Below are 112,513 nucleotides of genomic sequence, written 5' to 3' on the forward strand. Positions count from 1 at the left end.
ACCCGTTGTAGTGTAAGTGATACGGTCCATCGTAGCCGATTTGTTTGTTTCGCTTACTGGTTGGCTAGGATCAACGCCGATATTTACGTCGTCGTTTAAGGATTTCGTACCACGGTCGATTGTAATCGTCGCATTGCTGCCATTCTTACCATCTAAACCGATTTTGCCGTATTCCTTATCCGTACCAGAACCATCTGTACCTTTGTCAATGGTTACAAATTCTTTTGCCTCATCGCCGGTTTTACCATTATTAACCACTACTTTACCATCAGTCGTTACACCCTTACCAGATACGATGGTTTTCGTACCATCCGTTTCATCAGCAGTAGTTACCGATGTAAGGTCTTGTAATTCCTTAGCCAATTTAATGGTTAATGTATCAGAACCATTAGATACAACGCCAATGTTGTTATCCGTTAAATTATCTGGTGTAGTTACTCCACCAACAATTTTCGCTTCTTCGCTCAATTTGCGGCCGAATGTATTCTTCACATTACCGTTTTTGCCATCCGCAGCATCGCCACTAAAGAACAATGGCGTTTCGGCTAAGTTTTTCAAATCGCCTGCATTGACAACGGTAGTCTTATCAATAGCACCCTTACCGGTACCGCCTACTTTATCAAGGTTCTTGATAAAAGTATTGTCACCTTGCGTGCCATCAACGGTTGTACCATCTTTAATGCCGTTACCTGCATCGCCACCGATGCCGGATTTAACATTATCTAATGTCATGGACGTATCCGTGCCAGCCCCTACGCCTGTATTAGGGTTCACCAAGCTAGTTTTTACATTGCTTTGGTCTACTGGATTAGGTGTTACCGCTTGTGCATCTTTATTTGGTTTACCGTCCGTAAGGTCACTGTTACTATACCATTTATTTTCGCTAGGTATGTATGTTTTATCCTTAATCGCTTCATTGGTATAGTACTTGCCATCACCACCGCGAACGAGTTCATTCCCGTCCGCATCCTTATGGGCTAGGATTTTGTCCACATGTACATTGTAAATAGTATGACCATCTTCTTCGGTGTCCGTAACGAATGCTTCGCCTGTGCCAGTTACTTCCGTTTTTGCCGCAGCCGCCACCTGTTTAAGATCCCCTACATTCACTGCATTTTTCAATACAGGGTTGTTAGCATCCGTCATGTTAAGCAATTCGTTAGGCTTAATCGTCTTACCATTATTATCCACTAAACCAGAACCAACGTTCTTGATTTGTGGAGCTACACCAGTATGACTGCCAGTATTATCCAACATAGATACATTGCTAGTTACCTTGTCAGCAGGTACTTCAACAGTCCCTGCTGGAGGCACGCCATTTACCAAGTCAGATGTTTTGTAGAATTTATCACCAATCTTAGTTAATGGGTTACCATCACTATCTACATAGGACATAGGCAAGCCATTTACATCGATGTGGAATGTATGCGTACCAGTTGTGCTGTCATCGATAGCAGATACTTTCGTATTCGCCCCATCAATGATGTTAATGGTATCACCAATCTTAACGGTGGTCGCACCAGATTTAGTTGGTTGCCCAGATGTGTTGAGTTTAAACCCTGTATCAATGATATTTTTCAAATCACCTACGTTAACGGCATTGTTCCAAACATTGCTGTCTTTCAATGCGTCACTAGGATTCTTAATATCATCAATGGTCACAGAAGTTGTACCATTTTTGAAACCAGAACCAACATTGGTAATTTGTTTATTACCACCAGTGATGCCATCTGTAGTGAGGCTAGGTGCATCGGTTTTCACCGCATTGTTATCCCCTACGAAACGAACGCCATTGCCATCTACTTTCATAGTGGACGTTGCATCGCCATCGTCAGTGGCTGTGGTATCGCTGGTGTAAGTAGTGGAATCCAAATCTTTCAGATTCTTCGCCAATTTAACGGTTAACGTATCAGTACCGTCGGAAATAACGCCGATGTTGCCGTCCGTCAATTTGTCCGCAATGGCTTTCTTACGCTGATCTGCCGTTGCACTATCCTGCAAGCCAAGGTCTACGCCGCCAAGGATTTTCATCTGCTGGCTTAACTTGCGGCCAAAGGCATTTTTATCGGCTGTCGTGCCCTTTTCGTTCACACCGTCTGCACTGTCACCGGCAAAGAAGAGTGATGTATCTGCGAGGTTTTTAAGGTCACCAGTAGTCACTACAGCGTTCTTGCTAATAGCATCATTCCCTGTGCCGCCCACTTTATTGAGGTTATCAATAAAGCTGTTGTTCCCCGGTTTGCCGTTGATAGTGCTGCCTGTCGGTGCGCCATTGTTCACTTCGCCGCCGATGGAGGAGCCTACATTGTTCACCGTCGGCGGTGCGGATCCGTCCGTTTTGCTGATTGAGCCGTCCGGATTAACGATACTGATATTCTTCGCATCGCTCGATGTTGCATTCGGTTTTAATGTACCATTATCAAACTGATCATCTTTGTAGAACTTGTCTCCTACCTTAGTCAGCTTATTGCCGTCTTTATCGGTATATACTACGGGCAATCCGTTTACATCAATATGGAATTCATGTACACCAGTGGTTGGATGGGTAATAGCAGAAACGGTTGTATTCTTGCCATCAACCACTTGGATAGTGTCATTCAACTTCACGCCAGCCGGGGCATTTTTATCTGTCACATCCTTAGAGGTAGTTAAGAAGAATCCATCGTCCAAGGTAGCCACTTCATGATTAATGGTAGAATCATTTGGACCCTTCGTGGTGTACGTAATGCGATCCATACCAGCCACGGGGTTATCGGCACCAATTTTCTTTTCACGATCATTGCCTACATTAGCCGTATCCGTAAGAGACTTCGTGCCGCGGTCGATAGTAATGGTCCCATCGGCCCCTTGTTTACCATCTACATGAATGGTACCAAAGTCTTGATCCGTCTCACCAGGTGTAGCACTCCCCTTGCCAAGGCTTACTAAATCCTTGCCACCGTCTTCTCCATTGGTAACTTTAACAGTGCCATCCGTTGTTACACCTTCATTGTTCACTGTTGTCGATACCTTTTTAGTGGTTGTAGGGCCCGCATCACCTGGTGTTACCGTTTCCGTATATACCTGCATGCCACTACTATCCATCATCGTAACAGGCGTTTCTTGACTACCATTAACTTCCTTCGTTTCGCCACGCAATTCTACGGACTTAAAGCTTGGCGTATCAATGGTGCTAATGCTAAACTCACCTGGTTTTTGTACTAATCCGATGTTCTTGCCCGCTTTAAAGGTCATTACCTTGGATGCATCTACAATATAGCCATCCTTTTTCAACTTAGCTATCCTAGCTTGGTAAGCCTCTTCTGTTTCATCCGTTTTTTTATCAGCGTCATACGCCACCGTACCATTAGAGCCGCCTACCGTACCGGCCTTAGCAATCCACCCCAATGTGTCAATATCACCAGCTACAGTAATTTGTCCATCTTCGCTAACCGTAACACTATCACCTAAGGTTTTCTTCAAACTGCCTACCAAATTGCCTAACATTTGGTTCGTCGCAAACAGCTGTGACCCATTGATGGCATCGGTAGAGTTGAGCCCAATTAAACCTGGTGCTACATTTTGAATACGCCGCGTTTCAAATACGGTATATGTTGAATTGGAAGAAGATATACTCTTTTGAATGGTATCCCACACCTTTGCCTTATCTTCCTCTGACAATGTATTATCTGCATAAATAGTGTCACGCGTTGAATCGGCTGCAAAATAACGTGTTTGTTGTTGCTCACCTAATGGAACACCATTTTTCGTAACTTGCACGGTAACATCTACCGGCACCGTAATAAGAGAGCCCACCTTGCTATGATAGTCCTTAATATCTTTAAGGCTATTAAACTGTTGTTCATAAGTAGAGCCTACACTCACTACACCAACGGTGGAATCACCACCAGCGAAATCGCTACGAACCGCTATGGGTGCACCAATTTGGGTGCCATCGTCTTGCCGTTCCAGCATGTAAATGTAGATAAAATCCTTAGTATAATCCCGCAATGCCCCCTTCGTACTGCTAAGGGATTCAGTTAATTCCATTTTTCCCGCACTGCCTACTACATCTACTTGTCCTAGGGATGTAGGACGGATTTTGCGGACATTCAAAATAAAAAAGAATGTGGAGGTAACAGACAATGGCAAAATCATTATTTGAGGAACTGGGCGGCAAATACGAAAGGCAAGGGGATTATTTGATACCGTGCTTAACTGTACCCGCCGAAGAAGAACAGGCAATAGGCATCTGGGGGCAACGGCATTTAGATTATCTAAAACAGTACCGTAAAGTTACATACACCAATCTTCTTACAAGCGGCAGGCTAAACGCCTACCTTGCCGACATCAACAGACAGGCACAGGAACGCTTTGAAAGGCTCATAGAGGGTATGAAACAGGCACAGGGCATAACGGAACAGCTAAAGGCAGAAAACGCCTTAGAATGGACAGGATGCCTCAATAACATAAGGGCTTGTGCGAGGGAGATTGTGGAAAAGGAAATTATTTTTGCATAAACAGATGATTAGTGGCAGGGGGAAATCCTGCCGCTTTTTCTGCTTTAGTTTGTCAGCTTGACAAATAAAGGGTTAAGGAATATAATTAGATTCAGTATTATACAAGGAGTTAATAAATATGCGGCAAGGTATTCTTAAATAAACTGTCAATTTGATAGTGGGAACAAAAAGTAGCAGTCCCGTTTCACTTTTAATATGGGGCTTAGTTTTTTGTACCCAGTTTAAGAATACTTTTATCATGTAATTTTATATGCCCGAAAACATATAAGTGTTTTGGGGCTATTGGAGTTATTTACCCAGTGATAGGAGTATTTATCACTGGGTATTTTTATGCCCTTTTTTGGGTGTTGATAGGAGGAAAATCACATGAAAATAATTAACTTAGGCATTCTGGCTCACGTTGACGCAGGAAAGACAACATTAACGGAAAGTTTATTGTATACCAGTGGTGCAATTGCAGAACCAGGGAGCGTAGATGAAGGCACAACAAGGACAGATACAATGAATTTGGAGCGTCAAAGGGGAATCACTATCCAGACAGCAGTGACATCTTTTCAGTGGGAGGATGTAAAAGTCAACATTATAGATACGCCAGGCCATATGGATTTTTTGGCGGAAGTATACCGTTCTTTATCCGTATTAGACGGAGCAGTATTATTAGTTTCTGCAAAGGATGGCATACAGGCACAGACCCGTATACTGTTTCATGCACTACAGATAATGAAGATTCCGACAATTTTTTTCATCAATAAAATTGACCAAGAGGGGATTGATTTGCCAATGGTATATCGGGAAATGAAAGCAAAGCTTTCTTCGGAAATTATAGTGAAGCAAAAGGTTGGGCAGCATCCCCATATAAATGTAACGGACAATGACGATATGGAACAGTGGGATGCGGTAATTATGGGAAACGATGAACTATTAGAGAAATATATGTCAGGGAAACCGTTTAAAATGTCAGAACTGGAACAGGAAGAAAACAGGAGATTCCAAAACGGAACGTTATTTCCCGTTTATCACGGAAGCGCTAAAAACAATCTGGGGATTCGGCAGCTTATAGAAGTAATTGCCAGTAAATTTTATTCATCAACGCCTGAAGGTCAATCTGAACTATGCGGGCAGGTTTTTAAGATTGAATATTCAGAGAAAAGGCGGCGTTTTGTTTATGTGCGTATATATAGCGGAACATTGCATTTGAGGGATGTTATTAGAATATCTGAAAAAGAGAAAATAAAAATCACAGAGATGTGTGTTCCGACAAACGGTGAATTATATTCATCCGATACAGCCTGCTCTGGTGATATTGTAATTTTACCAAATGATGTTTTGCAGCTAAACAGTATTTTGGGGAACGAAATACTGTTGCCGCAGAGAAAATTTATTGAAAATCCTCTCCCTATGCTCCAAACAACGATTGCAGTAAAGAAATCTGAACAGCGGGAAATATTGCTTGGGGCACTTACAGAAATTTCAGATTGCGACCCTCTTTTAAAATATTATGTGGATACTACAACGCATGAGATTATACTTTCTTTTTTGGGGAATGTGCAGATGGAAGTCATTTGTGCCATCCTTGAGGAAAAATATCATGTGGAGGCAGAAATAAAAGAGCCTACTGTTATATATATGGAAAGACCGCTTAGAAAAGCAGAATATACCATCCACATAGAAGTCCCGCCAAATCCTTTCTGGGCTTCTGTCGGGTTGTCCATAGAGCCGCTCCCTATTGGAAGCGGAGTGCAGTATGAAAGCAGAGTTTCACTTGGATATTTAAATCAATCGTTCCAAAATGCGGTTATGGAGGGGGTTCTTTATGGCTGCGAGCAGGGGCTGTATGGATGGAAAGTGACAGACTGTAAAATCTGTTTTGAATATGGATTGTATTATAGTCCTGTAAGTACCCCCGCAGACTTTCGGCTGCTTTCCCCTATCGTATTGGAGCAGGCTTTAAAAAAAGCAGGGACAGAACTATTAGAGCCATATCTCCACTTTGAAATTTATGCACCGCAGGAATATCTCTCACGGGCGTATCATGATGCTCCAAGGTATTGTGCAGATATTGTAAGTACTCAGATAAAGAATGACGAGGTCATTCTGAAAGGAGAAATCCCTGCTAGATGTATTCAAGAATACAGGAACGATTTAACTTATTTCACAAATGGGCAGGGAGTCTGCTTGACAGAGTTAAAAGGATACCAGCCAGCTATTGGTAAATTTATTTGCCAACCCCGCCGCCCGAATAGCCGTATAGATAAGGTTCGGCATATGTTCCACAAGTTAGCTTAACAGCTTGCAAAAGTCATATAAAATGAGATTTGAAAGGATTAGAGACTAATTATGATGAAATGCGAATGGATATTGTGTCCTGTTTGTGGGAGCAAAACCCGTAATAAAATTAGGAAGGACACTGTTTTGGAGAATTATCCCCTTTATTGTCCAAAATGCAGACAAGAAAGATTGATTAAAGTTGACAACTTGAAGATAACTGTCATCAAAGAGCCAGACGCTTAAGACGCAGAGCCGATGAAATTGTGGAACAATTCACGAATCATCGGCTCTTTTTGTTTCGTATTTGAAAGAACAAACTCACCAAATAAAAAAAACGATATTCGGGTGGGTTATTTTGTTATACCCTAAATTACCCTCTGAATTTGTTTTTAAATTTGGAGGGATTTTTTTATGTCCTTTTTTCGGGCAGTTATCTATCTGCTCATACGAAGCAAAATTTATCAATACATAGCATATCAGAGAACGGCAGGAAACCAGTTAAAAAAATTTCTGCCAGTGCAACGGTACTTCTCACCTTGAAAGTAGAAGTACAATCTCCATACAATAGAATTACTATTTCCTATAACCGTAAAGGTCACAGAGCCTTTGCGGTTTTTCTTTTGTCGATTTTTGTTGGAAAGTGCCGTAGGGCTGTTTCTGATATGCGGTGTCGTTCTCCGCCTCTCCATCTGGATTTTTTACATTTCAAAAATTCAGATGGGAGGTATTTATGGTGAAATATGCACCAAGAAAGGTATATATCAGAGAAAGTGGCGGCTATGTGGAATTATCCTACACGGAGTTCTGCCGTTGCAGGGAATCCGACCAGACCTATATGGACAAGCTGTTTATCCCCATTCAAGGCTGTCTGCTTGAAGTCGTGAGGGAGCAATACACAGACTTCTACCGTGACAAGGAACGGTGGCGTTATAGATATGGAACGCTCTAAAAACAATTACCATCTCATAGCACCACCAAAGTACACCTACAAGAAAGAGATTAACCGCATGGTAGCCGAAGCGGGGTGCAGGACAAGGAAAGACAGCGTGATGATGGTGGAAACGCTCATCACAGCTTCACCAGAATTTATGAACCAGTTACCGCCCGAAGAACAAAAAGCGTATTTCCAGACGGCTCTTGACTTCATTTCGGAGCGTGTTGGAAAGCAGAATATCCTCTCCGCTGTCGTCCATATGGACGAGAGAACGCCCCATATGCACCTCTGCTTTGTGCCGATTACGCCAGACAATAAGCTGTCAGCGAAAGCTATCTTAGGCAACCAGAAATCATTATCCGAGTGGCAGACCGCCTACCATGAGCGGATGTCCTCACGGTGGAATCAGCTTGAACGGGGGCAGTCCTCAATGGAAACCAAGCGGAAACACGTCCCCACATGGCTCTATAAATTAGGCGGCAGGCTTGATAAACAGTATGAAGAAATCGTGTCTGCCCTATCCGACATCAACGCCTTTAACGCAGGGAAGAAAAGGGATAAAGCGTTAGATTTACTCTCTGCATGGCTGCCAGACGTGGAGAAATTCTCTAAGGAAATCGGGAAACAGCAGGCGTATATCGACAGTTTGAAAGAGAGAATTGGGCAGGAATCAGACTATGCGGGGCGTATGCGTGATGAAAAGTACGAGCAGGAACTAAAGGTGCAGAAAGCGAATCAGAAGATATTTGAATTGCAGAGAACCAACGAGCAGATGGGGCGGCTGCTGTCAAAAATACCGCCCGAAGTGTTGGAAGAATTGCAGAAAAATCATAGAAGCAGAGCGAAAGAAAGGTAGATATGAGAATGAAGAAACAGGATTTTAAGGTGTTAAAGACCAAAGACTTGTACCCGTTCCCCGACAATCCGTTTCATGTGGCAGAAGATGAAACACTGTCAGAGTTAGCGGAAAGCATCAAGGAATTTGGCATTGTCACGCCGATAATCACACGCCCGAAAGAGGACGGGGACGGTTATGAAGTGATTGCAGGACAGCGGCGTGTCCGTGCTTCTGAACTTGCAGGGATAAATACCGTGCCTGCGTTTGTCCTGCCCTTAGACCGTGACCGAGCCATCATCACCCTTGTAGACAGCAATTTGCAGCGTGAGAATATCCTGCCATCGGAGCGGGCGTTTGCTTACAAGATGAAATCCGAAGCCATGAAGCGGCAGGGTTTCCGCACAGACTTAACCTCGTCACAAGTTGTGACGAAGTTGCGGACGGACGACAAGGTGGCACAGGGCTTCGGCGTGGGCAGGATGACCGTGCAGCGTTTTATCCGCCTGACGGAACTGATACCGCCGATTTTGCAGATGGTGGACGAGGGGAAAATCGCCCTCACGCCTGCGGTGGAACTGTCCTTCTTGAAGAAAGACGAGCAGGAAAACCTCTTTGCCACGATGGAGAGCGAAGAAGCAACGCCCTCACTCTCACAGGCACAGCGGATGAAACAGTTAAGCCAGAGCGGGCGGCTTGACATGGATACGATATTTGCGATTATGACGGAGGAAAAGGGCAACCAGAAAGAAACCTTGAAAATCAACACAAGCAAGCTGAAAAAATACTTTCCGAAGAACACAACGCCGAAGCAGATGGAGGAAACCATCATCAAACTTTTGGAGCGTGAGTTGCAGAGGAAACGCAACCGTGACAGCCGCTAATCTTCTTTTTTCGGGAAGTAAATACAGAGAGTTGAGGTATGGAGAATGAGAGAAATCCAGTATGAAATCGTAAAGGAAATCGCAGTATTGTCTACGGGCGACAGTGGCTACACAAAGGAAATCAATCTCATTTCATGGAATGGGAAAGAGCCGAAGTATGACATCCGCAGCTTTTCCCCGAACCGTGAAAAGTGCGGCAAGGGAATCACGCTGAACGCTGATGAAGCGGCGGCACTCCTTAAAGCATTACAGAAAGAATTAAACAGCGAGGATTAATGGTATCTGATTGGCAGGGCGGGGACATTTCCAAACTCTTCCCTGCCCTGTCTGGAAAGGAAGATTTAAGTATGGGCGAGGATAAGAAAGCAGATAAAAAGAGAAAGCGTATCGTGCCAAAAGCACCAGTGCAGATGATAATCAGCCGTGAATATGTCGGCACACAGACCGTTACAGAAGCGTTTGTCCCGATTATCTCCGAGGATATTCGGAAGAAGATTGCCGAGGGCGACACCTTCGACAATGAGGGGCTGTCCGCTTAGAATGTACGCAATGGGACATGAAAACAGATAGGACAGATACGGAGGTTTTACAGTATGGCAGGAATCAAAGAAGAAAAGAAAATCTATTTAGTCGGCATTTATTGCCGCTTATCTAAAGACGATGGTACGGATAACGAGAGTGCGAGCATTGCGACACAGAAATCCATCCTCACGGATTATGTGAAAAAGCAGGGATGGCACATAGCAAAAACGTATGTGGACGATGGTTATTCTGGTACAAATTTCCAAAGACCAAGTTTCCAGAATATGATAAAAGACATTGAAAGCGGTCTGATAAACTGCGTGATTACGAAAGATTTATCCCGTCTGGGGAGAAACTATCTTGATTGTGGGTTATATCTGGAAGTTTTCTTCCCAGAGCATAACGTGAGGTATATAGCGGTCAATGACGGCGTAGATACCTTGAATAAATCTGCTATGGACATCACGCCTTTCCGCAACATTTTAAACGAAATGTATGCCGCTGACATATCTGTTAAGATAAAATCGGCATATCGGGCGAGGTTTCAACAGGGGAAATTCATGGGAACTACCGCCCCTTATGGCTATATCAAAGACCCTGCCGACCACAACCATCTGCTGATAGATGATAAAGTGGCACATGTTGTAAAAGAGATATTCGACCTTGCATTAAAAGGGAATGGAGTTGCCAAAATTTGCAGACATCTTAATAAACAGCATATCCTACGCCCTGCCGCTTATGCGGCGGAGCGTGGCGAAATAGGCTTTGAACGTCATTTTGAGGGGAACGAGGACAAACGCTATATTTGGAGTGGGAACAGCGTGAGGAGCATTTTAAGAAGCCCGATATATGCGGGAAATCTTGTAGGCTACAAACGGATTGCCGCCAATATGAAAAGCAAGAAACGCCCCTCTAAGCTGCCCGAAGAATGGGAAGTGATACCCAATACCCATGAGGGAATAGTCACGCAGGAGGAATTTGATATTGTCCAACAGCTTATTACAAGTCGTAGGCTTCCACAGAACAAGGGAGGATTTGTAAATATTTTTGCAGGCGTTATCAAGTGTGTGGACTGCGGATGTGCTCTGCGGGCAATGAACGTACACAGGAGGAAACGCCCAGAGATTATCGACTGTGTACAGTATTCATGTAATAATTATGCAAGAAACGGAAGAAGCGAGTGTAGTGCCCACAATATAGAAGCAAGGGATTTATTCAATGCCGTTCTTGCCGACATCAACTGTTTTGCGGATATGGCAGTGAATGATGAAAAGGCGGTCAGGGCCATAGAAAAGCGGCTCACGGAAACAGACCAGAGCAGGGCGAAAGCATTAGAGAAAGAACGTAAGAAGCTGAACAAACGCCTTGCGGAACTGGACAGGCTGTTTTCCTCTCTCTACGAGGATAAGGTCATGGAGCGTATTACCGAGCGGAATTTTGAGATGATGTCGGGGAAATACCAGAAAGAGCAGCTTGAAATTGAAGCAAGGCTGAAAGAGGTGACGGAAACTCTTAATGAAAGCTACGAGAAATCACGGGGAATCCGTGACTTCCTCGCCCTTATCCGAAATTATCAAGGCTTAAAAGAACTGGATGCAACAGTTATAAACGCACTCATAGACAAGATACTTGTTTCGGAGCGTGAGAAGATGGCAGACGGAACAGTGAAGCAGGAAATCAAGATTTACTATAAATTCATCGGCTTTGTCGATGAATTACATATCATACCTACAAAACGGTGGGCAGCAATGCCCGCTAAAAATTGTACGGTGTGCGGCGTTGAATATGTCCCGGGCTCTGGTGCATCAAGGTATTGTCCTGCTTGTGCCAAGAAGATACGGAGGGAGAAATCAAACGAGAGCAAACGCAGGAGCAGAGAACAGAAAAGGATAGCATGTATGAACTGTCCGCAAAAAATGACCGACTGAGCGAGAGCGTTTGGAATCCTTTACATAGCCCGCATGATCACCTAAGAATACGGATCCTGCCGTATTATTCTCTTGGTCATTTTGGTCTGCCGCTTTAATATTAATATTATTACCGAGGCCTACGACGCGGTCATTAGCAATGCTACCGCTACTACCGATCAGGATCGAGTTATTGCCTGCGATATTGCCATAACTACCAATGAGGGTGGAATCGTGACCACTAACTGAATTATAAGTAATACTATTGGAATCTGTACTGCTTTGTGTTCCAAAACCCAAAGCTAAGGAATTAGTGCCAGTTACTTGGCTAAACGCCCCTAAGGCTACGGCATTGCCCGCTTGTACATTGGTATGCGAGCCGATTGCCATACTATTATCAAAGGATGTGTCTATTGTCCCTACGTGGGCCTTACCACCCATAGCCATCGAATTGGTACCATTTGCCAAAGTTTGACCGCCATAGGCGATGGCATCACTGGAAATCGCCTTCGCATAGTCACCTACTGCCATAGAGCGATCCCCTTGTGCCAAGATTTGACGCCCTACACCTAGGGCACCATTACCATCGACGAAGGAATACTTTGTCAAGTACGTCTTACGAAAGTCCTTTTTGGCAGTCGCTAATCTTTCTTCGGCAGCTTTCACGGCACTTTCCAATGTTGCCGTATCGCCGTTATTGGCCCCCGCCTGTAACGCTTCCTTAGCATCGTACAAGGTTTCTTCCATGTCCATGATTTTTCTCATGTCTCTAGCGTATTGGGACTTATCCTTTTCGGAAAGATCTGCCGTCATTTCCCCGGTTGCCAAACCAATGGCACTGTTCCCACGCACCTGGGTATAGGTACCAATGCCTAAGGCATTCTTACCTTCTACGATAAATCCCCCTGGATCACTGCTACCAGCACCATAGTTATTGTACTTAGGTAAAGATCCACCTTTTTCATATTTATAGTTACCTTTTCGCCCACTACTAGTTTTCGTATATGGTTTATCGCCATTAATATCATTACTAAGCACCTGTTTCAATACTTTATATTCTGGTGGCAACTCCCAATCACGACCATAATAGTCATCTCTTACATCTTCACCATTTTTAAAGCGAGAGCCATCTTCAAATTCATAGCCACTGCCTTAAGCGATAGCAATACTGCCATCGCTTAAGGACTGTACGCCACTACCAATGGCTACGCTATTACTGCCCATGGCACGGGAATAGGTACCAATAATACTCGAACGATTACCATAGGCCACATTATAGGCACCTACAATAACACTATTCCCCCCTGGGTCCTCTTCGCTATACTTAGTTTTAGATTTTGTCGTTAAGACTCCACCCTTCACCAAGTCAGGATCTGGCACCCCAACGATATTGCGACGCCCAATGGACACGCCAGAGTAACCAAATACACTCGTAGAGGTACCAATACCAATGGAGTCATTCCCTTGCGCTATATTATAAGAACCTTTATTCGTGGTTGACTGATTCCCTAATGCAATACTTCTATTGCCACTAGCCACGGTTTTAGTACCAATAGCAATGTATCCATTGCTATTATCCACCGGATAATTCGTACCCTTCTTCGGCGTTAGGTCACCTGCATGAGCATCTGCACCAATGGCAATGCTATTACTTTGTACGGCTTTACTCTGGTCACCCATCGCTATGATTCCCGTTGGGTTCTTATCACCCATAGAAGTAATTGGACTTATGTTCCCACCTACTGCATAAGTTGCTACTATCGTTTCATCCTTTGTATCCGGATCCGTTTTAACAAGTTTAATGGTACCCGTTGTTTTATCATATTTAACAGATACCAGCTCATCCGTTGAAGCCCCTTCTGCCCAGCTACTAGGGACGGCCGCGGCAGACCATACGGAAATACACATCAATGCCACCATAGCTGCACGAGATATAGACATAGTCACAGGATTGCCATCTTCATCGCTCTTATTAACACCACCCCTGACGCGCATCCACAGGCGGCGCAACCAGTTAGTATCACCAGCGGTAGTCACGGTAGTCTTGCACTTGCCACCGTGACTTTTTGCTAATTCCGACACTACTTCATATCTATGTTTATTCTTATTGTATATGACTTTATATATCTTGTTCATCCTATTACCCCCTCCCCATTAATTATATGCATTAATCAAGGATATCTCATTGCAATTACTAATACTAGTATAACTCGCTTCACTCATAACTCTTGTATCATCAGCAAGGCGGCAACGCACACCGTCCACATCAGACACTTGCGCGCCGCGTCGTACCTTCATAGTGTGTATTAACTCCATTTCACTGTCACCTATATTCTTCCTTACTAAACTACTTAATTTATATCTATACACTATAGCGTTACTTAACGCCTTATAACCATAAGATAATTCGGTATGAGCCATCGACAAACTATCACCTTGCCGATGCGGACAAACAACATCTAGCAATGCTGTCTCAAGTCAGGTGTTTCATGTGTTATAACTCCAAACGTTTTCTCTCTTTATTGTACCTATAGATACACCTCTTTGTATATGTTTCTTTGGTTTGCACCAATCAAATTTCAATCTTAGTATATCCCTCAACCCCTTTAATCATGCGAACTATACCCTACCATTTCAACATACTATTTTATTATATATTAATCCCCTATGCAATATCAATAACGATTATTAAGATTGAAATTTATATTCTATAGGTTAACTTTTTCAAGTCTCTTAACAAGACAGACTTACTGCTGTTTTTCTCGCTAACGATACACCCTGTTACGAAATGTACATAACAACAAAACAGCCCACGTATATCGGGAAACGCCATTCACTAGACCCGGCTTCAAAGCACTATCATAGATATCTTTTTCCTAAAGAATGAGAAAAGCCCCGTACACAGGTTAAACAATGTCATTTCATAGATCTGACTTGTCATACCTATATACGGAGCTTTTATTTATTGCCGAAGGTGTTGGCCAAGGAGCCCCCTCCGGGGCCCCACACCACTAGGCTCAATACATATATCGCTACCGATTAGTTAGCACCGAGGATAGCTTTCATATCAGCTTCCGGTGTAGTAATCGGGTGCAACTGGAATTTTTCAACAAGGATGTTGAGAACGTTGGAGGAGAAGAACTTCGGCAAGGTTGGTCCGATGTAAATGTTGCGGATACCCAATGCCAACAAGGTGAGGAGTACGCAAACAGCTTTCTGTTCGTACCAGGAAAGTACGAGGGTAAGCGGCAAGTCGTTAACATCGCAATCAAATGCTTTTGCCAAAGCTACGGCTACCTGGATAGCGGAGTAGGAGTCGTTACACTGACCCATGTCGAGCATACGCGGAATGCCGCCGATTTCGCCGAGGTCAAGGTCGTTGAAACGATATTTACCGCAAGCCAAGGTGAGGACTACCGTATCCTTCGGAGTCTGTTTTACGAATTCGGTGTAGTAGTTACGGCCTACCTTAGCACCGTCGCAACCGCCAACGAGGAAGAAGTGTTTAATAGCGCCGGCTTTAACAGCGTCGATAACTTTGTCGGCAATGCCAAGAACCGTACCATGACCGAAACCGGTCGTTACTTCGTGACCACCGTTGATACCGGTGAAGTGCTGTGCTTCTTTGTAGCCGCCGAGTTCGATAGCTTTTTCGATAACAGCGCTGAAATCTTTCGTGCCGTCTTCGTTAGCCGTTACGTGAGCTACATCCGGGAAGCCTACCATATCCGTAGTGAATACGTTGCTCTTGTAGGAAGCTCTTGGCGGCATCAAGCAGTTCGTCGTGAAGAGGAATGCGCCCGGTACGTTATCGAATTCGTTCTGCTGGTTCTGCCATGCAGTACCGAAGTTGCCTTTTAAGTGGGAGTATTTTTTAAGTTCCGGATATGCGTGGCACGGTAACATTTCACCGTGAGTATAGATGTCTACGCCTTTGCCTTCGGACTGTTCGAGTAACATTTTAAGGTCGTGCAAGTCGTGACCGGTTACTACGATGAACGGGCCGGGCTGTACGGTGAGAGATACCTTAGTCGGTTCCGGCGTACCATAGCTTTCCGTATTGGCTTTGTCAAGAAGAGCCATGCATTTGAGGTTGACTTCGCCGAATTCCATGAGAAGACCAAGCCATTCTTCAGCGCTGTGATCCTTAGCGAATTCAACGAGACCTTTTACGAACCAAGCGTCAACGTCCGGATCGTTGTAGGAAAGAACCGCTGCATGCCATGCATAAGCGGCCATACCGCGCATGCCGAGAAGCAAGGTGGAGCGCAAGGAAATGATATCTTCGTCGCCAACCCAAAGTGCTTCCCAATCGAAATCAGCAGCACTCGGATCGATAGCATTGCGAGCAGCTTCTACGCGATTGATGAATTCCTGTACGCGTTCTTCGTCAAAGTTAACGTTCGTTACGCACATGAACAGGCCTTGTTTTAATAATGCATATTCGGCTGCCGTTGCACCTTTCGCATCGCAAGCGCGTGCCAAACCGATCAAAGCCGCTGTCAATTCATCCTGCTTGTTAGCTACCGGTGCCGTTTTACCGCATACACCCTGAACCTTACAACCGCCCGGATTTGCCGACTGTTCACACTGGAAACAGAACATACTCATGAGAAACCTCCTTCTTCGGGACTCTCCCGAAACACTGTATATGAATTACAATTTACATAACTGCCACATCTTGGGTTTTCGTTACTTCGTCGTTTGTGACTATGCTTAAAGTATATTATAATGGTGGTATAAAATCTGTATCCGGGGCAACACTTTTACAGCCAACATAGAGTTTTTTTGATATACTTATACATATAATCATCCGTTGTTACTTAATAGGAGGTATGCGCATGACCACAGCTGTCACTGAACTACTCATTCAAAAATATATGCCTATCCTGCGCGAATCACCGTTGTTTCGCCAGCTTAGCGACGAAGAGCTGCATTTATTTCTGAACAACACCTCCTTATATATAGAGTCATATAAAAAGCAAAGCTTCATCGCCCTTACCGGCGAACCCATGGAGGGCATCGGCATCTTGCTCAGCGGCCACGCTCACTTGACGCGGGAAAACGTCATGGGGCAACGCACGATTATGACCGAATTGCACCCGTCGGATATGTTCGGCGAAGCCTTGCTCTTTACGGACAAACCTAACTGGCCGGCCACCATTCAAACCACCAAGGCCAGCGAAGTATTGTTCCTTCCCCTCAAAGCTTTCACCGGATCCTTTAAGGGTTGTGAAAGCTGTCAGCTGCAAATCGTCACTAACTTATTACATGACATGTCAGAGAAAGCATTGCAACTGACACGGAAGGTACATTATCTCAGTCTTAAAGGGATGCGCGAAAAAATCTTCGCCTACTTTATGGATATTTACAACAAGCAACACAGCACCACCTTGCAATTACCTCACAATCGTCAAGAAATGGCAGATGTCCTCAATGTATCGCGCACTGCACTGAGTCGCGAGTTAGGGCGATTGCAGGATGAAGGCATCATTCGCCTGGACGGCAAAACGGTGTCGCTGCTCAATCTGGATGATATTGCAGAGTTTGGTTTTTAATTTCTAATAGGCCCGTTGTTACGGGCTTTTCTTTTTTTCTCTAATTTGTAATTCAAATTTGAATTTGATATAATGAACGTACAAAGTATGCGGCGAGTCTGTTCTCGCCCTGTTCCGCAATAAGGAGGTCATATCCGTGATTACCTATGTACGCACTCACAAAGTGCCAACGCTTATCGGCGTCGTTATTCTCGCCATTATAGTGGGCATTCTCTACTATGTGTGGCGCCCGACCACAGGCCCGCTCACCTTGTACGGCAATGTGGATCAACGACAAGTATCGCTAAGCTTTAATGCCAGCGAACGTATTGCTTCCATGAATGTAGAGGAAGGTGCCCGCGTCAAGAAGGGCGATGTCTTGGCACAACTCGCCACCGAACCGTTGCAATTATCCATTGCTCAAACCAAGGCACAAATTGCTCAGCAGGAAGCTATCGTAACAAAGCTGCACAATGGCTCTCGTCCGGAAGAAATTAACGAAGCCGCTGCTACGGTATCCAATGCTACCGCCACCGCAGAAAATGCCCGCGTCACTTACGAACGGTTGCGTCAACTTCGCGAAAGCGGTGCCATCAGTCAACAGGAACTGGATAATGCCGAAGCGCGTTACAATGAAGCGGTCGCTAATGTAAACCGCACCGAAGCGTCGCACCAGTTAGCCGTAGCCGGACCACGCAGCGAAGATATTGCTGCGGCAGAAGCACAGCTTGCGGCACTGAAGGAACAATTAAAGATAGCGGAATACAAACTTAGCCAAGCTACCTTGATTGCTCCGGAAAACGGCACCATCCGCAATCGTCTCATGCAACCCGGCGACATGGCCGCACCGAACAAACCCGTATACTTGCTCAGCTTGGATACGACTAAATGGGTACGCGCGTACGTAAACGAAAAGGATTTGGGTCGCATTTACGAAGGCATGCCGGCCACCGTCACCATCGACAGCTTGCCCGGTCAAACCTTATCCGGCACGGTTGGATTTATTTCCGGCACCGCCGAGTTTACGCCAAAGCAGGTGCAAACCACAGAGCTTCGCACGGATTTGGTGTACGAAGTACGCATCAATGTAGAGGATCCCAACAATGTGCTGCGCCTAGGCATGCCGGCTACCGTTACTTTCGATAACAAATAACAGACTTCATATGCACAGCACCACTTCGTTCCCATTACAGGTCACTGCTCTTCTATTGAAATATTTCTGGTAAGGAGGCCCTTATGTCAGTCAGTGAAATGCCGCTCGTCACGGTACAAGAACTTCATAAATGCTTTCCCCATCCGGTAACGGGCGACACCGTTGTAGCCTTAGAAGCGCTAAACATTACTGTCGCGCCCGGCGAATTGGTGGCCCTCATCGGGCCGGACGGAGCCGGTAAGACAACGTGTATGCGCATTCTCTGCGGTCTCCTTCGTGCCGACGGCGGCCATGCCGTTATCGATGGCATCGACGTGTCCGCCGATCCGCAAGCCGTACAAAATCGCGTCGGCTACATGCCGCAGAAATTCGGTTTATACGAAGATTTATCCGTACAAGAAAATCTAAATTTATACGCGGACCTGCACGCATTGCCTGACGATGTGCGCGAGCAGCGCTTTCAACGGCTTCTCGCCATGACCGGCTTGGATCCCTTCACGGATCGACCGGCAGGCAAATTATCCGGCGGGATGAAGCAAAAGTTAGGCTTGGCCTGCACATTATTAAGTGCGCCAAAGCTGATTATTCTCGATGAACCGACGGTCGGCGTAGATCCGTTATCGCGCCGTGAGCTGTGGGATATTCTGCAACAGCTGGCACACGACGATAACCTTTCCATTCTTGTCAGCACCGCCTATATGGATGAAGCCTCGCTTTGTCATAAGGTATATATTCTTCACGAAGGAAAGCTCCTCGCCCAAGGATCACCGGAGGCGATTACAAAAAAAGCCGACGGCGCTTGTTATCTCGTAACACCACCGCCTCATGTGCCGGCCCGCTTATTGCAGGCGGCCCTCATTGACGATGCGCCGCACGTTATTGACGCAGTTCCTCAAGGTGGGGCCGTGCGTTTTATCAGCCGCACCTCCGATGTAAGCCAGCTGGCAGTGTATGCCCATTTCCCCGATTTGGTGCCGCAAGCCACACCGCCTACACTGGAGGATGCATTCATGATGATACTGAAAGAGCACAGTCAGCCGCAAGCAGAAGCATCCCATTTTGTCATTGATTATACTTCGACAGCGTCCTCCGAGGATGCTCCGGTCGATGTAGAAGTAAAGGATGTGATGCGTAAATTCGGTGACTTCATCGCTGTCAATCACGTATCCTTTTCCGTTCATCGCGGTGAAATTTTCGGACTGCTGGGGCCAAACGGAGCCGGTAAGTCTACCACCTTTCGCATGTTGTGCGGTCTCCTGCCGGCCAGCTCCGGAGCACTGTCCGTTCTCGGCTACGATTTGCGGCGTGCCCGTGCCAAGGCTCGTGCCGGACTCGGTTATGTGGCGCAAAAGTTTTCTTTGTACGGTACCTTGACGGTAGAAGAAAATTTGGAATTCTTTGCCGGGGCCTATGGTTTATCGCCTCATGCGGCTAAGGAACGCATTGAAGAAATTCTTCATCAGTTTGATCTTGATACCCATCGCTATGAACCGGCCGGTGAACTACCCGGCGGTTATAAGCAGCGTCTCTCCATGGCCGCCGCTTTACTACATAAACCGGGACTGCTCTTTCTCGATGAACCGACCAGTGGTATCGATCCCTTGGCACGCCGCATCTTTTGGCGTCAAATTACGGCGCTGGCCGCAGCCGGTACTACGGTTATCATTACCACCCACTTTATGGAAGAAGCGGAGTATTGCGACCGCATCCTCATCCAGGACCGCGGCTGCATGGTAGCCTTAGGTACACCGGCAGAGATTCGCCGACGCGCCGGCAATCCACCGTCCATGAACGAAGCGTTCATCAACATTGTCGAACAGAAACGAAACAATCCGGTAACGACTGCTGCCAACAATAGGGCAACACCACCGAAAGGAGGTTCTTCTTCATGAGCTTTCGTCGCCTACGGGCCTTAATCTATAAAGAATGCTTACAGCTTACCCGCGACCCCAGCAGCTTTTTCATCGGTCTCGTCATTCCGGCGCTGTTGATTTTCCTCATCGGCTTCGGTATGTCTATGGATGTGACGCACATTCCTACCGCTGTAGTGCTGGAGGACAGTTCGCCTACGGCGCGCTCGGTTGTCAGCTTCATGAATGAATCTCCGTATTTTTCACCGCGCTATGTTACCTCCATGCAGGAAGCTAAAGAGCTAATGGATGAACGACGGGCCGAAGCCATCCTTCGCATTCCCGGCGATTTCTCCGCTCGGCTCAGCGAGGGACGCGGCAAAGTGCAGCTCATTACCTACGGTGTGGATACTACGATTGCCAACGCCACCACTACGTATGTGCAAAACGGTATCGCCCGCTGGCAGCAATCGTATCTGTCGGGCACTGCCATTAACGGAGCACCGGCCATAGCCGGCGCATCTTCGTCAGCAACGCTCTCCGCAACGCCGCCCATCGTACCTGGCTCTGTTACCGTCGATTCTCGTCAATGGTTTAACGATGCCAACACCAGTACGTGGATGTTTATTCCCGGTTTGATCGTCATCGTTATGACCTTGGTCGGCGTATTCCTAACAGCCCTTGTCATGGCCCGCGAATGGGAACGAGGCACATTGGAATCACTTTTCGTAACGCCCATGCATGCATCGGAGATTGTCTTTGCCAAAATTATTCCTTACTTCGGCGTAGCCATGATCGGCTTTTTCATTTGCCTGTTATCGGCGCGTTACGTATACGAAGTTCCCATCGAAGGATCTATCTTCCTTATCCTTTTCGCTTCCGTAGAGTACGTGCTCGTTGCCATCGGCATGGGGCTGACTATTTCTTCGGTGCTGAAGAATCAATTTCTTTCCTGTCAGTTGGCTCTATTGGTCAGTCTATTGCCTACCATTATGCTTAGCGGCTTCATCTTTGACTTGCGCAGCGTGCCCACGGCGGTAAATGTCATCAGCCATCTCATGCCGGCTACGTACTATATGGATTTACTGAAATCCCTGTTCCTCGCCGGTAACAATCCGGTCATCATTTACAAAAACTGTGCTATCCTTGCCGGCTATGCATCCCTCTTTATCGGCTTATCATTACTGGTAACGCGCAAGCGGCTGGATTAATTTCTATCCGCAAGCACGGCTTTACATACTCGTATCTCTTACCATATTTTTAATGTAATCATATCTTATTCTACGAAAGAGGCCACACTTATGACGTCATTATCGACTACGTTTTACAAATTATTGTGCGTCATTCGCAAGGAACTCTTGGTGACGCTGAAGGATCCTAAAATCCGTTTCATTCTTCTCCTGCCCGTTATCGTACAGGGCATGCTGTTCGGCTACACGGCCAGTTTTAACCTAGACCGAGTTCCTTACGCACTGTTAGACCAAAGCCACAGCAGCTATTCAGCAGATTTTATCGCTCGTCTGGAAGGATCCGGCATTTTTCAGCGCGTCTTCACCTTGAGCTCTACTGCGCAAATCGCCCCGGCCATCGACTCCGGTGACGTCATTGCCGTCGTAACGGTAAACCAAGACTTTGCCAATCAGATTACCGCCGGTACGGCCGCACCGGTACAGGTCATCACCGACGGGCGCAACCCAACCACCTCGGGCATTGCCGCCGGATATATTTCATCTATAGCCTCTGCGTATTCCACAGAGCTTCGCGGTACTCCGCCGGCGATAGAAGTAGTCAATCGCACGTGGTACAATCCCAATCTGATTACCCGTTGGATGTTCCTTCCGTCCTTGATTCCCATGCTGGCTCTGACGCAGGTTATGATGCTGGCCGGTTTGTCGGTAGCCCGCGAACGCGAGCAAGGTACCTTCGATCAGTTGTTGGTTACGCCGCTGCAACCCTATGAAATTCTTATTGCCAAAGCGATTCCGCCGATGATCATCGGCACCATCCAAGCTACCTTGGTATTGCTGCTGACAATTTTCTGGTTCGGCATTACGCCGGTAGGCTCTATCGGCACACTGTATTTAACTATTTTTATCTTCTTGCTCAGCTCTGTCGGTGTCGGTCTGTCCGTATCGGCCATCTCCGATTCTATGCAGCAGGTCATGGTGTATTGCTTTGTTATCCTGCTCCCCATGCTACTATTATCCGGTTTGTCCACGCCGATTCAAAACATGCCGGAAGTATTGCAGTACGCCACCTATATCAATCCTATGCGCTTTGCCGTCGAGTCGGTGCGCCGCATTTATCTGGAAGGGGCCGGCCTTAATTTAATTGCCATCAACTATATTCCTATGTTGATCGTCGCCTCCATTACCCTGCCCTTGGCAGCTACGCTGTTCCGTAAAAAATTATCGTAAAACTGTATCGAGGTGTCCATGAATATAAACGAAACACAATTACAAACAAGTATCCCTCCGGAAGCCGCCAATGCATCGGTACAAAAAAAGCGCGCCTCCGCCGGACAAACACGAATACCAAAGACGCCAGCGGCCAACGGTCGCGAAGACGGACAAGCTACCAAAGCCCGCATCATCGATCACGCCGGTCGTCTCTTTGCCATCCAAGGCTATGATAAAACGACCAGCAAAGAAATCTGCACGGCTGCCCAGGTTAACAGCGCTGCCGTTAATTACCATTTCGGCAGTCGCGAAGCATTATACGAAGCCGTACTCGGCGAGGTACAGCATTATTTGATGGATTTGGCTATCCTTCGAGATATTGCGGATAGCGATGCTCCACCGGATAAACGTCTGTTATCCATTGTAGATTTTTTTCTCGCGCAAACGCTCAGCGACAGCGACTGGCACATCAAACTTTGGATTCGCGAAGTCTTATCCCCGTCACCGATGATGCATCGCGTCATCACTTCGTCGGCACTGCCAAAGTTTTCTCTCATCGGCAGCTTACTCAGCGATTACCTTGGCTATGATATGGCGGATCCGCGATTGTACGGCTGTTACATCAGCTTGCTGTCGCCGTTTGCGCTGACTGCCATCATGCAACATTCGCCGCTATTGGCCCATGCTCCCATCTCTATGAGCCGCGATACATATACAACCATGCTGCGCAATAATTTCATTTGCCAGCTTAACGCGTTTAAACATCGAGCCGACGAGGAGCAATCATAAAGTAAATCCCTATACCACGCCGGACTATGCAACATAAGATAAAACATAAAAACTCCCTCAAAATAAGACATAAAAAAACTCCCTCCAGTTACGAAGAAGCGCAAACTGATGTAAGCGTTCATCGTAAACCGGAGGGAGTATTTTATTATTACAGCCGCAGCATGTATTACCACCACAGCATCTATCACAATCACAGCATGATTACAACCACGGCGACAAATCGAATTCTTCGCCGATAGTGACTTTCACATGAGCCCGTCCCAAATACAAGCCCAAGAGGGTCAATGTCATTTTGGAAATCGGCGTGGTATCGTATACTTCGGCAAGGTTTACCAATACCGGCGAAATGCGTTCCATAATTTCCAAACTTTCCCGTCCCGTAAAAGCTGTCGGCTTGCTCTTGGCCAATGCCAATAGGCGCTGCTGAATGTCACCGTCACTGATATGTGCTAAGCGGAAGAAGCGCTGTGCCAAACCTTCATCTACTAAGGTGAGCTTGTACATAGAAGAATTAATGCTGCGCGCAATAAAGCGTTCGTCCAAGCGTTCACCGTCCAATGCCATGCTCAGCTCATCCCGAGTAAAGCCGCGGTATTTAAAAATCAGCGGATAGGAATTACTGAAGATAGCTGCGAGGCTAACCCGATCGGCAGCCTGTGCGCTACAGTGCAAGTATTCCAGTTGACGATGCATGGATTCGTCCCGCGGTACATCCGACACAAAGGGTTCGATATATTTTTCCACATAGTGGCGCAGGTTATCCATGCTATAGTTATTGGAGTTACGCGAGTACTGCAATAAAAGTGCCAAGGCCATAACCTGGAAATGACCTAAGTGAAGATGCGGTAAAATGCGAAGCGCATCAAAGGCCAACAAGTAAAGCGTGCTTGATTTCGGTTGCTGCACTACATCGCCGAAGGCTTCGATGGCTGTTTCGTACATCCACGGTGTAGGCGTTGCCACATAGGCTTTTTGCATACACATCAACGCTTCCTGTACGACAATATTTTCCAGAAGAGCCTTTACTTCTGCTTCACCGGTAATTCCCAATCGCTGCAGGGCATCGGCGGTAATGGCACGAACGCCTTCTTTAGCAGAGTCACCAAGCATCCCGAAGGATTGCATAAAGTGATGCACCGCCCAGTCTACCGCATCACCGGCAGCCGGTACATCACTGTGGGAGGCCGTCCGTTTTGCCGCCGGAGTCGTTTCTGCCGTAACTACCGGCAAGATACGCGTCGCATCGTCAGCCACTTCCGAAGCTTCCATGGTCCGCACATTAATCGGCGCAATAGGTCGCGTCATATCCGTATCGACCGGAGCCGTCGGCGTTTGTGTATGTGTCGCACCGTCTGTGTCTGCCAGGTGACGGGTCAATTCTTCCCGCGAACCGATAACTACAGTAGCATCCGTATTTACGGAGGAATTCGGCACTGTCTGTTCTGCGGCCCTATGACCCTTCACCGTATGACGGCGAGCCTGTGCGTCTGCTTCGTCATTCTTTACCTTGCTATGCTTACGCTGCTCCGCTTGCTTGCGACGCCATTCCCGTTCTTCTACCTTGGCAGCTGCCTGTTCACTGTGATGACGTGCATGCGTATCTCGGTGCGATGCCGGCATAATCTGCGTGGCTTCCATAGCTTCCTGCGTCGGTGCCTCGGCGTTGGTTTTCGCTGCTTCGCCGTTACGACGAGTCGCCGTATCCTCTGCGGTTACATTGCGCGTACGATATTGCGTACCGCCGTGCTCCGCTCGTTTTCGTTCGTAATAATCCGCATTCGCCACCGTCTCGCGAGCAGCAGGCCGTTTTACTGTCGGCTCATCCTTATCGCGGAATACTAAGTAACATACAAAGAAAAAAACAATCACTACAGCCAATACTACTAAATATGGTATATAGGCAGTCATGAAGTAACCCTCCTACCTGATTCTCAATCTATGATGAAAGCGTTATATTCTACCTGCTATGTTAGCACATATACCCCATATCGCCAATGGGGAGTTAGCGTATTCAACAAAAATCTCACAGAATACATCTGTCATAGTATACTCTCCTATCAATCTAAGCATGACTCGTCGTAGGGCTACCCAACGGTTACCTATCCATGCATGCGATGTTTCTGTGAGAAGGTATAAAAAAAGCGAGCCATCTTCCGAAGAAAATGGCTCGCTTGGTTTGGTGGACGATGACAGGATCGAACTGCCGACATCCTGCTTGTAAGGCAGGCGCTCTCCCAGCTGAGCTAATCGTCCATGCTGGTGACCCGTGGGGGAATCGAACCCCCGATACCGCCGTGAAAGGGCGGTGTCTTAACCGCTTGACCAACGGGCCACAATGGCTCCCCGAGTAGGACTCGAACCTACGACCGATCGGTTAACAGCCGATTGCTCTACCGACTGAGCTATCGAGGAATGGTACGTCAATTATTATATGATACTGCGCTGATAAATGCAAGCCCTTTTTTATAAATTACTTTATATTTTTTTACTTCTTCTAACAAAATGCTTCTCGGCCCGCTTTTAGCGGCGCATACGACGCTCGGTTTAATTGTTCCGGACTTACGGTCGTATGCGCGGTATCCTTATTGAGCACCTATATGTATCCTATATCAATGGCAAGCTTACCGACTGGCATACCGATTCTTACCGGAATTTTTAGCATGTGACGCATGATACCTACCGCTCGACGCAATGCTTCGTCACCGGCTTGATGACCGAAGATATCGTTAACCTGTTTAAAAGTATCCAGATCCAAAAAGAGTAACGCTCCGCAATCATTATTGTGTTCCAATTCTTGAGAAATGCGTTCCCAACAAAGGCACCAACAAGCCCATATAAAAAGATGCCGCCATAAACGGTTCTTTGCGCCACATAAAGGCGCTCACAATCATAGACTCTCTCAGCCACGATCGCTTCCACCGCATTTACTGTTTTAAATCATCTATCAATGGTAATTCTTCTGTATATCATTAGTATCCATATCAAAAATAAAGGAGCCACATTCTATCGTCGTTGTTACGCAATCTATACGCTCCTGTCGACGACACCTGTCGCTCCTTCATCAGACTATAGTAGCACACACAGCCCTACCTAGCCCGTTATCGCTATATGCTATCCTACTCTGCTATGGTGCAGTGCTAACTACATATATAAATCAAATTATGTATGCACCGTTTACGCATGTATCAACAATCAGCCGTTAAAGCCACGTAACTTACTAGCCGCTACCAAACGTTTTAGCGCTACCATATATGCAGCTAAGCGCGGATATACCTTGTATTCCTGTTGCATAGCCCATACTTCTTCAAAGCTGCGCTTCATATTTTTTTCCAAACGATCGTTAACTTCTTCTTCCGTCCAGTACAAACCTTCTTTGTTTTGTACCCATTCGTAATAAGAAGTAACAACGCCACCGCCATTAGTCAATACATCCGGCAAGATATCTACGCCTTTATCATAGAAATACAAGTCTGCTTCATTTGTCGTCGGCCCGTTAGCCCCTTCCAAAAGAAGCTTAGCCTTAACATCTTTCATATTATCGCCATTAATCTGGTTTTCCAAGGCAGCTAAGTATAATACATCAACATCCAATAAAAGCAGTTCTTTATTGTCGATAACTGTCATGCCCGGTTCTTCATAGCCTTCCAAGGATCGACCGTGCGTATTAGCATATTCATACGCTTTTTCTACATCGATGCCGTTTTCATTGTAGATGGATCCGTGAACATCACCGATAGCTACAATCTTACAGCCTTCACGATGCATGAGAAGTGCCCCTACACTGCCTACGTTACCAAAGCCCTGAACAGCAATCGTCACATCAGACATCTTTTTGCCCTTCTTTTCCAAATAGCTTTTCAATGTAAACATGCAACCACGACCGGTAGCTTCGTTACGTCCCAATGAGCCGCCTACTTCCAGTGGTTTACCGGTTACAACTCCGGGTGACCAAACACCTTTTAAAGTACTGAATTCATCTACAATCCATGCCATAATTTGAGGATTGGTATTTACATCCGGTGCCGGTACATCCGTATCTACTCCGATAATCGGGGCAATCTTGCGTACAAAACCGCGCGTCAGACGTTCCAGTTCGCGTTTACTTAATTTTTTCGGATCTACTTTGATACCGCCTTTACCACCGCCGTACGGTAAGTGAGCGATGGAATTCTTTATTGTCATCCAAGCAGCCAATGCACGCACTTCGTTTTCATCTGCATCGGGATGGAAACGAATGCCCCCTTTAGCTGCCCCCATAATTGTACTGTGTTGTGTACGATAGCCATTGAATACTTCAATGTGGCCGTCATCCATTTGTACCGGAATCGATACGCTCAGTTCACGTTCCGGATGGCGAATCACTTCATAATCATTACGCGTTAAGCCCAATTTCTGAGCTGCTTCGTCAAGTGTATTCAACATATTTTCATAAGGATTGTACTTTGCCATAGTCGTATCACCTCATATAGAATAACAGGTTTGCAAAACCAACCGTCTTGCTCATCTTCACTATACCACAGGGATAATTAAAAATATATCTCAAATTTCTATTTACGCATAATACGATGATTAAAAGTTATATCTAAACAATTAGATAATAACTAAAACGACCGGGTCTGTCATAGACCCGGTCGTTAGATTTCAAACTATACCATGAGAAATCAATATAGGCAAATCATTCAGTTTTATGTACTTCTATAGACTATATATCAATTAATCATCTATTGGGACTCCTTATGCCCCATAAAAATAAACTATTTTTAATCAATGGCAATATCGAGCTCTACCGGGCAATGATCGCTACCAAAAATTTGCGGATGAATCTTTGCTTCTGTAATACTATTATCCAAACGTTTGGAAGTAATAAAGTAATCAATTCTCCACCCTACATTTCTATCGCGCGCTTTTCCCATATAGGACCACCAACTATACGCATCGGTTACATCCGGATATAAATGACGGAAGGTATCCGTAAAACCTGCTGCCAATAGTTCTGTCATTTTAGATCGCTCTTCATCGGTAAAGCCTGCATTTTTGTGATTGGTCTTCGGATTTTTCAAATCGATTTCTTCATGTGCTACATTGAGGTCACCGCAAAGAATCACCGGCTTTTTCGCATCCAGCTCCAGCAAATAATTACGGAATGCATCTTCCCATGTCATTCGATACGCAAGTCGTGCCAATCCTCGCTGACTGTTCGGCGTGTAGCAGGTCACCACATAGCAATGCTCATACTCCGCCGTAATAACGCGTCCTTCCTGGTCGTGTTCTTCAATGCCGATACCATAGGTAACACTGATTGGCTCCGTTTTAGTAAAAAGTGCCGTACCGCTGTACCCCTTCTTCACCGCACTGTTCCAATACTGGTGATAACCGGGCAATTCCAATTCAATCTGGTGGGGCTGTAGTTTGGTTTCCTGCAAACAAAATACATCCGCATCAAGTTCGTTAAAGCTATCCATGAAGCCTTTCGTCACTGCTGCCCGCAGGCCGTTTACATTCCAAGAAATAAGTTTCATACATTCCTCCTCACACAATACGTACCATCATTTTGTATCACGCCGTTTCCGTGCCTCTTCGGCCCGGCGCCTACGGCGGTGCGCGTCAAGATATAAACTGGCCGCCAAAAGAATCAATGCCGCCACATTCACCACCGTAAAACCAAAGCTATACATATGATACAGAATATACGCAAACACAATAACATACAATAATTTATATAAGGTTTGCAAACGAAACCCTCCTATACATTAGTTTTAATCATCCATCGTTTCCGTGCCCGTAGCAATCACCGCATTCTCATAGCTAATCCAGTCACTAAAACTGCCAAGGTACAATGCTACGGGAATATTTAATTCATCCACGGCTAGCATTTCGATGGGTGCCGTAATACCGGAGCCACAATACAACACGGTTTTCTTGGTTGAGTTAAGAAGCGGCTTGAATATTTCCCTCAACTCCGCCTCCGGCTTTAAGCCATCCGCTGTATAAGGTAATTCATAATAAATATTAATCGCTGTCGGTATATGGCCGGCTACAGGATCTAGCGGTTCCACTTCACCGCGATAGCGTTCGGGTGCACGCACATCTACAAGAATCTTCTCCTGCGATGCGGTAAGAGCCACCACTTCCTCATGACTAACAAGCCAATTCTCACGCCACTGCGGCACAAAAGACGACGGAGCCGGATTAGGTGTCTCTGCCTGTGTCAACGGATACCCTTCCCGTTGCCAACGGCCAATGCCACCGGCCAGTACTTTTACATTTTCAATCCCGGCATAGCGTAACATCCACCACAGTCGGCCCACACCGGTCATCCAATCATCATAAATAACTACTGTAGATGTAATCGTAAGTCCCAATCGCCGCAGCGTTTCTGCAAAATTATCCTTCGTCGGTAACGGATGACGGCCACCGTGCGCTTCCACAGGTTTTGTCAAATCCCGTTCTACGTCGAGAGCTAAGGCTCCTTCGATGTGACCCGCCTCGTAAGGCCCCTTACCGCGTACATCAATAATCACAAGGTTCCCCTGCGCTTGTAATGTATGTAACTCCTTTGGTGTAATAAAATTTTTCATACATCTCAACTCCTTCTTCACAACATAATTGAATCCGCACGTCATCAAATTACATCAATGCTTCATCATACACAGCCCTCGGTCCACCGATATATTTAGGGCGCACCCGAGCCGCCGTCAAATGAGCTTCACCGATTGCCTTCACGGCTAACCGCACCGGCACGGCTACATGTTTTAAATGCATACCGATAAACGTGTCACCAATATCAAGACCTGCATCGGCCTTGATATATTCCACAACCACCGGATCCGTCATTCGACCGAAAGCCGTCGTTGCCATAGCACCGCCTGCATGTAACTGCGGTACAGCATTACAAATATACAAATCATTGCGCTCCGCCACAGAACGCTCTGTTACAATGGCTCTGTTTAAATGTTCGCAGCACTGAAAAGCCAAGGCAAAACCTTTTTCTTTAGCCACCGCAGCCAATGCTTCGTAAATAGCCACGCCAATATCCGGTCCCGATGCAGTACCAATTTTCTTACCCTGCACTTCGCTGGTAGAACAGCCAATAACCATAATTTGACCTTCCTTCAGTTTGGCTTTATCCGCTAACTCCATTGCTGCTTGCGTTATTTCTGCTTTAATTCGTGCCAACCCTTCCATGAATAGTCCCTCTTTTCTTTGCTATGTATTGCCATATCTATTGCATCGTTGCTTAAACCATGTGTAAGCTCTTTATTCAAACTAACTATTAAGTGTTTTAACAAATAATTCACCGGTTTCTCCGAACCGTCTTTCAAATTACTCGTCATCATCGGCTTCATCCAATAAATAATCCTTTGCCATCCAACGCTTAGTAGCCGTAAAGGTAATCGTTACCCATTTTTCTTCGGCTCGCCCACCGATAGCTTCATCAATTTCATTGCGAATCGCATCCAACTCCACTATGCGTTGATGCTCATAATTTTTGGGGATTAAAATATCGATTTCAATGATCTTTGTCTTCCCATAAGCCTGCACGCTGCTTACATAATCCTTAAAATGATAGCGCTCCATGAATTCATCCATAATTCGCTGAATACGATTATGCAACTCCATCGGTGCCACTCCCATAATTTGTTTCATAGAAGGCACCAAAATTTTTATAGCACTGGGAAGCATTTGTATGGACAAAGCGATAAGTACCACCGGATCCACATATCGCGCATAGATGGCCCATTCCGTTTGTTCCAATCCCCATGCAAACAGAAAGCTGATAAGAATGCCTGCCGAAAGCACCGCATCAATGGACCAACTAATGTTATCGAACTTAACCAAATTGGATTTTAACCGTTTATTCACGGCATGCACATAAAAATAATAGGCTGCGTCAGCTATGGTGAATACCAATGCGTAAATTACGATGGGCCCTGCCTTTACAATCGTCCCCGGACCCAATAAACTCATAATCCCCGTCATCAATGCATAGATAACGAAAAGCAATGTAAAGCCGCCTTCCACAATTAACACCAGTGGCTCAAATTGCCAATAGCCGAACTGAAAGCGTTTGCTTGTTTCACGGGATATGAGCTTAGATGTCATAATCATCATAATTTTTATGATAACTGCCATGAACGATACGATACCATCAAGAAGTACCGCAGCCGATCCGGTGAATACCCCCATCAACGTACCACTGATAGCCACCATGAACATGAGCAAAGCCGACTGCCACAGCAGTCGTTGTTCAATCACTTGCTTATCTATCATAGTATCACTCACCTCCCATATGCTCTATTGTACCACGTCAATGCAGCCAAGTAAAAATCGCTCTCAATCTTCGTTACGGCTATCCCCAAAATTCATAATACCCCTTACCCATTTCTCTTTTATTAAAATTATTCATAGCTTAACGTTTTATACTACTATTTATTTTCTAAACGGGCTATTATAAGAAGAGATGCCTCTTGCATTCATTCAGAACTCGGATTTCTCTACTCACTGACTACGATACCAATAAGGAGGTTCTTATGAATTTTATCATTCAAAACGGTACGATTTGTACATCCGACCGTCATTTTATCGGTGATATTGTCGTTACCGGCGATACTATAACGGCTATTACAGCACCGCAGACAGCTCAGCTCTCACATCCGGCGCATCAGATTATCGATGCTACGGGACGCTACATCGTGCCCGGCGGCATTGATCCTCACACACATTTTGACCTACAGCAATCGCCGCAGTATCGTGCTTGCGATGATTTTTATGACGGCGGAGTAGCTGCGGCTTGCGGCGGCACCACTACTATCATTGACCATATGGCCTTCGGCCCTGGCGGCTGCGATTTACATCATCAATTCAATGTATATCGACAACTGGCCGAACGTTGTCCCATTGATTACAGCTTCCACGGCGTCTTCCAACATATGTCCGAGGACATTCTTCGCGAACTGCCGTCCCTAGTGACCGAAGAAGGATTCCCTTCCTTTAAGGCTTACACGACTTACGGTTCCCCTATGTTCGACCGCGATCTTTTCCGCATACTGAAAGCAATGAAGCCCATCAACGGCTTACTCACCGTCCACGCCGAAAATGATGCCATCACCAACGAACTTCGCGACATGTTAGCACCGGATGAAATTCTACCGGCCGCTCAAGCTACCACCCGTCCCAATGAAGCCGAGTCCATTACTATCAGTACCCTACTGGGTCTTGCCAAAGCTGCCGATAATGCGCCCGTATATATTGTTCATTTATCGGCCCATGAAAGTTTGGAAGAAGTGCGCTTAGCTCGTCGTGAAGGACAACCGCATATTTACGTGGAAACGTGTCCACAATATTTACTTTTAACGGATGATAAATTCTCGGACGGCGGTCCAATGGAAGGTATCAAATACATGCTGGCTCCACCATTACGCAAAAAGCATGATAATGATGCTCTTTGGAACGGACTGGCCAACGGTGATATCCAGGTAGTGGCTACCGATCATTGTCCGTTTACCATCGAAGAAAAGCAAGCCAACGTAGCTGACTTCCGACGTTGCCCGGGCGGTGTATCCGGGGTAGAAGAACGCATGCCGCTCCTCTTCAGCGAAGGTGTACTCAAGGGACGATTAACACCGGAACGATTCGTTCAAGTCACGGCTACTAACGCTGCTCGCATCTTCGGTATTTCTCACAAAGGTGATATTAAAGAAGGCTATGATGCCGATCTTGTCATCATCAATCCTACCGACACGCACGAGTTCAATGCGCACACGTTACATACTACCTGCCACTACTCACCGTACGAAGGTATTACGGCCCATTGCTCCATTGAACGCGTATTCCTTCGCGGTACACTCATCGCCGAGCACAATGAATTCCGCGGCCAACGAGGCGGCGGTACGCTCCTTCATCGACGTCGCACCGAAGTGTAATTAATACGTGCAGTCTCTGTAAAAAATACGACAAGAGGGTTACTCATATTACAATCAGGTCATTTTTAAGACCCTAGCGATACGACATGAGTAGCCCTCTTTGTTATTTATTCCTTCAACATGTAGCCGAAAGCCTTCTTCGTTCCATCTAGCTGTTCGGTAATATACACACCTTGAATCTCCGGAGCAAATCCCGGTAACCGATTAATCCCTTCTTCCAAAGCCAGAAAATATTGTTGTGCTGTTTCCGACCACCGCTCTCCCGGCTGCACGCAAATAACACCCGGCGGATACGGCAATGCCCCTTCTAAGGCGATGCGTCCCAGCGCCTCGCTAAGCGGTACCAATTCACCCAGCCCGCGTACAAAATCTATATTCGCTTCTTGCGGGGACTTCACATACTCCGGTAAATAGTCTGCCAAGAACAATCGTTTTTGTAATTCGCTCACATTGCGGCTGCAATAAAAATCATGCATTTCTTGACACAATCGACGAATGGTATAGCCTTGATATGTATCAATATGACGGTAATACACGGACGGCAATACCTCTTGCATCGGTGCATCCGCATCAATCAGCTTCTCAAAACGAACCAACGCCGCTACCAGATTATCCATTTTCGTACGATTTTCTGCCGGTGTCAGTAGGAAAAGAATCGTATTAAGATCACACTTTTCCGGGATAATCCCGTTCTCGCGCAGATAATGAGCTAAAATCGTAGCCGGTATACCGAACTCTTCATACTCACCGGTTTCTACATGAATGCCCGGCGTAATAAGCTGAAATTTACAAGGATCTATAAAATACTGTCCTGCACCATATCCTTCGAAAGAATGCCAACGCCCATTAGGGGTAAATGCAAAATACGCTTTGTCCTCAGCCATTGCTGCTGTATTGCCATCCTGCCATGGTGCATCATGTACAACAGGAGGTATTAATGGACGCACATAACGACAATTTCGTAAAACCGATTTGCGCGCTTCGATTCCCAACTCAACACAGCGTCTCCATAACCAACGGCCTGCCTCTCCTTCATGCATTTTGGCATTTACATCGAGAGCCGCGAACAGCGGATAAAACGGTGAAGTAGATGCATGCATCATAAAGGCATTATTGACCCGTTTGTGATCCACATAACGGGCTTGCCCTTTGATATGACTGTCCTTCTTGTGAATTTGCGAGGTCTGTGAAAAACCGGCTTGCTGCTTATGTACCGATTGCGTAACAAAAATGCCCGGATCATCCGGTCCTAAGGTAAGCAGTAAAGGACTGCAATCTTTCATCATCGGAATAAACTGCTCATAACCAACCCAAGCGGAATCAAAAAGAATATAGTCACAAAGATGCCCGATTTTATCAACTACCTGACGCGCATTATAAACAACACCATCATACGTTCCCAATTGAATAACAGCTAAACGAACGGGGCGCTTGGCCTTGGCTTTTTCCGGATCCCGTTTAGCGATGAGTTCACGAATATACGCTTCCTCAAAACAACGTTCCGTAATACCGCCGATAGATCCGAAGGGATTACGTGCCGTTTCCAAATATACCGGCATCGCCCCGGCCTGCACCAAAGCTCCGTGTGAAACAGATTTATGATTATTTCTGTCATAAAGCACGATATCACCCGGCGCCAACAACGCATTAAGCACAACCTTGTTAGCCGCTGATGTACCGTTTAATACAAAATATGTTTTATCCGCATTGAAAACCTCTGCCGCATGACGCTGTGCATCATATGCCGGTCCTTCGTGAATAAGAAGATCTCCTAAAGCTACGTCCGCATTACACAAGTCACTGCGAAATACAGTTTCTCCGTAAAAATCATACAGCGCACGCCCTGCCGGGTGCTGTCTAAAAAAAGCGCCTCCTTGGTGTCCCGGACAATCAAACTGAGAATGCCCCGCCTTCACATATTGCGCTAAGGCTCTGAAAAACGGCGGCAACATCGTCGCTTCATACCGTGCAGCAGCTGCTTCTATACGATGGGCAAACAGAATTTGGTCACCGCTGTTTCCATCAATGACATGCCTAACTTTTTTAAGTAGCCTATCATCTATCGGCTCTTTTCCGGTAGCCAAACAAATAACGGGAATTCCATAAGCACGTACCATATCATCATCTGCCAACGCCTCTTCTTTATCGATAATCACCAATGCTGCTACAGCACTGTAATCTGCATTGATTGCATCAACGATACTACGCCGGCCCACCGTAGGTACGTAGGTGCGTGCCGCCTCCGTCATAGCAATAACTAATTGATTCACTGTAACCTCCTCATCGTCTCTCTTTTCCTATAGAACTCTATACACTATGTATCTTGCGATACCAACTTTCACTAAGTAGTATTTATTATAAACTACGGACTCCTTTTTCAACAATAACGAATACCTGCCATAACTTCCAATTGTCTAAATCACAGTTTTATGGTAGTCTAATAGCAACTGTTAATGACTATCACTCAAACGGGGATGTGACTAGCCTAACAACAGCTTGCGTATAGTTGAGAATCAAGAGAAAAAAGGAGAGATGATACGTATGAAATTAAAACGTTTATTGGCCCCTCTATTAATCGGTGTGTTAGCCCTAGGCATCGCCGGTTGCGGGCAAAGCAGTAACAATGACAAGGAAATTCGCATCGGTGCCACTGCCGGTCCGCACGCCGAAGTTGTGGAAGCCGTTGCCAAGGAAGCTGCCAAAGAGGGTATTAAAATTAAAGTCGTAGAATTTTCCGACTATATTACACCCAATAAAGCATTAGCCTCCGGCGATTTAGAATTAGACAGCTATCAACACGTGCCTTTCCTGGAAAACTTTAATAAACAAAACGGTACGGATTTAGTGCCAATCGGCAAGACTATTCTTATGCGCATGGGACTGTACAGTAATAAAATTCACAATCCCGCCGATATTCCGGATGGCGCTATCGTAGCTGTACCTAACGATCCTACCAACGGTGGTCGCGGCCTGGCACTGCTCGCCAAGGCCGGGCTGATTACATTGAAAGATGGCGTAGGCTTCAAGGCCACACCTGCCGATATTACATCCAATCCTAAACATTTAGTCATCAAAGAATTGGAAGCGGCACAATTACCGCGTAGTCTTGACGATGTAACCGTTGCCGCTATTCCGATGAACTATGTAATGAGCGCCGGCATCGATGTAGCTAAGCAGGGTATCTTCTTGGAACCGAAGGATGAACCGTTAGCCGTTATGGTACTGGCTGTACGCGCTAAAGATAAGGACAATGAAACCTACAAAAAAATTGCCGCTATTTACCATTCCGATGCAGTAAAAAAATTCATTGCCGATAAGTTCCACGGCACCATCGAACCGGCAGAATAGAGACAGGTCAAAGCGCTAAATAACAAGCCTCCTTCTTTATGTTTCGGCTAACGCTGCCATCAATACCGGAATATGACTGTGCACCACATCCTTGGCTGCCGTCAGCAATGTCACCGGTCCCGACTGTAATCGTTCAGCCACAGCATGCACAAATGCGGGCCATGCTTTGTTTTGTTCTATTTCCATACGATAAGCGGCTGCAAATTGTTCATAGCTGATATCTTTATGATGATACGCCTTTCGCAATTCTGCGGAAGGCGTTATTTCTTTGCGCCAAGCGGTGAGCTTAGCTTCTTCTTTTTTTATACCTCGCGGCCACAGGCGATCCACCAAAATACGGGCTCCATCCTCAGGTGTGGCTTTATCATAAATTCGTTTATAACTAAGTTGTCCTTTCATGAGATGACTCCTTTCGCAACGCAATGCAAGATGAAATATAAAGCAGGCCCTGCCACCAATTCATTTCGGTAGCATAAAGCCTGCGTTTTCTTTAACAGCGATATCTGTATTGTATCACCGTGCTGCTTTTTATTTTGTTGTCGTTGCACCCTCTACCGATTCATGTGCTGCCCGCACTTCTTCATCATCGGTAAACTCTTCATGTACGATAGGGCGTTTGTTCATCCCTTTGCCATAATACGCCAGAGTTAAGATGGCGATAAACAGCCAACCAATAATCAGTGACGCCCGCGTGTCTTCATTAATCCACATGCCCACCGTTACCAACGCTAAAAAGCCTAAACAAAAATAATTGGCGTATGGATATAACGGAGATTTAAAAGGATGTTTAGCCATTGCTTCCTTGCCCCAACGTTTGCGGAAATTCTTTTGCGCACCGGCGAGTACAAACCAGGATACCATAGCGGGAAATACACTGGCGCTGTATACATAAAGAAACAGCTTTGAGTCGGGAATTAAATAATTAAGTACTACGCCTAAACAGAGTACTGCCATAGTAAAATATATTCCGTTCCGCGGTACCCCCGATTGTGATAATTTGCCGAACGCCTTCGGTGCCTGTCCGTTACACGCCAAGGTGTAGAGCATGCGGCCACAGCTATAGACGCCGCTGTTACAACCGGACAGTGCTGCCGTCAACACTACGAAGTTAATAATCCCCGCCGCACTGGCAATGCCTACCCGCGTAAATGTCTGCACGAAGGGACTCCCCATCATGCCCAATTCGTTCCAAGGATAAATGCAAAGAATAATAAAAATAGCGCCTACGTAAAAAATAAGAATACGCCATACAATGTTCTTAACCGCTTTCATCAATGTTTTACGCGGCTCTTGCGCTTCACCGGCTGTAATGCCTACCAATTCCACACCTTGGAAGGCAGCCGCCACTACGCACATAGCCGCTACCATTCCATCCAAGCCGTGCGGAAAAAATCCGCCATGCTCCCACAAATTGCTTAAACCGATAGGCACGCCGTCATTACCAAAACCAAACGCAATCATCATAACGCCTACTACCAGCATGAATACGATAGTAGCTACCTTAACAAAAGCAAACCAAAACTCAAACTCTCCGTAATACTTAACGGACGCAATGTTAGCCGTCACAATAATGGCCATGGCAACCAACGCGGAAATCCAATGCGGTATATCCGGAAACCAATAACTCATATAGATTCCCACCGCGGTCAGCTCCGCCAGTCCTACGGTGGCCCACATAAACCAATAACACCACGCCGTAATAAATCCGATGTACGGTGAAATATACCGATATCCATAGGATGCAAATGATCCCGGTACCGGTTCCAAATAAAGCATTTCCCCCATAATGCGCATAATCAAAAACATTACTACACCGGCTATAGCGTAGCAAATCAGCACTGATGGGCCCGCCGTCTGAATCGTACTGGCCGATCCCATAAACAAGCCGACGCCGATTGTTCCGCCTAGTGCAATCATTTCCACGTGACGCGGCTTTAATTTTCGCTCCAACTTTTTCTCTTCCATCATCAATTCTCCTTATCGCTTGCACATTGCCCGCTCACAGACAATGTATCCCCAATTATCTGAGCACTGCCGGGAATCCGTTGGCACGCAACGTTTTTAATAATCCCTGCACATGTTCTTCATTCATTGTCTCCAGTTCCAGCGCCACATGAACATAGCCCACTTCAATATCGCGCTGGCTGCGATCATGGAAAATACTCAGGATATTAGCATTACTGTCGGACACCAATTTCGTCAACGATGCCAACACATACGGACGGTCTTCCACAACGACATCAAAATATGCCCGGCGCCATGACTGTACCAATCCATTATTAATAATGCGATCAATAATATTTACATCAATGTTACCACCACTTACCAAGGCAACTACATTTTTGCCTTCGATACCGGTAATCTTATGATTCATCAAGGCTGCTACCGGACATGCCCCGGCTCCTTCTGCAGCCGTCTTTACGCGTTCTAATAAGAAGAGGATAGCACCGGCAATCTCGCTTTCATCGACTGTCACGATATCATCTACATATTTTTTTACCAGCTCAAAGGTAACATCGCCCGGTGTGCCCACAGTAATTCCATCAGCTAAGCTTTTATGTGAAGGCACCGTTGTTAGTTTGTCATCTTCCACGGACACCTTCATAGATGGCATGCCTGCCGTCTGCACACCGACGATACGGATAGACGGTTTAATGGCCTTCGCCGCTACGGCGATACCGGAAATTAAACCGCCTCCACCGATAGGCACGACAATAACATCGGTTTCCGGTACATCTTCCAGAATTTCCAAGGCAATGGTTCCCTGCCCGGCGATAACCAGCGGATCATTAAAAGGATGACAGAAGGTCAGTCCTTTTTCTTTTTCCAATTCACAGGCTTTATCATACGCATCGCTGTAAAAATCTCCGGCTAAAACGACATCCGCTCCATAACTACGAGTAGCGTCAATTTTAGACAACGGCGCATTCGATGGCATGCAAATAGTGGCCTTTACGCCGTACTCGCTGGCTGCCAATGCCACGCCCTGCGCATGATTACCGGCGGATGAGGCCACGATGCCTCGTGCTTTTTCTGCTTCACTGAGAGAAGCTACCTTATTATATGCACCGCGTAGTTTGAAAGATCCTGTACGCTGTAAATTTTCCATCTTTAAAAATACATTGCAATGACTGCAAGTACTAACAGCGGTAGACTGCATAATTGCCGTGTGCTGCGCCACACCATTCAACCGTTCTTTGGCAGCTCTCACCATATCCAATGTTACTGTATCCATAGATACCTCCTTTGGCCGGTCGGCCTTTTACCTAACGGGAATATCCCTCTTTCTTCCGCCCTCATAACACATCTTCATCAAAGGACACATCCAACGGGCGACGTTCCACAAGATTACGATATTTATATTTAGGGTAGCCCACCATGATGGCACCTGCCACTTTTTGTCCATCCGGAATATCTAACAAATCCAGTAGCTCATCCCAGCCGTACTGAGCACAGTATTCTACAAACCCTGACCAGCAACTGCCTAAGCCAAGCGTCGGAGCAAACAGCTCTGCATAAGATAAGCAGAAATGTCCGCTGTCACGACCGCGATCAAACATTTTTTCCGACGTCACTGCCAATATCAATGTAGGAGCATCATGCAAAATAAAATCCTGCCCCCGTTTTACGCACATATCTGCACCGCGTGCATATAAACGCATACGTGCATTTTTCTTCCCCATCATGTGCATCCAATTCAATACGGCTACGCTGATTTTTTTCAGTGTCTCTTTATTCTGTATTACTCGAAACGAAATGCCCTGGCTATTGGTAGCCGTCGGTGCCATTCGTGCTACATTAAGCAAACGCACTAAATCTTCACGAGGTACCGGCAGATCCTTATACACGCGGATAGATCGGCGACGCCGTAAAAACAATTCCGCTTCATCCGGCGACAAAGTTGTCTGATTTGGCAGAACCGGCTGCTCAGCACGCGGCGTCATATCATAATCCAAAGCCATAGTCGGACATACGGCCACGCAATGACCACATTTAAGGCATCCCCCTCTGTCCGGTTGCGGTCCATTTTCCGTCATCACCAATAATCCCGTCGGGCACTCCGCCACACATATACCGCATCGAGTACAGACTTCTGTATTCACTGTAAAATTCATACGTTACGACCTCCGTCATGGCGACTCTACTTTGATTATACACTATTCGCAAACAATTCATGTCTTTTCTACATGAATATATTCTATAGTTCGCAAAATTCAAGCTATGCAGTAAGAATCACCGTTTCACATAAAAAGCACACCACCATAATTCCTTGTGATGCGCTTTTCTGTCTATTATAAACAAACATTCTTCCTATACTAATCTATCGTACCATATATTTTACGGATAGCCAATACATGTACGTTAATAAAGGTATATCATTTCCTTAAATCATGTATGCATATCTGTCGTATCACTTAACTTTCTTCTATTCTACATATATAGCACTTTGTATATATTCCAAGAGTATCCTATTTTCTCTATCCCATTATAAACTCCTATAAATTCGCATGGACAAAACCCTTTTTAGGTTATACTATAAGAATAGTTGGTTACTATGTACCGAGAGTGCATCGTGACAACTATTTGTGAGTTTTATCTATGTGTTACTCATATGTAAGGAGAAATAAAATTATTATGGAACTATTACGAACTGAGCAACTTTCCTTCACAGCCGGGAATACCCACATCCGTTATCCCGACCTTGTGGTGGAAGCGAATAAAATGACATTTCTTTCCGGCCCCAGCGGGTGCGGCAAAAGTACGCTATTTCGCTTATTAAACGGTACGCTGACCCAAACAGCCGGTCGTATTTTTTATCGCGGCACCGACACCCTCACCATGGATACCTTGGAGCTGCGTCGTCAAATTCTCTTAGTTAATCAACAAGCCTATCTTTTTGATGGCACCGTAGAAGATAATTTCCGTATTTACAATCAATACCGACATCAGCCGGTACCGGCCAAGTCAGCCATAAAGGAATACCTTTACATCGCCTCGGCTCATTTTGATCCTACTCACGAAACCGCGCGCCTATCCGGCGGTGAACGCCAACGCGTATTCAATGCAGTAATGCTATCCTTGGGTGCTGACGTCTACTTGTGGGATGAACCAAGCTCGGCTCTCGATACGATTACAGCTAATGCTTTTTTCTATCGCTTGCGTGCCTTCAATGCCGATCGCGGTATTACCTCACTGGTCATCACACATGATGATTCGCTGATTCCTACTTTTAGCGATGCCTTAATTACCTTAGATGCTCCGCGTCTTAGTAGTATATCATCGGCTACGGCTGCATCATCGACAAATCAACATGACTAATTGAGAAAGGAGTTACTTATCATGACAGAATCGCTAAGTATGCAGCTATCCGGATTTGCTTCCATCTATTTATTGCTGCTTATCGTCGGTGCTATTTTTAAAAAGTGCCACATTCAACAAACAAAATTCTTACTTCTTGCCAGCTTACAAATGACTGTACAGCTCATTATTGCCGGCTACGTATTATTATATATTTTTAAATATCCGTCACCGATTTTTACCTGTACCTACCTGGCCTTGATGATTGGCTTCGCCATTCATCGTGCCTTAAATAAAAATAAATGGCTCAACAATAAATTTAAATGGATTACCATTCTTTCCATTGTATTAAGCGGTGCTTTTATCGTTGGATTTATGATGATTGCCGTTATTCAAAAAGATATTTTCACACCACAATATATCATCCCAATCAGCGGTATGCTGGTCAGCGCTATCATGAACGGTAGCACGTTAGCCCTGAAAGCCTTTCGTGAATCCATGGACGGACAACGCAATCGTATCGAAGTACTGATGAACATCGGTACTCCGCCGCAAGAAATTGTTCATCCCTTTGTTAACCAAGCTATGGAAACTGCTTTATTACCTACCTTGAACAACATGGTAGGCATGGGTATTGTTTCTTTGCCGGGCATGATGACCGGTCAGATTCTTGCCGGTGCGTTGCCGAATGAAGCTGTACTTTATCAAATTACTATTATGATTGCAAACTCTACCGCCGTTAGCCTCGTATCCTTTGCTACGCTTTACTTTGGCTGTCGCACATTGTGGAACGATCGCTATCAAATTACTATTCCTTCAGCTAAATAAAGAAAAGACCCTTTCTCCACTAAAAAGGAAACACTATACCTCGGCAGAAATTCTTTTATACATACACTAAAAATGTATGTACAAAACCCCGTCATATATCCATAGAAGCTATCGCAACACATAGCTTTTTAGGACAATATAACGGGGTTTTATTATTACGCTTTTACAGGATCATGCTTCTACAGTTTCCTTCTTATCATTGTTAATTAACGCAGCGTCATTATAGGCATCCTTATCAAATGTACCCATGAGCTTATCCACGACAATAGCATTTGTCATGGAACCACTAACATTTAACATGGTACGGCCCATATCGACAATTGGGTCAACAGCCAACACCGGAGAAATCATCCCGAAGTACGCGCCGAGTCCCGTACCGGATAAAGATACAGAAGCAGCCATCGTCGCCGTTCCCGGAATACCGGCAATACCCAAAGAGCCGAGAGCAATAACGATAACACTCATTACATACATGGTCATATCCAACGGCACACCGGCTACATTAGAAATGTACACAATGCAAAGTGCCGGGAATACGCCGGCGCACCCCTGCATGCCGGCCGTGGTACCAAAGCTGGCTACCGTATTTGCTGTCGCCGGATTTACACCAAGCTTACCGGTCAACGCACTTACCGTAGCCGGCAAAACCCCCATACTGGAGCGAGATGTAAAGGCTAACAGCAATACAGCTTTTGCTTTACGGAAATACATAATCGGGCTCACACCAAACATCATTAGCAGTAGGGACTGAACTACGAGCATAATAGCTACCCCCACATAAATTAAGATGATGAACAGCCCCATATCAGCAATGGCCTGGAATCCTTTTTGTGCCAATGTAGATGCTAACAAAGCCAATACACCGTATGGCATAAGGCCAATAACAAAATCAGCTACCCATGAAATAACGAGATGCAATTCATTGAAAAGCTTGGTTACCATAGCAAGGCTGTCTGTACCGGTTTGTTTAATCAATCGTGCCACGCCACCGACAATAACACCGAAAACAACAACAGCGATAACATTTGTCGTAGCCATAGCATTCACCGGATTATTTGGAATTAATGCACGCAACGTATCTACAACCGGTTTAACTTCACGCATTTTAGAAGCACCGGCTTCTGCATTCATCCCGGCTCCAAGATGTGTAACAGATCCCAATACAAGACCGACAATCGCAGCGATAGCAACCATAATCAAGGCGACTGCCGCCGTAGAAGATACCAACTTTTTAAGATTAGCGCCTTGGCTCATGTTCAAAATAACATGCACGATAGAAATAAATACCAAAGGAATAACCAACATGCGAATCAAATCAATAAATCCGCCACCGATGAGTGAAAACCACTTTGTGCTTTCCTTAATGTATACAACTTTCATCGGATCATTCGGGAATCCAGCGATAATCTGTACGGCAAATCCTAACACTGCCCCTAAAATCGTACCGGTAATAACCAGTGTTCCAAAAGATGTCTTTTGCCGCTGCAAATAAAATACAAATCCCAGCAAAATTAGAAACAGAATCAAAATACCAATAGTCATCGGACTACTAATCATCAGAAACTGTTGAAAAAATGGTATATCCATACCTTTCACCTCGTATCAATAAATTCTGAATGTGACTGCCACATTATAGCACAGTTAAATTCCTATCACAACTATATAATTTTAAAGTTATTCTAGTAAACTAATGCAGATACACCGATGCTTTGCAGTCGTTTTGTTTCCACAACTTGTAGTATGCCTTATATATTCCAGTACACAAAGATACATTATAAAAAAACTCCGACAGCCTTCCCGCACCGGCAGTGTGCAGGAAAACATATCGGAGTTCTTTACCTATATTACTTTAGTATGTCCCACAATCATTATACAGGGCACACTGCATACCGATTAACGGCTATATTCTTATTCTACCAAAATGAAAGTTACATTGATAGGACCGTGAACACCAACAACACGAACCAATTCAATATCCGCTGTATTGGACGGACCGGAAATATGCACCACATTAGACGGGAAATCCGCCGGGTTTTCACGATATGCATCCGCTAAAAGTGCCATAGACTGCGTCATACGCGGTACAATGGAATCCGTACGAAGTACAGCAATATGTGTCAACGGCAAGAGGCCGATAGAACGACCGCTTTCCTGCATACTCGGCTGAATAACCGTAGCTGTTTCTGCAATCCCCAAAATCGGGAAGGTGATCCCAATTTCAGCAACCTTTGCTTCATCGATATTAGCCTGACGACCTTTTGCCGGATCCCACTGTACAAAGTGTGCAACATCTTCGCCTACAGTAGCAAAGGCATCCTTTAAGCCGTACTGTTCAACTTCTTCGGTACACGGGTAGATAACTTTCCCGCCACCTCGTTCCTGAATTTCATTCAAAATAGTGCCGGCTAAGCTGGCTTCATCAGTTACGATATATTTGGTGCCTACTTTTTCACATTCTACCTTGAACATATCAATAATCTGTTCTTGCGTCATGTCCGCATACATCTTGCCCTGTGGGCCTTTCTGATAGGCGTAGGGAGCTACATAGTTAGGGATTTCGCTGCGGCCTAACACATGAGAAATGCGGTGAAAAAATGCTTTGCGTTTTGCTTCATCCATTGTTATGTCTCCTTACTTTCTCTTCTTCGCTTCGTATTCAGCGTATACATCACGGAATTTCTTGAGTTTCAACGTGCCCATATCTTTGGCCTTCGTCCAACCACCTACTACCGGTAAGAGTTTAGTCCAGTCAGCCATAACACCGTTCTTACTCATCAGCTTCATACCGATGGCACCGAGCTTAGTACCATAGTCGAAGAGGAAGGAATTACCGAATACAGTAGCCACTGTCTTGAAGATAGCTTCTTCTGCAGCCGGGCGCAAGTGTGCCTTATCCGCAATATTAACACGATGTTTCAAAAGTAATTCGTGGAGTGGAATCTTAACCGGGCAATGTTCCCAACATTCGCCGCACAACGTAGAAGCATACGGAAGATCTCCGGCTTTTTCATAGCCTACAAGAAGCGGTGTCAATACGGCACCCATCGGCCCCGGATAAATAGAACCATATGCATGACCCGTAATATGACGATATACCGGGCAAATATTCATACAAGCACCGCAACGAATGCAGCGAAGCATAGATTCAAATTCACCGCCCAAAATATTACTGCGGCCGTTATCTACGATAATAATGTGAAGTTCTTCCGGACCATCACATTCACCCGGTTTTGCCGGGCCGGTAATCATAGAGTAGTAGTTGGAAATTTTCGCGCCAACGGAGGAGCGAACAAGCATTTCCATCATTACGTCCAAAGCGGCAAAGTCCGGTACCAATCGTTCCATACCCATAAGACAAATCATCGTCTTCGGCATAGAACTACTCATACGACCGTTACCTTCGTTACTTACAATAGTAATCGTACCGGTTTCGGCTACGGCAAAGTTACAACCGGTAAAACCGATGTCGGCACGCAAGAAACGATCACGAATACGTTTACGTACAAAACGCGTCATTTCTTCCGGATCTTCCGTACCATTGTAACCCAATTTATCATGGAATACCTGACGAATACGATTGCGTTCGAAGTGGAGAGCCGGAACTACGATGTGAGACGGCGGATTCCAGTCGGCCGTTTGAAGAATGAATTCAGCTAAGTCTGTTTCATTAACTTCTACGCCATTATTCATTAATGCTTCGTTCAAACTAATTTCTTCGGATACCATCGTCTTGCCTTTTACTACCATCTTGGCATTCTTGGCACGTACGACTTCCATTACATATTCGTTGGCTTCCTTCGCATCCGTTGCAAAATGTACATGTGCACCGGCTTTTTCAGCGTTTTCTGCAAACTGATTTAAATAGTAATCAAGATTTTTAAGCACATGGTCACGGATTTCGGCCGCTTCTTCACGGAACTCTTCCCATTCCGGAACCTGATCCACCAAGGCTTTACGTTTAGCATAGAATACGTCCTGCGCGGTCTGGATAGCTTTTACCTTAAAATCGTCGGCAAGACTTTCCTTTACGCGAGTCTTAAAGGGGCGCTGATCATATAAAATAGCCATCTTCCGTTCCTCCTAGCGACAATTTAATAGCTCTGCGATATGCATTACTTTGATGCGACGGTCAATTTCGCCGTCTTTGTACATACGATCCAACATACCTTCGATATTCATAAGGCATGCCTGGTCGCTACCGGCCACTACGTTTGCGCCGGATTCATAAATTGTCATCGCCTTTTCGCGCGTCATAACCGCAGAAATTTCAGGCTGTTTTACCGTAAAGGTACCGCCAAAACCGCAGCAACGTTCTGCACGATGCATCGGCAAATATTCGAGACCGCGAATATTTTCGAGAAGTTTCATCGGCTGTTCTTTAATCCCCATAAGACGAGTTACGTGGCAGGACTTGTGGTACGTTACTTTATCTCTGAAAGTAGCGCCTACATCGGTCACGCCCAATACATCTACGATAAACTGCGTAAATTCATAGATGTGATCGCTCAATCGAGCGGCACGAGCGAGCCATTCCGGTTCATCTTTTAAAATTTCGCGATATTCATCGCGAATGGCAAAAGCACAGGATCCGGACATGCTTACTACATAATCGGCATTTTCAAAGGTTTCAATCGTATTCTTGATTGCTGCCTTGGCTGCCTGATTGTAGCCCGAGTTGGTAAACATCTGACCACAGCATACCTGTTTCTTTGGTACCGTGATATCACAGCCTAACCGTTCCAGCACCTGTACGCCGGCCATCCCAACGTGGGGATAAAACATGTCAATCAAACATTGTGAAAATAAATGAATTTTCATTTCCTCACATCCTCAACTTTCCTACGTACTTACACTTTAATTTGATTACCCACACTTGCGTATAACATGTCTCGCAACGCTGCCAGGCAGAGAGGCTTATGTATTCGCACGGAAATCATCAATCATCACCATCATTATATAGAATATTTTTATCAAAGTCCAAAGGTTTGCAATATTGGCAAATGTCCCTCTCCATATAACAAAAACGCATACACATTTTTATATAAAGTAAATACCATTATCCTACTATCCCAGTCAACATAAGGTTTATCATTATATTCTCATTTCAATTCACTTGTTTTAAGTTATTGAAAACCAATGACATCGGCAACATATCATCAATTATTTTTATATGCCTTGATTTGTTATTACAACCTTATATTTTCACTATTCAAGCATCATCTTATCACTTAACAGATCTCTTTCCAAACACGGATAATTACCTTTTCACATGCTGTTTCCCTATCTTGTATGCATTTCGCTCACACCGTCCTTCCTTGCTGCTAATTAAGTTTTGTTGACGAATCACTCACGTCTAATTCATCCCTGCTCTTTATACTATAAATTGGTAAGATAACTGCAGCTAGAGTGTTACTGTGGTTCGTGATATAATCAGACCTGTATTATTGTTGGTTACATAATGTTGAAAGACAAACTATACACATGAGAAGGGAGTCATATCCTATGAAAAAATCAATTGTATTGCGTTATGCCGTACTGGCCTCATTAGTTCTTGGCGTAGGCCCCACTGCATCGGCCGCCTACACACCCTCATTGGCTGCTGCCGTTGCCTCTTCCGGTACCGTAAAAGCCACAGCTACTCAAAGCACGCCAAAGACTGATACGACAACTACCGCAAAAACGGATACCAAAGCCGCTGTATCACCTACTAAAGCTGCCGAAGAAGAAGTAGCTCGTATTGCGGCAAAGAATAAAAATGTGGCCACCGAAAAAGCCAAAGCTGCTGCTAAGACATTACCGTTCAGCGACATCGACGGTCATTGGGGGCAGGAAGCCATTCTTTACTTGCACAAAGAAGGCGTGCTCAATGGCTACACCGATGGCACCTTCCGCCCGAACGAAGCCGTGACAACAAACGAATTCACCAACATCTTTGCTAAATCGTTGGACATAGCTAAGAAGCGCCTTGCTAAAGCTGACAAAAAAGATTCTGCCAAAGAAAAACATATAACTGCTACTGCAGCTTCTATTACGGACGGACTCATTACGGATGAAAAAGCCGATGGTATTTCCCGTCAAAAATTCGCTATCGCTGCCGCACGCTATGCCGATGCCTTGGGCATCACCAATATTCACGGAAAAAAAGCCGTTGCATTCAAAGATGCCGATGAATTCGGAGCCGGCGGTTTGAAAGCGGCTACACAATTAGCCCAAGAAGGCTATATCAGCGAAGGCGCTGACGTAAGCTTCCGTCCTCATGACTTCATCACCCGTGCGGAAGCTGCCGCTATTTTATATCGAATTGACACCGGTAAGAACATTAATGCAAAATCCGCTACACCGGCACCAACGGTAACTGCCGTAGCCGATACGAAAGATGCAGACACCATCCTTCGTAAAGAAGCCGCCGAAGAAGGTATTAACAACGATGCCGTTGCCACTTCTGCCGAAGCACAGGACACCTTAGTGGATGCTGCTTTCAAAGAACTAAATCGCCTATATAAAACACCGGGCAATATGCAAAATCATGGTGTAATGTATTGGAAAGACAATGTACTTCACATTGCATTAAAAAGCCAGGATGATTTGGACAAATTGAATGCACGCATCGAAAAGTTAGCTGCCGATGGTAAGCCATTCCTCAAAAACGGAGTTATCACCGAGCCTACTCGTTACAGCCAAGCTGAGTATGATCGCATTACTGCTAACTTTGAGCGCTACTATGCACAGCGTCAGCCGGAAGGCAAAGTCGTATCTGCTTACCCGGATGTAGCCCATAACCAACTCATCGTCAACATTGATAAAGATTTCCCATACATGAACGATTCCATCAAAACTGCCTTTGGTAATAAGGTGCGCGTCTTCTTACTTTCCCCTACCGCCGACACGACATCGGCCAAAGCAGCTGATAAAGCCGGTAATTCATCTACTGCCGAAACCGCTCCGGCCAAGGAGGACGCATGAATCATTCACGCCATGCGATAACTGCTACATTGGCCGCTTTGCTTGTAACAAGCAGCACAACATTAGCGGCTACCGATTCATCCGCGCCGATTACAGTTGTGCGCCCGGTAGTCGCCACGGTTTCCACCGAAACAGCTAAGGATAGCGCTTCAATTCCCGCACCAATTCGTGTTGTTCGACCAAGTGAGGCTTCAAACGCCATACCGTTTAACGGTATGGTAACTTCAAAAGCAGCCACAGCAGCTGCAATTCAAGGCAATACTGCCACAACGATACCATCCACTGACAAGAAAGTTGCCACCCACGCCATACACACGACCGGTACAGAAAAATCCGATAAAGCCATGGGTTCCATCGGCCTTGATACACTGCGGGAAGCTAAGAAATATATTTTCCGCGATGTTCCCAGTACATATTGGGCCGCACAATCCATTGCTACCATGACGCAACAAAATTTAATCAGTGGCTACTCCGACGGCACCTTCCGCCCTGATAAACCGTTGACGCGAGAAGAAGCTGCTTCTCTTTTCAGCAAACTCATCAACGAACCGTCAACGGTTATGATTTCCAGTACATTCTCGGATATTACTTCCGATCGTTGGTCGGCACTGGCCATCGAAGCGGTAGCTCGTAAAAATATTATCAGTGGCTACGGCGATAATACATATCGTCCGGAACAATTCATGTCACGCCAAGAATTTGCAGTGGTAGCCGACAACTACCTACACTATTTGGGTTATGAAACACAGGATCCTACCATCTTGGACAACATTGCCTACAGCGATCAGAAATTTGTAGCCTCTTGGGCTCAAGATGCTGTGCGCGAACTTGCATCACTTCACTTCCTACATTACAATCCGCGCAATTTATTTAATCCGGAAAAATATATCACCCGTGCCGAAGCTACGGAAATTACATATCGTATGACACAAGGTGATACAGGCAAAGCCTTTAAGGACACCTTAATGAAACAAAAAACCGAAGCCGCTGCCGACGCATTAATTGTACGCACCTTTGGTAAAAATTATGATTTCCGTCAGCACGGCGTAAAATATTGGAAAGGTGACACACTTTGGGTTGCCTTTGCTAATGCGGATGATGCCAAGGAATATGGTGCCGCCATCGCCTTTGCTACTGATAAATCTGATTTACGTCACTTGCGTTTAACCACGGGACCTTTGACACAGGCTGCTATTGATGACATGCAAACCGATGCAGCCTATGCATATCACCAGGCACTAGCCGACGGTACAATTCTTGACGTCTATCCCAACACGTCTGTTAAACAGCTCGTTATTGTCGTCAACCATTTGCCGGATGCAGTGAAAAAAGATTTGTCCAAACGCTTTCCGGATGTACAGTTTATCAGCGAAGCAACTCGTGATTCACTCAGTAAGTAATATGTACTCATTAATGCCTGCTCACAAGGATAGTCACGTTCACTATCTTACGTAACATGCTTCTGACAATACATGTCGCACAGTATCAAACAAGAAAAAGGACAGTCAAAAGACTGTCCTTTTTCTTGTTTTACATCACGTGTAATTTAGCAATATTTTATTTATCGCTCAACTTTCCCATCGGCAAATACAATGTACCGGCAGCTCGCGCCGCAATGTCACCTTGCTGGAAAATTAAAAATACATTGTGATCTTCTGTAGCATAAAACTCTTTCGGCACATTGATATCACGCTGTTTATCCTTCATAATACCGCTGTTCACGGCTGTTTTGAAATCTTCCGGTGCATCCGCCAATGCCTTCTGCAATTTTTCCTTATTCACTCCGCCAAAATCACTAAGTGATACTCGTTGACCACTGGTGGTATTAAAAGTAAATGCCTTTACAGTGTTATTTCCGTTGGCTGCTTTATCTTGAATTGTGTAGCTTTTAATAAGAACACTGAACAAACCGTTGCCATTTGCTTTCACATCATATGTAATGTACAAATTGGTAGCGTTGTCATTTTTTAAATTTGTCTTAGTCAAATCCTCTTGCAAATCTTCTACATAATTACTAATGGCTTTATTAATTTTTTTCTGTACCGTTTTACTTACCGAGGTCACTTCCGGATATGTAATATCCATATGATTTCCTTTTACTGCTACCGGCGACACTCCCACTTGGAGACGCTGATAAAAATTATTCGCATTCGGCGCCATCACCATCATGCTGGCGCGCGCTTCTTTGTCACTGTTTTCTCGTACTACTTTATTTGTAGTCGGCGCTGCCGTATCTGAAATTCGCGTACTTACAATCCCCGTTGTATTAACATTCGGCGATACTTTTACGACAGGCACAGTTTCCGATGTCACGGCCGATGCATCATGAGCCATAGCACCGAAAGGCAACGCCATAACAGCTAACATTGCTAACTTCTGAGCATAACGCATATATTCCTCACTTCCTCCGATTACTACATCGGTACACACAACACATAACGATGATACTTGCTAATTATGTATATTATCGCATAAGACTATGAATTTTTCATTAAGACACCCATTATACATTTAGTTTATTCTGTCATTGTCTTTCAAGAAAAGATATTTATTTCATTTTTGCACTACAATTCTCCCTACAACAAACACATCTCTATGTATTGTACTTATTTTTAAGTACAATCTTGTATACACAATGTACTTCCTTGCTTTTTGTCCTTCTAAATAGTACAATTGTAAATAATTGGGTACGGGGTTTTTTTATTTACTGTAAGGAGGTTTTTCACAATGAAGCATGATTTTATGAGTCACGATCTTCATTTGCCGGAACTTACATTCCGCGGTATGCTTCTCGGTATTTTGATTACCGTCATCTTTACCGCATCCAATGTATACTTGGGCTTAAAAGTAGGTCTTACTTTCTCGTCCTCCATTCCGGCCGCCGTTATTTCAATGGCGATTTTACGTTTCTTTAAGGATTCCAATGTATTGGAAAACAATATGGTACAAACGCAGGCATCCGCAGCCGGTACACTATCCGCAGTTATCTTCGTATTACCCGGCCTGTTGATGCTCGGTTATTGGCAAGGATTTCCCTTTGCACAGACATTACTACTTTGTGCCTGCGGTGGTTGTTTAGGCGTGCTATTCACAATTCCGCTGCGCCGTGCTATGGTTGTTAACAGCGACTTACCGTATCCGGAAGGACGAGCTGCTGCCGAAATTCTTAAAGTTGGCAGTCAGTCGCATGATCCGTCCGCAACGACGAAGAGTTCAAGTGGGATGAAGGAAATCGTCGGTGGCGGCATTTTTGCCGGCATTATCAGCTTATGTACTAACGGCTTCCACTTCTTAGCCGGCGAAATGAGTTTTTGGTTTGCCGTAGGGCGCGGTACTACACAGTTGCCGTTTGGTTTTTCCACAGCTCTTCTTGGTGCCGGTTACCTCATCGGTATTGCCAGCGGTATCGCTATTTTAATCGGTATGATTATTGCTTGGGCCGGCTTTGTTCCGTACCTAACTAACAGCTTACCGATGGGCGATGCTAAATCGCTAAGTGCCTTTGCCATGAGCGTTTGGAAATCCAAGGTTCGTTTTATCGGTGCCGGCTGTATCGGTATTGCTGCTATTTGGACTTTGCTGACATTGACCAAGCCTATATTGGAAGGTATGAAAATTTCTTTGCAAAGCATGAAGATGAGCAACGAAGAACGTGCAACGCATCGTATGGACACCGATATGAAGCCAACCACGGTAGGACTTGTATTCGTCGCTATTATCATCGGCCTTATTGTTTGCTTCTATTCATTTGTCAGTGCTGTTGATATCAGCCCGGTTCTTATGTGGACCTTGGTAGTATGCGGTATCGTAATTTCTCTCTGTATCGGTTTCTTCGTGGCTGCTGCTTGCGGTTACATGGCCGGTCTTATCGGTACCTCTGCCAGTCCTATCTCCGGTATTGGTATTTTAGGGATTATTATCTCCTCCCTCGTTGTATTTGCTATCGCCTCCGCAAATAATTTGTTTGCTACGGAAGCAGGTACTAAATTTGCTACCGCTATGGCGCTCTTCATGACAAGCGTAGTCGTATGTATTGCCGCAATTTCCAATGATAACCTGCAGGATCTTAAAACCGGCCAACTCGTAGGCGCTACACCGTGGAAACAGCAGGTGGCTCTTCTCATTGGTTCTATCGCTGGGGCTATCGCGATTGCTCCGGTATTAAATCTTTTATATCAAGCCTATGGTTTCACCGGTGCATTACCTCGTCCGGACATGGATCCATCCGCCGCTTTATCTGCACCACAGGCTACCTTGATGACGACTATTGCTCAAGGTATTTTCAGTTCTAACCTTGATTGGAACTATATTCTTATCGGCGTTGGTGTTGGCATAATTTGTATTATCGTAAACTTAATTCTCAAAAGTACAACAGCCACACTTTCCCTACCACCACTGGCTATCGGGATGGGTATTTATTTACCGCCATCTCTTGAAATGCCAATCGTTATGGGATCTGTTATGAGTTACTTCGTAGGTAAGTACCTCGTTCAGCGTGCCAAGGAACGAAGCGGTGAATTAGCTGATGCCGATGTAGAACAATGCAATCGTCGCGGCGTACTTTTCGCTTCCGGCATGATTGTCGGCGAAAGCTTAATCGGTGTACTCATTGCTATTGTTATCGTATTATCCGTTACATCCGGCGGCAGCGAAGATCCGCTGTCTCTTGTTGGTAAAGACTTTACCAATACAGCCGAATGGTTAGGCCTCGCCGTATTTATTGCTGTTATCGCTTACTTCATTCGCTTGGTAGTATCTACTAAATTCAACAAAGAAGAAGCACTGGAAATGAAACGCGTTAGCGAAGAAAAATAATAAATAAAATAAGCCTGTATATCTCAGCGGTCAAGTGCTATAACACGACACGCCTATGATATACAGGCTATTTTTATTTGTCAGAAGAAATATAATTTACATGCAACCAGAAATTTTCCTCTATTTCTAATGTACTATGCCATCACAATCATAGTGACAAAATGTAATAATATTATTTCTGTATCGTTGCGGTAGTACCCTCCGCAGCCTCTTCATCCTGCCGGGCAGATATTTCGGTGGTTTCCTTAACAGTCGTATCAGCGTCTGTTACTATCGGTTGATTCTGCGCTGTTGACTCAGCCGGCATCATAGTTGTCATCGGTGCTGCCGGTTGTGCCTGTGCAAAATTAGTCGCAATGACCTGACCGGTAACCGCATCAAGCGACACGTCATAAACTACACCTTCATGAGTAGCCAAAGCTCTGTATATCGGGTGAAGGGCTACTTGCGATACAGGTGCTTTCACCTGAATTAAAGAAATATCCTTGAATGCAAGCTGATCCTCCGGTATATTAACAGTTTTTGCTACAATACTGCGTGCTGTCGTTTCATCCAATATGGCCATCTGCTGGTGCTTTACTTTATTTGTCGTTGCCTGCTGCAAATTAGTTGACTGTTGTTCTGCGGCTGTCTGATTCTCTGCTACCGGTTGCGCCTGTACATTTTCTGCCATTGCTTCATCGGTAGCTGTCATTGATGCACTCGGTGTTGCCGGCGATGCCTGCACATCATAAGATGCCGCACTACTGATACCAAAACCACCCATCACCGTTAATGCTAATGCTCCAGCAAAGGCTCGGCGACCCCATGTCTTGTAATGTACAGGAGATACGCTGCTCTTGATCTGTGTCATAGTTGCTTTTGTTTCTGTCTGTTTCATATACATTCCTCACCTTTCTGTTCATATCTATATACATCATACATAAGACTATACATCGTCTTTATTTACTATGTATTAAATTATATATCAACAATATGAAAATATAGTGAAGATAGTTATAATATGCATTCCACAACTACTATCGTTCCAAAAATCTAAATACGCTAATCTCTCGCGGACAATTCATACGCACCGGGAACCAATGCCCCGTCCCGTTATTGACATATCCATAATTATTACCATTGCGGTACATTCCCTTCCAATACGGTGTTCCTACTGGTACCAATGAATTACCGGCCACATTAATCTGACCACCGTGAGTATGACCACTTAAAGTAACGGGAATATTTCGTTTAAATGCATCGCCAATAAAATCCGGATGATGCGCCAATAAAACAACAAATGCTTCTTGCGGCACTCCTTCCAGAGCCGCTTCAAGATAAGATTCTCTCTGTGCCTGACTGCGCGCAAAAGAATAATCTACGCCGGCTAAATATACAGGCCATGAACCACCACTGAGTCGAAGCGATGAATTCCGAAATACACGCATTGATAAGGCCCCGAATGATTCTAAAATAAGCGGTACATTATGAAAGTACTCATGGTTCCCTAAAATATAGTCGATTCCATCAGGGATTTTAGGGAATAAGGCTTCCAATCGTTCGCATAGTCCCGGCAAAAAGTCAAGATTGTCAATTAAATCGCCGGTAATTACCAGACGATCCGGATGTTCTGCCAACACTCGCTCCGCAATCTCATCAAAATCATGCAAATCAATAAATGGTCCTATATGGACATCACTGATTTGTGCAATCCTATAGTTCTTCAAATACATCGGTAAGCTATCGAACAGCAGGTCATGATGAGTAACCACTAAATTTTGTGCACCTTCAAATGCCTTAACCGAGGCTCCGCCTATAGTAATTGCCGGAATAGCAATGGCTGCCCCCTTTAAAAATGCTCGGCGCGATGGATTTGCCACGCCATCATCTGCGATTATCGTTCCTCTCGGATCATCTGTTGCACCTGTACTTGCCATCTTTGTTGGTTTACAAAATCTGCACCACAACCATCCATAACCAACGAGAACTGCCATCAATGCCACCGCTACGGCGGCACCGATCATATATCCGTATACTTCAATCGTCCAATCGCGCCAAAAGCCATACCATTCACCATGATATAAATGGCCCTGTGCAATTTGATAATATGCCGCTCCAAAAACAGCAACAATCTCTATCCCTAAAAGGCTCCAAAACCAACGTTTTTTCTGCGGTACTCCCCATAAACGCAATGGTAAATACGCCATGCCCAACATAATCAGCAAGGTACCAATACTCACAACTGTTAAAAAGATAACTCTCATGTATGGCGTCTCCTTCCTTATTCATAGCAGAATGTTACACGCACTATGATTGACAAAAAACAGTAAGCTTACCGTGAGGCCCGGCCCAAGGCAAAGTAGCAAACTCTTCTTTGCGCAGCCAACACCATCCCTCCGGTAGCGTCGGTAACGCGTTTTTTCCTTTACCTTCACTCCGTACTTTACTGTCATCCACGACTTTATTGCTATCCGTCTCTTTTACTTCTGCTTGTATGGACTCTAATGTACCCTCATATACATCCATAATCCATCGGCGATGGGAGAATACGTGAACCAGCTCCGTTACTTTTTCTTCTTTAATTACCACAGATAGTCCCAGTGCCGCCAACTCAGACTGTATAGCAGCTACACCTTCTTCGTATACATGTCGTCGATCATAGGCATTCGGCTTTGGCAATATCGCCGATGTACGGCGTTTACCTCCGGGTTTCTTTTTTACCTCAAACGCATCATTTGTAACTATATCCGAAAATAATATCTCTTCCTTGCGTGAGATATGCTCATCATTTTTCTTTGGTTCCGGCAAGGGTGCCAACTCGACAGTAGGAAACTCCCACATAGATCGCAATAATCCCCGATTCGGGCGCCGATGCAACAAATAATATCCCTTATAGGAAAAAAGTCCCACCCAAAGTGGGATGGTAGGTACTTTTGTATTTTTTATTCGCACCGGTAAATCCTTTGCCGTACCTGCTGCCAACGCTCGGCACATATTTGCCAATGGACATACTTCACAACGCGGTACTTTCGGAATACATACAGAAGCACCAAAATCCATAAGCGCTTCATTAAAATCACCGGGGCGATCATATGGCATCGTTTCCGACACTAAAGCTTCAATCTGTTTACGCCCGGCCGTTTTTAAAATATCATCGTGAATATCATACAGACGCGCATAGACGCGTAACACATTACCGTCCACAGCCGGTTCCCGTTGATTAAACGCAATAGATAGTACTGCTCCCGCCGTATATGCGCCTACGCCGCGTAGACTTTCCATCGCTTTACGATCGCGCGGTACTTGACCGCCGTATTTATTCACGACTTCCTGTACCCCAAGTCTTAAGTTGCGCGCTCGTGAATAATAGCCCAGTCCCTGCCAAGCACGAACCACCGTATCTTCATCGGCAGCCGCTAAATCTTCCATTGTCGGAAATTGCCGCATCCACTGCTCGTAGTATGGTCGCATCGCTTCGATACGAGTTTGCTGTGACATAATTTCCGATACCCAAATACGATAAGGGTCTTTACTTTCCCGCCAAGGCAGAGCCCGCTTGTGTACGTCATACCACGCGAGTAACTGTAATGTCCACGCCGGTATATTAACTTCATTTTTATTATTCATGGGAATACCCCTCATAAATCCATTCTTTACAGAGCACTTCATCCTCTAATTCAGCAATAGTTTCTACCGGTTGTAACCACATATGCTCTACTGCTTCATTATCATCGGCAAATGTAATAACGCCTTTCAGCCGATATCCCTTAAAAAGTTCCGGCAGCCAAACTCTGTCGCCTTTCCACATAGATTCATACGGAATATCCTGTATCGCAAACCATTGTGGTTCCATTTCTTCCGACATAAGCGGCAGTCCCTCATACTGAGAAATCATATATACATAACCGATATGAGTAAGCTCCGGTGCAGCAGGAAAAACAAAATTAAAAAGCGCTACTGCCTCCAAATGATTTGGATCCGCTACCAACGATACCTCCTCAAATAATTCTCGCACCATACAATCGCGAAATATTTCACCATCTTGTACCTTACCGCCAAATCCATTATACTTATCTGCACCGAAGCCACGTCTCTTGCGCCCCAGCAATATATTTCCATTCCCATCAACGGGAAATCCTAATGTCGTTGGTTTCATTGTTCCTCCATTATTCTTCGTTACGTTATTCATTGTAATTTTATATATATTATAACAATACTGCCAAAATCTACCAACATATGATAGTATAGTATCAGTGAGGTGTATTATGAATAATCCATTACTGTTTAATATTGCCATGGGGCGTACCAAACCAGAAAATATCCGCCACAAAGACGCCGATTGTCCCTTTTGCCATCCGGAACAGTTGACGGATATTTTAGCACAGGACGGCTCCATCATATGGCTCATGAATAAATATCCCGTATTGGAACGGACTTGGCAAACAGTTATCATTGAAGGCGATGACTGTCACAGCGAATACTCGCGCTTTCCCTTGGATAAGGCCGAACACGTCTTGTCCTTTTCGTTGGAAAAATGGCAAGAAACTATGGCGCGACCGGAATTTACTTCCGTTCTGTACTTTAAAAATTACGGGCCCATGTCGGGTGGCTCCATCCGTCATCCCCACAGCCAAATCGTCGGTCTTTACGACTACGATTATCGCGAGGACATAAAAGAATATCATCTTGATGGCTGGACCGTAGGCGAAACCGATGCTTATCGTATTACTATTTCCGATAAACCCATTATCGGCTTTTTCGAATTCAACATTCAGTTCGATTCGCATTGCCATCGACGAGTACTAGCACTCCGCATTCAACAAATCTTACGATATTTGTTGGGAGATTTTTCACGGTATGCTGCGTCATACAACTTATTCTTTTACGACCTTCACACCTCGCATTACTATGTAAAAATCGTACCGCGCTATTTAACGTCACCACTGTATGTCGGTTATCGTATCAGCCAAGTAGGTAATAACGAACGCATCCACTCTATGCTGGACGAACTGCGCGCAGCCATAAAGAATTGAGTATCTGTTTGCGTCATACATAATTAGTAACATATACTCGCTGATGAAAAGGAGTTTTTTATGAAAATTTTCGCCATTGGCGATTTGCATTTATCCGGTACACCACCACAAAAACCTATGGACGTCTTCGGTGAACACTGGCATAATCATTGGGAAAAGATTCGTACCCACTGGCAACAATCCGTCACTGATGACGACATTGTATTTATCGTCGGCGACACATCGTGGGCCATGCGTCTTGACGCCGCTTTGGAAGATCTTCAATCTATCATGACCTTGCCCGGACAAAAATATATCATCCGCGGCAACCACGACTATTGGTGGACCGGTGTAAGTAAAATGACCAAAGTCACCGATGGTGGGTTGACTTTCTTACAAGGCCACGGACTTGCCGTACCGGCATCCTTAACGCCTCAATCAGCCGTGCTTCTTGCTTTTGGCGGAACCCGAGGCTATTTATGTCCTAACGATGGCGGCTTCACTCCGGACACAGACGACAGCATCTATGCCCGTGAACTGCTTCGCACGGAAGCTGCTTTAAAGGAAATGGATGCAGCTATAACAAAGCTATCGGCAACAACCGATGCTCCGCCACTACGGATATTGTTACTGCATTATCCACCGTTTAACGATAAAAATGAAGCCAGCGGATTTACAGAGCTAATGGAGCGCTATCACGTAGACCACTGTATTTTCGGACATCTCCACGACAGCCTTTCTTTTTCTCGTATTCCCGAATCGGCCGGTCACACGCGGCTCCATTTAGTATCTGCGGACTACATGAATTTTTCATTAAAACAGATTTTATAAAACAACGATTACAAAATAAATTCTATACATTAATTAATAGGAGAGACTATGAGTCGCATTCACAAAGAGCATCTACAGGCCGGCTACATTTTCGGTGATCCGACCAACGAAGAATATATTTATCTACCCGCCGGCGAGGTGGGTACTGACGCACCTATGTGCGTCATCGAGCGCGGTTCCTCCCGTGAAGATATTTCTTTAGATGAGGCAGCGCACTTAATTGATACACTTACCTTGAAAGCCTGTCAACATCCTACGTTAGGAAGACGCTCCTTTTAGAAAATAATCATACACAATTCTTCTATAAAAATATGCCGCGTAAACGACACATAGCATTCTGTCGTTTACGCGGCATATTTTATATTCCCAGGCTATGTACTATCGGCTCATACACGATATGTAAAAACCCCCAAACACCAAGCCCGCACGCAGCGCCCACCAAGGCACCGTTAATACGTATCCAGCTTAAATCATCCTCCACCTTCGACTCGATAAAATAAATAAATCGCTCCGTAGACAACCCCTTCAATACCTGTCGCACTATAACGCCAATAAGCGCATGCCCCTGGTAAAGCACATATTCTGCCAAACGATGACAAGCAGCTTCCAATTGCTTTCTAATCTGAGGACGAGAACCATAGACTTTCCATAATTCCTGTAAGGATTGCTCCAATACTGCCGCCGGAGTTTCTTTAGTAACCAGTTCATCCACATAAGGGCAAACGTAGGTGAGAATAACTTGCTCCCAATTTTCTTCCGCAATCCATTGTCGGAAGGTTTTATCAATGGTGCCTGTAACTGTGCTGTTATACGCCATAGTTTCTATCGGTATCACCCACTGTTGCATCCAAACCAACCGTTCCCGACTGCCCGGTTGCTTCCATCGTTCTAATAAACGATGTAATTCATGTAGCAAAGAAACAGCCATATCTCGCGCATTAATAATGTCTGTTGCCTCTGACAAACCAATAATAAGTGCCTTCCACAAATCATCTTTCTTCTTTTGTATTTCCTCATCAATAAGATTGGTCACCCATTGAATAACACCGGGCCTGTCTAACTGCTGTTGTAATTCATCAAGCCATTTTATAATAATTGCTTCATGTCTATTTTCTCTGCACACCGCAAGCAACCATTGTTGTAGCGGTCCGACAATCGACTGCTGCTCTAATATACTGCGCAATTTTCCACCGCCCCATTTGGCCCATTCAGCTTGCGTACGCTGCTGCCAAAGTTGTAAGAGCCCTATCTGCAGCAATGATTGTAATTGCGCTCGTCCCTTAGTTCCGGTAATATATCGATCCAATAACGGCATAAACCGTACTGTTGCCAATGCCATCTTACAACGTTCTAAGGTAAGTAATTTTGTATCCGCCAGTTGAGCAATTCCTTCAATAAGCCTATCTTTATTACGCGGAATCAATTCCGTATGATACGGTACTCCCAACGGTTTTCTGAATAAAGCCGTAACAGCAAACCAATCGGCTACGCTGCCGATAAGTGCCGACTGTACTACCCAGTACAAGGCTTCATACCAAACAGCGGTCGTATAGAATTGTCCGATAAAAACAAACGTGTATAGCACTGCCGACACCAATAATACTCTGTCGGCCCAGCGTCGTCTCACGCCTTTGGTATTCATACAAACAAACTCCTTCGTATCACTTCCGCCACCATATAAAATACTCCGCCTAACATGGCCCCTACCAACGAACCATTAATGCGAATCATCTGCAAATCATAATCCAGTTTATCCCGCACAAGAGTAGCAAGTTTTTCCGGTGCATACGCAGACATTTCTTTTACCACTGCCGTATCCACAAATCGACGCACCCGTCGTAACCACGGCACCATACTTACCAATACAACCCGTTCCACCGCTGCCAAGCGTATCTCATCTGTTAATAACGCTTCCGCATACTCTATAATTTTTATTTCCGCCATAGCCCAAAGTGACTGACTTGATGTAATCATATCTTCGGCTGTTAATTCCTCCAGCCGATTGATAACCCAATGATCCTTTTTAGACTCTATATATGCTTGCCATGTCGAGTTATGCGATAGCTCATTAACCACGCCGATAGCTTTGGCATACACATATTGTCCCAGCGGCGATGCTAAGGATTCCTGTGATGCCAAATACGCCGCACCTTTTCGCTGGATTAAATCCGTAATATGTTCCGGTGACACGCTGTCGCCTCCAAAAGCCAATGCGACCTCACGCCAAAAAGAATCTTCTGCATAACGATTCATCATAGCTGCTACTACGCTGGCAATATATGGCCGCAACCCATTGGCCTGTATCAATTGTCTAAGCAAGCGATTTATGTAAAGCCATAATACGGAAGCCGTCTGTGGCTTCAAAAGGCTCTGACAAAAATGAATTAAAAACGGAGTCACCTGCCAATGAGTGACTCCCCTCATGGCCGTCCGGCGCAGTTCTTGCCATAATGGTTCCAATTCGACTGTATCTGCCACCCGTTTGCACATACTAAACAGCATTTTCTTCCAGTGCATCCTGCCTTCATCACTCAAGAAATATACTATTATGCGCCGCACCGCATGTTCACGTTTAATAATACGATACATATGCGGCACTCGTAATAGTTCATCCACCATCATCACCCGAGCCATTTCGATAAGGCGTCCTTTGCTACGCGAAATTAATGCGGTCTTATATTTGATTCCCAACGGTCTCTCAAAAAGAGCGGTTACTGCATACCAATCGGCCAATCCCCCGATCATAGCCGCCCCGAATACATGCATCAAAAAAGCAAAAAACGGATGCGCCCGGAAAGGATATACGCCAAGAAAACCTATAGCCATTGCAATTAATAGTAAGGTAGCATACTGTCGCCTATGTTGTTTTACCATCGTTCTTCCTTCCGTCAGTAGCTGCGATTGGCATCGATACTGACTCATAGCGTTGTCATATCGCCGTCTTTGTCCGGAATCCATAAAGGCATATCCTCATACAAAGCCTTAAAATATAAAGACGGTTTCCATTTTGGACCATTGGCATGCATGGGCACGAAAAGCTGTTTCACCTTAGCCACATGTAAAAACTCAATAGGCCCCCACTCGCGGGCTGCTTCGAGACGGGCATCTACCGGAAACATAACCACATCGGCTTGCATACCACGCACCCGTTCAAATTCCTGCACTGCATAGTTCCGAGCAAATCGATTATTTTCATCAGTATCACCTAACCAATGCCACCAATTCAAATCGCCTGCGTGAAACACCGTATATTCTCCATTGTTTACTAAGAAGGAGCCACCTTCATCAGTGGAACCATACATGGTCACCATTACCTGTCCCAGTAAAACAACGTTACCTACATCCATAACCGTAGTGCGATTCTTAGGCATCCCTTCATGAGGTACATCTCGATGCACAATATATCGTGTCGTTTCACCATCATCAAAATCCAAAATAGCCGGTACATAATGATCGCCGTGCCAATGACTGACAAAAAACCAAAGTTCCCGACCCTTTTGAGCAAACCATTCTACAATACCGGCCGGATCCTTATAATAATCGAATACATATACGCGGTTGCCATCATCCCAAGCAAATCCACTGTGATTTAAATAATATAATTTCATAGCCATCCATCCTTAACCATAATGTTATTTTGATTTTATTGTGAAAGCATTGTCTTTCCTATTAATCGTCTGTCATTGCACACTTATCGATGACAGTTCACTTTTGCATTTTATGTAAACCTACTGTTTCAAATGATAATTTTATTAATTACAACTATATTATACCACTTACCTATGTAAAATAAAAACTCCGCTATATCGCGAGTACGCCATATAGCGGAGTTCTTCATGGCCCAATCTCAAAGATAATCATTGTTAAATTAGAGCCAACATATGCAATTATAATTAGTCGATGCTTTCAGCGGCAGCAATAGCAGCTACGTCAACAACATCCTGTGCGAAGCAACCGCGGGACAAGTCATGTACCGGTTTAGCCAAACCTTGAATCAATGGGCCAAGAGCCGTAGCACCGGCAAAGCGCTGTACCAACTTGTAACCAATGTTAGCCGCCTGTAAATCCGGGAAGATAAGAATATTAGCACGACCGGCTACTTTGCTATCCGGAGCTTTACGGGATGCCACGGACGGTTCAATGGAAGCATCCAACTGAAGTTCGCCATCGAAATCAAAATCAACATTGCGGCCCTTCAAGATATTAACAGCTTCTACAACTTTATCTACTTCCGGAGAAGAAGCGGATCCCTTTGTAGAGAAAGAGAGGAATGCCACGCGCGGATCGGCCATACCGGCTACTTTGCGAGCTTTTTCTACTGCAGATGTAGCAATATCGGCAAGCTGTTCGGACGTCGGGTTCGGGATAACGCCGCAGTCTGAGAATACGAGCATACCATTATCACCATACTGCTTAGCATCGGTGAACAAGAACATAGAGCTGGAAACAGTTTTAAGACCCGGTTTGGTTCCCACTACCTGCAAAGCGGCACGTAATACGTTAGCTGTCGGGCTAGCAGAGCCGGCTACCATGCCGTCAACTACGCCCAGACGAACAAGCATAGCGCCGAAGAAGAGGCAATCGCCAAGCATTGTTGCTTTTGCTTTTTCCTGAGTCATACCTTTTTTAGCGCGTAATTCAACGAAAGTATCTACCATTTCCCCAAGACGATCATACGTTTCCGGATTGATAATTTCCGCACCTTCTACGGAGAAACCGGCTTCTTTGGCAGCTGCTTTGATTTCGTCCGGATTACCTACCAATACCGGTGTTACGAAACCTTCTTTGACGATGGTCTGCGTAGCTTCCAATACACGTACATCTTTATATTCCGGCAATACAATTTTTTTGCCTAACGGTTTTACCTGTGCTTTTAAGTTCTGTACTAAATCCACGTTATCTTCCTCCTTATGATGAGCGACATTCAAAACGTTCGCTTGTAACGCCTCTATTATACCAAATATGCAAGAGAGATTAAAGGTTTATTTGTCATATCCTACATGCTTTGTCAACCATAGTCCAAGACCTAAGGCGATTACACCGAGCACGGTTAAATAAGCCACTACGCCGGGCCAGCTCCAAAATGTTAAAAATTGTCCGCCCAACGATCCAAACACGCTGGCACCAATATAATAAAAGAGCATATATAAAGCGGTAATCTCCGCCTTATCCGCCGAATCTAAACGGCCCGCCCAACTGCAAGCTGCCGAATGCGCACCGAAAAAGCCAAAGGTAAAAATGCCAATTCCCAACAACTTAATTACAATCGGCATAAATACGGATACCAATGAACCGACAAGCATACAAACCACGGACAGACAAATAACCTTGCCATTACCGATAGAATCCGACATCATCCCCATAACTGTCGATGACACGGTTCCTAACAAATACAACAAATAAACAAAACCGATGGCAGTCTGACTAAAATGGTACGGCGGAGCTAATAGTATATAGCTGATAAAATTATAAACACAGACAAAGGATCCCATAATCAGCATCGCCACCACATACACACCTACCAGATTACGGTTACTCAAAATACGGCGCCCTTCATTCCACAACCGATGCCACGGAATAGGCGGCTGGCGCACAGCTTTCGGCTTCGGCAGTAACACCCAAAACAAAATCCCTAATACAATATATAAAATTGCTTCGATAGCTAATGCATATCGCCACGACATATAATCTGTCAGAGTACTGAGAAGGATTCGCCCTACTAAACCGCCTACCGAGGTACCGCTCACATAAATACCCACTACGCCCCCAATAATGGATGGATCGAATTCTTCATTAATGTAAGCCACTGCCATTGCCGGAAATCCGGCTAACAGCATACCTTGGCACAACCGCATCAGCAGAATAAGATGAAAATACGAACTCACCGCAATAAGCACCGCCAATACCGATGATAAGAGCAAACCAATAACCATCGTCAACCGTCGTTCCAATCGATTTGCCACACCGGCAATTAATAGCATTGATGCTGCCATACCACCGGTGCCAAACGAAACGGCCAAACTCGCCGTTGTCGGCTGCAATGTAAATGTTTTAGCCAGTACAGGAATAATCGGCTGTACACAATACTCGACACCAAAGGCAATCAAGCTACCAATAAATAAAGCTATAATCGCTTTATAATACTCCGTCGTTTTACTTTGTATACGCTCCAAGCTCTCCACCTCCACGTAGGTCCTTTTTCTCTAAAAGCTATACTTTTTATTACTATCATCCTCTTAGTATACTTTTTATTCATGCGTCCTATGTTTTCTAAGTACAACTCTGCTATAATCTAATTATACTCCAAAGTACATCCTCGTGCGACGGAGATACCTATTTTTTATTGTACTTATATTTTTTAGGAGCTATTATTCAGGAGTAAAATCACTATACTCCCATGCTCGAAAGGAGATGAGATGTATGTCCTCACCATCTGAAGCAGTACCAAAACGGACAAAACTGCAAAACGGCGGTCTTATAGCCGGCTTTCTACTGCTCATCGCCATCTTGTTAATTCCTACCGCACCCACCCTAACCAGTGCGGGGCATCGTATGATTGCCATTTTATTTTTCTCCATTGTCATCTGGATGACCAGTGCCGTATCCTATCCGGTTAGCGCCACTATGATTACGGCTCTCACGGCAATGCTTCTCGGCACATCGCCGGATATGGCTAATCCCGCCAAGCTAATGGGAACAAAAAATGCCTTGTCCTTAGCTATCTCCGGTTACTCCAACACAGCTTGGGCATTAGTAGCCGCCGCTATGTTTATTTCGGTGGCCATGACCAAAACCGGTTTGGATCGGCGTATTGCTATTTCCGTTTTATCCAAAGTAGGAACTAAAGTAAGTCGCATTTATATCGGCGTTATCGCCACCGGCTTTATTCTCTCCTTCTTTGTCCCCAGTTCCACGGCTCGCTTGGCCTGCCTCATTCCGATTATTCTCGGTATCATCGAAAACCTAGGCGTTAATAAGCACAGCCGTTTCGCTTCGCTGCTCGTCATCGGAGCTGCCCAAGCCGATACGCTTTGGAACATCATGGTTCAAACCGCAGCTGCACAGAACCTCATTGCCGTAGGCTTTATTAACAGTCAGCTTCATACTCATATCAGCTGGCTCAACTGGTTATTGGCCGCAGCCCCGTTCTCCCTTATTATGGTCGTTATTTATTACTTCCTATCCTTGAAGCTGATCAAACCGGAATTCTCGGAACTCCCCGGGGGGAAAGAACAAATTCAACGCATGAAGGATGCTATGGGTCCCATGAGTTTTGATGAAAAGAAACTACTCACCATCTCCATTATTCTTCTCGGCTTCTGGGCCACCGGCGGTAAGTTGCACAGTTTCGATACATCCACAACAACCATCGTTGCTATTGCGCTTTTCTTTATGCCTGGCATTGGCATTATGGATTGGAAATTCGCTCAACCTCGTATCGGTTGGGGTTCCATCGTTATGTTCGGTGTCGGCATCAGTCTCGGTACGGCATTGTTGAAAACTAAAGCTGCACTTTGGTTGGCCGATGCTTTCATCAATGCCTTCTCCCTCGATCAGGCCGGAGCTTTGGCTCTCATCGCTATTATTGCTGCCTTTCTCATTTTAATTCATCTCGGCTTTGCATCAGCCACCGCTTTGGCAGCTGCCATGATTCCTATTGTTATTTCCATATTCCAACGTGTTGCCTTACCCGGCATTGACGCTGCGGCAGCTACAATGATTTTACAGTTCTCCGTTTGCTTTGGTTTTATCTTACCGGTTAACTCACCACAAGGGATGGTGGCCTATAGCTCGGATACCTTTGAAGTTAAAGATTTCATCAAAACCGGCGTACCAATTACCATCATCGGATATATTTTATTAGTAGTTATGGCCGCTACCTATTGGCATTGGTTGGGATATGTATAAAAACATTTAGTACTATTTACTAGGTTCTTCTATTTAATAGTTTTCATAATTTATTATAGAAAGCGTTGCTCGCAGGCACAGATAAATAAATTCCAGCATTTATTTCTTCTCTACTGTGAACAACGCTTTTCTATATTCTTTACGTATACCCAACTATTTCTAATAGCTGACTCCGTCGGTCGCACCGGTACTTTTAAATAACTTTGCACACTATCATACAAAATATCATTCTTTCCAATCCGACCTATCCATGATGAGGGATAGGGGATTTTAAACATTCCTACTTGTACGAAATTATCATAAAACATACGGAAATTATCGTTTGATGGTAGTCGCTTGCCATTCCTATCATAGATAAACTCATACTGTATTAAATCCGTCGGCAAAGATACATTGAAACCTTTGCTGCCATGAACACAGCTAAAAATATGTCTGCCTATTTAGATTCTGCTTTTTCCTTTGAAAAAATTAGAGCTGAACTTCTAAATGTGCATTCTACTTTTTATTTTCTACATGATAATTCGAGTCTAGTCGGATACTTAAAGTTAAATGAAGCTATTGAGCTTGTGAGACACCGTAATCAGATGTAAACAAACACATATAACTAACATGATGCCCCACTACAATACGTTAGTATTACCGTTATACTACCATCATAAGCTGTACATTTTCTATACGATATGCTATACTACCAGTGTTTTTCGATATAGATAATAGGAAGGGACTCATTCATGAAAGAATTTATCAAAGGCTTTAAAGAATTCGCCATGCGCGGCAACTTTATCGACCTGGCTGTCGGCGTAGTTATCGGCGCCGCTTTCGGCAAAGTTGTCTCCTCGCTCGTTAGCGATATTATTATGCCGCCTATCGGTGTACTGCTCGGAGGGATTGATTTCTCCGACTTCTTCATTACCTTAAACGGTAAACATGCAGCTACGTTGGCCGAAGCCAAAGCTGCCGGCATCCCGGTATTGGCTTACGGTAGTTTCCTGAACGCTATCGTTCAGTTCTTAATCATAGCCTTTGCTATTTACGTTGTTATTAAACAGGTAAATCGCTTATTCCCCAAACCGGCTCCGGCACCGGAATCACGCAAATGCCCGTTCTGCAAACAGGACATCGCTGATGACGCAACCCGTTGTCCGCATTGCACGTCCGTATTGGATGAAGCTGCTACAAAATAGCATATAACGAAGAAAGCGCCCCTTGCAATTTACGCAAGGGGCGATCTTTTTATATACACATCAACAAAATCAAATGAACATCTTTCATTATTTATAATGTACTACTTAATAACCAATACCGGACATTTAACATGAGCAATTACATGACTGGACACACTGCCAAGAATAAATCCCATAACTGCGCCTAATCCGCTGCTGCCCATAACAATAAGATCTGTACCGCGTTTTTCTGCCAAGTCAACAAGATACCGTTTCGGAGAGCCTACCGCATAAATCGTTTCTACATCAATATTCTTCGGCAAGCTATCTTCGATAGCACTGAGCATATCTTCTCCATGCTGACGTGCTACTTCGCGAATAGCACCTTGTACTTCATTGCCCTGTACTTCCGCACCTTGGCGATCTTCCATCGCTTTCAGAATCCGTTCACTCGCTTTCGGCAACGCTGCGTAGGAATAAGAAAACAGATTTTGTGCATCCACTACATGAACCAAGACAAGTTTGCTACCGTGAAATTGCGCCAATTCCACCGCTTTATCCAACGCACGCATTGCATTGTCAGAACCATCCATAGGAACCATAATTTCTTTATAACCAGCCATACTACGCGCCTCCTTCAAAGGACAACAAGCACACCCGTAACCTATGAAACTCTTTTCTTACCTTGATTATACGCCATCATGATTAAAAAAGCTAGTTATCTTGCATTTTAAATATAGTTTTATAATCGGCTTGTTTACCACCATTCGTTGATATACGTATTTTCTCTGGGAAATACGCTATCCAAGATCGTTACTATTTCATCAGATGCCTGCAAACGTCCTTCATATACCAAGTCCGATGCATCAAGCCGTCCCATGAGAAGAAGGCTGAGCCCGCCGATAGTTATCGTGGCTTCTGCATTGTCCGGCATCTCACTGATTTTTTCTGCACTCATACGACTGCCACCTAATGTCAAGCGATAGGTTCCCGTATTCCACGGTGCCAATGTATCGGTGAGGCCCAAAGTAATTACCTTTTTCATTTCACCTTGTCCGTTACTTTCCGCCAACGACCGTGTCGGCACCTGAGCAAACGCATCAACAACATCTACAATACGGCTCATCATAAACGGCATTGTCGCATACCCTTGCTTACCGTTGGGGTGAAAAATATATGACGTATCCTGCAGCCCTTCGTTCCATCGTATCGTTTCTCCCTGCGAGCGATGATTATAAAGGTAATTCAATAAACTTTTTTGTGCCCGCCGCGTAGTATATACCATTTCACTAACCATAATTTCCGGCTCACCCAATTTATATGCCATATAGCCTTCCACGTTTCCCTTTTCATCGTGCACATAAGCAACCTGCACACCTTCAGCAGTAAAGCTTCCCAGCAAGCGGCGCCATTCTTTTTCGCCGCGCACGGCATAGCCGCTCAGCTTTTTCGTGTATACCTCATATACCGGCGCCAGTAATGTCCACTCTTCTTCGCCGGCTAACAAACCATATGCTAATTCTTTACCCGACAAAGGTCGCAACTCTTCCAGCGGCATCGTCCGCACCCATTGATGAGCATATAAATCCCACCCATATTGCTGATAAAAAGCGGCTTTCGATGGCATAAGAATTGTTAATCCTTGGTGACGTCGACGTAACTCCGTCAGCGCCGCGCCTAGGAGCTGCCCTCCCAAACCTCCGCGCCGAGCAATAGGATGTGTCGCCACACCAACCATATAACTGACCGGTAATTCTGCACCACGCACGCATAATGCATACTGCCGCAAATGAACCGTCGTCAATACTTTTCCGTTTTCTTCACCGACAAGCGTATGTTCCGGTTCATAGTGCTTACTAAAATAATATTGAAAAAACGGATTATCTGCCGGTTCGAAACAATAGGCCCACAAGTCTTTGACTTGATCGTTTATCTTACCTATACGCTTTTCCGCCTCGGACGCCAACATATAATTCATAGCCATAACCTCCTTATACTGTGTCTGTTGTCATTACATTTTATACAAAAAGGAGTCCCCCAAAGGGACTCCTTTTTACATTGCATCGTCGCAATGGTCTTATTCTGCCGGTAACGGACAAATATCGGAATAGACGGCATCATATTTTTCCGCAAAATGATCCGGATGATAGGATTCCTTTGCCTTGCGAAGTCCCGGTAAGCCCATATCTTCTTCACGGTTGATAAACTCGTAATTAGCAAACTCATGACGAATAAATTCATTATTAATCGCCTGATACAAGCCGCGGATTGTAGGATTCGCCTTTTCGATATGAATTAAAGCAATGCGGTCATTCAACGGTTCGCCGATAGTAAAGGCCTCCACACGACCAAACAACTTAATGGCACCACCAACTAAGCCCAATTCATCCCAGTGCTCGAATAATAACTTAATGGCTTCCAATTCATCTTCAATGCCTTCTTCATGATGTGTTTCCACCCACGATTCGGCGGTAGCAATACAATCCGCAAACAAATCTTCCGTCAACGGCATATATTCGTAATTGGTGTACTGCATCCTGAATTGATTCAAATGGTTTTTCTTCTGCCGTAATTTTTTGCCGGACAAATTAATCAAGTCCTGTGATTTATAAATATATTCAAAATTGTCACGGTCCGGCGTAAATTCATAGCAATCCGGGCAAAGCTTTTGCATGCGTTCCATAATAATAGGGTTAACCCCTTTAAGCTGGAATTTTAAATTATTTTGCTTAAACCACTCTTTAGCTCGTTCTAATCCATCGACAAATTTTGCATCCTTCCCAGCAAATGGTGGCAGCAAGAACGGATCACGCTTACCGCCGCCGAGAATATAGAGAACGCCATCCTCTTCAGCCCAGCGAATACCATACGGATCCTGCCACATGTACAATGTTGTAAAACAATTATCGGATGCTTCATAATGATGCTCTGCAAAGTACGCATCAATAAGTGGTTTATCTTTTAACTCAAAACGCTTAAAGTCTAAAATAAGACTCGCCTCCTATATCTATAATTTCATGCTCTGCGCTGCGCATCGGCGCAAGCACATATATTTAAAAAATTCGGTTACGCTTAATTATACTATAGAAGTCGGTTTTGTAAAATAGATTTACAAAAATTTTGTACAATTATTTTGCGTATCATCCAAAGTAAATATATTCTCTATTGTAGTCCATTGCTATGGCAACTACAATATATCTTTACTCCATTTACTGCTCATCTCCGCATAAACTGCAAAGGAAAAGGACCGCACAAGGTACCTGCATAAAGCAGGTCCTGCCTGCGGCCCTTGCCGTTATATATACTGCGAAATCAACTATTAACAACGGTATAATAATCTTCGCCTGTGTATTTATTCTTCTTCTAATTCAGATTTAGCAATAATTGCCACCGAGGCCACCTTATCGCCCGCATCAAGGCTTTGCGTTTTTACGCCGGAAATTGCTTTGCCTTTCTTCACTGCAATATCCTTCATATCAAAGCGAATAATCTTACCTTGTTCGGAAATAAGCATAACTTCATCATGGTCGGTAACAATTTCTACAGCCACTACATCACCGGTCTTATCAGTAATGCGGAAATTCTTCGTTCCCTTGCCGCCGCGTTTCTGAAGTCCATAAGCATCTTCGTTATTGCGTTTGCCAAACCCTTCTTCACTGATAGTGAATACTTGACACGCATCACCAGAATCGGTAATCACGCCTGCGCCGACAACTTCGTCACCGCTGTTCAGTTTAATACCGCGCACCCCTTGTGCGGATCGTTTCATAAGTCGTGCATCTTCCTCGCTAAAGCGAATCGCCATACCTTTACGGGTGCCGATGAGAACATCCTGACCACCGGTAGTAATGCACACGGAAATAAGGCGATCGTCTTCACCGAGAGAAATAGCATTTAACCCGCTACGGCGAATATTCCGATATTCTTCGATGCTGGTACGTTTAACCACACCTTGCTTCGTCACCATAAAGAGATTGAGATCGTCCGACACTGTTTCAAGATCAATCATGGTCGTTACGGCTTCGCCTACATTGAGAGGCAGTACGTTGATGATGGCCGTTCCCCGTGAATTACGGCTGGATGCCTCAGGTACTTCATAACCCTTTAAGCGATACGCTCGGCCGGCCGTAGTAAAGAAGAGCAACGTATTATGCGTCCGCACGTGGAGAATCTGTACCACGTAATCATCTTCCTTCGTCTTCATGCCAACCACGCCGACACCGCCTTTATGCTGATTGCGGTATACGTTTGCATTCATGCGTTTAATATAGCCTTGGCGTGTCAAAGTAATAACCATTTCTTCGTCTGCAATGAGGTCTTCCACATCGAGCTCGGACGTATCCACAGTAATTTCACTACGCCGTTCGTCACCGTATTTGTGTTTCATGTCCGTCAACTCTTCTTTGATAATACTGCGCTGACGATCTTCGCTAGCTAAGATGGCTTTCAAATCAGCAATCAACAATTCCAACTGTTTGTATTCTTCTTCGATCTTTTCACGTTCCAAACCGGTCAAGCGGCGCAAACGCATATCGAGGATGGCTACCGCTTGTTTTTCGGTAAGACCGAATTTACTCATCAATGCATTCTTGGCAATTTCATCGGTTTCGGAAGCACGAATCGTAGCAATTACTTCATCAATATGATCGAGAGCAATGAGCAAACCTTCTAAAATATGTGCTCTTGCTTCGGCCTTATTTAATTCAAATTGCGTACGGCGTACGATAACGCCTAAGCGATGCGCAATATAATGATTCAATACTTCTTTTAACGTTAAAATTTTCGGATGGCCATCCACCAAAGCCAACATAATTACGCCAAACGTTTCCTGTAATTGCGTATGCTTGTACAATTTATTAAGCACGATATCCGGCTGGATGTCTGCGCGCAATTCAACAACGATGCGAAGCCCCTGGCGGTCGCTTTCATCACGCAACGCGGTAATGCCATCAATAACTTTGTCGCGACTCAAAGCGGCAATGGATTCGATAACGCGCGCCTTATTGACCTGGTACGGAATTTCCGTAACTACAATGCGGTGCTTGCCCTTATTCATTTCTTCGATACGGGCCCGGGCACGCATTTTAATACTGCCGCGGCCGGTGCTGTAAGCTTTCTTAATACCGTCGCGTCCTAAAATCAATGCGCCCGTCGGGAAGTCCGGTCCCTTGATGGCTTTCATCAAATCCGTTACTTCCACATCCGGATTATCGATAAGCATAATAAGACCGTCTGCCACTTCGTTTAAGTTATGAGGCGGAATATTGGTCGCCATCCCTACGGCAATCCCCGCCGAACCGTTGATGAGCAGATTCGGAATCTTAGACGGTAACACCGTCGGTTCCTGCAACGATTCATCATAGTTCGGCATAAAATCAACGGTATCTTTGTCAATATCCGCCAACATTTCCGTCGTAATTTTAGCCATGCGAACTTCCGTATAACGCATGGCTGCTGCCGAGTCACCGTCGATGGAGCCGAAGTTACCATGTCCGTCCACCAGCGGATAGCGCGTGCTGAAATCCTGCGCCAATCGTACGGTTGCATCATATACGGAGCTATCCCCGTGCGGATGGTATTTACCTAATACATCACCAACAATACGGGCGGATTTTTTATACGGTTTATTCGGGGTCATCCCCGTTTCATGCATAGCATACAAAATACGCCGATGCACCGGCTTCATGCCGTCACGCACGTCCGGTAAGGCACGCATAACGATAACGCTCATAGCGTAATCGATATAGGAGCTCTTCATCTCTTTGTCAATCTGGACGGGTAAAATCTTACCATGACTCCAGGTCGTTTCCTCCACAGTCTCACCTCATTTAACTTACATACACCGCGGTCCTCGCCGACGGCTTCTATACGTTCCATTACATATAATTTATTAGTACATTACATTATACCATTTTTTACAAATGCTTGCTACTTGCAGGAATCATTTGTTCGATTACAAGTTCCTATCATGCAATAAGCGATTCATCCGAAACTCTTCCACTATGTCCATAAATGCTTTTTCATGGATAGGATTTTGTTTCATCCCAAACAGATGGCTTTCACAATGACAATCGCTACAGCCAAAGCCCGGCACCCGCCAATCGGCTACGCCTTTTACAGCTTCTGCCAAGGGACACTCCAAATCGGCCGATGTACGCACCGGTACCGCAGCAATCATCTCGCAATGGCCACGGAAATAATCAAGGTGCCAGTGCATTTTCTTTCGCTTTCGTTTATGCCGTTCAATGCGCTTCGTCAAATTTGCTTTCGCCGAGCCGACGTACAAATAATAGCCTGCCCCAAAATGCATACAACCTTTGCTGCCAATGACAATATCCTTCGCTTCCGGTAGCCGCATAATCATAATATAATCACCCGCATCATGTACTTCCGCCGCCAATATATCCTCCGGATACTTACAAATCCGCACCACCTCCGGCATGGTAAAATCGGCGGTCCAGCGCAATGACACAGCCTTCCAATCCAAAGCGGGGGCTACACTGCGGAATGTTTCCGCAAACGCCAGGTCGGTATGATAATCCGGCAAAAACCACTGCGCCCGATCCCATTGCACTAGGAAAAGTACACCTGCTCGATACCCGTCCTTACGCAATGCTGCCAAGTGCAGTAAATGCTTGCGTCCGCGTTCGGTAATCGCATCGGGAAACATCGCCCCATCGCGACTAAACAGCGTGCAAGATTTTACTTCCAATACGAAGTGATCCCCCGCCTCGTTGATCAATAACAAGTCAAAACGGCTGTCACCGACAGTATACTCGCGACGTTCCACGCGCCATTCTTCCCAGCCGGGAATTTGCTTTTCATTGATCAGATATTCTGCGACATCATTACTGTAATTTGTATCCAACATAATGGGGACTCCATCGCGCTCAATACCGATAACGCGATACGCTGTCTTAGCACCCGGTTTTTCGTGCGGCACCACATACATGCCCACGCCCTTATAAAGAAGCTCCCACATCCGTCCCGGATTGGGTAAATGTGCAGCTACCTCATTACCGTTTAAGTCAATATATACAACAAATCGATTCGGCCTGCGCAAAAAAGTGCCGCGCAACACCGTATCATATAAAACCTTCATACATCCCCATCCTTCTCACATATAATTCTATAGGTCCTTACGAGCTATGCATTCAAAAGAATTCACCGTTATCACAATAATTCTTTCCCTCCATAGGGAAGAAAATAATACAGCAATCCTTATTTCCGTTTGCTTCCTTTAACAGCTTTGTTAAAAAGGTAGCCACGTTCCGCTTTATTTCCTCCGGGCGTTCGAACCAATACACTTCGGCAAATGTATATCCATCTACAATAGCCCCGTCAAAAATATATTCCGTAGCTTGGTGCTCAATGGTCACCCAATCACGCGGGCAATCCACAATGGATGAAATACCGTCCACAATATCCTTACTCCGTGCGATAACAGCAGCCTTATCAATTCCTCGTATTTTTAAATGCGGCATAGTGTCCTCCTTAGTAACCATCAATAATATATATTTATTATACAAGCATCGATGCCTGACTGAATAGTCGCTATTTCTCGTCACATCCGTCCATGCATCAACATCGTCAATATAATTCCTAGTCAAATCCAGGTATTTAGTATAAGATGTAGCTATAGCTACATACATTGTTTGCAATCATACCGTATACTTGTATCATACGATACACCCTCGGCGGTGTGAAACTATAATAATCCATATACCAAATAAAATATAATCTGTAATGTACCTAAACCGTACCCAAGAGAAAGGATGTAATACATATGGCTCAAGTAGCAGGTAACCTTCAACGCATTCGCAACGGTCAGCGCCGTTATGCTATCACTCCGCGCATTCCCGCCGGATTTATTCAACCACAAACATTGCAAAAATTCATTGATGTGGCCAACACTTTCCACGCTACATTAAAAATTACCGGCGCTCAGCGTATCATGATTACCAATTTAAAAGCAGAGGATGTAGACAAAGCCTGGGAAATGTTAGGCATGCAACCGGCACATTCCGTATCCAATCGCGTACGCAGCGTAAAAATTTGTCCGGGTACCACATTCTGCAAACGTGCTAAACAGGACAGCGTTCATCTCGGTATGCAACTGGAACAAAAATATATTTCCAAAGAAATGCCGTCTAAAATGAAGTTCGGTATTTCCGGTTGCCCGAATTCCTGCGCCGAATCCATTACCAAGGATATCGGTATTATCGGCACCGAGCAAGGTTGGCAAGTATATGCCGGCGGCAGTGCCGGTGCACATCCGCGCTTTGCCGATCTTATTGCCGAAGTAACGACGGAACAGGAAGTACTTGACCTCGTTGACCGCATGGTCGCATACTATAAAGAAAACGCACATATCGAACGCATGGGTGCCTTCATCGATCGCATCGGTCTTGCCACCTTCAAAGAAGCTGTCCTCGGCGATGACTATGTTCCGTCTACCGAAGATACCGCAGCGGCTCCGGCAGAACCGGTAGTTAATTTACCGGGCATGGCCAACGAAAAAGGTGCGATGCCGCTCGAAGCAGGCGAACCGATTACCGCCGATTCCATCGTGCGCGATATTATCGAAGCCTATCCGGAAACGATTCCTGCTTTGCAGGCTATCGGTATGGGGTGTCTCGGTTGTCCGTCGTCCACAGCCGAACCGCTATGGCAGGCTGCCGATATTCACGGCTTTGATGTTAATGAATTAGTAGAACGTTTGGAAACTATTCGTAAAGGAGCATAATACATGTCAGCATTTCTCGGTCACATTCACTTTTGGTTGTATAAAAAAATTCAACTTATCAATGAGAGAGAACAGTTAATTTTAAAGGAAGCGGAAAAATCCTTAGATGATCTCGCTACCGAATTGCACGACACTGCTGTTTCTATGTACGGCGAACCGATTCCGGCAGACCGTAATCTGCAGATGATTATCGACCACAGCAATATTCACGGTTGGCTTCAGAACCAAATTGAAGTGACCTCTGTACGAGAAGCGACATTTATAAAAGACTTACTCGACTGCGGCGGCGATATGGCTACCGATGCAATTCTCACTGCCTTTGTCACCCAAGGCACAGCATGCGGTACCTTGGCAAAAGAAAAGCTAGGTGATGTCCAGCATACTCCGCAGGAAGTATATCAGGCTATGCAAGATTATTATTTAAACGGCATGCCTTGCGACGGCGGTGATACTATCATCAGCGAAAGCGATAGCGAATACATTTGGGCCGGCACACATCAGAATCAGCGCGAACACTGGAAAAAAGCCGGTGTTAGCGAAGTATTTATGGCTGCTGCATATCAGGCTTGGTTCCGCGCTTTCGTAGCCGCCGCTGCACCGTATTTACAATTTGATGTTATCTTAGAAGAAAATAATGCGCCACTCTATCGTATTAGCAAAACAGTGGCCAATTAATAAGGAGGAATTTCCATGGCAGCAGGTATTGTTAAACAGGATCCGGGCCTTCTCTTTGAAGGTACTAATTTTACCATCGTAAAGAAAGCCGGTAAGGCCGGTGATGTGGTGGGCAATCACAATCATCCGGAAGCCAATATTATTTTCACCGTCGTTCAAGGCAAAGTTAAGGTCTTATTAAATCAAAGCGAGGAACACATTCTCACACCAGGCAAAGTTCTTAATTTTGACGGCGACAATCACATCCAAGCCACCTTCATTACCGATGGAGCATTCGTAGTAAATTTGATGAAAAAATAATTTATCTCAATATATAAATCTATAAATTATATCAACATATAAAAGGGAACAGATATAGGCATTGAACATCAAGTCGTATACATGACATTCAGCCTCTATCTGTTCCTTTTTTATTATGAATAGCCATTCTTATCAGCTCATGAATACCCCTCTTTTATCAGTAGCAGAGCGCACCTCGCAGCCATCATAGGAATTATTTCCACAATGGTTCTTGGTCTATATCTATTCATTTTACTATAAGAAATTATCTCCTGTTACCAACAATGGAGCATCATCAATGACTACAACTTGCTCATACCATTATTCAAACTGTATCTCAAGCTTGTATTTTAATTCGCCATACGAAACAAATTTGTTGCGTCTATTATAATAGGATGTTAAATTATTTCTTCCAACAGTTTCATTACCATCAATACATATATCAGAAAAATTTTTTATAATAATCAAGCTATGAAGCGCCTGTTACAACTAACTATTTAACAGCTAATTCACAACCATACGAATCACAGTAACTACTGCACTGAGAATAAACTATGATAACTCATTTCTCCAAGAATTGTTCTCTCGTAATACGTACTGCCTATCAGAAGAATTCGGATAGTAAAAAAGACATCCTCTATTGAACTAAACCCCTTTCGTCAGATTTTGTCCAACAAAAGGGGTTCACTTCATATGGAATGTCTTTTTTATTTGCTGATTATTTTTTCAACAAAGCAACAACGTCCTGCGTTACGTCAACGCCCTGGCTATCCGGTTCAGTGGATACAACCATGCGCGGATCAGCTACGATAAGCGGCAAGTTTTTCTGTGCACGAACGGTATCGATTTTTGCCTGAATATCTTTTTCCATCGGGGCTACGATTTTTTCGATAGCTGCATTTGCTTTCTTAGCTACCGGTACATAGCTCTTATCATATTCAGCCTGTTTAGCAGCGTCATCTTTTAAGCCCTGAATTTTCTGAGCGATTTTCTGAAGCTGCGGCTGGTATTCAGCATTTACCTTTTCAACTTGCATGTTGATTGCACCGTATCCCGGGTACGCATTGTATACCTGACTCATATTAATAACACCGATATTAGCGGCGCTGGCCATAGCTCCCACACCAACGGTGCCAAGCACTGCTAAGGTTGCGATCTTCTTCTTCAAATTCATTTCCCTAGACCCTCCTTAAAATATGTGTAGTAAAATATGTCTCAATTATAGCAAAAATACGTGTACACGGCAATACATCACGCCCTAGGTGGAATATATCGCCTCTGCTTTCACTGTCTATATCATAATAGATAATAGTGAATTACAGATGAATACACGTAATTTCGCTATACATATATGTATTTGTATATGGTCATGCCATTTTTATTTGGCATCTTCATCGTTAATGTAGATGTATTTATCTTTCTTTAACTTGGAAATAATTTCCGGCACCATGCCGATTAAGCGATCGAAGCCGCTGTAATTAGCAGACCCTTTAATGTTGAACAATTCAACGCGTTCGCCTTTAATAACCAATACAGCCGATGGTTCCATTTTAGCTCCGCCGCCACCGGCCGGTCCGCCGGCACCCAGTCCGAGCACTACATCAACGAACGGCACCAAGGTGGCATCGCCGATTTGAATCGCTTCGCCTACTACGGTTTCTACTTTGATCATGTGTTTGAATTGTTCAAAAATCGCCTCTAAATTAGCCTTGTTAAAGGTGTTTTTTGTTTCCATTATACGTTCCTCCAATCGCCGACTCTCTCTGAGTCGTCCTTACCTACATTAGGTCTTCGCTTTTTCTGCCCACGTAAGGCATATGGTTATTTTTTATGTGTCTTCTTGTAGTGTCTTGCAAATTTCAGTGCATCCATCAGGAAGCTGCGCACCGGCTTAGCCAGCACAAATAAGGTGCCGTACCAAGCAAACACGCCGGGATACATACGCCCCTTCACATCCAGACTGCCCAGGCATACGTTGTTGGAATAATCCAACTCCACTTCCTTTGTACCTTCCGGCCATAACGAATAGATGGTGGCTGCAGCAATGCCCATATCAAACGGATTCCCGTTACCAAAACGACCTTCCAATCGTACATGTCCCGGCAACGAATGATGATAGCATCGCTTGATAAACAAAAGAAGCGTTTCGTACAGCGCTACATTCTTGACATGTGGCATGAACCAACGCTTGTCAAAACCGTCATCCGCCTGTTTGCCTTCTGCCGTCTTCGACGCATCTTCTTCGACCCGTTCGGACTGCGCAGCCGTTTCGGCAGCTGCTCGCTTCGGCGCATCCAACGGTGTGCCATCCTTGTCAAAGCGCACACGTTCCGCCGGCTTTGCCGCCTCAACAGGCTTTGATGCCGTCTGCTGCACCTTAGCATCTGCCGTCGTATTAGCATCTTTCTCCGATTTTGCTTCATCCATTATGTCATCGGAGAAACCATCCGCCGTTTCCTCCTGTACACGTCGCGACAGCCATTCTTCATAATCGCGGGTAGCCCCCAACTTGGCTTGTCGTAAAATGTATACTTCCTTAAAGAACGGCTTGCCCGACTCATATGCAAAGTGAATGCGGAACACACGTCCCAACCACTGTACCTTCAACGCCGCCCGATACGGTTTGCGTGAGGACAGTTCCACCGAATATGTAATCGGACTGAACAAAATCCCTACAATCAGAATCAAAATAACCAGCAGCACGATGGCTATACCGGTCACATGCACCACCTACCTCCGATTTCTGTAACCCATCACAATACCTATTCATCTCATTTGTATGTAATTCGCCGCTTGTGCAACAAATTCCTTCTAATTTTCTATGCCCAAACGTGCGGTAACGCCTTTTGTGTAATAATGCTTACACTCCTTCATTTCCGTAACAAGATCCGCTGCCTCCATAAGCCAATCCGGTGCTCCGCGTCCCGTAAAGACAAGCTCCGTTCGAGGATTACGCGCTGCCAATAACCGTTCCGTCGCTTCTCGATCGATAAGTCCGAAAAACAGCGCCATGTTGTATTCATCCAACACGATAAGATCGTAATCGCCGGAAGCTACTGCTGCCAGGGCCCGTTCGAAGCCTTTGCGAATCAATGCCACATAGGAAGCCGGCGGCTGTCCTTTAGGGAATACCACCACATCATCACCCCATTTAGCCAGTTCCTCGTCCGACTTCATTCCTTCGGGAATGATGAAAAACGGTTTGCCTACCGTTTCCACCGTAAGGTGTTCTAACTTGGGAAGCACAGCATGTTCACTATATACCTTGGATTTCATAAATTGGAGAAACAATACATCGAGTCCGGCCCCGATAGCACGAATAGCCAAACCGATAGCCGCCGTCGTCTTACCTTTGCCGTCTCCGGTGTAAACCTGTACATACGTATCTTTCATAGGAGCCTCCTTTCCACGCTTGGTATACACCCCTATTCTATCACACTTAGCATAACATGAACATGAAAATCACAGATAAAATCGCCGTCTTTTCATTTTTTGCAAACCGATGCGCTATCATGCATAAAATGCTTTCTTTAAAACTACCTGACACCGGCGTGCCTACCTTCATCCGGCCAAGGTACGTTTCGCATAGAATGATTTTCTAACCAGCGAAGCAAAAAATCGCGAAATACCTGCGCCGCTGCCGTTAGAGGGCTATGAAGGCGGCGTACCAAATAAATCCATTGACCGTCGCTACCATTTTCGCCAAAGGGCCGCACCACAATTTGCGGTGACGAATATAAAAAAGCGCTGTAATCATAGCCAACCGCAATAGCACCGGTGCGTTCCACCAACTCGGTAATAAGTCTTTCATCAGATATCTCTGCCAATATATCTACCTTGTAACCGGCGAGAAAAACGCCGTTATCCATATGCCGCCGAAAACACGCATAGGCCCGTCCTTTCCCAATCATTAGGCGCCCGTCCAAATCCCGATAGGTTATGGCCGGCATTGCTGCCAAAGAATCTTCGCGGCGCAGCCGCACTGCATAGCGTGAATAAAACAGTTCGTCACTGACAAACGTCTCCTCCGTCACCGGTCCCGGTACAATAGCAAAATCGCAACTTTCCGTCGCCAGGGTTTGTAAAGCCTTCTCATCTGTTGTATCCACTACGCTTAACGTAATATCAGGATGGGCTTCACGAAAAGCCGTAATAAATGCTGTCCCCAGATAGGTCATTATATGATCCATTGATGCTATGGTGACTACCCGGCAGGCATCGCTTGCTAAAGAGCGCATCCGGGCAATATGTTGATATTCTTCGGCAATGCGATTTACATGAGGTAGCAGTGCATTCGCATATGGCGTAGGAATCAATCCTTGCGACGTACGTTGAAACAAGGCTTCTCCCAATTCTTCTTCCAAAGAGCGAATCATCTTACTCACACCTTGTCGCGACACATGCAATTCATCCGCTGCTCTCTGTACATTGCGATGACGGTATACAGTCATAAAATATTCAATTTGTTTTTGATTCATACAAACTCCTTTCTCATTTTCTCACAATATGTCCACCCTCAAAATACGTCACCAATTTTCCATTCTCATTACTCTAAATTTTCTACAAATTCCTTTCTCAATAAAGCCTTCTCTGTTTTTAAATCCCCCGGATCTGGTTGTCGTGTAATTTCTATTACAATCGTATAGCCATTTCCTTTATTCGTATTTTGCAACACATGATTTATAAATTAAATTGATAGTTTCATTGTACCCCAACCAATCACCAAGACGCAACTTTTTAGTTGCGATTATTCATTTTTAGTTTCTTGTGGATGAATAAATATATAAATATACTAAAAATATGATCGATGTGGTTACGTGCAACAGAAGGGCTAATTTCTTGGCAAAAAGTACTCGTCCAAAATATTGCTACCACATCCTCAAAAATGTAAAAAGATGAGGAAAGAACAGATACTATTTTCTATAACAACACGCGAGGTGACTACTATGAAATTAACACAAATTCGTAACGCAACTAATAAGCTAAGCTACAATGGAATTACCTTTCTAATCGATCCATGGCTTATGCCCAAACACCAATTCTCTTTTGTAGATATTCCGGGCCGTCCCTTCCATGTCCCCGATCCGGTAAAAGAACAATTACCTATGCCTTTTTACGATCTCCCCTTACCGGTAGCCAGTATTTTAGAAAATGTAGATGCTTATATCGTTACGCATTTACATCCAGACCACATCGATATAGCACCGGATGGTAGTGTTGGCGCACCGTTGGATAAACATCTCCCCTTATTTTGCCAAAACGAAGCAGATGCCGCCGTCTTAGCACGCTCCGGATTTACGGATATTCGCGTGCTTACACCTGCACCCACCGAATTTTCCGGCATCACTTTACACAAAACCGAGTGCCGCCACGGCACCTTTAGCCCCTGCGGCGAAGCTATGGGTGTTCTCTTTTCCCATCCCCAAGAGCCTATTTTTTATATTGCCGGCGATACGATCTGGTATGATGCAGTACAACGTACGCTTCAAACCTATATGCCCGATGTAATTGCACTGAATTGTTGTGCAGCAGAAACCGTAGAAAACGGGCGATTACTTATGAACGACGAAGATATTGAATGCGTACAAAAAACGTGTCCATCCGCAGCACTCTATCTTACTCACTTAGATACCGTGGCTCATGCTGCCATTACACGATACAGCTTGCGCGGATTATTAGCCTGTCGAGGGATAACAAACTATACAATACCACTCGACGGTGAAAGTATAATATATTAAAAAAAAGACGGTCTATGCACAATGGCATAGACCGTCTTTTTATCTCATATAACAGTATCTTATCTTACCTGCTATATTTCATACACTATTATATGTATGTATTCAAATATGATGGATACATCTCTTTTAGTGAATACAGCTTTATTGTAATACTACAGACTTATTGAATCGGCAAGAATAACAGCGGATCCACTGCGGAACCATTAACCACTACTTCGTAATGAACGTGGCTGCCCGTACTCTTACCGGTACTTCCCATAAGCGCAATCTGCTGTCCTTGGTTAACCTTCATTCCCGCATGTACCAACACAACCGATGTGTGTCCGTAACGGGTAACGAATCCGTTTCCGTGATCGATTTCCACCAAATTACCATAGCCTCCATCGGTATATCCCGCAAAGGTTACCGTACCGGCCGCCGTTGCTGCAATCGGCGTTCCGTAATCGGAAGCAATATCAAGACCTTCATGGAAGGCACCCCCGCCGTACACCGGATCCTCACGACCACCAAAGGTAGATGTAATTACGCCCTTTGCCGGCCAAATCGATGGCATGGTTGCATTCGCTGCCGTCGCATTTCCCGGAGCAAAAGCAATCTGTTGCAAATCGCGAATAGTTTGACCTGCTCCATCACGCAAAATACTACGCAACATAAACAACGATGCCATTCGCTGCTGCGCACGGTGGTCAATAGAAGATAGCTTTGCTGATAAGGCCACCACATTAGCCTTCGCCGGCATTTGATCTGCCGTCTTTACTTCGCCTCCATTAGCATTGTCTGCCCCGTGAGGCTCCGCACTATCATCGCTGTTGGCAGCTGTCGGAGTTTGACTTTCACCGCCGCCTTGTGGTACCGCGCCGCTTTCCGAGCCTTTAACCATCTGGCGAATTTCCTGATCCAGTTGATCCAAAGTCTGCATCTTCTTATCCAATATATCCGTTTTCTGTTGCAGTAATTTAAGCTGCTCCTTTTGTAATTCTGTGCGCTGTCTTAGTTGTACCAATTCCGCTTGCCGCGTAATGCCCCAAATGCCGAGGCCTAAGCAAATAACTACGACTGCCAGTAATACACCGGCAACAATATACAGCTGCTTTTTCGTCAAACGCAGACTGTAACCGTCACCGTCAGGTACAAAATAACGACGCCACAGACCGTCTAATTTCATTCCTATCCATCACTTCCTTATTTTACCACCGTACCACTTACCAGTGCTTCTTCATTAGTCTTTGCCCCCAGCGCTTCGTTAAGACTTTCCAATTCTTCCTGTGATAAGCTTACCAGACTTTTTCCTTTTACGATAGGCTTACTGAAAATACGCGATTCACTGCGTCCATAAACACTGGAAATACAAATCCCATTATTATTTCCATCCAGCAATGTCAACGCAAAGGACAAATCATTGCCGATATTTTCAAAGGCATTATACTTGATAAAGCCAATTTTCTGAAATGTATTATGCTGTGTATCACGGATGACTTGCTGCTGTTGAAATAAATCTTCCATCGTTTCCGCCGCATCGCGCAGTTCTTTTACTTCAACGGCCAACTTGCGCTCCAAGCTACTTCCGTTCTCTCCGCGCATAAAATAATCATAGCGTTTTGCCAAGCTGTTGATTTTGCTCTGCAATACCAAGCAATATAATAGCAACAGAATCGCTAACGCCGCAACGCCAATTTCGATCCAAGTATGTAATGATTCTAACATGCTAATCCTTTCCTCTTCTTCATTGTTTACGCTTATGCAATTGTTACCATCCTATCAAGGACATATCGCTCCGCCAGTAGCGCCGGTTAGCGACTACCTTTTGTCCTATCAGTGAATTATACTAATTCATCCTTAAAAGGACTCAGTGCCCTATCTAATATACCATGCAACGAAGCGATGAGCACACCATAATTAACAATTGGCACACCATCCTGCACGGCTACATCGATGCGACGCAATACTTCACGGCGCGGCAGCATGCACGCCCCGCAGTGAATGACTACATCATACGGTGATACATCTGCCGGGAAGCCACCGCCTGATGTCCATTCTAATTCCAAACCTTCATAACCGGCTGTTTTTAACCATCGCGGAATTTTTACCGTACCGATATCATCACACTGCCGATGATGTGTACAACCTTCGCTGATAAGTACGCGGGATCCGGGATGCAAATTCTTAATGGCGTTGGCGCCTTGCACAAGTTCCTTCAACTTACCTTTAAACCGCGCCATTAAAATCGAAAATGATGTCATAGGAATGCTGTCAGGCACAATCTCAGCTACCGCCTCAAAGGCCTGTGAGTCGGTGATGACCATCTTCGGCGGTTCCTTTAAGGTGTCAAGCAATGCCGCCAATTCTTCGGTTTGCACAACAAAGCTCATGCCACGATAATCAAGAATTTCACGAATCATCTGCACCTGCGGTAAAATCAGCCGCCCCTTCGGTGCTGCCGAGTCAATGGGACATACCAAGACAATCACGTCTTTCGGCTCGATTAAGCCTTCCAATAAGGTACGCGTTTCTTCATCGGTCGGCTTCATCTTGCCCAGCATATCCAATATATCACGACGCTGTTCCTTCGTCGATAAGTCAGCGCCAATGTACGGCACCTCCGCCGCTTCCAGCCGGGATGCTCCAATATACGCATCGGCACCGAAACCGCGTATTTCATTCACCACCAACAGAGTAGCTATCTTCTGTTCCTTTAACAAGGCTAGCCATTCGCGATCCGTATCATCAATAGGTGTATCCGTGCGAACAACATATACGGCCATATTCATTTTTGGTAACAGTTCACGCGTTTTCGCAATGCGCAATGCCCCCAACTCCGACGTATCATCCACACCGGCTGTATCGGTAATCACCACCGGTCCTAGCGGTAAAATTTCCATGGCTTTACTTACCGGATCTGTCGTTGTTCCCGCCACTGCCGATACTAATGCAACGGACTGACCGGTCAACATATTAATCAGCGTAGATTTACCGGCATTGCAACGTCCGAAAAATCCGATATAAATGCGGTTGGCTTTCGGTGTTTGATCCATGCCGGTGTCACTGTGAAGCACAGCTTGTACTGTTTCGGTTGTCTGTGACATCTCCTCACCTCCTATATGTGAAAGGATGTAATAGCCTCATCATCCTTATTCGTTTCTTGTTCCATATATTGTAAAATATGATCTAATTCCTCTTGGCTACGGAAAGTAACTTCAATTTTTCCCTGCACCTTCTTGCCCGCTTTAAGCTTAACCGCTACAGGCACCCCCAGGCTAATGCGCAAGCGATCCGTCAAGGCTCTTACCTCGGCGGTATTCTCTGCTTTGGTCGTTCCTTCTTTTTTCGGTCCTGCTAACAGTTGTCGCACTAACGCTTCTACTTGACGCGCTGTCATTTCATGCTCTTTAATCTGTTCCAACGCCGTGCGTTGCAGATCTTCATTTGGTAATCCCAATAACGGTCGCGCCTGTCCGATGGAAAGCTCTCCCGCAGATAATTCATTTCGTAAAAATTCCGGTAGCTGTAACAAGCGCATCATATTTGCTACATGCGAACGACTGCGTCCTAAGCGCAATGCAATATCTTCCTGTCTAAAATTAAAGGTTTCTGCCAACCGTTTATACGCAAAAGCTTCTTCGATAGGGTCTAAGTCTTGTCGTTGTAAATTTTCCACCAAAGCAATTTCCGTCATTTCCTCGGTGCTGTAATTTTTTACGATAACCGGAACTTCCTTGAGACCGGCCTCATTGGCGGCACGCCACCGCCGTTCACCGGCTACAATTTGAAAATAATCCTCTACAGGACGCACCACAATAGGCTGAATGATACCATGTGTTTTTATTGATTCGACAAGTGTTACCATTTCATCGTTAGCAAAATTTTTGCGAGGCTGATTTTTATTAGGGTGGATTAACGTCAAATCCATTAACTGTGCACCATACGTAGGAGCCGATGTGGCCACCTCTTCGGATAGCTTTCCCTTCTCGTTACCGGATATGTCGGTCCCTATATCACCTGCTAGCGGTGTTCCCACTTCGTTTGATATAGAAGTTGGCTTCGCGTCTATGCTATGATTTTGCACCGCAGCTGACACATTCATTTCTTCGGCGGATGTATGTGTCGTTTCATTTTGATCATCTATCGCCGTATGTTTTACTACCGCAGTATCTGTAATAGCCTTGCTGTTTTCTGTAGCATTACTTGCCGTAGCATTACCTATTACAGCGTTACCTGTTGCAGCATTACTTGTTACAGCATTGCTTGCTGAAGTATCTATAACGGCATCATGTCCGCTCTCATATTCTGTTGCTGTATTCTCTGCTGCATCATGTAAAGAAGGGCCCATCAATGCACTTAACCCTTTTCCTAGGCCCGAACGTTTCTTCCCGGATTTATTGTTTTTTGGCATATTTGATGACCTCCTTCGCTAAGCTTGTATATACGGCAGCACCTTTTGATCGTGGATCGTAAATAATAATCGGCTCACCGTAACTAGGGGCCTCACTAAGTCGTACATTGCGAGGAATAATTGTTTTATACACCTTCGTGCCAAAAAACTTTTTAACCTCTTCCCCTACTTGAATCGATAAATTTGTGCGGCCATCATACATCGTTAACAACACGCCTTCAATATGTAAGGACATATTCATATTTTCTTGTACCAGTTCTATGGTTTTTATTAATTGGCTAACACCTTCCAGCGCATAGAACTCACTTTGAATAGGAATCAATACACTATCTGCGGCTACTAATGCATTTAATGTCAACAGGCCCAATGATGGCGGACAGTCGATAATAATAAAATCATACTCTTTTTTTACTTGCTTTAACGCACGTTTCAAACGACTTTCCCGTTTATCCATGCTCACTAATTCAACTTCGGCACCGGCCAACTGTATTGTCGCCGGTGCTACTTTTAATTTTTTTATCATTGTTGATTCAATGATATCTGTCAACGGCACTTCATCTATTAATACATCATAAACGCATGTATCCAAACTATCTTTATCGATACCAACGCCGCTGGATGCATTCCCCTGTGGGTCCAAGTCCAACAATAATACTTTTTTTCCTGCCTCAGCCAAGCACGCACTTAAATTTACCGATGTCGTCGTCTTACCGACACCGCCTTTTTGATTTGTAATGGCTATAATTTTACCCACAGTATGTCACCCCGTTCATAATAACAAAATACACATCACATTATACCACAGCCATAGAAAAATGGTGCGTCCTAACCGCGAAATCGCTAAAAATTTTTCTTTTAACAGTCGCTTTATTTTAGTATGTTTCACGTGAAACATATCGGAAGTTCCTGCATTGTACCTTCGATGTAATATGCGCCCATTAATTATATGTGCGCATTAACTATATATGCGTATAGATGACTTAATACCCTCACTCTAATTATGCCGCACCTATTCTTTAACTCTATTTCCATATTCCTTATCTTATCGCACGAAACTATAAATTAAATGAAAATCTGCCAATCGTATGTAATAAAAGAAGAGAATGTTTCACGTGAAACATTCTCTTCTTTTTATTCGTAGGCATTATACTATGACTCACAATATTTCCATATGGTTTTCCATGCTCCGGTATATCATCCGTACTATGACTATAGTCAGTTCGTCCGAATAATTTTTTCACCTAATTATTCAAGCTCATTGTACGGTAAGCAGTTTATATATGATCTAACAAATACAGTACAACCTCCATGTCATTTAAAGGCATAATATGTACGCCCTGTGCAATGCGCCTGATTTCTTCCAAGGTTTCCACCGCAATGGTCAATCCCACTTCACGACCGCCATCTTCCATGCGACGCAAAATAGATTCTGTCAATGAAATACCCGGTACTTTTTCATGAAGATAGGTAGCCATCTTAAAACTTTTAAGAGGAATTAATCCTAAACAAACCGGTAAACCTAAGGGTGCTATTTTATCAATAAAACGCTTTGCTCGCTCCAAATCATAAATAGGCTGTGTCTGAATAAACTGCGCACCATGCTCTTTTTTTCGGCATAACTTCTCATACTCTGCATCTAAATCCTCCGCACCGGGATTTCCTGTCGTGCCGATATAAAATTCCGTAGGTGCATCCAGTTCGTGCCCCGTCATGTCATAACCGCTATTCAACGTACGTGCCACCGTCAATAGTCCCATCGAATCAAGCTCAAAAACAGCTTTTGCATCCGGATGATCTCCACGTGATGGCTCATCACCGGTTAATGTCAAAATATTATGTACTCCCAATGCAGCGGCTCCCAATAACTCAGCCTGCAAACCAAGGATATTACGATCACGGCAGGTTAAGTGGAAAATCGTATCAATGTTTTTTCTATATTTAATCAAATGTGCCAGTGCAATCGGACTCATTCGCATCTTAGCCATCGGACAATCCGCAATATTGATTCCATCCACACGGTCTGCCAACAGTCCTGCCTCATCCAATGTTTTCTGCGCCGATGCCCCCTTCGGCGGATCTAATTCTACAGTAATCGTAAATGCACCACGTGCATGTTTGCTTCGCAATTCTTCCATCAAGGCCACTCTCTTTCTCTCTTCAACTCTCTCTTCTATTGTCTAAGATTTTATCTGTGTGCTAACAATGCGCTATCACTCATCCCCCAACAACTGTTTTACCAACTGCACTGCCGTCACTCCATCCTTGGCATATGCGTCGGCACCGGCCGTATCCGCATATTCCTGTGTCAGCACCGCACCCCCTACTACAACCTTAGCAGGTACGTTTGCTTTTCGCACTGCCTCGATAGTCTCATCGATCATTGGCATGGTTGTAGTCATTAATGAACAAATACCGATAATCGGCGCTTTATATTCTTTCGCGGCATTTACAATCGCATCCGGTGATACGTCTTTTCCTAAGTCCACCACACGATACCCATTATTCTCCAATAAAGCCGCTACAATATTTTTTCCCAAATCGTGAATATCACCTTTTACCGTAGCTACAATGACCGTATCTCGTGCCATTCGCGTATCTTCCGGCAATACTTGTTTTATTGTTTGAAATGCACCTTGCATTGCTTCTGCCGCCAACATAACTTGCGGCAAAAATACCTTACCGGCACCGAATTTTTCGCCTACACGATTCATCGCCTCCGATAATCCTTGCTTTGTAATCACCAAGGGATCTATTTTCTTTGTCAAAGCCTGCGTTACCAATTCAATGACATACTCTTTTTCGCCTCGTTCTACAGCACCGCAAATAGCTTCCAGCATAACTTCCGGTGTCGCTTCCGTTATGTCCGTAAGTAACCTTTCTTTTTGATTAACAGTCTGTCCAACTGTTATAGTATTAGCCCTCGTTGTACTGGAATCTTTTTTCCCGCTTCCGCCGATAACATCTTCCGCTTCCTGACCGTACAGGCGGATAAACTCTGCCGCTGCTGTATCAAATCCCAATAAAGTACGACCTGCTACAAATGCCTTTTTTACCGTTTTATTCAAAGGATTTAAAATTGGTGCCGTCAAGCCTGCGGACAATGCCATCGTTAAAAATTGTGCATTTAAATAGGGCCGTTGCGGCAAACCAAATGAAATATTCGACAAGCCCATCACCGTTGGAAAGCCAAAAATTTCTTTATATAATCGCAGTGTCTGCAGCGTTTCCTTAGCACTGTCCGGACCGCTGGCCAAAGTCAATACCAACGGATCCAATAATAAATCCTGCGGACGCAAACCATACCGATACGCTTCCAAAGTAATTTCTTTAATCAATTCTATCCGAGCTTCCGCCGTTGCCGGTAAATCACCTTTTCCCAACGGTAAGCATAAAAGAGCTGCTCCATATCGTTTAGCCAACGGCAATACTGCTGCGAGTTGTTCCGGTTCCGCATTTACCGAATTGATCAGCGGTCGTCCCGGATACGCTTTTAAGCCGGCTTCTAATGCCTTGGCATCAAGAGTATCAATAGATAATGGCACATCGACGAGCATGGTCAATTCGCTAACGGCATGCCGCATCGCTTCGGCTTGATCAATACCGGGTACGCCCATGTTTACATCCAACACATGTGCACCGGCCGCGACTTGCGCCAATGCATCGCGCTTTACCATTGCAAAATTTCCGTCTTTAATTTCCTTAGCCAATACCTTACGTCCCGTAGGATTAATGCGTTCACCAATAATAATAGGTGCTTCCTTGTGACCTACACGAACAACCTGAGTACGACTGGTAAATGCCGTAAACGGTTCCACCGCTGTTCTACTAGACGGCCCATGGGCTATCGCCGCCTCGGCAATAGCGCGAATATGATTCGGCGTGCTACCGCAACAAGCCCCGATATACGATGCGCCTGCGTCAATTAAATCCCCTACATAAGATGCCATATCTTCCGGCGATAAAGGGAAGATTGTTTTCTTATTTACCAATACCGGCATCCCCGCATTAGGCTGTACGCTAAGAGGCAGATTGGTTACCGTTGCCATTTTCTGCAACAAAGGAATTAATTGCTCCGGTCCGAGAGAACAATTAATCCCCACTACATCAGCCCCCATCGCTTCCATTAAAATGGCCGCTGCTTCCGGTGTAGTACCGGTAATCGTTCTCCCGTCTTCACTAAAGGAGAATTGGCAAATAATTTTTACCCTGTCATCGGCACCAGCTGACGCTCTCGCATCGCGCGCTGCTAATAAGGCAGCGCGCATTTCTTGAATATCTATAATAGTTTCTATAAGAATATAATCCACACCGGCTTCAATTAAGGCATCCGCCTGTTCACGGTAGGTTTCATAAATATCATCAAATGTCATTTGCCCTAACGGAGCAATAAACGTTCCTGTCGGTCCCATAGAACCGGCTACCTGCGCCGTCGGCTTTATATCAGCGATGGCCCGCTTTGCTGCTGCCACGGCGGCATGATTAATTTCCTTAACTCGATGTGCCAAACCATAATCGGCCAGCTTTAATCGACAAGCACCGAATGTATTTGTCGTCACAATATCACTGCCGCTTGCCAAATATTCACTGTGGATAGCTTCTACAATTTCCGGTCTATACACACTCATTAATTCCGGACAGGCCCCCTCTTTCAGTCCTGCCTGTTGTAACATGGTACCCATAGCACCGTCAAAAATAAACATTGCTTACCTCTTTTCTATATTCACATGTGAATACTTTCTTATTACCGGTTATTCACACTATACCTACACCGCGTTACCAAAACAATACACGCGCCTATCATCAAGTCCTCATCAATACTGCACCATATACACTATTTCAATATATTTCATTACGGTTTCTTCCGCGACGGACAATCCCGTTGACCACATGAAGTGCATCCTCGTTTTGTTTGTAATGTAGCACCGCCGGGCATATAACCAATGATAGCTGTCACTGATTTACGGGGAAACAACATGCACGTATCGGTAACGGTAAGACCGATTTCTTCCGCTCCGATAATCGCAGCTAACGCCGGTTGTACATCCAGTGGCCAATTTCCATATCCGGGGCTAAACCGCCATGTTGTCGTATAGCCACCGGCAGTCGCCGCTTTTACAATCAAATCATTAATTTGATCTGCCACCTGCTCTACAGCAGTCGTCGCCGCCGCATCAACCAAAAGACCTACCGTATAATTACCTTCTTTAAATAGTGCTGCACTGCGCCGCTCCACACCTTCTCCAATGGTCACCCCCATCACGGCAACTCGTACTGACGAAGCCAAATGCTTACGAATGCTGCTGCCCTCAACTATGAGCGGCGGATCCGATTGAATGGTACCGGTAGCCGCATCATATGCATACTCACGATATATCCCGCGCGGTACTGCCTCCAGCTGTACTTCCAAACAAGCCTCCTTCACATACTGTTCGGGAAAATCCTCGGCTCGTTGTAAGCCGGCATACCGTCGTACTTCTTTTTCATCTATCACCGGTAAGCGTCCATTAAAAATTGCCATACCTACTCCTCTATTCCCAAGCTCTCTTCTTTACCAAATTCTTATTTCGATTACACCTAACACATTTATTTCGCTCATACCTATCACAGTTACTTTGCCAACACATACACATTGCCATTAACCGCCACTACGCTTAACTACCTATTGTTGACAAAATAAAAGCCCCTATCCACACAGATAGGGGCTGATTCCTTATCTGTCAGTAAGACTGTTGGATGTAGCACCGTGCCTTGCCGGTTGCCGGACGTCATTGGGCCAATTCCCTCGGTCTCTCTTGATAAGGTCATATGAAATTTACAGTCGATGTATATCGTTAGCAATAAGGATACCTTGAATGATGAAGAATGTCAAGAAATTTATTTCAAAAAAAACGGAGCCGCACTTAGGGAGGATGCGGCTCCGCGTGTTCGTACAACAATTGTACTCACGATTAGGTATAGGTATTTAGAGGTTTTAACAGGTAGCCATCTCCATCACTCCGGGATAAAGAGTAACGAGATGTTGAGATTTAAGTTTGTAACTCATTCTCACTTCCCTGTTGTGGTTACATTATAACACCCATATCGAAGGATTTCAATACCCAAATGCAAAAAATATTTAAATTTTTCGATTTAATCAGTCATCTTTCGAACTTTATGAATCCCATCGCGCTCTTATCAAATGTATTCTCTATTACGTAGTCACTAGGTGCCTTTTATTATATACCAGCACAGACTCCATGACGGGGCGAGCTATCTCATACATCATTGCATAGCCTCGCGCATTAGGATGTACATCGCCGGCAAAAATTCCTTTGCCTTGCCGGAGTGCTTCTTTGAGTGGTCCATAAAAATCAACATACGGAAGGTCTTGCTCTCGACAATATGCTTCCAGCTTAGTCGCATAGTCAGCCATAACTTCCTCTTCATCATCGAGTCCACCTTCTATCGGTAAGGGCAAGCCAACAATAATCGATATCCGCTTCTTCGTATCGGTTTGTATCATTTCAATCAATGATTGTAGTTTTCGCAAACAATCATCAGCAGTTCGTCCTTGTAAAATGTCATTGGTTCCACCCATTACCCATACCGCTCCAAAAGAAGACTGCGTGCGATATCGTTCCCACAAAAGTGTAATCGCCTGTAGGCTGGCACCATCCACGCCGGCATTATAACAGGTGTGCGGATATAACTTTTTCTCTAGCAATTCTACCCAACCTTGCCCGTACGGCACATCGTAGCCTCTGGTCAAGCTATCACCTAAAAAAAGTATATGCATAGCGTGTTGCCTCCTTTGTCATTACATGCTACATTCAATCGCCTGATACTATCCTATCATCCGATGGTATTCTACGGCCAACTCGAAAGTACGTTGCGACACCGCCCCTTCATAGATTGACGGCGTATGCTCAGTATGTATTTGTTATAAACAACTGCATATCTTGTTATATGGAAAGTAGCTCGATTCCTTTCCACAACAAATAGGCACCATACACAACAATAAAAGTACCGCATAACCGATTTACACAGGTCAATACCGTACTGTTAATATACGATGCAACACTGCGCACAATAGAGGCTAACCCTACAAACCACACAATGGTAGCCGTAGCAAACCCGCCTACAAAATAATCGGCTTCCGCCGGCCCTATGGAGGCGCGCACCGCTCCGAGCATCATACTTGTATCCAAGATAGCCTGCGGATTGCACCATGTAACCAAGCCCGCCATAGCGATTACTTTTGTTAAAGGAATATCTACATCGGCGCCTTCCAATTGTCCTCGCGCGCGGAGTAAAGCCACGCCCATAACAACGACCAGCGCACCTCCGCCCAATAAAAGAATCAGCTTTGCCCACGGAACCGCGTCTAATAACCAACCGATACCAAAAAACGCCGACAGTGATAAGGAAAGATCAAAGGCGGTAACAATAAGTACTGTTTGTACAATACGATATATACGCTGCGTTAACGCTGTGTTGATCAAAAAAATATTTTGCATACCGATTGGCGCCATCGATGCTAAGCCTAATAAAAAACCTTGTATATAATAATACATAGTCCACACCCCTTTCTCCTACAATACCATTCCCCACCCTCTCTGCATTCAAACCGCATACGCATCAATACACGTATGAAAAGTACCTAACATTCGTTGCCGTACCATGTATGGTACAATTCCATTTATTTTTTTACCAATGCCGGGTCTGCTACGCCGTTAGCCGCAAAAGCCGCGGCTCTATCAATGCACGTACCGCACGTACCGCAAGGTTCGTCGCCGCCTTCGTAACAGCTCCACGTCAATTCATACGGCGTGTGAAGTGTTAGGCCAACACCCACCAGCTGTGCTTTGTTCATAGATGCAAAGGGAGCTTCCACATGCACCTTGTCATACGTACCCAGCGAGATTGCCTTTGTCATAGCCGCAATAAATGCTTCGCTACAATCGGCGTAGGCATTCCCCGCCGCATCATCGGCATGAGCGCCCAAATAAATCGCCACGTCTTCATTTTCGTAAATACTCATGGCCAAACTGGCTACCGCACTGAGCATCAGCCCATTGCGAAACGGCACATAGGTAGATACCATGCCTTCACCGTTTTCTTCAATCTGCTGCGCATAGCTTTTATGTACAATTTCGTCCGTAGACGATTGCAACAGTGAACAATTGGAATATTGCAACACTGCCGCTAAATCCAATTCATAATGAGGCACATCATAATAAGCTGCGATACGCTTTGCACACCGCAGCTCCTTATCGTGCTTTTGCCCATAATATACAGATACCGTGGATACGTTTTCCCGTCCCCATTTATCGATAGCAACCGATATACAGGTCGTAGAATCAACGCCTCCACTGGATAATACAACCGCTTTCATACCTTCTCCTTTTCACAGCTTACCGCAAAGGTCTTTCCTTTATCTCCTTTGGCTTGCGTGGATATTTTTTCGGCGTCATGCCGGTCTTCTTAATATAAATAACAGCGCGCTTATCCGCCAGGGTCGGTAATGTCACCGGACGCACCTCCGCTACAGTGCCGCCCAATATAGACAGCGCCCGTTCGGCTTCCTTAATTTCCTCTTCATAGGCCGCTCCTTTAAGAGCAATTAAATAGCCGCCTTTTCGCACATAAGGAAGCGCCCATTCGGCCAACACATTAAGGCGTGCCACGGCCCGACTGGTTACTATATCATACATGTCCCGATGCTCGATACGATGCGCCATATCTTCGGCACGACCATGTAACGTCGTCACATTGGATAATCCCAATTCCACTGCTACATCCTCCAAAAAGCGGAGCCGCTTCCGAAGAGAATCAAACAAGGTAATGTGCAACTGGGAATCGTAAATCGCTAACGGAATACCCGGAAAGCCGGCACCGGTTCCCAGATCCAGCACCTTACTTTCCGGTACAAATACCACCTTATCGTAGCAGGATAGGGAATCCACCATGTGCTTTACCGCCACCTCATGCGGTTCGGTGATAGCTGTTAAATTCATATATTGATTCGTTTCAACAAGGCGTTCGTAGTACGTAGTAAAGGCAACGGCTTGTTCCTCCGTCAGCGTAATACCGAAAGCTTTCATTTGTGCTGTCACATCAGCGGTAAAGTCCATAGTTATCTCCTCACTGCTTCTATCGTATCATTATCGTCGCCGGTGTTCGGCCATCCTCATCTGTCTGCGGCCTCACGGCCATCCTCTCATATCCTCGTCAAAGATACGCCTAATCCACCGACTGCCTTATCGTTTCATCGCCGGTTACTGCTGCTTGGCTTCATCCCTTCGATATTGCTCCAACTGCACCAGCAATACGGAAATATCCGCCGGCGATACACCTGAAATACGACTGGCTTGGCCAATGGAATGAGGGCGAATCTGTGCTAACTTCTGTCGCGCTTCCAAGGAAATTCCCTTCATCGCTTCGTAATCCCACTGTGCGGGAATAATTTTTTCTTCCAGCTTACGAACCTTTTCCACTTGCTCCATTTGTTTTTTAATGTAACCTTCGTAGGTAATGGAAATATCAATTTCCTCTTCTACGTCCGGCGCATACCGAGGCAAATTAAACGCATCGGCCACCATTCCGTAGGTAAGCTCGTTGCGCTTCACCAAATCATAAGCTGTCATGCCTGTTTTTATCGGTGCTGTTCCCATCGCTTCCAGGCGAGCCTGAATTTCCTTCGTCGGGTTGACCTGCGTTGCTTTAAGGCGTGCCGTTCCTTCTTCAATACATGCCTTCTTAGCCAAGAATCGCTGGTAGCGCTCTTCTGTAACAAGACCTATGGCATAGCCTTTTTCGGTAAGACGCATATCCGCATTATCTTGACGAAGAAGCAGACGGTATTCACTGCGACTGGTCATCATGCGATACGGCTCACGAGTTCCTTTCGTAACGAGATCATCAATGAGTACGCCGATGTACGCTTCCGACCGCGACAAAATAAAAGGCGCCTTGCCTTCGAGGAACAACGCTGCATTAATACCGGCCATAAGTCCTTGCGCGGCTGCCTCTTCATACCCGGACGTACCGTTAGCCTGACCGGCGGAGTACAGTCCTTCGATATGTTTTACCTTCAATGCCGGCGTTAACTGTAACGGATTTAAGCAATCATATTCAATGGCATAGGCAGGGCGCATAATTTCTACATTTTCAAGCCCCGGAATCGTGCGCAAAAAATCATACTGCACATCAATAGGCAAGCTGGTACTCATGCCCTGCACATACATTTCATTGGTTTCGTTGCCTTCCGGCTCCACAAATAATTGGTGCCGTGATTTATCACTGAAGCGGACTACCTTGTCTTCGATAGACGGGCAATACCGCGGCCCCGTCCCTTCGATGGCACCGGTATACATAGGAGCGCGGAATAAATTGTTGCGAATAATTTCATGGGTCTTCGCATTTGTATAGGTCAACCAACATACCTGTTCGTTGCGATCCACCCACTCGGACATAAACGAAAAAGAGCGATGCATGCTATCGCCGGGCTGTTCCGTCATATTCTCCATAGATAAGGTTCGCTTATCTACGCGCGCCGGTGTCCCCGTCTTGAAACGCATTAATTCTAAGCCGTGCTTGCGCAACGAATCAGACAATACTTCCGCCGTACGCTGACCGTTCGGTCCGCCGGTATACGATAAATCGCCGGTAATAATTTTGCCCTTCAAATACGTACCGGTACACAAAATAACTGCCTTTGCCGTATATACTTCGCCCAATTCGCTGACGATGCCCGTTACCTTACCGTCTTCAACGAGAAGCTCGTTTACCATAATTTGTTTAATATTTAAATTCTCTGTATTCTCCAAGGTGTGCTTCATCAAGCGCTGATACGCACCCTTATCGGACTGTGCGCGCAACGCATGCACCGCCGGTCCCTTACCGGTATTGAGCATGCGCATCTGTATGGCCGTCGCATCGGCATTAATCGCCATTTGCCCGCCCAGCGCATCCAATTCATATACCAGATGACTTTTGCCCGGTCCCCCTACGGCAGGGTTACACGGCATAAGTGCAATATTATCTAAATTCAGTGTCGCCATCAACGTACGATGTCCCATACGCGCCGTGGCCAACGCTGCTTCACAGCCTGCATGACCACCGCCGATAACAATCACTTCATAATTGTCTACGTTATACATACTCTCTCCTATTTGCCTAAACAGAAGCGTGAAAACAGCTCATCCACCATGGACTCACGCAAGCTGTCTCCGGTAATATCGCCCAAAGTTTCCCAGGCACTGCGCATATCAGTGACAATAAAATCCACCGATAGACCCGCTTCCAAATTCTCCTTCGCTTGCGTTAATAACGCCAGCGCTGTTTCCATTAAATTAATATGACGAATGTTGCTGAGCATAGCACCGCGATCCCCTTGGACCTCGCCACCGTATACCAGATCTTTAACTACATGACCCAGCACATCCAATCCTTCACCATTAGCGGCGCTGATAGCTGCTACCGCTGCAAAAGGACCATACGGCGCAATATCCTCCGCCGTTATTGCCATAGCTATGTCGGCTTTATTAATAAACACCACCGCTGTACGGCCTTTCAATGTTTCCAAAATATCTTTTTCTTCTTCGCTAAGCGCAGTGGAGCCATCGATGACACAAACAACAATATCCGCCGCCGATACATATTCTTTCGCTCGCTCTACGCCTAACTTTTCCACGATGTCTTCCGTATCGCGAATCCCTGCCGTATCAATAAGCCGCAGAGAAATACCTTCGATTGTCATACCTTCTTCGATGGTATCGCGAGTGGTGCCGGGAATATCCGTCACGATAGCCCGATTCTCCCGAAGCAACGCATTCATCAAGCTTGATTTACCCGCATTCGGTCGTCCTACGATCGCCGTTGTAATTCCTTCCCGCACCATGCGTCCGGATTTAGCCGTAGCTAAAAGGTGCTGCATATCCGCCATAATCGGCGTTAACGAAGCGGCTACCTCTGCCGTTGTTACCTCTTCGATATCCTCTTCCGGATAATCTATGGTCACTTCCAAGCGGGCCACCATAGTAAGCAGCTCCTCTCGTAAACGGCGAATCCACGTAGCCAGTGTGCCGTCTAATTGCTCAACCGCCACACCTAACGCTGCTTCGCCGTTGGCCTCGATAATATCGATAACCGCCTCTGCCTGCGTCAAGTCAATGCGCCCGTTCAAAAAAGCCCGTTTCGTAAATTCTCCGGGCTCCGCCAATCGTGCTCCGCTACTTAGCACTAACCGCAACAGCTCACGCACTACCACCGGCCCGCCGTGACATTGAATTTCGATAACATCCTCCGCCGTATACGAATGTGGACCCTTCATAAGGAGTAACAACACTTCATCCACAGTGCGTCCCGTCTTCGGATCCACGATACGGCCATACTGAATACTGCGATTCGGTCGCTCCGTAAGCGGCACCGCTGATTTACCGGCAAACAGAGTATCCACCAATGGAAACGCCTTCGCGCCACTAACGCGAATAATGCCTACGCCGCCCACACCCGGTGCCGTTGCAATGGCGGCAATCGTATCCTCCGTAAACATAATACACCTCACTATCCGCTCATGGGCGGATTCCATCCATACAGCACCGTAGCCATCGCTGCAGTACCGACGGACACATTATATCAAAAAACGCAAAGAGAACCCGAGACAAGCTCGGGTTCCGTTGTACAGTCATTATAATCGCTGCTATGATCGCCGCGCTTAGCGCTTATAGGCGATAACCACGTGACGATACGGTTCTTCACCTTCACTGTCCGTCACAATATGAGGTTCGTTTTGTAAAGTTAAATGAATAATTTTACGCTCGAACGCATTCATCGGCTCCAACGAAATCTTTTGACGACTCCGTTTTACCTTATCGCCCAAACGGCGCGCCAGCTGTACCAGCGTATCTTCACGGCGCGAACGATAATGCTCTACGTCCACCACGATATGGCAACGTCCCTTCACATCTTTGTTCGCCACCAAATTGGTTAAATACTGAATGGCATCCAATGTCTGTCCATGCTTGCCGATCAAAATTCCCAAATCATCCCCGTGAATTTGGAATGTGATTCGTCCTTCGGTAGTCATTTTTTCAATAGCCACCGCCAGACCCATCTTGGCAAACATATCCGTCAAGAACTGCTTACCCTTATCGGCAATAGCCATCTGGTCTTCTTTGGTAAGTCCCGGTTTTTCCGGCTTTGCCGTTACCTCTTCCGATGGGCTCGTTTCTTCCGTAGCCACCGGCGTTTCATCGACGGATTCATTCACATCCGCCTCTTCTGCTACCGTGTCGGACGTATCCGCTACAGCAACGGTTTCCTCCACAACAATTTCATCGGCCTTAGCCGTTTCGGTGAGTACCGATGCTACCGTAGGCATTTCGATATCTTCAAAATATAGGCGAACAATCGCCGGCCGCCGACCGATACCTAAAAATCCCGACGACGGCTGTTCGATAACCTTTGTCTCCGTAATGCGTCTGCCTTCAGCAGTAAGCTGCGCCTCGCCCTTAGCAATGGCTTCTTCCAACGTCTTAGCCGATACCTCGATATGATCCATGCTTACGCCTCCTTAGCACCATCGTTTCTGAAGATAAAGAATTGCTGAATGAGCTGGAATATATTAGATACTACCCAGTAAATAACAAGGCCGCTAGGGAAGTTCAAGCTGATGTAGCCGATAAACAGCGGCATGAAAATAAGCATAATTTTCTGCTGACCACCCACATCCGACGTGGACGTTTGCTTACTCATCACATAGGTAGAAAGCGCACTCAACACAGGCAAAATGTAAAGCGGGTCCGTTTCGCCGAGGCTCGGAAGCCACAAAAAGCTTTCATACGTCGGATCATACGGATATCCCTGCAACGCATAGAAAATAGCAATCAAGAACGGCATCTGCACTAAAAGCGGCAAGCAACCGGACAGTGGATTAATGCCCATTGTCTTATACAAATTGGCAATTTCCATCTGTGCCCGCTTCGGGTCATTCTTATATTTGTTCTGAATTTCCTTCATCTTAGGCTGCAATACCTGCATGCCCTTCATGGACTTGATCTGCTTTACTGTAAGCGGCGCCAAAATAGCTTTAATAGCTATTGTCAAAATAATGATGGCAATCCCGTAGCTAGGGAAACCTACCATCTGCGTCAGGTTATAGCAATACCCGAGCAACGTCCGCATAAAATCAACTAACACCTGAAAAATTTCCAATCGTCTTCTCCTATTTTCGTAACCTGGCGTACCCATGGCTCCTTGCCTGTTCATACTTGGTTATGGTCTAAATTTCATCCATACAAACAGTTCGGTATTTCCACATCTGTGCTATGGCACGGGATCGTAGCCGCCCTTGTTAAAAGGGTGACAACGCAAAATGCGTCTAATCCCGAGATAGCTACCTTTAAAGGGGCCGTATTTGCGTAATGCCTCTAGGGTATACGCCGAACATGTAGGGTAAAAGCGGCAGCTTCTGGGCTTTAGCGGAGATATACAGTAGCGATATACCAGCACCAATCCGATAAGCATCGTATTCAACATATAGCTTAGGTACTTCATACCGGTCACTCTCCTTTGAAAGTCAACACCGTTTCATCTACAGAATCTTCCTATATCATGTATAAACTATCCATCAAAATATGATAGTTACAAAGGATTAAGAAACATAATTAGACGACTCAATTCTTTAACAGCTTTAACTTTCTAAACAGATTCATAATCTCCTGTTCCGCCTCCGCATAGGTGGCCTTAGCCAAATAGGCCCTACCGACGATGACGATGGCATATCCCTCACGCAGTTCATGCTGATGCAGACGATATACCTCTTTCATCAGACGCCGCGCCCGGTTGCGCTCTACTGCGCAGCCCACCTTTTTACCGGTGACAAAGCCGATGCGCGTAGGCTGCTTAGCTACGGGCATGCGATACACCACGCAAAGCTTACCTACCTCATATTTACCGTGTTTATACACGAGGCGATACTCATTGTTTTTTCTGATTCGCCGTGCTTTATCTAAACCGTTCATCATCTCACCCTATACCTGAGAATAGAAAAACTTGGCAGCAGTGCCAAGTTTTTTCTCCTGCCTAAAAGCTATTATGTTATGCGGACAATTTCTTTCTGCCCTTTGCACGTCTTCTCTTCAATACAAGACGGCCACCAATGGTCTTCATGCGTTCGCGGAAACCGTGCGTACGTTTTCTCCAAAGCGTATTCGGCTGATAAGTACGTTTCATGTGTAGAACACCTCCTCGCAATCAGTGTAGTAATTACGTATACCATAACAGCATAATTATATGTATAAAAGCCCATTCTGTCAAGGAAATAACACTGTGAACCTAATCGCTTCCCAGGGCTAACGATGCATCGAAAAGTGGCATATATAAGTCGCAGGCATGTCATTCGCCAGACCTGACTGCCGAGGCTTATATACGCCACTATAATCCTATTCGCCTAAGAAGCGCTTAGCTTCACAATAATTGACCATGCCTTCCACGACTTTTTTAGCGGCGCGCATCGCCAGCACCACCGTAGCCGGTTTATGCACTACATCACCGCCGGCAAATACGCCCTTGCGGCTCGTCATACCATACGGCATTTCACGGGTTACCACATAACCGTCCTTGTTGACCTCGATTCCGTTACCGGGTCCTACCAAACGGGAATTCGGTTTATGGCCGATGGCAATAATAATTTTATCTGCCGGAATGACACCATACTCACCGGTAGGCGTTACACTGCCATCTTCGTTCGGTGCCTGTACTTCATAACGAAGACCTTCTACCACCTTATCGCCGACGACTTCCTTCGGCGATGCGTAGAACTTAAATTCCACGTCTTCTGCCTTAGCCTCTTCGTACTCGGATTTTAGAGCCGACATATTTTCTTCGCCCCGTCGATACGCTACCGTAACCTTGGAAGCCCCTAAGCGCACACAGGTACGTGCCGCATCCATAGCCACATTACCGGCACCGATAACCACCACGCGATCACCGGCGCTGACCGGAATCGCATCCTCGCCGACACGACCATTTTGATGTAACTGTACCGCCGTTAACAATGCCATCGCCTGCAATACACCGGGCTTATCATCGCCGGGCATGGGAAGCTCCATCGGCACATGCGTACCGGTGGCAATGAAAATCGCATCATAGCCTTCTTCAAACAAAGAATCTATCGTCTTGTCAGGACCGATAACCGTATTGCATTCAAACACAACGCCCAGCCCTTTAAGGCGATTGATTTCGCGGCGCACCACTTCTTTGCTGAGGCGGAACTCCGGAATCCCGTAAAGCAAAATGCCACCGGGCTCTTCCTGCCGCTCAAAAATCGTCACCTCATAACCAAGGCGGGCCATGTCACCGGCTACCGTAAGACCGGCCGGGCCGGATCCGATAATCCCGATTTTACCTTGATCCTTAATGATCATCTTCTGCTTGCGCAAACCATGTTCACTTTCAAAATCGGCAGCAAACCGTTCTAACTTGCCGATATTAATCGGCTTATTAGCGCGATTCAAAATACAATGCCCTTCACACTGCTTTTCCCGCGGACACACGCGACCGCAAACGGCCGGTAAATTACTGCGTTCCGCAATAATATCGTTAGCCTCGCCAAAATTGCCGCGCGCAATGGCGTGGATAAAACGAGGGATTTCATTTTCAATCGGACAGCCCGTACGGCACAACGGTTTAGCACAATTAAGGCACCGCTTTGCTTCGGCCAATGCTTCTTCCAAGGTATAGTCCTTATCTATTTCCATTTGCTTCAACAATTCATCTGTCATCGGAGGACCTCCTACGTAAAACTATGCTAGAGTATCTCGGCTGAAGATCATCTATCTCTCTCCCAGTGTAGCATGATTCCCGCAAACTTTCATTGTTCCATAGACCAATTTACAGCCCTTTGCCGGACACTACTTTCTCCATACCTATAGCCTAACCGATATTATCTATGTTGTCTGTTGTTATAGCTACAAAAATAACCACGCAGCACGACGCTGCATGGTTATTGGTTTCTGGTGCGCCCAAGAGGAATCGAACCTCCGACACACAGTTTAGGAAACTGTTGCTCTATCCTACTGAGCTATGAGCGCATATCCTTATTTATTATAAACACAGACGATAGTATCGTGCAATAGGTACCTAGAAACATTATATGTTAATCATCTATATTATGCTATATTATGCCGTAATATGTAGTACTCATCTGTCGTACGAAAATCTCTTATGAAAAATAGCTTATAAAAATCAGCTTATAAAAAACAGCTGTGGATGGCTTGTTACAAGGATATACGCACAGTGAATACCTAAAGTTGTTCACAAGTTATCCACTAAACAGCCGACTTATTCACTTTTACATTCCATTTATTCACAAACTATCCACAACTTATTCACATCTTTATGTGGATAACTGCACTTGCATTGCTATCCACTAAAAAACGGTACCTTGCCTCCGTTCGTTACGAAGCAAACTACCGTTTCTACGCTATGCTATTATTCAGGAAATTTAAACTCACCGTTTACTTCTGCGGGACGACTCCAATCTACCTGCACACCGATGCGTACCCACATACGTGTCAATGCTAATTTTAAATTTTCCAAGGAATCTAACGGATGAATATCCACTGTTTCGTACGTATCAAGACCTACCGCATTTTCTACGGCCTGCGATTCCTGCAAATAGTTCTTAACCTGTTCCACGCGCTGCGCATCCGGCAATACCACATCTACCGTCTTAGCATCTTTATCATACGCGATATAACCGCGTTGGTTTACATCATACTGAATTGCATAATACGCTACATTACTCATTCTGCTAACCTCTTTCTTTTACCATTGCTGCTTACTCCCCTGTAATAGGTGTGATAGGTACGCAACTATGCTATTCTTTATACTTCTATTTAACCACAAAAGGGAGTGCTCTAGCAATGTTTAATTCTGCATAGGAACGAGTCCAACCGTCACGCAAGATATACCAAACTCTGCACTATACCTTCAATTCGTATGTGTGCACATCCAAATACCGACCGTGCTTATAGCCTACTTCATGCATGGTCCCTACAAATGTAAAGCCGAATTTTTTATGTAAGGCCATGCTTACTTCATTGGTGCCGGTGATGAGCGAAATAATTAAATGCGTCCGCTCATCGCGCCGTGCTTCCTCGATGATCGCTTCCATCAAGGCCGCACCGACTCCCTTGCCGCGCGCCGCCGGCGATACATATACGGACAATTCGACCGTCGAAGTATACGCCGCCTTAGCATTGTAGGTAGATAATGACGCATATCCCACCGTAGCTCCGTTTACTACTGCCACCAATAACGGGTGATTACAATCCGGGCGATTATGCGCCTCCAGCCACACCTTACGCTCCTCCCATGTTTTCGGTTCCGTATCAAAGGTAGCCACCCCATGTTCGATTTCATAATTGTAAATAGCGAGCAATACCGCTATATCGGCATGCGTCGCTTGTCGGATTGTAATTGCTTGCATATACATCGCCTCTCTTTCTACCACGCAACTGTTTCTCAATGATTTACTTCACGTTACAGAAAGAGCACCCTTGCCACAGCAACAGTGCTCTTGTCATCTCTATTAATTATCCCATTTGTAAATCCTATTACTCCGCCGCACGTTCATCATCGGCAGCATCCTCCACCTCTTCCGGCGGACGACGGGTAATCATGATTTTATCAATACGGGCATTGTCCATATCGACAATTTCAAAATGGTATTCGTCCCAATCGCATGCATCGGTTTCGCGAGGGATGCGCCCGAAAAGATAAGTCACAAAACCGCCGATGGTTTTGTATAAATCATCTTCTTCGCCGGGCAATTCCTTAGTAATCGAAAAGTACTCTTTTAATTCGTCAATGTTAAGCAAGCCATCGACGAGCCACGTACCATCTTCGCGCTGAATAATACGATTTTCTTCTTCTTGGCGCTCTTCTTCGCCGGACGGCATAAGACCGACGATTTCTTCCATAATATCATGAAGCGTAACAAGCCCGCTGAAGCCACCGAATTCATCAAGTACCACCGCTTCGTGAACGCCTTCCGTACGAAATAAATCAAGCAGCTTCACAAGACCGATGGATTCCGGCACCATAAGAGGACGCTTAACATTTTCTTTAACAATAGCCACCAACGACTTCGGCGACGCTTCGCCTTGTTCACGCAAATAATCGCGGAACACATCGGACACCGTAATCAAGCCTTGCAGCTCATCCAGCGAATCAATCCCTACAGGCAGGCGATAATGATTGGAATTGCACAGCATGTCCTGAATATATTCGGGATCACTGTTAAGATCAATCCATTTCAGCTGTGTACGCGGTGTCATAACGTCACCGGCACTGCGATCGGCCAGACGGAAAATATTGTCTACCAAAATCGGTTCTTCTTTTTCAAATGCCCCCAACTCGACCCCTTGGGTAAGCATCTTGTTAATTTCCGATTCCGTCACCGGCGCTTCCTCTTTATCGTGCACGCCCATTAATTTTAAAAGCCCCGTTGTCGATACACTGAGCAATGCTACCAAGGGCTTGGCAATGATAGCGAACCCATGCATGGGACGAGCCATGATGATAGCTATACGCTCAGGTGCGTTCAACGCTAATCGCTTCGGCACCAGTTCGCCCACAATCAGCGACAAATACGTCGTCAATGAAACAATAATAATGGGACTCAGCGAATCTGCATACGGTGCCATAGCCGGAATGTATTCTTTCACTGCCTTAGCCATCGGCTCGGATAGCGCCGCTCCCGAATACAAACCGGTAACAATACCGATTAAGGTAATCCCGATCTGTATGGTAGAAAACATCTGATTAGGATCCTCTGCCAGCTGTATCGCCCGTTGCGCCCCTTTACTACCGCGCTCCGCACTGTCTTCCAATAATCCTTTACGCGCATTTACTATTGCCAGTTCTGTCATGGAGAATATGCCGTTTGCAATAATCAACAGCAAAATAATCAATATCTCCAGACCAACGTCACCGTCCACTCACGTATCACTCTCCTATCTGATTCAGTGGATTATACAAATGCTTTTCTTCATAGTATAGCATATATGAGGCAATAAAGAAACGCAGGGTCCGTATATAAAAGGATTGGTCGCTAGGCATCGCAAGTCAGGTCTTGCGAATGATATTGCTCAGTCCTAACGACCAATCCTTTTTCCCTCGGAACTGTGTTTCTTTTCCATATATGGCAGCAGGCCGTCAGGTCTTACGAATGACATGCCTTCGATACGTCCCTTTCCGTTTCCCCTGGAACTGTGTTTCTTTTTCCATATATGACAGCAGGCCGTCAGGTCTTGCGAATGACGTTGCTCAGTCCTAGCGACCAATCCTTTTTCCCTCGGAGCTGTGTTTCTTTTTAGTACGGTGTTCTATCTCCACACCTATGCGTTAATAACAGCCAATGCACCTGCGCATGCCGGGCAGTCGCAATATGCAGCCCCTTTGCTCTTGATGTCCAGCGCATGGATATGCAACTGCTCTGCTAATTCACTACCGAACAAAGCGATGCCGTCCGGCGAAGCAGTAAAGGCAATCAGCTGATCAACGGTAATAATATCTGCTTTCGCTTCCTTTACCAATGCCTCCCACGCAGCAGCTTCCGTATCCGTGCCTACCGTATCAAGCCATGCTTGGCCTACTTTCTTCAGCCCTTCATAACATGACTGCGCAGCTATCATAGATTGTACTGTTTGCACCATTGTATCCTGTTTCATATGATGAACTCCTCCTTTATCGGTTACATAGCGACGTCGTAGTAATCCGGCATTGCCTTATACTACTGATGTTACTATATCGTAACGACCAATAAAAGTAAAGTACATTATTTTTATAAAGTAATATGTTAGTTACTTATTAAAAGGATACATGCTATTTGTTTTCTAACAACTGCTGTACCAACGCTTTCAACTCAGCCACTTCCTGCTGCAGTTGATCATTCTTAGCGCCCAAACGCTGATTGGTTTCTGCTAATTGTTGATTCGTCGCGTCCAGTTGCTTTTGTAATTTATCATTAGCATCGGTTAGCGATTGGTTTGTTGTTTCCAATGACTGTACACGCTTCGTCAACGCCTTATTGTTGGCCAGTGCTACACGATGTTCGCCACCGGAACCAAAGGCAAAGCCGACTCCGCCGGACAAGCCCCATTTACCGGTACTGTCGTAAGAGGTAGACAAGCGATACGAAATATCTCTCGTCGTATTAACGCCGGACACGCCAATAGCTACCGCTGATTCACCGCCGTACGATCCTACCCCGGCACCAATCATAACGTTGCCGTCATTTAGGTTCGTGATCATCGGAATGCCTGCTGCCGCCAATGCACCGGCCGTACCGGCATTCGCTCGCTTCGAAATTTCGGATAGTCGTTCGCCGACTTTCTCCGTTACCTTAGCAAACTGATTCATCGTCACCGCATCCGTCGGACCTTCGCCATCCGCTAAACCGGTTAGCTTTTTGCCGCCTAAATCAAGCCCTTCTTCTGTCAATGTCAACGTCGTATGATTACCGTTGGCATCGGACGGACCAGAAATAGAAGTAATCCCTTTCAAGTCTGCCTTCAAACCATAACTGATAATACCGTTTTCACCGGACGTTACCGTAAGGTTATCATCTGACGCACGGAAATCAAAACCCTTGTCCAATGTTACCTTTTTAGAAGCTTCATCATTGCCTGCTTTATAAGCAACATGTAACGCTTCTGCCATTGTATCGCTGTTTATACCAATGGTGTAGTTATCGTGACCGTCTTTTGTGCCCTTTGTTACCGTAATCGGACCATCCGCATTTTCCGTCAATGTCGTTTTAGACGCATTTACTTTTTCAGTAATCGATGTATTAATATCTCCGGTAATTTTACCTTTAACCGTTTCCACATAATCGTATACGGCACCGCCGGTAACCACATGAGTATCGTCTTTTACAACCGAATCCGCTTTATTCAAACTCAGCGCTACACCATTGTCAGTGGCCTTTGTCGTAATGTCTTCATTGCCGGTAATAGCAAAGTTGATGCCGCCCTCTTGATTCAAATTCTGTGACGCTGTTTTGCTATTGTTATCACCGGTAAGGGTAATCGTATTATTACCAACCTTTGTCACTTCTTCAGTGATTATCTGTGTAATACCATCCTTAGCCTCTTTGATTTTACTGTCTACTTGGCCTACGGTCGCCGCATCCTTACCATCTTTCCCCTCGGCAATATTGCTGATAATTTTACCGCCAAGGTCGATACCTTTTTCGGTAATGGTAATCGTTGTGGAACTACCATCCTTTCCGGTAGGGCCGGTAATAGAGGTAATCCCTGTCAGATTCGGATTTAATCCGTACACAATCTCGCCGTCTTCATCAGAAGATACCGTTACATTCGAATCCTTGGCTTTGAAAGTAAATCCTTTGGCCAAGCTTACCGATTGCTGCGCACCCTCACCAATTCTATAACTGATATTAGTCGCTTCCGCTAATTTCTCACCGTTAAAGCCAACGGTATATACATCATGATTTGTTCCATCTGTAGATATCGTCTTAGTAACCGTGATAGCGCTCTGACCATCGGCTGCTTTCACTTCCGTTTTACTTGCCTTAGCTTTGCTATCTACTTCCGTCTTACTATACGTTTCTTCCTTGCTGTATACATTAAGTTTATTTCGCCAGCTGGTTACATTATCATCAGTAAGATTCGACGCATCCACCTTCGCAAAGTCATCGTTCAACGAGGTTTTCATTTCGTTTTCTAACTTCGTTGTATCGATGGACAACGTATAGCTGTTGCCTGTAAGATCGTCGCTTTCCGTAGCGGTTGCTGTCAAGATACCATTTGTTGCCGGATCTACAGCTACCTTCGTCTTAGCACCTGTTACTGCATTATATACAGCACTTGAGGTAACAACTTTATTTGCGTCATCACCAGTATTAGTAACAGACGCTGCCTTATTAAGGCTCAAAGCTACACCATCATTAGAGGCTGTTGTGGTAATGTCAGTATTGCCGGTAATAGCAAAGCTAATACCGCCATCTTTATTCAGCATTTGCTT

At 45.2% G+C, this 112,513-nt stretch carries 99 protein-coding genes, 4 tRNA genes and 1 riboswitch; of the genes, 31 read left to right on the forward strand and 72 right to left on the reverse strand.

Annotated elements, in window-relative coordinates; genetic code table 11:
* On the reverse strand, window positions 1–4,029 hold a 4,029-nt coding region (locus G344_RS0102925), incomplete at its 3' end, for a hypothetical protein (protein ID WP_169718809.1).
* Between the two features lie 95 nt (window positions 4,030–4,124).
* Between G344_RS0102925 and G344_RS0102930 the strand changes: the two genes are divergently transcribed.
* The 9 genes from G344_RS0102930 to G344_RS0102960 all read left to right on the forward strand — a co-directional run bounded on the left by G344_RS0102930 (window position 4,125) and on the right by G344_RS0102960 (window position 11,870).
* Complete coding sequence (locus G344_RS0102930; RefSeq protein WP_001129922.1) at window positions 4,125–4,499, forward strand: TnpV protein; 375 nt, start codon at window positions 4,125–4,127, stop codon at window positions 4,497–4,499.
* 366 nt (window positions 4,500–4,865) lie between these two features.
* Window positions 4,866–6,785 carry a tetracycline resistance ribosomal protection protein Tet(O) gene (tet(O), locus tag G344_RS0102935; protein WP_028254891.1) on the forward strand — a complete coding sequence of 640 codons (1,920 nt, stop codon included), beginning with the start codon at window positions 4,866–4,868 and terminating at the stop codon, window positions 6,783–6,785.
* A gap of 54 nt (window positions 6,786–6,839) precedes the next feature.
* Complete coding sequence (locus G344_RS11645; RefSeq protein WP_004614788.1) at window positions 6,840–7,010, forward strand: cysteine-rich KTR domain-containing protein; 171 nt, start codon at window positions 6,840–6,842, stop codon at window positions 7,008–7,010.
* Window positions 7,011–7,497: 487 nt separating this feature from the next.
* Window positions 7,498–7,716 carry a hypothetical protein gene (locus tag G344_RS10545; protein ID WP_478201882.1) on the forward strand — a complete coding sequence of 73 codons (219 nt, stop codon included), beginning with the start codon at window positions 7,498–7,500 and terminating at the stop codon, window positions 7,714–7,716.
* Window positions 7,703–8,557, forward strand: a complete 855-nt coding sequence (gene mobV / locus G344_RS10550; RefSeq protein WP_478201884.1) for a MobV family relaxase — start codon at window positions 7,703–7,705, stop codon at window positions 8,555–8,557. The genes G344_RS10545 and mobV overlap by 14 nt, the downstream gene beginning before the upstream one ends.
* Before the next feature lie 8 nt (window positions 8,558–8,565).
* A complete protein-coding gene (locus G344_RS0102945; RefSeq protein WP_000743700.1) occupies window positions 8,566–9,420 on the forward strand; it encodes a ParB/RepB/Spo0J family partition protein in 855 nt (284 codons plus the stop codon).
* Between the two features lie 45 nt (window positions 9,421–9,465).
* Window positions 9,466–9,696, forward strand: coding sequence for a YdbC family protein (locus G344_RS0102950; RefSeq protein WP_001206986.1), 231 nt, complete (start codon window positions 9,466–9,468; stop codon window positions 9,694–9,696).
* Window positions 9,696–9,959, forward strand: a complete 264-nt coding sequence (locus G344_RS0102955) for a hypothetical protein (protein WP_000253176.1) — start codon at window positions 9,696–9,698, stop codon at window positions 9,957–9,959. Before G344_RS0102950 ends, G344_RS0102955 begins: the two co-directional genes overlap by 1 nt.
* 54 nt (window positions 9,960–10,013) lie before the next feature.
* Window positions 10,014–11,870 carry a recombinase family protein gene (locus tag G344_RS0102960; RefSeq protein ID WP_028254892.1) on the forward strand — a complete coding sequence of 619 codons (1,857 nt, stop codon included), beginning with the start codon at window positions 10,014–10,016 and terminating at the stop codon, window positions 11,868–11,870.
* On the opposite strand, the gene G344_RS0102965 is transcribed toward G344_RS0102960, so the two are convergent.
* The 4 genes from G344_RS0102965 to hcp form a co-directional block, all read right to left on the reverse strand.
* Window positions 11,793–12,887 carry a hypothetical protein gene (locus G344_RS0102965; RefSeq protein ID WP_338116615.1) on the reverse strand — a complete coding sequence of 365 codons (1,095 nt, stop codon included), beginning with the start codon at window positions 12,885–12,887 and terminating at the stop codon, window positions 11,793–11,795. The two genes, G344_RS0102960 and G344_RS0102965, sit on opposite strands and share 78 nt — an antisense overlap.
* Window positions 12,888–13,001: 114 nt before the next feature.
* Window positions 13,002–13,985 (reverse strand): ESPR-type extended signal peptide-containing protein, encoded by a 984-nt coding sequence (locus G344_RS12105; protein ID WP_028254894.1) that lies wholly within the window; start codon window positions 13,983–13,985, stop codon window positions 13,002–13,004.
* Window positions 13,986–14,003: 18 nt separating this feature from the next.
* Window positions 14,004–14,165, reverse strand: coding sequence for a hypothetical protein (locus G344_RS12320; protein WP_211219545.1), 162 nt, complete (start codon window positions 14,163–14,165; stop codon window positions 14,004–14,006).
* A 723-nt stretch (window positions 14,166–14,888) separates the two neighbouring features.
* Window positions 14,889–16,460, reverse strand: coding sequence for a hydroxylamine reductase (gene hcp / locus G344_RS0102980; protein ID WP_028254896.1), 1,572 nt, complete (start codon window positions 16,458–16,460; stop codon window positions 14,889–14,891).
* 230 nt (window positions 16,461–16,690) lie between these two features.
* Here hcp and G344_RS0102985 point away from each other — a divergent pair, with 230 nt between their 5' ends.
* From G344_RS0102985 to G344_RS10560, 6 genes are all read left to right on the forward strand, one after another.
* On the forward strand, window positions 16,691–17,407 hold the full coding sequence (locus G344_RS0102985; protein WP_028254897.1) for a Crp/Fnr family transcriptional regulator: 717 nt from the start codon (window positions 16,691–16,693) through the stop codon (window positions 17,405–17,407).
* A gap of 136 nt (window positions 17,408–17,543) precedes the next feature.
* Entirely contained in the window at window positions 17,544–18,539 is a 996-nt protein-coding gene (locus tag G344_RS0102990) for an HlyD family secretion protein (protein ID WP_244869481.1), read from the forward strand.
* 83 nt (window positions 18,540–18,622) lie between these two features.
* Window positions 18,623–20,431: an ATP-binding cassette domain-containing protein gene (locus G344_RS10555; protein ID WP_051245697.1), complete on the forward strand. Its 1,809-nt coding sequence runs from the start codon at window positions 18,623–18,625 to the stop codon at window positions 20,429–20,431.
* Window positions 20,428–21,600, forward strand: coding sequence for an ABC transporter permease (locus tag G344_RS0103000; protein WP_028254899.1), 1,173 nt, complete (start codon window positions 20,428–20,430; stop codon window positions 21,598–21,600). Before G344_RS10555 ends, G344_RS0103000 begins: the two co-directional genes overlap by 4 nt.
* Window positions 21,601–21,690: 90 nt before the next feature.
* Window positions 21,691–22,806 carry an ABC transporter permease gene (locus G344_RS0103005; protein WP_028254900.1) on the forward strand — a complete coding sequence of 372 codons (1,116 nt, stop codon included), beginning with the start codon at window positions 21,691–21,693 and terminating at the stop codon, window positions 22,804–22,806.
* An 18-nt stretch (window positions 22,807–22,824) separates the two neighbouring features.
* Entirely contained in the window at window positions 22,825–23,577 is a 753-nt protein-coding gene (locus G344_RS10560; RefSeq protein WP_051245699.1) for a TetR/AcrR family transcriptional regulator, read from the forward strand.
* Between the two features lie 201 nt (window positions 23,578–23,778).
* Here G344_RS10560 and G344_RS0103015 read toward each other — a convergent pair whose 3' ends face one another.
* From G344_RS0103015 to G344_RS0103070, 11 genes are all read right to left on the reverse strand, one after another.
* Entirely contained in the window at window positions 23,779–25,485 is a 1,707-nt protein-coding gene (locus G344_RS0103015; protein ID WP_028254901.1) for an LPO_1073/Vpar_1526 family protein, read from the reverse strand.
* Between the two features lie 269 nt (window positions 25,486–25,754).
* Window positions 25,755–25,830 (reverse strand) — tRNA-Val (locus tag G344_RS0103020).
* A gap of 4 nt (window positions 25,831–25,834) precedes the next feature.
* Window positions 25,835–25,909: transfer RNA gene (locus G344_RS0103025), tRNA-Glu, on the reverse strand.
* Between the two features lie 4 nt (window positions 25,910–25,913).
* Window positions 25,914–25,989: transfer RNA gene (locus G344_RS0103030), tRNA-Asn, on the reverse strand.
* Between the two features lie 181 nt (window positions 25,990–26,170).
* Complete coding sequence (locus G344_RS11660; protein WP_244869482.1) at window positions 26,171–26,332, reverse strand: GGDEF domain-containing protein; 162 nt, start codon at window positions 26,330–26,332, stop codon at window positions 26,171–26,173.
* 437 nt (window positions 26,333–26,769) lie between these two features.
* On the reverse strand, window positions 26,770–28,026 hold the full coding sequence (locus tag G344_RS0103045) for a Glu/Leu/Phe/Val family dehydrogenase (RefSeq protein ID WP_028254902.1): 1,257 nt from the start codon (window positions 28,024–28,026) through the stop codon (window positions 26,770–26,772).
* Between the two features lie 311 nt (window positions 28,027–28,337).
* The gene (locus G344_RS0103050; protein ID WP_028254903.1) at window positions 28,338–29,096 is read right to left on the reverse strand and encodes an exodeoxyribonuclease III; all 759 of its coding nucleotides are present in this window, start codon (window positions 29,094–29,096) and stop codon (window positions 28,338–28,340) included.
* Window positions 29,097–29,123: 27 nt separating this feature from the next.
* Window positions 29,124–29,309, reverse strand: a complete 186-nt coding sequence (locus G344_RS0103055) for a hypothetical protein (protein ID WP_028254904.1) — start codon at window positions 29,307–29,309, stop codon at window positions 29,124–29,126.
* Window positions 29,310–29,333: 24 nt separating this feature from the next.
* Window positions 29,334–30,155, reverse strand: coding sequence for a sulfurtransferase (locus G344_RS0103060; RefSeq protein WP_028254905.1), 822 nt, complete (start codon window positions 30,153–30,155; stop codon window positions 29,334–29,336).
* Window positions 30,156–30,204: 49 nt separating this feature from the next.
* Window positions 30,205–30,762, reverse strand: coding sequence for a TIGR01440 family protein (locus tag G344_RS0103065; protein ID WP_028254906.1), 558 nt, complete (start codon window positions 30,760–30,762; stop codon window positions 30,205–30,207).
* Between the two features lie 138 nt (window positions 30,763–30,900).
* Window positions 30,901–31,848, reverse strand: coding sequence for a cation diffusion facilitator family transporter (locus G344_RS0103070; RefSeq protein ID WP_028254907.1), 948 nt, complete (start codon window positions 31,846–31,848; stop codon window positions 30,901–30,903).
* Between the two features lie 260 nt (window positions 31,849–32,108).
* Here G344_RS0103070 and hydA point away from each other — a divergent pair, with 260 nt between their 5' ends.
* A complete protein-coding gene (hydA, locus tag G344_RS0103075; RefSeq protein ID WP_028254908.1) occupies window positions 32,109–33,500 on the forward strand; it encodes a dihydropyrimidinase in 1,392 nt (463 codons plus the stop codon).
* Between the two features lie 107 nt (window positions 33,501–33,607).
* Here the strand turns inward: hydA and speC are convergent, their stop codons facing one another.
* Window positions 33,608–35,770 carry an ornithine decarboxylase gene (gene speC / locus G344_RS0103080; protein WP_028254909.1) on the reverse strand — a complete coding sequence of 721 codons (2,163 nt, stop codon included), beginning with the start codon at window positions 35,768–35,770 and terminating at the stop codon, window positions 33,608–33,610.
* A 271-nt stretch (window positions 35,771–36,041) separates the two neighbouring features.
* Between speC and G344_RS0103085 the strand changes: the two genes are divergently transcribed.
* Window positions 36,042–36,848: a MetQ/NlpA family ABC transporter substrate-binding protein gene (locus G344_RS0103085; protein ID WP_028254910.1), complete on the forward strand. Its 807-nt coding sequence runs from the start codon at window positions 36,042–36,044 to the stop codon at window positions 36,846–36,848.
* A 36-nt stretch (window positions 36,849–36,884) separates the two neighbouring features.
* On the opposite strand, the gene G344_RS0103090 is transcribed toward G344_RS0103085, so the two are convergent.
* From G344_RS0103090 to G344_RS0103105, 4 genes are all read right to left on the reverse strand, one after another.
* Window positions 36,885–37,247 (reverse strand): DUF488 domain-containing protein, encoded by a 363-nt coding sequence (locus tag G344_RS0103090; RefSeq protein WP_028254911.1) that lies wholly within the window; start codon window positions 37,245–37,247, stop codon window positions 36,885–36,887.
* Between the two features lie 129 nt (window positions 37,248–37,376).
* Complete coding sequence (locus G344_RS10565) at window positions 37,377–38,813, reverse strand: amino acid permease (RefSeq protein ID WP_051245702.1); 1,437 nt, start codon at window positions 38,811–38,813, stop codon at window positions 37,377–37,379.
* Between the two features lie 55 nt (window positions 38,814–38,868).
* On the reverse strand, window positions 38,869–40,083 hold the full coding sequence (gene ilvA / locus G344_RS0103100) for a threonine ammonia-lyase (protein WP_071838086.1): 1,215 nt from the start codon (window positions 40,081–40,083) through the stop codon (window positions 38,869–38,871).
* Between the two features lie 61 nt (window positions 40,084–40,144).
* On the reverse strand, window positions 40,145–40,963 hold the full coding sequence (locus G344_RS0103105; RefSeq protein ID WP_028254913.1) for a nitroreductase family protein: 819 nt from the start codon (window positions 40,961–40,963) through the stop codon (window positions 40,145–40,147).
* Window positions 40,964–41,483: 520 nt separating this feature from the next.
* Between G344_RS0103105 and G344_RS10570 the strand changes: the two genes are divergently transcribed.
* Both G344_RS10570 and G344_RS0103115 read left to right on the forward strand, forming a co-directional pair.
* The gene (locus tag G344_RS10570) at window positions 41,484–42,167 is read left to right on the forward strand and encodes an ABC transporter ATP-binding protein (protein WP_051245705.1); all 684 of its coding nucleotides are present in this window, start codon (window positions 41,484–41,486) and stop codon (window positions 42,165–42,167) included.
* Between the two features lie 21 nt (window positions 42,168–42,188).
* The gene (locus G344_RS0103115) at window positions 42,189–42,974 is read left to right on the forward strand and encodes an ABC transporter permease (protein ID WP_028254914.1); all 786 of its coding nucleotides are present in this window, start codon (window positions 42,189–42,191) and stop codon (window positions 42,972–42,974) included.
* Between the two features lie 171 nt (window positions 42,975–43,145).
* On the opposite strand, the gene G344_RS0103120 is transcribed toward G344_RS0103115, so the two are convergent.
* The 4 genes from G344_RS0103120 to G344_RS0103135 all read right to left on the reverse strand — a co-directional run bounded on the left by G344_RS0103120 (window position 43,146) and on the right by G344_RS0103135 (window position 47,792).
* Complete coding sequence (locus tag G344_RS0103120; RefSeq protein ID WP_028254915.1) at window positions 43,146–44,561, reverse strand: cation:dicarboxylate symporter family transporter; 1,416 nt, start codon at window positions 44,559–44,561, stop codon at window positions 43,146–43,148.
* Between the two features lie 321 nt (window positions 44,562–44,882).
* Window positions 44,883–45,593: a LutC/YkgG family protein gene (locus tag G344_RS0103125; protein ID WP_028254916.1), complete on the reverse strand. Its 711-nt coding sequence runs from the start codon at window positions 45,591–45,593 to the stop codon at window positions 44,883–44,885.
* Window positions 45,594–45,605: 12 nt separating this feature from the next.
* Window positions 45,606–47,042 carry a LutB/LldF family L-lactate oxidation iron-sulfur protein gene (locus tag G344_RS0103130; RefSeq protein ID WP_028254917.1) on the reverse strand — a complete coding sequence of 479 codons (1,437 nt, stop codon included), beginning with the start codon at window positions 47,040–47,042 and terminating at the stop codon, window positions 45,606–45,608.
* Window positions 47,043–47,054: 12 nt separating this feature from the next.
* Window positions 47,055–47,792: a (Fe-S)-binding protein gene (locus tag G344_RS0103135; protein ID WP_028254918.1), complete on the reverse strand. Its 738-nt coding sequence runs from the start codon at window positions 47,790–47,792 to the stop codon at window positions 47,055–47,057.
* 684 nt (window positions 47,793–48,476) lie between these two features.
* On the opposite strand from G344_RS0103135, the gene G344_RS0103140 reads away from it, so the two are divergent.
* Together G344_RS0103140 and G344_RS11415 are read left to right on the forward strand one after the other, a co-directional pair.
* Complete coding sequence (locus tag G344_RS0103140) at window positions 48,477–49,937, forward strand: S-layer homology domain-containing protein (protein WP_028254919.1); 1,461 nt, start codon at window positions 48,477–48,479, stop codon at window positions 49,935–49,937.
* Window positions 49,934–51,337, forward strand: coding sequence for an S-layer homology domain-containing protein (locus G344_RS11415; RefSeq protein ID WP_051245707.1), 1,404 nt, complete (start codon window positions 49,934–49,936; stop codon window positions 51,335–51,337). The genes G344_RS0103140 and G344_RS11415 overlap by 4 nt, the downstream gene beginning before the upstream one ends.
* Window positions 51,338–51,494: 157 nt before the next feature.
* On the opposite strand, the gene G344_RS0103150 is transcribed toward G344_RS11415, so the two are convergent.
* The gene (locus tag G344_RS0103150; RefSeq protein ID WP_028254920.1) at window positions 51,495–52,328 is read right to left on the reverse strand and encodes a PdaC/SigV domain-containing protein; all 834 of its coding nucleotides are present in this window, start codon (window positions 52,326–52,328) and stop codon (window positions 51,495–51,497) included.
* Window positions 52,329–52,664: 336 nt separating this feature from the next.
* Here G344_RS0103150 and G344_RS0103155 point away from each other — a divergent pair, with 336 nt between their 5' ends.
* Window positions 52,665–54,752 (forward strand): OPT family oligopeptide transporter, encoded by a 2,088-nt coding sequence (locus tag G344_RS0103155; protein ID WP_028254921.1) that lies wholly within the window; start codon window positions 52,665–52,667, stop codon window positions 54,750–54,752.
* 172 nt (window positions 54,753–54,924) lie between these two features.
* On the opposite strand, the gene G344_RS0103160 is transcribed toward G344_RS0103155, so the two are convergent.
* The 4 genes from G344_RS0103160 to G344_RS0103175 all read right to left on the reverse strand — a co-directional run bounded on the left by G344_RS0103160 (window position 54,925) and on the right by G344_RS0103175 (window position 58,890).
* Window positions 54,925–55,632: a hypothetical protein gene (locus G344_RS0103160; protein ID WP_028254922.1), complete on the reverse strand. Its 708-nt coding sequence runs from the start codon at window positions 55,630–55,632 to the stop codon at window positions 54,925–54,927.
* Between the two features lie 139 nt (window positions 55,633–55,771).
* Entirely contained in the window at window positions 55,772–56,998 is a 1,227-nt protein-coding gene (locus tag G344_RS0103165) for a metallophosphoesterase (protein WP_028254923.1), read from the reverse strand.
* Between the two features lie 43 nt (window positions 56,999–57,041).
* On the reverse strand, window positions 57,042–58,361 hold the full coding sequence (mutY, locus tag G344_RS11795; RefSeq protein ID WP_028254924.1) for an A/G-specific adenine glycosylase: 1,320 nt from the start codon (window positions 58,359–58,361) through the stop codon (window positions 57,042–57,044).
* A complete protein-coding gene (locus G344_RS0103175) occupies window positions 58,354–58,890 on the reverse strand; it encodes an 8-oxo-dGTP diphosphatase (RefSeq protein WP_028254925.1) in 537 nt (178 codons plus the stop codon). Before G344_RS0103175 ends, mutY begins: the two co-directional genes overlap by 8 nt.
* A 109-nt stretch (window positions 58,891–58,999) precedes the next feature.
* Between G344_RS0103175 and G344_RS0103180 the strand changes: the two genes are divergently transcribed.
* Genes G344_RS0103180 through G344_RS0103190 form a run of 3 tightly spaced genes read left to right on the forward strand, consistent with a single transcriptional unit; the run spans window position 59,000 to window position 60,856 of the window.
* Window positions 59,000–59,767, forward strand: a complete 768-nt coding sequence (locus tag G344_RS0103180; RefSeq protein ID WP_028254926.1) for a DUF4931 domain-containing protein — start codon at window positions 59,000–59,002, stop codon at window positions 59,765–59,767.
* Between the two features lie 60 nt (window positions 59,768–59,827).
* Complete coding sequence (locus G344_RS0103185) at window positions 59,828–60,577, forward strand: metallophosphoesterase (RefSeq protein ID WP_028254927.1); 750 nt, start codon at window positions 59,828–59,830, stop codon at window positions 60,575–60,577.
* 48 nt (window positions 60,578–60,625) lie between these two features.
* Window positions 60,626–60,856, forward strand: coding sequence for a hypothetical protein (locus G344_RS0103190; RefSeq protein ID WP_028254928.1), 231 nt, complete (start codon window positions 60,626–60,628; stop codon window positions 60,854–60,856).
* A 79-nt stretch (window positions 60,857–60,935) separates the two neighbouring features.
* Here G344_RS0103190 and G344_RS0103195 read toward each other — a convergent pair whose 3' ends face one another.
* The 5 genes from G344_RS0103195 to G344_RS0103215 all read right to left on the reverse strand — a co-directional run bounded on the left by G344_RS0103195 (window position 60,936) and on the right by G344_RS0103215 (window position 66,750).
* The gene (locus G344_RS0103195) at window positions 60,936–62,219 is read right to left on the reverse strand and encodes a DUF445 family protein (protein WP_028254929.1); all 1,284 of its coding nucleotides are present in this window, start codon (window positions 62,217–62,219) and stop codon (window positions 60,936–60,938) included.
* Window positions 62,216–63,535: a DUF445 family protein gene (locus G344_RS0103200; protein WP_083963057.1), complete on the reverse strand. Its 1,320-nt coding sequence runs from the start codon at window positions 63,533–63,535 to the stop codon at window positions 62,216–62,218. Before G344_RS0103200 ends, G344_RS0103195 begins: the two co-directional genes overlap by 4 nt.
* Window positions 63,496–64,185: an MBL fold metallo-hydrolase gene (locus G344_RS0103205; RefSeq protein ID WP_420864497.1), complete on the reverse strand. Its 690-nt coding sequence runs from the start codon at window positions 64,183–64,185 to the stop codon at window positions 63,496–63,498. Before G344_RS0103205 ends, G344_RS0103200 begins: the two co-directional genes overlap by 40 nt.
* Window positions 64,186–64,470: 285 nt before the next feature.
* Window positions 64,471–65,472, reverse strand: coding sequence for a phosphate acetyltransferase (pta, locus tag G344_RS0103210; protein ID WP_028254932.1), 1,002 nt, complete (start codon window positions 65,470–65,472; stop codon window positions 64,471–64,473).
* A gap of 87 nt (window positions 65,473–65,559) precedes the next feature.
* Window positions 65,560–66,750, reverse strand: coding sequence for an MFS transporter (locus tag G344_RS0103215; RefSeq protein ID WP_028254933.1), 1,191 nt, complete (start codon window positions 66,748–66,750; stop codon window positions 65,560–65,562).
* A 247-nt stretch (window positions 66,751–66,997) separates the two neighbouring features.
* On the opposite strand from G344_RS0103215, the gene G344_RS0103220 reads away from it, so the two are divergent.
* Both G344_RS0103220 and mscL read left to right on the forward strand, forming a co-directional pair.
* Window positions 66,998–68,485: a DASS family sodium-coupled anion symporter gene (locus G344_RS0103220; RefSeq protein WP_028254934.1), complete on the forward strand. Its 1,488-nt coding sequence runs from the start codon at window positions 66,998–67,000 to the stop codon at window positions 68,483–68,485.
* A 731-nt stretch (window positions 68,486–69,216) separates the two neighbouring features.
* Complete coding sequence (gene mscL / locus G344_RS0103225) at window positions 69,217–69,669, forward strand: large-conductance mechanosensitive channel protein MscL (protein ID WP_028254935.1); 453 nt, start codon at window positions 69,217–69,219, stop codon at window positions 69,667–69,669.
* Window positions 69,670–69,770: 101 nt separating this feature from the next.
* Here mscL and G344_RS0103230 read toward each other — a convergent pair whose 3' ends face one another.
* The 6 genes from G344_RS0103230 to G344_RS0103255 all read right to left on the reverse strand — a co-directional run bounded on the left by G344_RS0103230 (window position 69,771) and on the right by G344_RS0103255 (window position 77,132).
* The gene (locus G344_RS0103230; RefSeq protein ID WP_028254936.1) at window positions 69,771–70,271 is read right to left on the reverse strand and encodes a universal stress protein; all 501 of its coding nucleotides are present in this window, start codon (window positions 70,269–70,271) and stop codon (window positions 69,771–69,773) included.
* Window positions 70,272–70,405: 134 nt separating this feature from the next.
* Window positions 70,406–71,626 (reverse strand): GNAT family N-acetyltransferase, encoded by a 1,221-nt coding sequence (locus G344_RS0103235; protein ID WP_028254937.1) that lies wholly within the window; start codon window positions 71,624–71,626, stop codon window positions 70,406–70,408.
* Between the two features lie 99 nt (window positions 71,627–71,725).
* On the reverse strand, window positions 71,726–72,637 hold the full coding sequence (locus G344_RS0103240; RefSeq protein ID WP_028254938.1) for a DUF2156 domain-containing protein: 912 nt from the start codon (window positions 72,635–72,637) through the stop codon (window positions 71,726–71,728).
* Window positions 72,638–73,000: 363 nt separating this feature from the next.
* Window positions 73,001–75,463 (reverse strand): DNA gyrase subunit A, encoded by a 2,463-nt coding sequence (gyrA, locus tag G344_RS0103245; RefSeq protein WP_028254939.1) that lies wholly within the window; start codon window positions 75,461–75,463, stop codon window positions 73,001–73,003.
* A 138-nt stretch (window positions 75,464–75,601) separates the two neighbouring features.
* A complete protein-coding gene (gene sfsA, locus G344_RS0103250) occupies window positions 75,602–76,750 on the reverse strand; it encodes a DNA/RNA nuclease SfsA (protein WP_028254940.1) in 1,149 nt (382 codons plus the stop codon).
* 52 nt (window positions 76,751–76,802) lie between these two features.
* On the reverse strand, window positions 76,803–77,132 hold the full coding sequence (locus G344_RS0103255; protein ID WP_028254941.1) for a DUF1904 domain-containing protein: 330 nt from the start codon (window positions 77,130–77,132) through the stop codon (window positions 76,803–76,805).
* A gap of 302 nt (window positions 77,133–77,434) precedes the next feature.
* Between G344_RS0103255 and G344_RS0103260 the strand changes: the two genes are divergently transcribed.
* Genes G344_RS0103260 through G344_RS0103270 form a run of 3 tightly spaced genes read left to right on the forward strand, consistent with a single transcriptional unit; the run spans window position 77,435 to window position 79,369 of the window.
* Entirely contained in the window at window positions 77,435–78,394 is a 960-nt protein-coding gene (locus tag G344_RS0103260; RefSeq protein ID WP_028254942.1) for a DUF1858 domain-containing protein, read from the forward strand.
* A 3-nt stretch (window positions 78,395–78,397) separates the two neighbouring features.
* Complete coding sequence (locus tag G344_RS0103265; protein ID WP_028254943.1) at window positions 78,398–79,069, forward strand: hypothetical protein; 672 nt, start codon at window positions 78,398–78,400, stop codon at window positions 79,067–79,069.
* A gap of 15 nt (window positions 79,070–79,084) precedes the next feature.
* Window positions 79,085–79,369, forward strand: a complete 285-nt coding sequence (locus tag G344_RS0103270) for a cupin domain-containing protein (protein ID WP_028254944.1) — start codon at window positions 79,085–79,087, stop codon at window positions 79,367–79,369.
* Window positions 79,370–80,066: 697 nt separating this feature from the next.
* On the opposite strand, the gene G344_RS0103275 is transcribed toward G344_RS0103270, so the two are convergent.
* The 5 genes from G344_RS0103275 to G344_RS10580 all read right to left on the reverse strand — a co-directional run bounded on the left by G344_RS0103275 (window position 80,067) and on the right by G344_RS10580 (window position 83,826).
* Window positions 80,067–80,522: an OmpH/Skp family outer membrane protein gene (locus G344_RS0103275; protein WP_028254945.1), complete on the reverse strand. Its 456-nt coding sequence runs from the start codon at window positions 80,520–80,522 to the stop codon at window positions 80,067–80,069.
* Between the two features lie 204 nt (window positions 80,523–80,726).
* The gene (locus G344_RS0103280; RefSeq protein ID WP_028254946.1) at window positions 80,727–81,083 is read right to left on the reverse strand and encodes a GerW family sporulation protein; all 357 of its coding nucleotides are present in this window, start codon (window positions 81,081–81,083) and stop codon (window positions 80,727–80,729) included.
* Between the two features lie 86 nt (window positions 81,084–81,169).
* Window positions 81,170–82,075, reverse strand: a complete 906-nt coding sequence (locus tag G344_RS0103285) for a hypothetical protein (RefSeq protein WP_028254947.1) — start codon at window positions 82,073–82,075, stop codon at window positions 81,170–81,172.
* Between the two features lie 84 nt (window positions 82,076–82,159).
* Window positions 82,160–82,741 (reverse strand): cob(I)yrinic acid a,c-diamide adenosyltransferase, encoded by a 582-nt coding sequence (locus G344_RS0103290; protein ID WP_028254948.1) that lies wholly within the window; start codon window positions 82,739–82,741, stop codon window positions 82,160–82,162.
* A 143-nt stretch (window positions 82,742–82,884) separates the two neighbouring features.
* Window positions 82,885–83,826, reverse strand: a complete 942-nt coding sequence (locus G344_RS10580) for a LysR family transcriptional regulator (protein WP_051245710.1) — start codon at window positions 83,824–83,826, stop codon at window positions 82,885–82,887.
* A 468-nt stretch (window positions 83,827–84,294) separates the two neighbouring features.
* Between G344_RS10580 and G344_RS0103300 the strand changes: the two genes are divergently transcribed.
* Window positions 84,295–85,086, forward strand: coding sequence for an MBL fold metallo-hydrolase (locus G344_RS0103300; protein WP_028254949.1), 792 nt, complete (start codon window positions 84,295–84,297; stop codon window positions 85,084–85,086).
* Between the two features lie 160 nt (window positions 85,087–85,246).
* Here G344_RS0103300 and G344_RS0103305 read toward each other — a convergent pair whose 3' ends face one another.
* The 26 genes from G344_RS0103305 to G344_RS0103425 all read right to left on the reverse strand — a co-directional run.
* Window positions 85,247–86,251: a M23 family metallopeptidase gene (locus tag G344_RS0103305; RefSeq protein ID WP_051245712.1), complete on the reverse strand. Its 1,005-nt coding sequence runs from the start codon at window positions 86,249–86,251 to the stop codon at window positions 85,247–85,249.
* A 17-nt stretch (window positions 86,252–86,268) separates the two neighbouring features.
* Window positions 86,269–86,790, reverse strand: a complete 522-nt coding sequence (locus G344_RS0103310; protein WP_028254951.1) for a DUF4446 family protein — start codon at window positions 86,788–86,790, stop codon at window positions 86,269–86,271.
* Between the two features lie 116 nt (window positions 86,791–86,906).
* Window positions 86,907–88,118, reverse strand: coding sequence for a [FeFe] hydrogenase H-cluster maturation GTPase HydF (gene hydF, locus G344_RS0103315; RefSeq protein ID WP_028254952.1), 1,212 nt, complete (start codon window positions 88,116–88,118; stop codon window positions 86,907–86,909).
* Between the two features lie 62 nt (window positions 88,119–88,180).
* The gene (locus G344_RS12110) at window positions 88,181–89,476 is read right to left on the reverse strand and encodes a ParB/RepB/Spo0J family partition protein (protein WP_244869483.1); all 1,296 of its coding nucleotides are present in this window, start codon (window positions 89,474–89,476) and stop codon (window positions 88,181–88,183) included.
* Complete coding sequence (locus G344_RS0103325; protein WP_028254953.1) at window positions 89,460–90,230, reverse strand: ParA family protein; 771 nt, start codon at window positions 90,228–90,230, stop codon at window positions 89,460–89,462. The genes G344_RS12110 and G344_RS0103325 overlap by 17 nt, the downstream gene beginning before the upstream one ends.
* Before the next feature lie 520 nt (window positions 90,231–90,750).
* A complete protein-coding gene (locus tag G344_RS0103330; RefSeq protein ID WP_028254954.1) occupies window positions 90,751–91,611 on the reverse strand; it encodes a methylenetetrahydrofolate reductase in 861 nt (286 codons plus the stop codon).
* 75 nt (window positions 91,612–91,686) lie between these two features.
* Window positions 91,687–94,176, reverse strand: a complete 2,490-nt coding sequence (locus G344_RS0103335; protein ID WP_028254955.1) for a homocysteine S-methyltransferase family protein — start codon at window positions 94,174–94,176, stop codon at window positions 91,687–91,689.
* Between the two features lie 149 nt (window positions 94,177–94,325).
* Window positions 94,326–94,994, reverse strand: a complete 669-nt coding sequence (locus G344_RS0103340) for a methionine synthase (protein ID WP_028254956.1) — start codon at window positions 94,992–94,994, stop codon at window positions 94,326–94,328.
* 189 nt (window positions 94,995–95,183) lie between these two features.
* Window positions 95,184–95,278, reverse strand: a riboswitch (SAM riboswitch).
* A 388-nt stretch (window positions 95,279–95,666) separates the two neighbouring features.
* Window positions 95,667–96,251 (reverse strand): SGNH/GDSL hydrolase family protein, encoded by a 585-nt coding sequence (locus tag G344_RS0103345; RefSeq protein WP_028254957.1) that lies wholly within the window; start codon window positions 96,249–96,251, stop codon window positions 95,667–95,669.
* A gap of 166 nt (window positions 96,252–96,417) precedes the next feature.
* Window positions 96,418–97,029, reverse strand: coding sequence for a LysE/ArgO family amino acid transporter (locus tag G344_RS0103350; RefSeq protein ID WP_028254958.1), 612 nt, complete (start codon window positions 97,027–97,029; stop codon window positions 96,418–96,420).
* Window positions 97,030–97,154: 125 nt separating this feature from the next.
* The gene (gene queC, locus G344_RS0103355) at window positions 97,155–97,850 is read right to left on the reverse strand and encodes a 7-cyano-7-deazaguanine synthase QueC (protein WP_028254959.1); all 696 of its coding nucleotides are present in this window, start codon (window positions 97,848–97,850) and stop codon (window positions 97,155–97,157) included.
* A 19-nt stretch (window positions 97,851–97,869) separates the two neighbouring features.
* Window positions 97,870–98,589, reverse strand: coding sequence for a 16S rRNA (guanine(527)-N(7))-methyltransferase RsmG (rsmG, locus tag G344_RS0103360; RefSeq protein WP_038154840.1), 720 nt, complete (start codon window positions 98,587–98,589; stop codon window positions 97,870–97,872).
* A gap of 144 nt (window positions 98,590–98,733) precedes the next feature.
* Entirely contained in the window at window positions 98,734–100,617 is a 1,884-nt protein-coding gene (mnmG, locus tag G344_RS0103365) for a tRNA uridine-5-carboxymethylaminomethyl(34) synthesis enzyme MnmG (protein ID WP_028254961.1), read from the reverse strand.
* A gap of 8 nt (window positions 100,618–100,625) precedes the next feature.
* Entirely contained in the window at window positions 100,626–102,011 is a 1,386-nt protein-coding gene (mnmE, locus tag G344_RS0103370; RefSeq protein WP_028254962.1) for a tRNA uridine-5-carboxymethylaminomethyl(34) synthesis GTPase MnmE, read from the reverse strand.
* Window positions 102,012–102,173: 162 nt separating this feature from the next.
* On the reverse strand, window positions 102,174–103,019 hold the full coding sequence (gene jag, locus G344_RS0103375) for an RNA-binding cell elongation regulator Jag/EloR (RefSeq protein WP_028254963.1): 846 nt from the start codon (window positions 103,017–103,019) through the stop codon (window positions 102,174–102,176).
* A 2-nt stretch (window positions 103,020–103,021) separates the two neighbouring features.
* Window positions 103,022–103,642 (reverse strand): YidC/Oxa1 family membrane protein insertase, encoded by a 621-nt coding sequence (locus G344_RS0103380; RefSeq protein ID WP_051245718.1) that lies wholly within the window; start codon window positions 103,640–103,642, stop codon window positions 103,022–103,024.
* A gap of 141 nt (window positions 103,643–103,783) precedes the next feature.
* Window positions 103,784–103,996: a membrane protein insertion efficiency factor YidD gene (yidD, locus tag G344_RS11670; RefSeq protein ID WP_239447865.1), complete on the reverse strand. Its 213-nt coding sequence runs from the start codon at window positions 103,994–103,996 to the stop codon at window positions 103,784–103,786.
* 137 nt (window positions 103,997–104,133) lie between these two features.
* Complete coding sequence (gene rnpA, locus G344_RS0103385) at window positions 104,134–104,481, reverse strand: ribonuclease P protein component (protein ID WP_038154842.1); 348 nt, start codon at window positions 104,479–104,481, stop codon at window positions 104,134–104,136.
* Window positions 104,482–104,557: 76 nt separating this feature from the next.
* Window positions 104,558–104,692: a 50S ribosomal protein L34 gene (rpmH, locus tag G344_RS0103390; protein WP_006555255.1), complete on the reverse strand. Its 135-nt coding sequence runs from the start codon at window positions 104,690–104,692 to the stop codon at window positions 104,558–104,560.
* Window positions 104,693–104,901: 209 nt separating this feature from the next.
* Window positions 104,902–106,242, reverse strand: a complete 1,341-nt coding sequence (locus G344_RS0103395) for an NAD(P)-dependent oxidoreductase (RefSeq protein ID WP_028254966.1) — start codon at window positions 106,240–106,242, stop codon at window positions 104,902–104,904.
* Window positions 106,243–106,474: 232 nt separating this feature from the next.
* Window positions 106,475–106,551: transfer RNA gene (locus G344_RS0103400), tRNA-Arg, on the reverse strand.
* 400 nt (window positions 106,552–106,951) lie between these two features.
* Window positions 106,952–107,269 (reverse strand): hypothetical protein, encoded by a 318-nt coding sequence (locus tag G344_RS0103405; protein WP_028254967.1) that lies wholly within the window; start codon window positions 107,267–107,269, stop codon window positions 106,952–106,954.
* A gap of 175 nt (window positions 107,270–107,444) precedes the next feature.
* Entirely contained in the window at window positions 107,445–107,951 is a 507-nt protein-coding gene (locus tag G344_RS0103410; protein WP_028254968.1) for a GNAT family N-acetyltransferase, read from the reverse strand.
* A 127-nt stretch (window positions 107,952–108,078) separates the two neighbouring features.
* Window positions 108,079–109,464, reverse strand: a complete 1,386-nt coding sequence (locus G344_RS0103415; RefSeq protein WP_028254969.1) for a hemolysin family protein — start codon at window positions 109,462–109,464, stop codon at window positions 108,079–108,081.
* A 399-nt stretch (window positions 109,465–109,863) separates the two neighbouring features.
* On the reverse strand, window positions 109,864–110,196 hold the full coding sequence (locus tag G344_RS12325; RefSeq protein WP_028254970.1) for a hypothetical protein: 333 nt from the start codon (window positions 110,194–110,196) through the stop codon (window positions 109,864–109,866).
* 154 nt (window positions 110,197–110,350) lie between these two features.
* Window positions 110,351–112,513: YadA-like family protein (locus G344_RS0103425; protein ID WP_028254971.1), on the reverse strand; the 2,163-nt coding region annotated here is incomplete at its 5' end.

Origin of the sequence: Veillonella magna DSM 19857 (assembly GCF_000428745.1) — a bacterium.
GTDB classification, from domain to species: Bacteria; Bacillota; Negativicutes; order Veillonellales; family Veillonellaceae; genus Veillonella_A; species Veillonella_A magna.

Coding starts and splice junctions, on each gene's coding strand:
- G344_RS0103125 (WP_028254916.1), bottom strand. CDS start 45,593: ATGGATGAAGCAAAACGCAAAGCATTTTTTCACCGCATTTCTCATGTG.
- G344_RS12325 (WP_028254970.1), bottom strand. CDS start 110,196: ATGAAACAGGATACAATGGTGCAAACAGTACAATCTATGATAGCTGCG.
- G344_RS0103260 (WP_028254942.1), top strand. CDS start 77,435: ATGGCTCAAGTAGCAGGTAACCTTCAACGCATTCGCAACGGTCAGCGC.
- ilvA (WP_071838086.1), bottom strand. CDS start 40,083: ATGGATACAGTAACATTGGATATGGTGAGAGCTGCCAAAGAACGGTTG.
- G344_RS0103235 (WP_028254937.1), bottom strand. CDS start 71,626: ATGAATTATATGTTGGCGTCCGAGGCGGAAAAGCGTATAGGTAAGATA.
- G344_RS0103380 (WP_051245718.1), bottom strand. CDS start 103,642: ATGCGGACGTTGCTCGGGTATTGCTATAACCTGACGCAGATGGTAGGT.
- G344_RS0102955 (WP_000253176.1), top strand. CDS start 9,696: ATGGTATCTGATTGGCAGGGCGGGGACATTTCCAAACTCTTCCCTGCC.
- G344_RS0103345 (WP_028254957.1), bottom strand. CDS start 96,251: ATGCATATACTTTTTTTAGGTGATAGCTTGACCAGAGGCTACGATGTG.
- G344_RS0103265 (WP_028254943.1), top strand. CDS start 78,398: ATGTCAGCATTTCTCGGTCACATTCACTTTTGGTTGTATAAAAAAATT.
- rsmG (WP_038154840.1), bottom strand. CDS start 98,589: ATGGACTTTACCGCTGATGTGACAGCACAAATGAAAGCTTTCGGTATT.
- G344_RS0102930 (WP_001129922.1), top strand. CDS start 4,125: ATGGCAAAATCATTATTTGAGGAACTGGGCGGCAAATACGAAAGGCAA.
- G344_RS12110 (WP_244869483.1), bottom strand. CDS start 89,476: ATGCCAAAAAACAATAAATCCGGGAAGAAACGTTCGGGCCTAGGAAAA.
- G344_RS0103220 (WP_028254934.1), top strand. CDS start 66,998: ATGTCCTCACCATCTGAAGCAGTACCAAAACGGACAAAACTGCAAAAC.
- mobV (WP_478201884.1), top strand. CDS start 7,703: ATGGAACGCTCTAAAAACAATTACCATCTCATAGCACCACCAAAGTAC.
- G344_RS0103065 (WP_028254906.1), bottom strand. CDS start 30,762: ATGGAAGGGTTGGCACGAATTAAAGCAGAAATAACGCAAGCAGCAATG.
- G344_RS0103185 (WP_028254927.1), top strand. CDS start 59,828: ATGAAAATTTTCGCCATTGGCGATTTGCATTTATCCGGTACACCACCA.
- G344_RS0103085 (WP_028254910.1), top strand. CDS start 36,042: ATGAAATTAAAACGTTTATTGGCCCCTCTATTAATCGGTGTGTTAGCC.
- G344_RS0103395 (WP_028254966.1), bottom strand. CDS start 106,242: ATGACAGATGAATTGTTGAAGCAAATGGAAATAGATAAGGACTATACC.
- G344_RS12105 (WP_028254894.1), bottom strand. CDS start 13,985: ATGAACAAGATATATAAAGTCATATACAATAAGAATAAACATAGATAT.
- G344_RS0103335 (WP_028254955.1), bottom strand. CDS start 94,176: ATGTTTATTTTTGACGGTGCTATGGGTACCATGTTACAACAGGCAGGA.
- G344_RS0103060 (WP_028254905.1), bottom strand. CDS start 30,155: ATGAAAAATTTTATTACACCAAAGGAGTTACATACATTACAAGCGCAG.
- G344_RS0103270 (WP_028254944.1), top strand. CDS start 79,085: ATGGCAGCAGGTATTGTTAAACAGGATCCGGGCCTTCTCTTTGAAGGT.
- G344_RS0103255 (WP_028254941.1), bottom strand. CDS start 77,132: ATGCCGCATTTAAAAATACGAGGAATTGATAAGGCTGCTGTTATCGCA.
- G344_RS0103000 (WP_028254899.1), top strand. CDS start 20,428: ATGAGCTTTCGTCGCCTACGGGCCTTAATCTATAAAGAATGCTTACAG.
- G344_RS0103005 (WP_028254900.1), top strand. CDS start 21,691: ATGACGTCATTATCGACTACGTTTTACAAATTATTGTGCGTCATTCGC.
- G344_RS0103120 (WP_028254915.1), bottom strand. CDS start 44,561: ATGGATATACCATTTTTTCAACAGTTTCTGATGATTAGTAGTCCGATG.
- mscL (WP_028254935.1), top strand. CDS start 69,217: ATGAAAGAATTTATCAAAGGCTTTAAAGAATTCGCCATGCGCGGCAAC.
- mutY (WP_028254924.1), bottom strand. CDS start 58,361: ATGAATAATAAAAATGAAGTTAATATACCGGCGTGGACATTACAGTTA.
- G344_RS0103160 (WP_028254922.1), bottom strand. CDS start 55,632: ATGAAACAGACAGAAACAAAAGCAACTATGACACAGATCAAGAGCAGC.
- G344_RS10565 (WP_051245702.1), bottom strand. CDS start 38,813: ATGGAAGAGAAAAAGTTGGAGCGAAAATTAAAGCCGCGTCACGTGGAA.
- G344_RS0103165 (WP_028254923.1), bottom strand. CDS start 56,998: ATGAGAGTTATCTTTTTAACAGTTGTGAGTATTGGTACCTTGCTGATT.
- G344_RS0103330 (WP_028254954.1), bottom strand. CDS start 91,611: ATGGAAGAATTGCGAAGCAAACATGCACGTGGTGCATTTACGATTACT.
- G344_RS0102950 (WP_001206986.1), top strand. CDS start 9,466: ATGAGAGAAATCCAGTATGAAATCGTAAAGGAAATCGCAGTATTGTCT.
- G344_RS0103105 (WP_028254913.1), bottom strand. CDS start 40,963: ATGAATTTTACAGTGAATACAGAAGTCTGTACTCGATGCGGTATATGT.
- G344_RS0103175 (WP_028254925.1), bottom strand. CDS start 58,890: ATGAAACCAACGACATTAGGATTTCCCGTTGATGGGAATGGAAATATA.
- G344_RS0103275 (WP_028254945.1), bottom strand. CDS start 80,522: ATGAATTTGAAGAAGAAGATCGCAACCTTAGCAGTGCTTGGCACCGTT.
- G344_RS10570 (WP_051245705.1), top strand. CDS start 41,484: ATGGAACTATTACGAACTGAGCAACTTTCCTTCACAGCCGGGAATACC.
- sfsA (WP_028254940.1), bottom strand. CDS start 76,750: ATGAAGGTTTTATATGATACGGTGTTGCGCGGCACTTTTTTGCGCAGG.
- G344_RS0103310 (WP_028254951.1), bottom strand. CDS start 86,790: ATGTTAGAATCATTACATACTTGGATCGAAATTGGCGTTGCGGCGTTA.
- G344_RS0102960 (WP_028254892.1), top strand. CDS start 10,014: ATGGCAGGAATCAAAGAAGAAAAGAAAATCTATTTAGTCGGCATTTAT.
- G344_RS0103300 (WP_028254949.1), top strand. CDS start 84,295: ATGAAATTAACACAAATTCGTAACGCAACTAATAAGCTAAGCTACAAT.
- G344_RS0103190 (WP_028254928.1), top strand. CDS start 60,626: ATGAGTCGCATTCACAAAGAGCATCTACAGGCCGGCTACATTTTCGGT.
- G344_RS0103410 (WP_028254968.1), bottom strand. CDS start 107,951: ATGCAAGCAATTACAATCCGACAAGCGACGCATGCCGATATAGCGGTA.
- G344_RS0103150 (WP_028254920.1), bottom strand. CDS start 52,328: ATGCGTTATGCTCAGAAGTTAGCAATGTTAGCTGTTATGGCGTTGCCT.
- G344_RS0103280 (WP_028254946.1), bottom strand. CDS start 81,083: ATGGAAACAAAAAACACCTTTAACAAGGCTAATTTAGAGGCGATTTTT.
- G344_RS0103015 (WP_028254901.1), bottom strand. CDS start 25,485: ATGACTGCCTATATACCATATTTAGTAGTATTGGCTGTAGTGATTGTT.
- G344_RS10560 (WP_051245699.1), top strand. CDS start 22,825: ATGAATATAAACGAAACACAATTACAAACAAGTATCCCTCCGGAAGCC.
- queC (WP_028254959.1), bottom strand. CDS start 97,850: ATGAAAGCGGTTGTATTATCCAGTGGAGGCGTTGATTCTACGACCTGT.
- G344_RS10555 (WP_051245697.1), top strand. CDS start 18,623: ATGTCAGTCAGTGAAATGCCGCTCGTCACGGTACAAGAACTTCATAAA.
- G344_RS0103305 (WP_051245712.1), bottom strand. CDS start 86,251: ATGAAATTAGACGGTCTGTGGCGTCGTTATTTTGTACCTGACGGTGAC.
- G344_RS0103155 (WP_028254921.1), top strand. CDS start 52,665: ATGAAGCATGATTTTATGAGTCACGATCTTCATTTGCCGGAACTTACA.
- G344_RS0103090 (WP_028254911.1), bottom strand. CDS start 37,247: ATGAAAGGACAACTTAGTTATAAACGAATTTATGATAAAGCCACACCT.
- G344_RS0103180 (WP_028254926.1), top strand. CDS start 59,000: ATGAATAATCCATTACTGTTTAATATTGCCATGGGGCGTACCAAACCA.
- mnmE (WP_028254962.1), bottom strand. CDS start 102,011: ATGTTTACGGAGGATACGATTGCCGCCATTGCAACGGCACCGGGTGTG.
- G344_RS0102945 (WP_000743700.1), top strand. CDS start 8,566: ATGAAGAAACAGGATTTTAAGGTGTTAAAGACCAAAGACTTGTACCCG.
- G344_RS0103205 (WP_420864497.1), bottom strand. CDS start 64,185: ATGAAATTATATTATTTAAATCACAGTGGATTTGCTTGGGATGATGGC.
- G344_RS12320 (WP_211219545.1), bottom strand. CDS start 14,165: ATGGAGTTAATACACACTATGAAGGTACGACGCGGCGCGCAAGTGTCT.
- G344_RS11415 (WP_051245707.1), top strand. CDS start 49,934: ATGAATCATTCACGCCATGCGATAACTGCTACATTGGCCGCTTTGCTT.
- G344_RS11645 (WP_004614788.1), top strand. CDS start 6,840: ATGAAATGCGAATGGATATTGTGTCCTGTTTGTGGGAGCAAAACCCGT.
- G344_RS0103135 (WP_028254918.1), bottom strand. CDS start 47,792: ATGAAAATTCATTTATTTTCACAATGTTTGATTGACATGTTTTATCCC.
- G344_RS0103050 (WP_028254903.1), bottom strand. CDS start 29,096: ATGAAACTTATTTCTTGGAATGTAAACGGCCTGCGGGCAGCAGTGACG.
- G344_RS0103195 (WP_028254929.1), bottom strand. CDS start 62,219: ATGAATACCAAAGGCGTGAGACGACGCTGGGCCGACAGAGTATTATTG.
- G344_RS10545 (WP_478201882.1), top strand. CDS start 7,498: ATGGTGAAATATGCACCAAGAAAGGTATATATCAGAGAAAGTGGCGGC.
- jag (WP_028254963.1), bottom strand. CDS start 103,019: ATGGATCATATCGAGGTATCGGCTAAGACGTTGGAAGAAGCCATTGCT.
- G344_RS0103350 (WP_028254958.1), bottom strand. CDS start 97,029: ATGTATTATTATATACAAGGTTTTTTATTAGGCTTAGCATCGATGGCG.
- G344_RS0103200 (WP_083963057.1), bottom strand. CDS start 63,535: ATGGATTCCGGACAAAGACGGCGATATGACAACGCTATGAGTCAGTAT.
- G344_RS0103290 (WP_028254948.1), bottom strand. CDS start 82,741: ATGAAAGATACGTATGTACAGGTTTACACCGGAGACGGCAAAGGTAAG.
- G344_RS0103340 (WP_028254956.1), bottom strand. CDS start 94,994: ATGGCAATTTTTAATGGACGCTTACCGGTGATAGATGAAAAAGAAGTA.
- hydA (WP_028254908.1), top strand. CDS start 32,109: ATGAATTTTATCATTCAAAACGGTACGATTTGTACATCCGACCGTCAT.
- rnpA (WP_038154842.1), bottom strand. CDS start 104,481: ATGAACGGTTTAGATAAAGCACGGCGAATCAGAAAAAACAATGAGTAT.
- G344_RS0103070 (WP_028254907.1), bottom strand. CDS start 31,848: ATGATAGATAAGCAAGTGATTGAACAACGACTGCTGTGGCAGTCGGCT.
- G344_RS0103140 (WP_028254919.1), top strand. CDS start 48,477: ATGAAAAAATCAATTGTATTGCGTTATGCCGTACTGGCCTCATTAGTT.
- G344_RS0102985 (WP_028254897.1), top strand. CDS start 16,691: ATGACCACAGCTGTCACTGAACTACTCATTCAAAAATATATGCCTATC.
- G344_RS0103130 (WP_028254917.1), bottom strand. CDS start 47,042: ATGGCTATTTTATATGATCAGCGCCCCTTTAAGACTCGCGTAAAGGAA.
- G344_RS0103045 (WP_028254902.1), bottom strand. CDS start 28,026: ATGGCAAAGTACAATCCTTATGAAAATATGTTGAATACACTTGACGAA.
- G344_RS10580 (WP_051245710.1), bottom strand. CDS start 83,826: ATGAATCAAAAACAAATTGAATATTTTATGACTGTATACCGTCATCGC.
- G344_RS0103405 (WP_028254967.1), bottom strand. CDS start 107,269: ATGAGTAATGTAGCGTATTATGCAATTCAGTATGATGTAAACCAACGC.
- G344_RS0103230 (WP_028254936.1), bottom strand. CDS start 70,271: ATGGCTGGTTATAAAGAAATTATGGTTCCTATGGATGGTTCTGACAAT.
- hydF (WP_028254952.1), bottom strand. CDS start 88,118: ATGGATCAAACACCGAAAGCCAACCGCATTTATATCGGATTTTTCGGA.
- yidD (WP_239447865.1), bottom strand. CDS start 103,996: ATGTTGAATACGATGCTTATCGGATTGGTGCTGGTATATCGCTACTGT.
- G344_RS0103115 (WP_028254914.1), top strand. CDS start 42,189: ATGACAGAATCGCTAAGTATGCAGCTATCCGGATTTGCTTCCATCTAT.
- rpmH (WP_006555255.1), bottom strand. CDS start 104,692: ATGAAACGTACTTATCAGCCGAATACGCTTTGGAGAAAACGTACGCAC.
- hcp (WP_028254896.1), bottom strand. CDS start 16,460: ATGAGTATGTTCTGTTTCCAGTGTGAACAGTCGGCAAATCCGGGCGGT.
- mnmG (WP_028254961.1), bottom strand. CDS start 100,617: ATGTATAACGTAGACAATTATGAAGTGATTGTTATCGGCGGTGGTCAT.